Origin of the sequence: Pseudoxanthomonas sp. LjRoot143 (genome assembly GCF_964252945.1) — a bacterium.
GTDB lineage: Bacteria > Pseudomonadota > Gammaproteobacteria > Xanthomonadales > Xanthomonadaceae > Pseudoxanthomonas_A.
On sequence record NZ_CAXUPM020000001.1, the window covers coordinates 3,427,743 to 3,540,091 of the forward strand.

Below are 112,349 nucleotides of genomic sequence, written 5' to 3' on the forward strand. Positions count from 1 at the left end.
GTAGAGGCCGCGCTGGCCCCGCACTTCGCCGAACACGAACAGCACCGGCACATCGCCGTCCTTCGCCGGCTTGCCCAGGCCCACCGACATGACGTTGTCCACGCCAGGCACGCGCTGCAGCTTGCCGGGTGCCAGATGCAGCAGCCCACGCCACGAGGCCGCGATCCAGGCTTCGCCCGACCTGTCCGGATGCGGCCGGATCTCGGCGCGGTACCAGTCGCCGATCTCGCCGACCGGGGCGCGCACTTCCTCGAAGGCGACCCCGCCGTTGCCGCTGACGTACAGCCGGCCGCTGATGGCATCGAAGCCGTAGTAGATCCCCTCGTCGACGCGGTCGGCCTCGACCACCGCCGTCTTCGGCAAGCCTTTCACCTGCTGCCAGCGCCCGCCCATGTCGGCGGTGATCCAGTGGTGCTCGCCGTTGCGCGGGCGCCAGATCGCGCGCCTGCCGTCGGCCGCGAGCGTGATGTGACCAGCGCCCTCCCCGTCGGGCGGCTCGCTTGCGAACGCGGTCCAGGTACGGCCGCCGTCGTTGGACCAGGCCCCTCTCACCGCGCCCTCCGGCCGGTTGTGGAAGTAGCCGGTACGCACCATCACCTGCGGCACACGCCCGGCGAACGCCAGGCTTTCGGTGTTGGAGAAACGGACACCGGCGAAGCGCTGCTGCGAGACGTCCAGCGTGTCGTGCACGAAGCCGTCGACATCGCCCAGCCCGCTGACCAGGTGCGCGCCCTGCGGCGGGCTGACCAGCGCCAGCGGCACCGTCTCCTCGAAGCCGGCCTGTTCGAAGCGCCATTGCATCGTCGCGCCGCCATCGAACGCGCGCGCATTGGTCGAGGCCCAGACGCCGTAGCCGGTGACGAACAGCAGGCGGTCCGGGTCGAACGGATCGATCTCGATGTCCGCCATCCAGTGCGGCCTGGCGTCCACCGTCCACGGCGCGGACGCATGGTCGAAGCTCGAGCGCGGGAACAGTGCCGCCCATGTGCGCCCGCCATCGAGGCTGCGATAGAGGTCGTCGTGCGGCTGGTAGCGACGGAACGTGCTGGCGATGATCACGTCGGGGTTGTCGGCCTGCACCGCGACCGCGCCCCAGCCGAAGCCGGCATCGGTCTTCGCGCGCTGCACCGGCGTGATGTCCTCCCACCGCTCACCGGCGGGATCGAAGCGCCATACCGCGCCATCGGCCATGTTGTTCGGGCCCGGCTCGTCGCCATAGCTCAGCAGCCAGCGTCCGCGCGCATCACGCACCATGTGGCTGGGGCGCAGGCCGACGGGCTGGCCCGGCACCGCCTCCCAGTTCGCGCCACCATCGTGGGAGCGGAACAGGCTGGTCTCCTTCGTGGACACCCCGGCATACAGCGTCTGCGACGGCGTGCCACGTGCGCCGCTGGCGGGATCGAACACCACGAACGCGATGCCGACCGGGCGCAGGTCGCGCCAGCCGGCGGCCCACGCCGAGCGCGATTTCGCCACGGCGGGGAAGTTCTTCACCTCGCGCCACTGCGCACCGGCGTCGTCGCTGCGCCACAGGCCGTCGGCGCGCGTGCCGAACATCACCACGCGGCCATCGTTGGGATCGACGGCAAGACGCTCACCGTTGCCGCGCCCCTGTTCGTTGCCGCCGAACTTGAACGGCAAGGCGGTCCGCTGGAACGTGGCACCGCGGTCGCGGGAACGCAGGATCGCGCCATCCGCCCCACGCTCATGCAGGTAGGTGCCGACCGCCAGGTAAAGGCGATCCGGGTCGGACGGATCCAGCGCCAGGCTCTCCACGCCGAAGCGCCCGCTGTCCTCGTGGCCCATCCAGTCCATCAACGGCTGCCAGCGATGCTCGCCCGGCAGCCAGCGGTAGGCGCCGCCGATGTCGGTGCGCGCGTACAGCAGGCCTTTCTCGCGCGGATGGAACACCAGGCCGCTGACGAAACCACCGCCGCCGACGGCGACACTGCGCCAGCGGTAGCCGGTAACGTCATCCTTCGCCGCCGCGCCGGGCACCAGCAGGAAAACGGAAAGCGCGAGGATCAGGCGAAGCGTGAGCACGATGTCTCCTGTCGGGAGGAACAGCCGGTGCGCCGGCAGGATGCGCACCCCCTGCGACGGAACGGCCGGAGAAACACCGGCCGTTCCGCACGATGCAGCGTCAGAACGTGAAGCGGAGCGTCGCGGCGTAGCGGCGGTCGTTGACGTACCACGACGTGGTGCGCTTGCCCGCGCCGTTCTGGTCCATCAGCGTGCGCTGCTCGGCGTTGTTGAGGTTGTTCATCTCGAGGCCGAGCTGCACGTTGTCGGAGAAGCGGTAGAAGATCGACCCGTCCAGCTGGCCGAAGCTGTCGCTGTAGACCGGCAGCTTCCACGGGATGCCGCCATCGCCGCCGTTGTAGCCGTTCGGACCGATCGAGAGCAGGTACTCGCTGCGCCAGTTGTAGGCCAGGCGGATCTGCCACGGCCCCTTCTCGTAGAACGCCGCCACGTTGTAGGAGTTCTTCGACAGGCCGTCGGCCGGCAGGTCGTCGAACAGCGAGCCGTCGGTATCGACCGGGACCGCGTTCGAGGCCGCCGGGATCTTCGTGGTGCTGTCGATGTAGGTGTAGTTGGCCGACATGCCGAAACCGTCGAACGGCGCCGGCAGGAAATCGAAGAACTGGTTCCAGCCGATCTCGGCGCCCTGGATCTTCGCCTTGCCGATGTTGACCAGCCGCGACACGCGGTAGTCGTACTCGTTGCCGTCGACGCCCGGGTAGGCGAGCAGTTCGGTCTGCTGGCGGAAGTAGTCCTTGATGTCCTTGTAGAAGAAGTTCACCCAGGCCATGCCGCCGCTGTCGGGAGCGAAGTACCACTCCAGCGACAGGTCGAACTGGTTGGCCTTCATCGGCGTCAGGTACGGGTTGTCGGTGGAGCTGCCGGTGAGCTCCAGGTCCTCCGGACCCAGCTCGTCGCCCGGTTGCGGATTGACGCCGTCGCGCACGGCCACGCTGAGCACCTGATAGGCCTGCATGTCGCTGAAGGCCGGACGGGCGACCGCCTTGGACGCGGCGAAGCGCACGATCCAGTTCTCCGCCGGCTCCCACTTCACGTTGGCGCTGGGCAGCACGTCGGTGTACGAGTTCTCCGCCGAGATCGGCTCGGACTGGCCCGTACCCAGGTAGGGCGCGAACGCATTGTTCGGATAGACCAGGTAGCCTTCGGCGCTGTTCTCGGTGCGCACCACGCGGACGCCGACGTTGCCGTCGATGCGCACGTCGTCCATCGCGAAGTTCAGCATCGCGTAGGCGGCGTAGGTCTTTTCGTTCTGCACGTTGCCCCACTGCGGATCGGCGAGGTTGCGCGGGGTGATCTGGCCGTACGGTGCGCCGGGCAGGTAGTACGGGATGGCCGCACCGTGGATGTCGAGGTAGCTGTTCGGGAAGCCGAGCGCGGTCGCCAGCACGGGCGAGTAGAACGAGCCGGGCGTGGACGCGCCACCGCGGTAGAAGTTGTCGAACGTAATCAGGTTGGTGAGGCTGGAATTGACGGTGCCGTTGAGGCCCAGGCCCGGCAGCGGCACGCCGCCCGGGACGGCCCACCACTGCATCCATGGCTGGAACACGGGTTGCCAGTCGTACCCGGTGTCGACGCTGTGCGCATCGCGGTCGGTCACGCGGACGCCGACCTTGAAGGATTCGAAGAAGGTGCTGTCGAAGCTGTGCTTCAGGTCCGCACGCCACGCGACCTCATCGGCGGTGTTGTCGTCCTGGTGGTCCATGGTGAACCCCCAGTAGTAGTTCGCGGGGTTCGCGGTGAACTGGTTGTCGACGCCGATGCGCGGCACGCCGTGTCCCAGGTCGATATCGATGTAGGGCACGTTGAGGCCCAGCGATACGGTGGAATCCAGCGCCTCGGTGTTCGCCTTGATGTACTGCAGATCGGTCGAGAACTCGGTGCGGTCGCTGAACAGCCACTTCAGGCCGAACGAGTAATCGGTGGTGTCGGACTTGCGGTGCGAGGCGCGGATGTCCGTGCCCATCGGGATGTCGCCGTTCGAACGCAGGCGGCCGGAAACGAAGACGTTGCCGTCCAGTTCGTAGGGCTGGCTGGCGTCGACGCGCACCTGCAGCGGATCGTTGGACACGAAGATCGCGTCTTCGTACCAGAGTTCGTCGTAGCGGCTCTGGAACGCGGTGGCGAACAGCTCCAGGTTGTCGTTCGGCCGCCACTGCAGCGCGACGTAGGCGCCCTGCCGCTCGCGTTCGTACTCCAGCGTGCGCCAGTCGGCACCACGCGGCAGCCACAGGTTCTCGTTGGTGCCGTCGTTGTTGAGGTCGGAATTGGCCGTATTGAAGAACGGCCGCACGAACATGCCGTCGGTACGCGTGGCCAGTTCGGAATGGGCCAGGTTGACCAGGATGCCGAACTCGCCTGCGTCGGTGTCCCAGCGGTTGCTGAAGAGCACCGAGCCCGCGGGCTTCACCTTCTCGGCGAAGTCGCCACGGTTGGCGCTGAACGACATGCCGAACCGGCTGCCCTCGATGTCGAACGGCATGAAGGTGCGCAGGTCGACGCTGCCGCCCAGGCCACCTTCGATCATGTCGGCCTTCTGGTTCTTGTAGACGTCCACGCCGGCCATCAGCTCGGCGGGCACGTCCTGGAAGCTGAGCGCACGACCGCCCGAGGCGGAGAAGCTGTCGCGGCCGTTGAGTTCCGAACGCACCTGGGTCAGGCCGCGCACCTGCACGCCGCCGCCTTCGGCCGAGAAGTGCTCCGGATCGCCGACGGTCAGGAAGCGATCGATGGTGACGCCGGGGATGCGCGACAGCGTTTCCGTCACGCTGCGGTCCGGCAGCGCGCCGATGTCCAGCGCGGTCACCGAGTCGACGAAGGTGTCGGCGTCGCGCTTGATGTCCTGCGCCTTGTACACGGAGCCGCGGATGCCGGTGACGACGACCGCGTCGAGTTCGGTGGCTTTTTCGCCGTCCTGCCTGGGCGCGGCGGCGTCCTGGGCGTAGGCGGGTGCCGCCAGCATCAGGGCGATGCCGAGCGCCAGCACGGTGGGTTGCAGCTTGCGGCCGTCGGAACGGCCTGCACGAACGGCCGCCGCAGGGCGACGCTGGAGCGTTGACATGGATGTTCCCTCCCAGGACACATGACAAGCGATTGAGTTGTGGTCCCGGCCCGCGGATGTCTGCGCATCGCGTGGCCGGATGAAGCGCCCGGCGATGGCGGCCCCCGGCCGTCGTCGTCGGTGATGCGGTCGCCTCCGTGGCGGGTGTCGCGCCGGCTCCGGGCGATCAACCGGCGGCCGTGGGACCGCCGTGATGTGACTGCGGCGGGAGCATAGGCGGCGCTGACATGCCGGACCAATGAAATATTGATCGCCAGCTATATCGAACGCGCATACATGCCGTGCGTCAGTCGCCCGCCCCTTCGCCCACCAGCGGCGCATCGCCGGCCCGGGAGGGATCGGGCTCGGCGTACAGCCGCCGCGCGGTGGCCCGCAACGCCTCCAGCACGCGCTCGGCCCCCGGCGACAGCAACTGGTCGCGGCGGCGCACGATGCCGAAGAACTCCATGCGCACGCCCAGTTCGATCGGCAGCACGCACATCTGCCCGGTCTGCAGGTAGGGACCCACCGACTCCGCCGGCAGCGCGGTCAGCAGGTCGCTGTGCCGCAGCAGGTGGATGATCACCGGCAGCGAGGCGGTTTCCACGATGTTCTGCGGCGGCGGCTGGCCGTGCTCCAGGAACACGGCATCCAGCCGCGAGCGCAGCACGCTGGCGGACGGCGGCATGATCCAGCCGTAGTCGGCCAGGTCGGCATGGGTGATGCGCGGGCGCCGCGTCAGCGGATGGCCGGCGCGCACGATCACGGCATGCGGCTCGTCGGCCAGCGGCTCGAAATCCAGTTCGCCCGCGCCTTCCGGGCCCATGATGCGGCCGACCACGATGTCGAGTTGGCCATCCAGCAGCTTGGCCACCAGCGGCCGGCTGTAGTCCATTTCGACCTTGATCAGGATGTCCGGGAAATCGCGCTTCACCGCCGCGATCGCCTGCGGCACGAGCGTGGTGCCCGGGTTCACCACCGTGCCGATGGCGGCCTGCCCCATCCGGCCGCTGCGCAGCGCGGCGATCTCGTCGTGGGCGCGGCCGATTTCGGACAGCGCCGAGCGTGCGCGCCGGATCAGCACCTGCCCGTACCACGTGGGCTCCACGCCGCGCGCGTGGCGCTCGAACAGCGGCACGCCGAGCAGGCTTTCCATCTCCGCCAGCAGCTTGGAGGCGGCCGGCTGGGTCATGTTGGCGGCCTCGGCGGCGCGCAGCACCGAGCGCTGTTCGTACAGGTGCAGCAGCAGCGACAGATGGCGGGTCTTCAGGCGGGTGGCGCCGAACCAGCCGGTGGTGGGATGGACCATGGGAGCCTCCGCGCGAATGACGTATTCGCCTGCGGAATAGCCTATGACAAAAATTTCATTTGTCGTACATAGATGCCCACGCGAGGCTATGCCACGCTTCGAACGCGGTCCGTCGGCCCTGCCCGGCCGACCGCGCAGGGGATGCCCGGGGACGGCCGGCACAGGTCCGCCACGGGAGATCCCCGCATCCGATCACCGCCGGGAGGAGGGTCCCATGGCGACACCGCAGTCCGACGGCACCCCGCGTGCCGCCGCCATCGCCGCGCCCACGTCCCACGGAAGCCGGCACCCATGACCCGTCGCCTGTCCGGCAAGGTCGCGCTGGTCACCGGCGCCGCCAGCGGCATCGGCGCCGCCACCGCGCGCCTGTTCGCCAGCGAAGGCGCCACCGTCATCGGCCTCGACCGCCAGCCCGCGCCCGTCGCCGATGACGGCGTGAGCCACCATCTCGCCGACATCACCGACGCCGCCGCCGTCGACGCGGCCGTCCATGCCGCACGCGAGCGCCATGGACGCATCGATGTGCTGGTCAACAATGCCGGCGCCGACGTGTTCTCCGATCCGCTGTCGCTGTCGGACGACGACTGGGAGCGTTGCCTGGCGCTGAACCTCAAGGGCGCATGGCACCTGTGCCGCGCGGTGCTGCCGGCGATGCTGGCGCAGGGCGGAGGCTCGATCGTCAATATCGCGTCGGTGCACGCGCACAAGATCATCGCCGGCTGCTTCCCGTATCCGGTCGCCAAGCACGGGTTGATCGGGCTGACCCGCTCGCTCGGCATCGAGTACGCCGCACGCGGCATCCGGGTGAACTCGATCTCGCCCGGCCTGATCCTGGTGCCGCGCATCGAAGCGTGGTTCGAGCGCGAACCCGGCACCCGCGAGAAGCAGACGGCGCTGCTGCCGCCGCAGCGCATCGGCACCCCCGAGGAAGTGGCCTACACGGCGCTGTTCCTGGCCAGCGACGAAGCGCGCTTCATCAACGCCACCGACATCACCATCGATGGCGGCCGTTCGCAGGTCTACCACGACTGAGCACATGGACACGCCCGCCCTTCCCTTCGCCCTGCCGCTGATCGCGATCCTGCGCGGCATCACGCCCGACGAGGCGCATGCGCACGTCGGCGCACTGGTGGACGAGGGCTACGACGCCATCGAGATCCCGGCCAATTCGCCGGCGTGGGCGCGCAGCGTGCGCGTCGCGGTGAACGCGTTCGGCGATCGCGCACTGGTCGGTGCGGGCACCGTGCTGACGACCGCCGATGTCGACGCGCTGGTCGCCGCAGGCGGCCGCCTGATGGTGACGCCGAACACGCGGCCACCGGTGATCCGGCATGCCGTCGACCGCGGCCTGCAGGTCGCCGCCGGCGTCGCCACCGCCAGCGAGGCCTTCGATGCGCTCGAGGCGGGCGCGCAGATGCTCAAGCTGTTCCCCGCTTCCGTCTACGGACCGGCGATGGTGCGCGCCCTGCGCAGCGTGCTGCCGCCGGTTCCCCTATTCGCCGTCGGTGGCGTCACGCCCGACACCCTCTCCGGCTACCTCTCAGCCGGCTGTCAGGGCGCCGGCATCGGCGGCGAACTTTACACGCCCGGCCAGCCGGTCGAGCGGACGCGCGAGCACGCGCGCCGCTTCCGCCAGGCCTACCTGGACCACGCCGCATGAAGATCGTCCGCCTCACCACCTACCACGCGGCACCGCGCTGGCTGTTCCTCAAGATCGAGACCGACGAGGGCATCAGCGGCTGGGGCGAGCCGGTCATCGAAGGGCGCGCGCACGCGGTGGAAGCCGCCGTGCACGAGCTCGGCGACTACCTCGTCGGCCAGGATCCTGCGCGCATCAACGACCTGTGGCAGGTGCTCTATCGCGGCGGGTTCTATCGTGGCGGCGCGATCCTGATGAGCGCGATCGCCGGCATCGACCAGGCGCTGTGGGACATCAAGGGCAAGGCGCTCGGCGTGCCGGTGTACCAGTTGCTCGGCGGGCTGGTGCGCGACCGCATGAAGACCTATCGCTGGGTCGGTGGCGACCGCCCCGCCGACATCGTCGCGCAGATGCAGCGCTACCAGGCGCAGGGCTTCGATACGTTCAAGTTCAACGGCACCGAGGAGCTGAAGATGATCGACAGCCCGCGCGCGATCGACGCGGCGGTGGCCAAGGTCGCCGTGATCCGCGAGGCGATGGGCGACCGCGTCGATTTCGGCATCGACTTCCATGGCCGCGTCAGCGCGCCGATGGCGCGCGTGCTGCTGCGCGAGCTGGCGCCGTTCAAGCCGCTGTTCGTCGAGGAACCCGTCCTGCCGGAACAGTGGGAGTACTACCGGCCGCTGTCCGACGCGACCTCGATCCCGCTCGCCGCCGGCGAGCGCATGTATTCGCGCGCCGAGTTCAAGCCGGTGCTCGCGGCCGGCGGCCTGGCCATCCTGCAGCCCGACCTGTCGCATGCGGGCGGCATCACCGAATGCGTGAAGATCGCGGCGATGGCCGAAGCGCACGACGTGGCGCTGGCCCCGCACTGCCCGCTCGGCCCGGTGGCGCTGGCCGCCTGCCTGCAGGTGGACTTCGTCGCGCACAACGCGATGCTGCAGGAGCAGAGCATCGGCATCCACTACAACGAAGGCGCCGACCTGCTGGACTACGTCATCAACAAGGACGACTTCCGTTGCGATGCCACCGGCAGCATCGCCGCGCTGCCGCAGCCCGGCCTGGGCGTTGAGATCGACGAGGCGCGCCTGATCGAGGCGAACCGGCAGCCACCACGCTGGCGCAACCCGCTGTGGCGGCATGCCGATGGCAGCGTGGCCGAATGGTGATCCGGTGACCGCGGCGCTGGCGACCCTGGCCGTCGACAGCCGCTGCGCGCTGGGCGAAGGCATCCTGTGGTGCGAGCGCCGGCACGTGCTGTACTGGACCGACATCCTCGCCGCGGAACTGTGGCGGCACGATCCCGCGAGCGGCCACACACACACCTGGTCGTTGCCGGCGCCGCTCGGTTGCCTGGCGCTGGGCGAGGACGGCCGCCTGCTGCTCGGCCTCGCCAAAGGTCTGCATGCCAGCGATGTCGAAGCGCAGCTCGGCGCGCGCACGCTGGCGATGACCAAGCTGGCCGACGTCGACGCCGACGAGCCGATGACCCGCATCAACGACGGCCGCGCCGACCGCCACGGCGGCTTCGTGTTCGGCACCAAGAGCGAGCATGCCGACCTGCGTCCGGTCGGCCGCTTCCACCAGTACACCGCGACGCACGGCCTGCGCGAACTCGCGCTGCCGCGCGCGGCGATTCCCAATTCGATCTGCTTCGACGCGGCCGGCACGCGGCTGTACTTCTGCGACTCGGTGACGCCGCGCATCCTGCAGTGCCGCTACGACGCCGCTGCCGCGACCGTGTCGGACATCGAGGTGTTCGTCGAACTGGACGCGCCTGGCGCGGAGCCGGATGGCTCCATCGTCGATGACGAAGGCGCGCTGTGGAACGCGCAATGGGGCGCAGGCCGCGTGGTGCGCTACCTGCCGGACGGCCGCCTTGATCGCATCGTGCACGTTCCCGCACCACAGCCTTCGTGCTGCGTGCTGCGCGATGACACGCTGTACGTCACCAGCGCGCGCGTCGGACTCGATGCCGAGGCGCTGGCGGCGCACCCGTTGTCGGGTGGCGTCTTCTCGCACCGCAACGAACGCCCCCTCGCGCGCAGCGGGGATCGGGTGCGCCTGCCATGATCGCGATCGACTGGGGTACCAGCAGCCTGCGCCTGTACCGGATGGCCGAGGACGGCCAGGTCCGCGAGCGGCGGCGCAGCGACCAGGGCGTGCTGGCCTGCGATGGCCGTTTCGGCGAAGTGCTGGCGCGCGAGATCGCGGGCTGGGACGACGTCGACGTCCTGCTGTGCGGCATGGTCGGCGGACGCGGTGGCTGGCACGAGATGCCCTACCTGCCCTGCCCCGCCGGCAACCACGCGCTGGCGCTCGGCATGCAGCGCTTCCAGCCGCCCGGTTTCGACGACCGCGCACTGTGGCTGGTGCCGGGACTGCGCGACAGCGAGTCCGACCGCGTGCCCGACGTGATGCGCGGCGAGGAAACCCAACTGGCGGCGCTGCTCGACGTGCTGACCGGCGGCACCCATCTGGTCTGCCTGCCGGGTACGCACAGCAAGTGGGTCACCGTGCGTGATGGCCAAGTGCAGCGGATCGCGACGGCAATGACCGGCGAACTGTATGCGCTGCTGCGCCAGCACAGCATCCTCGGCCGGTTGATGCCGGCCGGCGAGGTGCGCTTCGATGGCTACGCCTTCGATGCCGGCCTCAAGCGCAGCGCCGACGGCGGCGGCCTGCTGCACCATCTGTTCGGCGTACGCACGACCGGCCTGTTCCAGCAGTTCGCCGAGCCCGCGCTGCCGTCGTACCTGTCCGGCCTGCTGATCGGCCACGAGCTGCGCGCGTCGGGCCTGCTGTCGCACGCACCGCGACCGGCGCAGGTGCACCTGATCGGCAACGACCGGCTGCTGGCGTCGTACGCGCATGCGCTGACCACGCTCGGCGTCGGCGTGCAGCGCCACCCCGAAGACCTGGCCGCGCGCGGCCTGCATGCGCTATGGGCGCGCCGCATGAGCGCCGCCACGACGTGAGGAGGACACGATGCTGAAGCGATGTGCCGTGGCGCTGGTGATGGCGCTGTCGATGACCTCGGCCCGGGCCGGCGACGCGGTATTCCGCGAGGTGCGCTATGCCGGCGACGACGGCGGCCCGCCGGTCGGCGCGACGCAGTACCGCAATCCGGTGGTGGCCGGCTTCTATCCGGATCCCTCGGCGATCCGCGTCGGCGACGACTTCTATCTCGTTACCTCGACCTTCGGCTATTTCCCAGGCCTGCCGGTCTTCCACAGCACCGATCTCGTCTCGTGGACGCAGGTCGGCAACGCGATCCATCGCCCAGGACAGATCGACTATGGCGACAAGGAAGAACTGACGCGCGGCCTGTTCGCCGCCACGCTGGCGCACCACGACGGCACGTTCTACATCGCCAATACGTGTTTCTATTGCGACCGCGGCAACTTCGTCGTCACCGCGAAGAATCCGGCCGGGCCCTGGTCGGATCCGGTCTGGCTCGATGTCACCGGCATCGATCCGTCGCTGTTCTTCGACGACGACGGCAGCGCGTGGGTGGTGCACAACGACGTGCCCGACGGGAAGCTGCGCTACGACGGCCATCGCGCGATCTGGCTGCAGCGTTTCGATTTCGCCAAGCGGGAACGGATCGGCCAGCGCATCCTGCTGGTGGACGGCGGCGCCGACCCGGCGACGAACCCCGAGCATGTCGAAGGCCCGCATGTCTTCAAGCACGAAGGCTGGTACTACCTGACCGCAGCCGAGGGCGGCACCGGCGAACAGCATGCGCAGATGGTGTGGCGCAGCCGCGCACTGACCGGCCCCTACCAGCCCTCGCCGTCCAATCCGTCGCTGACCCAGCGCGACCTGGACCCGACGCGCGCCGACCCGGTGACCTCCACCGGCCACGCGCAGTTCGTGAAGCTCAAGGACGGCACGTGGTGGGCGGTGTTCCTCGCCACGCGGCCGTATCGCGGCAACCAGTACAACCTGGGGCGCGAAACCTTCCTGCTGCCGGTCGCATGGAAGGATGGCTGGCCGGTGATCCTGCCGCGCGGCGAGCGCGTGCCGATGGTCGTGCAGCGACCGGACCTGCCGCGCAATCCGCAGCCGCTGCCGACCAGCGGACCGATCACCTGGACCGAACGCTTCGATGCCGCATCACTGCCGCTGTCGTGGATGACGCTGCATCCACCAAAGACGACGTGGTACTCCACCGGCGCACGGGGGCTGACGCTGACGCCCGGCACGATGCCGCTCGGCGCCTTCGGCATCACGCCCGGCCAGCCGGTCTACGTCGCGCACCGCCTGCAGCACCACAAGGCGACGCTGGAAACCACGCTCGCGGCCTTCGACCCGGCGGTCGGCGAGCTCGCCGGCCTCGCGCTGCTGCAGAACGAGTACGGCCACTACGTGCTCGGCGTCGAGCGCGATGCGCAAGGCCTGGCGGTGTCGCTGTACCGGCGCAGCGGGCGCGACGGCGCGAAGGAAGGCGACCGGCTCGCACGCCTGCCGCTGGACGCCGGACATGGCCCCGTGTCGCTGCGCTTCCGGCTCGACGGCCCGCGCCTGGACGCGGAGTACGCGCTCGCGACCGGCGACTGGAAGACCGTCGCCACCGGCCTGGACGCCAGTCTGCTGAGCGTGGAAACGGCGGGCGGCTTCATCGGCAACACCTTCGGTCCTTACGCGCTGCGGCGCTGACCGCGACTCGGGAGTCGACATGCCAGGCACCTCGCGTCGCGCCCTGTTCAAGGCCGGACTCGCCGGCCTCGCCACCTGGCCGCTGCCGTCGCGCGCGTCGGCGCCCACCGCCTGCACGCCCGCACCGCCGTCGCACGCGACCGGCATCGAGGGCCAGCGCAAGGCCGATCTCGGCGACGGTACCTACCTCAATCCCATCGTCGCCGGCGACCGCCCCGATCCCACGATCCTCAAGGATGGCGACGACTACTACATGACGTTCTCGTCGTTCGACGCCTATCCCGGGCTGGTGATCTGGCATTCGACCGACCTGGTCAACTGGACGCCGCTCGGGCCCGCGCTGCACACGAATGTCGGCACGGTGTGGGCCGTCGACCTGTGCAAGCACGGCGACCGCTATTTCATCTACCTGCCGACGCTGGCGCCGGGCGGCGCATGGAAGATCCACGCGATCTGGGCCGACGACATCCGCGGCCCGTGGAGCGCACCGGTCGACCTGCGCATCGACGGCTGCATCGATCCCGGCCATGCGGTCGGCGAAGACGGCAGGCGCTACCTGTTCGTCAACGGCATCCGCAAGGTGCGGCTGACCGACGATGGCCTGGCGACCGACGGCGCGCTGGAGCACGCGTACAGCCCGTGGCGCTATCCGGACGACTGGATCACCGAGAACTTCGCGCCGGAAGGCCCCAAGCTGACGCGGCGAGGCGACTGGTTCTACCTGGTCACCGCGGTCGGCGGCACTGCCGGCCCGGTCACCGGGCACATGGTGATCGCCGCACGCTCGCGCTCGATCCACGGGCCCTGGGAACACTGTCCGCACAACCCGCTCGTGCGCACGCAGGATGTCGCGGAACCATGGTGGTCGCGCGGGCACGCGACGCTGGTCGAAGGCCCCGCGGGCGATGGGTGGATGGTCTACCACGGCTACGAGAACGGCTATCGCACGCTTGGGCGCCAGACGCTGCTGGAGCCCATCGAATGGACGGACGACGGCTGGTTCCGCGCGCACGGCGGCGACCTGTCGCGCCCGTTGCCTGTTCCGCGCGGCGGCAAGGCACGCACCGCCGGCGCTGCACTGTCAGACGATTTCTCGGCCGACCGGTTCGGCGCGCAATGGGCTTTCCACGCACCACGACCGGACGAGATGCAGCGCGTGCGTTACGGCGACAAGGCCTTGCACTTGGCAGGTGCAGGCACCTCGCCTGCCGATGGCAGCGTGCTGGCCTGCGTCGTCGGCGACCGCGCTTACCAGGCCGAAGTGACGCTGACGCTGGTCGATGGCGGCGAAGGCGGCCTGCTGCTGTTCTACAACCCGAAGGCCTTCGTCGGCCTCGGCTTCGCCGCGGAGGGGTTGCGCGTGTTCCAGTACGCGGAGGAACAGACCTGGGCGCGGCAGGCGCTGCCGACGCGACGGGTCCGCCTGCGCCTGACCTACGACCATCATGTGGTGACCTGGCATCACTCGCGCGACGACGGCCGCACCTGGACGCGACTGGATACGCGGATGGAAGTGTCGGGCCTGCACCACAACGTGTTCGGCGGCTTCCTCAGCCTGCGCGTGGCGCTCTACAGCGCAGGCACGGGCTCGGTGGCGTTCAGCGACTTCCGCTATCGCGCGCTCGGCTGATGCGCGGCGCTAGGTGCCGCGATCGTCGCGGTCGCGGTCGTTCTCGCGCATCTCGTACCACATGCCGTTGAGGATGGCGAAGCTCGCCGCCAGTCCGGCGCCCAGGATCCAGCTGAAGTACCACATGGTCGTGCTCCTCAATACGCGTTGTGGTTCTGTTCCATGCTTTCGGGACTGACCTTGCCGCGCAGCACGCGGTACACCCACGAGGTGTAGAGCAGGATCAGCGGCAGGAAGATGCAGGTGGCCACCAGCATCACGAACAGCGTCATGTGGCTGGACGAGGCATCCCACAGCGTCAGGCTCGACGCAGGATGCGTCGAGGACGGCAGCAGGAACGGAAACACCGCCAGCCCCTCGGTCAGGATGATCGACGCGATGGCCAGCGCCGATGCCAGGAACGCCGCCATGCCGCGGCCGCCGCGCAGCAGCCAGGCGGCTGCGAGCGCACCGGCCACGCCGAGCACCGGGAAGATCCACGTCCACGGCATGGCCTGGTAGTTGGCCATCCATCCACCACGCGTGCTCGCCACCTGCTTGAACAGCGGATTGGAGGCGGCGTCGGTCACGGACGCACCCACCACGGCATAGCCGTCCACGCCGAGGGCCAGCCATACGCCGGCCAGCACGAACAGCACGGCGGTCGCCAGCGCCGCCACGCTGCCGAAACGCCGCGCCCGCAATGCAACGGGCCCATCGGTCTTGATCACCAGCATGCTGGCACCGTGGGCCACCAGCATCGCCACGCTGACCAGGCCGCACAGCACCGCGAAGGGCGACAGCAGCGCGAAGAATCCGCCGGCGTAATGGATGCGCAGGGTGTCGTCGAAATGGAACGGCACGCCCAGCAGCACGTTGCCCATCGCCACGCCGAACACCAGCGCGGGCACGAAGCCGCCGACGAACAGCGCCCAGTCCCACACGGCGCGCCAGCGCGGATCTTCCACCTTGCTGCGGAACTTGAAACCGACCGGCCGCAGGATCAGCGCGAACAGGATCAGGAACATCGCCAGGTAGAAGCCCGAGAAGCTGACCGCGTACAGCGCCGGGAAGGCCGCGAAAATCGAGCCGCCGCCGAGGATCAGCCAGACCTGGTTGCCTTCCCATACCGGCCCGACGACGTTGAGGACCAGCCGGCGCTCGGCGTCGGTACGCGCCACCGCCGGCAGCAGCGTGCCGATGCCGAGGTCGAAGCCGTCCATCACCGCGAAGCCGATCAGCAGGATGCCCAGCAGCAGCCACCAGATCAGGCGCAGGGTCGCGTAGTCGAGGGGAATCGTGTCCATGTCGTCCTCCTGTCAGGCTTCGGTCGCGGAAGCGGGTGCCAGCGGCGCGCCATCGCGGTCCGCCCGGTGTTCGCCACCGGGCACGTCGTCCGGCCCCTTCAGGATCGTTTTGCGCAGCAGGTACACGTCGATGACGGCCAGCGTCGTGTACACGAGCACGAAGCCGGTGAGCGAGATGACGACCTGGTGCAGTTGCAGTCCCGACGCCGCCATGAAGGTCGGCAGCACGCCGTCGATGGCCCAAGGCTGTCGTCCGTACTCGGCGATCAGCCAACCGGCCTCGATCGCCAGCCACGGCAGCGGCAGGCTGTAGAGCGCGAGCTTGAGGAACCAGCGGTAGCGGTCCAGCTTCTGCACCGTCGCCAGCCAGAACGCCAGCGCGAAGAAGGCGATGAAGTAGAAGCCGATGCCCGCCATCAGGCGGAAGCTCCAGAACAGTGGCGCCACGTGCGGAATGGTGTCGGCGGCCGCGCGTGCGATCTCCTGCTCGGAAGCGTTGAGGATGTCCTCGCGATAACGCTTCAGCAGCAGCGCATAGCCCATGTCGCGCCAGTGCTCGTCGAAGGCCGCCTTGGCCTGCACGTCCGCGCGGTCGGCACGCAGCTGCTGGAGCGCCGCGTAGGCCAGCTGCCCGTTGCGGACGCGCACCTCGGCGCGTTCGACCAGTTCGCCGATGCCCGGGATCTCGGTATTGAACGAGCGCGTGCCGATGAGTCCCATGACCCACGGAACGTGCACCGCGTAATCGTTGGCGCGACCCTCCTGGTCGGGAATCGCGAAGACGGTGAAGCCCGCCGGTGCCGGCTCGGTTTCCCACATCGCCTCGATCGCGGCCAGCTTCATCTTCTGGTTCTCGCCGGCCACGTAACCGCTCTCGTCGCCCAGCACCACCACCGACAGCGCCGCCGCCAGGCCGAAGCTCGCCGCCACCGCCATCGAACGCTTGGCCAGGTCGGCGTGCCGCCCGCGCAGCAGGTAGAACGCGCTGATCGACATCACGAAGACCGCGCCGAGCAGGTAGCCCGCGCTGACCGTGTGCACGAACTTGGCCTGCGCGACCGGGTTGAACAGCACGGCGGCGAAGTCGGTGACTTCCATGCGCATCGTGGCGGGATTGAACTCGGCCCCGACCGGATACTGCATCCAGCCGTTGGCGATCAGGATCCACAGCGCCGAGAAATTGGTGCCCAGCGCGACCAGCCAGGTCACCATCAGGTGCTGCACCTTGCTCAGCTTGTCCCAGCCGAAGAAGAACAGGCCGATGAAGGTGGCCTCGAGGAAGAACGCCATCAGGCCCTCGATGGCCAGCGGCGCGCCGAAGATGTCGCCGACGTAGTGGCTGTAGTACGACCAGTTCATGCCGAACTGGAACTCCATCACGATGCCGGTGGCCACGCCCATGGCGAAGTTGATGCCGAACAGCGTGCCCCAGAACATCGTCATGCGCCGCCAGATGTCGCGCCCCGTCATGACATAGACGCTCTCCATGATGGCGATCATGAAGGACAGCCCCAGGGTCAGGGGCACGAACAGGAAGTGGTACATCGCCGTCAGCGCGAACTGCAGACGGGACAGCTCGACGACGGTCATGTCCGGCATGGCAGTGCGGCTCCCGGTTGTCTGCGGGGATTCTAGCCCCCGTCATGTCACGGGAAGGGGCGACCATCTGTCGCACCCCCCTTCCCGCCGCCCTGCGGCATCCTGCGCGCCCCATGGCCGCCGGCCACGGGGAGGGGTTGATCCTGATCAATGCGGCCTGCCTGAACAGGCCCTAGAATCCACCGTACCAGAATAGGAGAGGCCGCATGCAAGGCGTCCAGGGGACTTACAACGACAAGGTGGTGCGCCAGTTCACGGTGATGACCGTGGTCTGGGGCATCGTGGGGATGCTGGTGGGGGTGCTGATCGCCGCCCAGCTGTACTGGCCGGCGCTGAACTTCGATCTGCCGTGGCTGAGCTACGGCCGGCTGCGGCCGCTGCACACCAACGCGGTGATCTTCGCGTTCGGCGGCTGCGCGCTGTTCGCCACCAGCCTGCACGTGGTGCAGCGGACCAGCCACGTCCGGCTGCTCTCCGACAAGCTGGCGGCCTTCGTGTTCTGGGGCTGGCAGCTGGTCATCGTGGCCGCCGCCGTCTCGCTGCCGCTGGGCCTGACCCAGGGCAAGGAGTACGCCGAGCTGATCTGGCCGATCGACGTGCTGATCGCGGTGGTCTGGGTGTCCTACGCCGTGCTGTTCTTCGGCACCATCGCCAAGCGCGCGGTCAAGCACATCTACGTGGCCAACTGGTTCTTCGGCGCCTACATCATCGCCGTGGCATTGCTGCACATCGTCAACAGCCTGGCGCTACCGAGCAGCCTGCTGCATTCGTATCCGGTGTACAGCGGCGCGGTCGACGCCATGGTGCAGTGGTGGTACGGCCACAACGCGGTCGGCTTCTTCCTGACCGCCGGCTTCCTCGGCATGATGTATTACTTCGTGCCGAAGCAGGCCGGCCGCCCGGTCTACTCGTACCGCCTGTCGATCGTGCACTTCTGGGCGCTGATCGCCATCTACATGTGGGCCGGCCCGCACCACCTGCACTACACCGCGCTGCCGGACTGGGCGCAGAGCCTGGGCATGGTGTTCTCGCTGATCCTGCTGGCGCCCAGCTGGGGCGGCGCCATCAACGGCGTGCTGACCCTCTCGGGCGTGTGGCACAAGCTGCGCACCGACCCGATCCTGAAGTTCCTGATCGTCTCGCTGTCGTTCTACATGATGTCGACCTTCGAAGGTCCCATGATGTCGATCAAGACGGTCAACTCGCTGAGCCACTACACCGACTGGACCATCGGCCACGTGCACGCCGGTGCGCTGGGCTGGGTCGCGATGATCACCATCGGCTCGGTCTACGCGATGCTGCCCAAGCTGCTGGGCCGCGAGCAGATGTTCTCGATCAAGGCCATCGACACGCACTTCTGGCTGCACACCCTGGGCGTGGTGTTCTACATCGCCTCGATGTGGATCGCCGGCGTGATGCAGGGCCTGATGTGGCGCGCCACCAACGCCGACGGCACGCTGACTTACAGCTTCGTCGAAGCGCTGAACGCCACCTACCCCTACTACCTGGTCCGCCTGGGCGGCGGCCTGCTGGTCTTCGCCGGCATGTTGCTGATGGCCTGGAATACCTGGAAGACCTTCCAGGCCGCCAAGTCCACCGCGCCGCAGCCGATCCTGCCGCCCGATGCCAGCCAAGCGCGCGCCTGAGGAACCGACATGAGCAACGGAAATTCACACGAGAAAGTCGAGAAGAACGTCGGCCTGATGGCCGTGTTGATCGCGGTGGCGGTGTCGTTCGGCGGCCTGGCCGAGATCGTCCCGCTGATGTTCCAGGCCGAGGCGATCGAGCCGCTGGAGGGCGTGAAGCCCTATCCCGCGCTGGAGCTGGCCGGCCGCGACATCTACATCCGCGAGGGCTGCTACAACTGCCACTCGCAGATGATCCGCACGCTGCGGTTCGAGACCGAACGCTACGGCCACTACTCGCTGGCCGGCGAATCGGTCTACGACCGCCCGTTCCAGTGGGGCAGCAAGCGCACCGGACCGGACCTGGCCCGCGTGGGCGGACGCTATTCCGACGACTGGCACCGCGTGCACCTGATCAATCCGCGCGACGTGGTGCCGGAGTCGAACATGCCGTCGTTCCCCTGGCTGGAGAACGCGAAGGTCGACGGCGCCGACATCGCCCAGCGCATGAAGACGCTGCAGCGCATCGGCGATCCGTACACCGACGAAGAAATCAACAACGCCGCCACCGACGTGGAAGGCAAGACAGAACTGGACGCCGTGGTCGCCTACCTGCAAGGGCTGGGCAAGGCCGCGCCGAGGGGAGGCTGAGCCATGGTATCGGGGATCGTGACCGGGGCACTGATCGTGCTCTTCATCGCCGGCTGGGTGTGGGCGTGGAGCCCGCGCCGCAAGGCGGATTTCGAGAATGCGGCGCGCATGCCGCTGGGTGAGGAAGGGGAGAACAACCCATGAGCGCTGGCTGGATCTGGTTCATCGTCGCGCTGGTCGTACTGAACATCCTGGGCTGCGTGTGGCTGCTGTGGTGGACCGGCCGGCGCCGTCCGGGCGACCCGGCACCGGAAGACACCTCGCATGTGTGGGACGGCGACCTCACCGAGTACAACAAGCCGCTGCCCAAGTGGTGGATCAACCTCTTCTACATCACCATCGTCTTCAGCATCGGCTACATCGCGTGGTACGGCGGTCTCGGCGTCATCCCGGGCTACGCCAAGTGGTCGTCCTCCGGCGAGCACGACCAGGTGAAGGCCGTGCAGGACAAGAAGCTGGAAGCCACCTTCGCGCCGTTCGCCAACCAGCCGATCGATGCGCTCGCCAAGGATCCCAAGGCGCTGGCCCTGGGCCGTTCGATCTTCAACAACACCTGCGCCACCTGCCATGGCTCCACCGGTCAGGGCGCGATCGGGTATCCCAACCTGACCGACAGCATCTGGCATTGGGGCGGCACGCCGGACCTGGTGCTGCAGACGGTGCTGGACGGCCGCGAGGGCGTGATGCCGGAGTGGGGCACCGCGCTGACCAGCATGGGCGGCCAGAACGCTGTCGACTACGTCATCGCCTACGTCAACGTGCTCAACAATCCGCAGGAAGGCATGAGCAACAACTTCATGGCCGCCCAGGGCAAGCCGCTGTACGATGGCCTCTGCGTCGCCTGTCACGGTGTGGACGGCAAGGGCAACCAGGAACTCGGTGCGCCCGACCTGACCGACGATTACTGGCTGTACGGCAACAGCAAGGAAAGCATGCGCACGACGATCACCAAGGGCCGTCATGGTGTGATGCCCGCCCACCGCGAACTGCTGGGCGAGACGCGTGCGCGCCTCGTGGCCTCCTATGTCTGGTCGCTGTCGCACAAGGAGGGTCAGGCGGCAGCCGGCGCGAAATGACCGATTTCACCGAGCCCCGCCTCGACCACCCGCCCCGGCCGCTCGCGCAGCGCGTCGGGGCGGTGCTCTGGCCCAGCTTCTTCGCCGCCGGCGTCGCGACGATGGTGTTCTTCGCCTTCGTCGACCCGCTGACGCTGCGCGACATGACCTTCCCCGACCTGGCGATCAGCCGCGAACTCGGCTACACGCTGGGTTTCTTCATGTTCTGGCTGGCGACCGCCGCCAGCAGCCTGTTCACCTGGATCCTGCTGCGCCCCGCCAGCCGCTTCAACCGCGCGCTGCCGCCGGACTGAGCGCACGTCCGCGCGCCATCACGGCCGCCGCTGCGCGCCGGTGGCGCGACCTGCGACAAACCGTCGCTCCCCGCTGCGCGCCACCGGCGCGAGCATGACGCCAGCCAAGACAGACACCGCCATGTCCACGCCAGCCTCGCCCTCCCCTGCTCCCGACAGCAAGCGCCGCATCCCGCTGGATGTGGTCGATGCGCAGGGCAACTCGTTCTACGTCAGCGAACGCAAGGTGTATCCGCGCGACGTGGCAGGCCCGCTCAACCGCCTGCGTGTGGCCGCCGTGTGGTGGCTGCTGGGCATGTACTACGTGTTTCCGTGGCTGAAATGGGACGACCGCCAGGCCGTGCTGTTCGACCTCCCGGCGCGCAAGTTCTACGTGTTCGGACTGGTGTTCTGGCCGCAGGATTTCCTGCTGCTGGCGGTGCTGCTGATCATCGCCGCGATGGCGCTGTTCTTCTTCACCGCGTTGGCCGGACGCCTGTGGTGCGGCTACGCATGCCCGCAGACGGTGTGGACCGAAGTGTTCCTGTGGATGGAGCGCTGGACCGAGGGCGACCGCAGTGCGCGCATGAAGCTGGATGCCGCGCCGTGGAGCGCCAACAAGCTGCTGCGCAAGGGCGGCAAGCACGTATTGTGGGCGGTGTTCGCGCTGTGGACCGGCTTCACCTTCGTCGGCTTCTTCACCCCCATCACCGATCTCGGCGCGCGCCTGTGGCCGTTCGCCTGGGGCGGCTGGGAGACCTTCTGGGTGTTCTTCTACGCGCTGGCCACGTGGGGCTTCGCCGGCTTCCTGCGCGAGCAGGTCTGCAAGTACATGTGCCCCTACGCGCGCTTCCAGGCGGCGATGTTCGACCGCAATACGCTGATCATCGCCTACGACCCGATGCGCGGCGAACCGCGCGGCCCGCGCAAGCGCGGCCTCGGCAGTGTGCTGGAACGCGCGCGCGGCCTGCTGCAGAACACCACGGCCTACGACTACGTGATGCGCGCCGCCGCGCATCCCACCCTTGCCGACCAGCGGCTCGGGGCGCACGGCACCATCACCTTCGCCGGTGCCGGCGCGGTGGTCGAGCCGCTGCCGAAGTTCGCGCCCGACCAGCTGGGCGACTGCATCGACTGCACGATCTGCGTGCAGGTCTGCCCCACCGGCATCGATATCCGCAACGGCCTGCAGTACGAGTGCATCGCCTGCGGCGCGTGCATCGACGCGTGCGACGACGTGATGGACAAGATGGGGTATCCGCACGGCCTGATCCGCTACACCACCCAGAACGCCATCGACGGCAAACCGTCGAAGGTGCTGCGCCCGCGCATCTTCGTCTACGGCGCGATCCTGCTTGCGCTGGTCGCCGCATGGGGCTGGGGCGTGTTCAACCGCGACGTGCTGATCGCCGAAGTCCTGCGCGACCGCAATGCGCTGTATCGCGAGGTCGCCGGCGACCAGGTCGAGAACAGCTACACGCTCAAGCTGGTCAACAAGGACCAGCAGTCGCATGGCTATCTCGTCACCCTGGCATCGGCGTCGCCCGGCATCCGCCTGCGCGATGGCGAGCTGACCGTTCGCGCGGAACCCGAGGAAGTCCTGTCGCTGGCCGTCACCGCCACCGCTCCCGCCACCCTCCGCGGCCGCCATGCCGTAACGTTCACCGTTCGCGATGTCGACACCGGCACCGAGAAGACCGTGGACAGCAGCTACTTCGGACCGATCCAATGACGACGAAAACCGATTCCTCCGCCGGCAACGGCCGGCCGTTCTGGAAAGAGCCGATGGTGTGGCTGGTGTGGGGTCTGCCGCTGGCCTCCGTCGTCGCCGGCATCTGGCTGGTGGTGACCGCCGTGCGCGCCGGCGGCGCGGATCCGGTCATCGACGACGTGCAGCGCGTGTCGCAGATCCAGACCACCGACCTGGGACCCGACGAGCGCGCAGCGCAGCGCCAACTCAGCGCGATCCTGCAGGTGCGCCCCGATCACGTGGAGCTGACCGCGGTGACCGGCGAGTTCGGTCGCGAGACCGGGCTCGTCCTCGTGATGACGCACCCCACCGAGGCCGCGCAGGACGTGCGCCTGCCGCTGGCGCGCACCACCACCGGCTGGACTGCGCCCGCCGAGATCGACACGCGCCACGACTGGAACCTGCAGCTGACGCCCGACAACGCCCAGTGGCGCATCCGCGGCCGCCTGCAGAAGGACACGCAGGCCTCGCGCCTGGCGCCGTCCCTCGGGGGCGGCTGAGTCCCGCGATGGACGCGCCCGTGGTGCCCTGCCATCACTGCGGCGAACCGGTCGCCAGCGGGCACCCGGTCACGGCGGGCAGCCATGTCTTCTGCTGCGAAGGCTGCGCCGCCGCCGCGGCATGGATCCAGGACGCCGACCTGGGCAGCTACTACCGCCTGCGCAGCGCGAACGCCAACCGCGTGCAGGCCGACCGGCTGGACCTGGACAGCTGGGACCGTACCGAACTGCTCGACGAGCACAGCCGCGCGGTCGAGGGCGGTCGCGAGATCGTGCTGCTCACCGACGGCATGCGCTGCGCCGCCTGCGCCTGGCTGATCGACCGTGCGCTGGCGCGCGAAGCCGGCGTGCTCGACACGACCGCCAACGCGGTCACCGGACGCATCCGCATCGCCTGGGATCCGGCGCGCACGAAACTCTCCGCGCTGCTGCAGCGCCTGGCGATGCTCGGCTACCGGCCGTATCTCGCCACCGGCGATGCGCGCGAACAGGCGCGCCTGTCCGAACGTCGTCGGTGGCTGCTGCGGCTGGGCGTGGCCGGCCTCGGTTCGCTGCAGGCGATGATGCTGGCCGAGGCGCTGTATCTCGACGTCAACGCCACCATGCCGCTGCCGACGCGCGACCTGTTCCGCTGGCTGACCTTTCTGGTCAGCACGCCGGTGGTGTTCTACAGCGGCTGGCCGTTCCTGGCCGGCATGGCGCGCGAACTGCGCGCGCGCCACGTGGGCATGGACACGCTGATCGCCAGCTCCACCCTGCTGGCGTACTTCGCCAGCCTGGTCGAGACGATCCGCGGCGGCACGCACGTCTGGTACGACGCGGCGGTGATGTTCGTCTTCCTGCTGCTGGCTGCGCGCATGCTGGAACAGCGGGCGCGCAACGTGGCCACCGCGCAGGTGGACGCGCTGGCGCGCGCGCAGCCGGTGTTCGCGATCCGGGAGCGCGACGACGGCACGCGCGAGTCGGTGCCGCCCTCGGCCCTGCGCACGTCGGATGTCGTGTGCGTGGCCGCCGGCGACGGCGTTCCGGCCGACGGCGTGCTGCTGGACGCGGCGGCGGATTTCGAAGAAGCGTTGCTGACCGGCGAGTCGCGCCCAGTACGCCGTCGCGCCGGCGAGACCGTCTACGCCGGCACCACCTGCCGCGAGCGTCCGGCGCGCCTGCGCGTCACCGCCACCGGCACCTCGACGCGCCTGTCGCAGCTGGCGGAGCTGGTCGATCGCGCGCAGGGCCACCGCCCGCCGCTGGCCCGCTCGGCGGATCGCGTGGGGCGTCATTTCGTCGTCAGCCTGCTGGTGCTCGCGATCGCCGTGTACATCGGCTGGCGGTTCTACCAGCCGGAACGCGCATTCGAGGTGACCCTGGCGCTGCTGGTGATCAGCTGCCCGTGTGCGCTGTCGCTGTCGGTGCCAGCGGTGCTGGCCGCTGCGCATGGCGCACTGGCCCGCTGCGGCGTGCTCGCCACGCGGCCCGAGGCACTGGACACGCTGGCGCGCGCGACCGACGTGGTGTTCGACAAGACCGGCACGCTCAGCGACGGCCGGCCCGCACGCGTCGCCGTGGACGTCTTCGCCGACCTGGATGCCGATGCGGCCACGCGGGTGGTCGCTGCGCTGGAGCAGGACAGCGGCCATCCGATCGCCACCGCCTTCGCCGATGTCGAGGCGCGCGATGCCGCCACGTCCGTCGTCGCCCGGGCGGGCTTGGGCGTGGAAGGCGATGTCGACGGTCGCCACTGGCGCTTCGGACGTGCCGACTGGGCCGCGGGACGCGACGACGACGGTGCGCTGTGGCTGGGTGATGGCGGACGCGGCGTGGCCCGCTTCACCCTGGACGAGAAACCGCGCGACGATGCTGCGGCGGCCATTGCGGCGCTGCGCGCCGAAGGCATGCGCATCCATCTCGCCAGCGGCGACGGCGACGCGGCGGTGCTGCGGCTGGCGCAGGCGCTCGGCATCGATTCGACGCTCGCCCGCCAGTCGCCGGAAGACAAGCTGGCGCGTGTACGGCAACTGCAGTCCGAAGGCCGCATCGTCGCGATGGTCGGCGACGGCCTGAACGACGCGCCGGTGCTGGCCGGTGCCGACGTATCGGTCGCGATGGGCGAAGGCGCACCGCTGGCGCAGCAGGCGGCGGACCTCGTGGCTACCGGCCCGTCGCTGCTGCGCATCGCCGACGCCGTGCGCGTGGCGCGGCTGTCGCGCCGGCTGGTGAAGCAGAACCTGGCTTGGTCCGCCGGCTACAACCTGCTCGCCGTGCCGCTGGCGGCCGCCGGCATGGTGACGCCGTGGATCGCGGCGCTGGGCATGGCGGTATCCTCGTTGGTAGTGACCCTCAACGCGCTGCGCCTGGCGCGCACCTCCACGGAGATGGCGGCATGAATATCCTGCTGATGCTGTTGCCGATCAGCCTGGTCCTGCTGGGACTGGCCATCGCGGCGTTCGCATGGGCGGTGCGCAAGGGCCAGTTCGACGATCTCGACACGCCCGCGCTGGATATCCTCGACGACGCGCCGGCGAAGCCGCGTGCGCCGGCCACGCCGCCCGTCCGCGAAGGCGACGATGGCGCCTGACGTTCCGGTCCTGCTCGCCGCGCTGCTGGCCGGCCTGGTGGGCAGTACGCACTGCGCGGTGATGTGCGGCGGCATTGCCACCGGCTTCTCCGCGGTGTCGTCCCGGCAGGGGTGGGGCAGCGCGCTGCAGCTCAATCTCGGTCGCGTCGCCGGCTACACGCTGGCAGGTGCGCTGGTCGGTGCGTTCGGCGGCGGCCTGCTGTCGCTGGCGCGGCACGAGACCGCCGCGCTCGCCATGCGCGTCGGCGTGGGGCTGGCGCTCGTCGTGCTGGCGTTGCGCCTGCTCGACCAGCGTGGGCGACTCGACTTCCTTGCCCGTCCCGGCGCGAAGGTGTGGCAGGCGCTGCGCCCGCTGCATGCGCGCGTGCTGCCGGCCGACACGCTGCCGCGCAGACTGGCGGCGGGCGCGTTGTGGGGCTGGCTGCCCTGCGGGCTGAGCCTGAGCCTGCTGACGGTGGCCTGGCTGCAGGCCAATGCGCGCGATGCCGCATTGACGATGGCCATGTTCGGCCTGGGCACGCTGCCGATGATGGTGACGCTGACCTGGTCCGGCGCACGCCTGGGCCGCCACTGGCAGCGCACGGCGGTGCGGCGCACGGCGGCCGGCTTCGTGCTCTTCGCGGGCGTGCTGACGATCGCCTCGCCATGGCTGATGCGGCATCCCGCGCTGCACGGCGTACTCGCCGCGCTCGGCTGCCAGCCGCTGCCGACATGAGTGCAGGCACGACGGAAGCGCCGGAGGGCGCGACGGCGAAAGCGCGCCTGCAGGCCATCGGCGATGTCGCGCGCACGCCGTTGCGCGCCGCCGCGGCGCTGGGCGTGGCAGGCGGCGTGCTGGTGCTGCCGCAGGCCGCACTGATCGCGGTGTGCCTGCAACGCGTGTTCGTCGACCATGCGCCGCCAGCGACCCTGCTGCCGCTGCTCGCGGCCCTGCTGGCGACGCTGCTGCTGCGTGCCGGGTCGGGATGGGCGAGCCGCCGGCTCGCCGACCGTGCGGTCGAGTCGATCCGTGTCGACCTGCGCGCCCGCATCGCGCGCGGACTGGTCGCGCGCGGGCCGGTCTGGGTACGGTCGCAGCAGAGCGGTGCGCTGGCCGAACGGATGGGTGCGCACGTGGATGCGCTCGAAGGCTACTTCGGCGGCTTCGTGCCATTGCGGGCGGAAGTGGTGGGCGTGCCGCTGGCGATCCTGCTCGCCGTTTTTTCCGTCGACCGCACCGTCGGGCTGGTGCTGCTGCTGACGATGCCGCTGGTGCCCGTCTTCATGATGCTGGTGGGCCTGGGCGCGCAGGCGGCCAGCCAGCGCCAGCTGCAGGCGCTGACACGGATGGGAGGGCACTTCGCCGATCGTCTGCGCGGGCTGGGGCTGATCCGGCTGTACGGCCGCGGTGACACCGAACTGCAGGGCATCCGCGCCGCCGCAGAGGAACTGCGCGTGCGCAGCCTGCGTGTGCTGCGCATCGCCTTCCTGTCGTCGGCGGTGCTGGAGTTCTTCGCCTCGCTCAGCGTGGCGATGATCGCGCTGTATCTCGGCCTGACCTATCTGGGCATGCTCGACCTGCGCGCCGCGCCGCTGACGCTGGGCGTGGGCGTGTTCTGCCTGCTGCTGGCACCGGAGTTCTACGCGCCGCTGCGGCGTCTCGCCACCCACTACCATGACCGCGCTTCGGCGCTGGCCGCGATGGACGAGATTGCGGCGGTGCTGGAGCACGATGCTCCCGTCGCCACGGACGACGGCGTCGGGAAGCCGGCCCCCTCGGCATCGTTCATCAGCGCGCGCGGCATCGCGCTGCGCCATCCCGCCGCCACGCGCGAAGTACTGCACGACGTCACGCTGGAGTTGCAACGCGGCCAACACGTCGCGCTGACCGGCGCCAGCGGCGACGGCAAAAGCACGCTGCTGGAGGCGCTGGCCGGCTGGCTGCCGGCGCACGCGGGCACTGTGCAGCGCGCGTCCGGCCTGCGTATCGGCTACGCGCCGCAGCGTCCCTTCCTGTTCGCCGGCACGCTGCGCGACAACCTGCGCATGGCCAAGCCCGATGCCTCCGAGGCGGAGCTCGAACGGGCAGCCGATGCCGCGCAGGTGATGCGCTTTGCGGCGCGGTTGCCGGACGGGTTGGATACGGTGATCGGCGAGCGCGGCTTCGGCCTGTCCGGCGGCGAGGCACGGCGCGTGGCGCTGGCACGCGTATTCCTGCGCGACCCCGACCTGCTGCTCCTCGACGAGCCCACCGCCTTCCTCGATCCCGCCACCGAGGCCGCGGTCCTGCAGGCGATCCGGCAGTTCGCGCGTGACCGCAGCGTGCTGATGGCGACCCACAGCACGGCGGCGCAGGCGGCAATGGACCAGGTCTGGCAGGTACGCGACGGCCGCCTGCACGGCAACGGAGGAACGCCGTGAACGGGCGCCGCGACGACGACACGACCGCGCTGCGCCACGTGCTGGCAACGCATCGGCGGTTCGGCGCGCTGGCGGTCGGACTGTTGTTGCTGACGCTGCTGGCGGGCACCGCCCTGCTGGGACTGTCCGGCCATTTCCTCACCGCCGCCGCACTGGCCGGCAGCGGAGCGCTCGGATTCAACTTCTTCGGCCCATCCGCGGGCATCCGTGCGCTGACCTTCGTCCGCATCCTGTCGCGCTACGGCGAGAAGCTGATCGGCCACGACGTGACGTTGCGCATCGCGCGCGATCTGCGCGCATGGTTCTTCGCCCGCGCATTGCCGCTCGCGCCGTTGGGATTGGGCCGCTTCCGCGTCGGCGAACTGATGGCGCGGCTGATGGCGGACATCGACGCGGTGGACGGCCTGCTGGTGCGTGCGGTCGGCCCGCTGCTCGCGCTGCTGTCGCTGTGCCTGCTCGCGAGTCTGGTGGCACTGGTCGTCCTGCCGCTGGCCGGCATCGTGCTGCTGGTCGCGCTGGCGCTGATCGCGGCACTGGCGCCATGGCTGGCGACGCGGAGCGTCGCCGCCCTGGAAGACGAGCGTGCCGCCAGCCGCACCCGCCTGCGCGCCGCCGTGCAGGAGGGCATCGAAGGCCACCTGGACTTGGTGGCGATGGATGCGACCTCGGCATGGCTCGACGCGCTGGACACGCGCAGTCGCGACCTGGCGCGGTGGGAGGAGCGCCGCAAGCAGCGTCTGGCGCTCGCGACGCTCGCCCACGCACTGGTCTCGGCGTTCACGCTGCCCGCGATGCTGTGGGTACTGCTGTCGGCCGTGCACGCGGAACGCCTCGGCGCCGCCGCCGCGGGCGGACTGTTCTTCCTGACCGTGGCCGTGCTGGATGCCTGTGCGGCCATCGCGCCGGCCTGGCAGGCTTGGCGGGCGGCGACCGTCGCCGCGCAGCGTCTGCAGGACGCGGTAGATCGCCCTGCGACGGACGGCGAAGGCCGCGGTACGCGATCACCGGCCGCAGGCGGCGCACTCGACCTGCAGGAGATCGTGTTCGCGTGGCCGGGCACGACACGGCGCGTGCTCGATGGTGCCAGCCTCCATCTTGCGCCCGGCGAGCGCGTGCTGGTGGCGGGCGACAGCGGCGAAGGCAAGTCGTCGCTGCTGGCGCTGGTGCTCGGATTGCGGACGCCGCAGGCAGGCCAGGTGCTGTTCGCGGGCGATGACCTGCGGTCGCTGGATCAGGCGCACTGGCATGCGCGCATCGCGTGGCTGCCGCAGGACGCGCCGGTGTTCTCCGGCAGCGTGCGCGGGAACCTGCAGCTCGGCGATCCCACCGCCGACGACGCGCGCCTGTGGCGCGTGCTGGCGCAGGTGAAGCTCGATACCCGTTTCCGCGAGACCGGCCTCGACACGTGGGTGGGCGAGAACGGCGCGACGCTGTCGGCCGGGCAGGCACGCCGCCTTGCGCTGGCGCGTGCCCTGCTGCGCGACGCACCGCTGCTGCTGCTCGACGAGCCGACCGAAGGCCTCGACCAGGACACCGCCGATGCGCTGATGCGCGACCTCGTGGAGGCCGGCGAAGGGCGCAGCATGCTGATCATCAGCCACGCGGCATTGCCGGAAGGCGTGGTGGATGCGCGCTACCGGCTGCGGGCCGGGAAGCTGGTGAGGGAATGACCCTTTGAGATTGGTGTGGGAGCGACGTAAGTCGCGATGAAGCGTTACCGGTAGACCATCGCGACTTACGTCGCTCCCACACCTATACCCACCGCAAGCTCAACCGGCCTTCAGGCGCGCGCTTCGGCCAGCGCGTCCAGCCGCGTGCGATTGAGCAGCCGCACGTGGTGCGGATCGTCGGTGGCGATGCTGCCTTCCTGCCGCAGGCGGGTGAAGCTGCGGCTCACGGTCTCGACGGTCAGGCCCAGGTAGTCGGCGATGTCGGTGCGCGTCATCGGCAGGATCACTTCGCTGTCGTCCTGACCCTGGCGGCGGCGGCGCTGCGCCATGTCGACCAGGAAGCCGGCCAGCCGCTCCATCGGATTCAGCCGCGCCAGCGCCATCAGGTTGCCGCGGGTGGCATCGAGCTCGACGCAGGCGCGTTCGAGCAGTTCGCGCTCCAGCTCCGGATGGTCGTGGCAGAGGCTGCGCATGTCGGCCATCGAGAACTCGCACAGCGTGCTGTCGGTGATGGCCTCGATCGTGTGCTTGTAGTGGGAGGTGCCGGAGAAACCGATGAAATCGCCCGGCATCAGGAACCCGGCCACCAGCCGGCGACCGTCCGGCAGCAGCCGGATCCGGCGCAGCGCGCCCTTGGTCACGGTGAACACGCCCCGCCGCGGCTCGCCCTCGCGGACCAGGGCCTCGCCCGCCTTCAGCCGCGCATCGTCGGCCAGCGACTCCATGGCATGGGCCTTGGAGACGGGCAGGGCAGCGCAGATGGCCAGGTGGCGCACCAGGCAGCCCCCGCAGCCACGCGAGTTGGCCTGGCAGACGGCGCCGTCGCTGGGCGCGGGGGTCACCGGAGTGTCGTTCTGGCGGAGGATGCGAAGGCTCATGGCGGTCGGCTACGTGGGTCTTCGTAACCCATGATACGCCCGCACACCGTTGATTTCCGCACTGCGACAATCGGTCGCAGACGGGGTTTTCAGCCCCGATTCCCCCATTCAGCCCCGGATTCGGGTACAGTGCGCGCCGCTTGCCTGCGGCCGTTCGTTTCCCCGATGGTCCGCCGGCGCAGGGAATTCCACGCGAGTTCCCGCGCCCGCCCCGCTCCGACTTCTTTCGTTGCGCAAGCTCGGTAGCGCCGTTTTGGCGCCTCCGCACCCCTTCTCGCAGCGCGGTTTCAGGGAACGCTTCGAGTCACGGTCTTGCCGCATTCCGCGCGTCCTACGTTGCCGCACATCGCTGTGCCGGCGTTGCGTGCGTGTCCGGCCGACCGGCTTTGGAGCTTCCACCATGACGTTTGAAACCTTGGGCCTGGCGCCCGCCCTGCTGCGCGCGCTCGACGAACAGGGCTACACCCAGCCCACCCCCATCCAGGAACAGGCCATCCCGCTGGCCCTGGCCGGCCACGACCTGCTGGCGGGCGCGCAGACCGGTACCGGCAAGACCGCCGCATTCGGCCTGCCACTGATCCAGTACCTGGCCACGACCCCGCAGGAAGTGCAGCGCGGCGGCCCGCGCAAGCCGCGCGCCCTGGTGCTGACGCCGACCCGCGAACTGGCCGTGCAGGTGCACGACAGCCTGCGTGGCTACGGCAAGTACCTGCGCATTCCCAGCACCACCATCTACGGCGGCGTCGGCATGGGCAACCAACTGGACGCGCTGCGCCGTGGCGTGGACCTGGTGATCGCCTGCCCGGGCCGCCTGATCGACCACCTCGAGCGCCGCAGCGTGGACCTGTCGGGCATCGAGATCCTGGTGCTGGACGAGGCCGACCGCATGCTCGACATGGGCTTCCTGCCGTCGATCAAGCGCATCCTGGCCAAGCTGCCGCGCCAGAACCGCCAGACCATGCTGTTCTCCGCCACCTTCGCCGACCCGATCCGCGAGTTGGCGCTGGAGTTCATGCACGATCCGAAGCAGATCCAGGTGACCCCGCGCAACACCGTCGCCGAGACCATCACCCATCGCGTGCACCCGGTCGATGGCAGCCGCAAGCGCGACCTGCTGCTGCACCTGCTGGCGCAGGACAGCCGCCTGCAGACGCTGGTGTTCGCCCGTACCAAGCACGGCAGCGACAAGCTGGCGACGTTCCTGGAGAAGAGCGGCATCAAGACCGCGGCGATCCACGGCAACAAGTCGCAGGGTGCGCGCCAGCGCGCGCTCAGCGACTTCAAGGCCGGCCGCATCAACGTGCTGGTCGCCACCGACATCGCCGCGCGCGGCATCGATATCGACCAGCTGCCGCAGGTGATCAACTTCGATCTGCCGATGGTGGCCGAGGACTACGTGCACCGCATCGGCCGCACTGGCCGCAACGGCTCGACCGGCCAGGCCATCTCGCTGGTCGCGCAGGACGAAGCCAAGTACCTGCGCGCGATCGTGCGCCTGCTCAACCGCGACATGGACATCCGCGACGTGCCCGGCTTCGAGCTGCAGACGCCGATCCGCTGGGGCAACAGCGCTCCCGGCAAGGCCGAGCAGCCGGCCGGCGAGCGCACCCCGCGCCGCAACGGTCCGCAGAAGCACGCTCGTCGTCCGCACGGCGATGCGCCGCGCCACGCGCATGCCGGCCCGAAGAAGCACGGCGGCCAGCGCCGTGACGGGGGCCGTTCCGGCGGCGCGCGCCAGGGCCAGTCGCGTCCGGCCCGCTAAGCTGCACCCCTCGCGCGGCACCGCCCCCGGTGCCGCGCGCTTCCACGCTCCTGGAACCGTCGCATGGACATCTTCAAGGTTTTCACCGTCGAAGCCGCGCACCGCCTGCCGCACGTGCCGGAGGGCCACAAGTGCGCGCGTCTGCACGGGCACTCGTTCCGCATCGAGCTGCACCTGTCCGGCCCGATGGATCCGCATGCGGGCTGGGTCATGGACTTCGCCGACGTGAAGGCGGCCTTCAAGCCGATCTACGACCGGCTCGACCATCACTACCTCAACGACATTCCCGGTCTGGAGAACCCCACCAGCGAGCGGCTGGCTGCGTGGATCTGGGATCAGGCCAAGCCGGTCCTGCCGCTGCTCAGCGCGGTAGTGGTGCACGAAACCTGCACCTCCGGGAGCCGCTATACCGGCCCCTGAGGGCATGGAACCGGTTTCATACCAGTCCCTACAAGCGTTTGATTTTTAATGGTTCCTGACCGTTCGTCGGATTTCCATACGGCCGTTATTGCACTGCAACATGGATAGGCTTATGCTGCGCCGCAACAGATGGGAAATCCCTTTCAGGAGTCCGCCATGACCACGCAATTCAACGAAAGCTTCAGCCAGTTCACGCACCAGTTCGCCGCCGCCGCTTCGCGCGCCAACCGCCTGGCCCTGGAAAGCGCCGAGACCGTGTTCGGTGTGCAGCTGAAGACCTTCGAAAAGAACGTCGACGCCACCACGTCCTTCTTCGGCGAACTCGCCGAGACGCGCGACCTGGACGGTTACAAGAACCTGTGGCCGAAGGGCCTGCAGGTCGCCAAGGACAACGCCGAGCGCGTCGTCGCCGCCAGCCAGGAAGTGTTCGGCCTGAGCCTCAAGACCGGTGAAGCCTTCGGCCAGCTGGTGAAGACCCAGTTCGAGACCGCGACCGACAACGTCCAGGCCTCCGTGGCCAAGGCGACCAAGGCCGCCAAGGGCAAGTAAGACCCGCTCTGCTCCACCGTTTATTGCGCGGCTCCCCCTCCCTCCGCGCAGACCGACCCGGCAGCCCCCACGCTGCCGGGTTTTTTATTGCGTGCGTTTGCGCTAGGGCACCGTGAAGTGCGTGGCCATGGCGCGCGCATCGGCCTCGGGCGCATACGGCAGGCGTCCCCAGCACGGCACCGGCAGGCGCGCCGAGAGCAGGGCGAAGTTTTCGTCCCTGCGCTCCATGTCCGGATCGACCTCGTTGGCGATCCAGCCCACCAGTTGGGCGCCGTCGTCCTGGATCGCCCGCGCACTCAATCGCGCGTGATTGATGCAGCCCAGCCGCATGCCCACGACGAGCACCACGGGCAGGCGCAACTCCTGCACCAGGTGCCGCTGGTCGAGCGTAGCGGTCAGCGGCGCCGCCCAGCCACCGACACCCTCCACCAGCACAAGGTCGGCCAGCGGGTGCAGGCGTTCGAAGGCGGACACCAGCACGCCCAGCTGCACGTCCACGCCGGCGTCGCGTGCGGCGATCTCCGGCGCCAGCGGCGCGGGCAGCGCATACGGATTGAGGTCATCGTAGGGCGGTACCGGATCGCTCGCCGCCTGCAGCGCGAGCGCATCGTCGTTGCGCCAGCCCCGCGGCGTCGCCGTGCAGCCGCTGGCGACCGGCTTCATGCCGACCGCGCGCATCCCTCGCGCACGGAATGCATGCAGCAGGGCCGCGCTGGCCACAGTCTTGCCGACGCCGGTATCGGTGCCGGTGATGAACAAGCGGTCCATCGCCCTATCCATCTGCCTGCTCCGGCCAGCGCGCCGCGCCCCAGCGTTGTCCGCGCACGTGCACCAGCCCGGCGAACGACAGCAGGAAGTACACGCACCCTGGCAACGCGACCTGCCACGACCGCGACTGGTCGGTCAGCAGTAAGGCGATCGCCACGGATATCAGGCTGACGAGCACGAAGTAGGCATGCGAAGCGACTTCGCCCGCTGCATTGGATGCCCCTTCGCCATCCAGTGCCAACCGTCGGCGCGCACACCACGCCAGCACGTACAGGCCGCCGATGCAGGCCGACATGGAGGCGAACGCCAGCCCGTAGAAGACGAACATGAAGGCCAGCGGGCGCGGACCGTTCGCATCGGACAGCGGCATCGGCAACCAGCCGCCGGTGATCCAGCCGAAAAAAGTGCCGAGCAGCAGCCGCAGCGGATACACGTAGACCAGCACCAGGAACACCAGCAGCAGGCTTAGCAGCGTGGCCGGCACGGTGCCCAGCCGATAGCGGCGGCTCCAGCGCACGTGGGCGTACCAGAACATCGCCACCATCGCGAAACTGGCCGCGAACGCGGGCACATTCTTCAGTGCCTGCAGCAGCCCCGCCATGCTGTCGGGAATGCGTTCGACCGAGATCACGAGCAGGGTGACCGCGAACGCGAACGCGGCGTCGACGAACGCCTCCAGCCGTGTCACGCCATGACCGCGCCAGCCCGCTTCATCCTCGTGATCGCGCATGCACCCACTCCCCTGTCGCCCACGCAAGGCCCCGCTTGTGTGACACATCATATCGGGCCGCCCAGCAGACGCGGGGAGTAGAATCGACCCATGTCATTCACTTCCCAGACGCTCACCGGCAGCAAGCCGGAACAATACGCACAGCTGGCCGAACAGGCCCGTGCCCTGCTGGCCGGCGAACCCGACCGCATCGCCAACGCGGCCAACCTGTCGGCGCTCCTTTATCACGCCCTGCCGGACTTCAACTGGGCGGGTTTCTACTTCTTCGATGGCCGGGAATTGGTGGTCGGTCCGTTCCAAGGCTTACCAGCCTGCGTGCGGATCCCGTTGGACAAGGGGGTCTGCGGAGCCGCCGCACGCACCCGCCAGACCCAGCGCGTGGACGATGTGGAGGCCTTCCCGGGCCACATCGCCTGTGACTCCGCGTCACGCTCGGAACTGGTGGTACCGCTGGTGAAAGGGGATGAACTGGTCGGCGTGCTCGACCTGGACAGCCCACGCCTGGCGCGCTTCGATGCCGACGACCAGGCGGGCATGGAACGCATCGCCGCCATCTTCGTGGATTCGCTGACATGACAGGCACCAAGCTGCGCAACATCGGCCCCAAGTCCGCCGCCTGGCTACGCCAGGTCGGCCTGCGCACGCAGGAGGACCTGGAGTCGGTGGGCGCGGTGGAAGCCTTTATCCGGGTGAAGCGCGCGGGATTCCGTCCCAGCCTCAACCTGCTGTACGCGCTGGAAGGCGCGCTGCTGGACTGCCACTGGCAGCAGTTGCCTGAAGACCGCCGCAGCGAACTGCTGGTGGCCTACGACGCCGCCGCAGCCTTGCTGCCCCCGCCGCGCGGCCGCCCCGCCGCCGGCCCGGTGACCACCACGCACACCGAGCGTGAGGAAGACACGGGACCTTCGCTGAACCTGTTCGACTCGCGCGGCGACGACTGATCCACCCCATCCCGTATACTGCGCGCGCTTTCAGGTGACCCCGGCAGTCCTGCCATGGGTTGAAACGGGAAGCCGGTGACCCGCACACGCGGCATTCCGGCGCTGCCCCCGCAACGGTAGGCGAAGACAACCGCGGCATCGGCCACTGTGCGATCACGCATGGGAAGGCGCCACGGCAGCGTGCACGGCACGCCTTCGCAAGCCCGGAGACCGGCCTGGAAGTCCACTGGTTGCGATGCGGAGGGCGTCGCGGCGTGCCGCGCCGCCGCCTGTCTGCCGCGCTGTCCGCAACGCTCCCTCTCCTGCATCGCAACTCCACGCCGAAATGAATGCGCGCGGGGCGCGCGATGGAGTTGAGTCCGATGTACAGCCGTCATTCCCTTTCCCTTCTCGCCGCCGCGGTCGCGCTGGCCCTCCCGTTCGCCGCGCAGGCACAGGACGCCACCGATCTCGACGAGATCGTCGTCACCGGCACGCGTACCGACGTCGCCGTGCGCGACAGCCTGGCGCCGGTGCAGGTCATTGCCCGCGAGGAGATCGAACGCAGCCAGTCGCGTTCGCTGATCGACCTGCTGAAGGGTCGCGCAGGTATCGGCTTCACCAACCAGGGCGGCCTGGGCAAGCTGAGCACCCTCAACATCCGCGGCACCGAGTCCGACCACGTGCTGGTGCTGGTCGACGGCATCCGCATCGGCTCGGCGACCGCCGGCTTGGCGTCGTTCCAGGACCTGCCGGTCGACCAGATCGAGCGCATCGAGATCGTGCGCGGCCCGCGCTCCAGCCTGTACGGCTCGGAAGCGATCGGCGGCGTCATCCAGATCTTCACCCGTCGCGGCACGCAGGGCCTGTCGCGCGAACTGCGTATCGGTGGCGGCAGCAACAACCTGCGCGAAGCCAGCGGTGGCTTCGCCTACGGCGGCGAACGTGGCTGGATCGGCGCCAACGCCGCCTATCAGGAAACCGACGGCATCAACGCCTGCCGGGGCTCGGGCACGCTGTTCCAGGGCTGCTTCACCGACGAACCCGATGACGACGGCTACCGCAATGTCTCGCTGAACGTTCGCGGCGGCTACAAGCTGACCGACACGCTGACGCTGGAAGGCCATGCGCTGAACGCCGATGCCTTCAACGAATTCGACGGCAGCATCTACGGCGGCAACGAAGCCGACAACGTGCAGCAGGTACTGGGCAGCAAGCTGACGTGGAAGCCGTCCGGCGCCACCACGCTCACCGCGCAGGTCGGTCGTGCGTCCGACAAATCGGACAACTACTTCGCGGACGCCACCTCCGGCACCCGTGCGTACGTCAGCACGTTCGACACGCGTCGCGACACCGCCTCGCTACAGGGCGACTTCGCGTTCGGCGAGCAGCACCTGCTGACCGCTGGTGCCGACTGGCAGCGCGACGAGGTCACCAGCAGCGTCGACTTCGTCAACGACACCGTCGGCGTACCCGTGGACAGCCGCGACAACACCGGCGTATTCATCGAATACCAGGGCCGCTTCGGCGCGCAGCAGGTGCAGGCGAGCGTGCGCAACGACGACAACGACCAGTTCGGCAACCACGTCACCGGCAACCTCGGCTGGGGTCTCGCGTTTGGCGGCGGCTTCAAGCTGACGGTCAACGCCGGCACTGGTTTCAAGGCACCGACCTTCAACGACCTGTACTACCCGTTCTCCGGTAATGCGCTGCTGGAACCCGAGCGCTCCAAGACGCTCGACATCGGCTTGTCGCAGTACGGCGATGCGTGGAACTGGGGCGTCAACGTCTACGAGACGCGCATCGAGGACCTGATCGCGCTGGACAGCAACTGGTTGCCGGCGAACACCGACGAAGCGCGCATCCGCGGCCTCGAACTGACGGGCGCGGTGACGCTGGCCGGCTTCGACATCGCCGCGCAGGTCAGCCACACCGATCCGCGCAACCATACGAGCGGCCTGAACTACGACAACCTGCTGGCACGCCGCGCGCGCAACACGGCGCGCGTCGACGTGGACCGTGCGTTCGGCGACTTCCGCATCGGCGTGACCGGCTACGGCGCCAGCCACCGCTACGACAACGCCGCCAACAGCGTCCGCCTGGCGGGCTACGGCACGCTGGACCTGCGTCTGGAGTACGCCATCACCGACGAATGGTCGGTGCAGGCGCGCGCCAGCAACGTGTTCGACCGCGAGTACGAAACGATCGCCTGGTACAACCAGCCCGGTCGCGAGTACGGCCTGAGCCTGCGCTACAGCGCGCGCGACTGATTCGGACGGACGAAGAAGGCCGGCAATGGACTGTTCCGTTGCCGGCCTTTTTGTTGCCTGCGTGCAGAGGTAAACAGGAAGCCCCGCTTTCCGTGCTCATGACCATGCAACCTGCTTCCCGTGTGACCGTCGTTCCTACCGACCCCGCCAAGCTACTGCGCACGCTGTGCAACCACTGGCGGCACAAGTTCGAGATCGAACGCCCCGACGACACCCATGCGCGCATTCCGTTCGACGACCTCGGCCCGGCTGACTTCGCGGTGGAAGGCGACGCACTGCTGATCACGCTGTACGCGCCCGATGCGGAAGCACGCACACGCCTGCAGGACGTGATCGCCTCGCACCTGCGTCGCTTCGAGCGCAACGAGGCCCTCGTGTTCGACTGGCAAGCGGCGTAACAAGCCGCCTACGCTTCCTGCGGATCGAACAACCCGGCCTGCACGACGGTTTCCTCGCGATCCCGGAATCCCGACAGGCCCACCCCGACCAGGCGATAGCGCGTCGCGGGCGGCAGGTCCACGCGCTCGCGCAACGCCAGCGCGATGTCGATGAATTCCTGCGCGGAGGCTGGCGGCGATTCCGGTGTAAAACTGCGCGTCAGGATGCGGAACTGCGCCGTCTTCAGCTTCAGCACCACGGTGCGGCCGATGCGCTCGGTCTTGCGACTGGCGGCCCACGCCTTCTCGGCGATGCGCAGGATGTGGGGTTCCAGTTCGGACAGCAGCAGGTCGGTGGCGAAGGTGTCTTCGGATGAGATCGACTGCACCGGCTGGTCGGGTTCCACCGGTCGCTCGTCGATACCGTGTGCGCGCCGGTACAGTCCACCGCCGAAACTGCCGTAGCGCGTTTCCAGCTCGTGCTGCGAGTACGCACGCAGGTCGCCGACCGTGCGGATGCCATCGGCATTGAGCCTGCCCTGCATCACCTTGCCGACGCCGGGGATGCGCTCGACCGGCAGCGGCGTCAGGAACGCCTCCACCTGGTGCGGCCGCAGCACGAACTGTCCGTCCGGCTTGCGCCAGTCGGACGCGATCTTGGCGAGGAACTTGTTCGGTGCCACGCCGGCCGAGGCCGTCAGCTGGGTCTCTTCGCGGATCTGCGCGCGGATCGTTTCGGCCACCGCGGTCGCGGTCGGCAAGTCGGACTTCGGCGCGGTGACGTCGAGATAGGCTTCGTCCAGCGACAGCGGTTCGACCAGGTCGGTATGGCGCAGGAAGATCTCGCGCACCTGCCGCGATACCGCCTTGTAGCGCGCGAAATCGGGCGGCACGAAGACGGCCTGCGGACACAACCGCTCCGCGCGTACCGCCGGCATCGCCGAACGCACACCGAAGACGCGCGCCTCGTATGACGCCGCACACACCACCGAGCGCTCGCCGCGCCACGCCACCACCACCGGCCGTCCACGCAGCGACGGATCGTCGCGCTGCTCCACCGACGCGTAGAAAGCGTCCATGTCGATGTGGATGATCTTGCGCATCACGCGATGATATCGGCCGCCGTACGCGATCGCATGGATGCGTGCGGCGACGATACGGCTGCGTGTGGAGTCGCGGACAGAATGCGCCAAACCCTTGCCGCGATTGCCTCGCGCCGATGGTACGCCGGCGTATGGAAAAACCGCCGTTGATCTGCATCAAGACAAGCGTATGCACATGTGTGCATTATTTGCGCCTTCGCAGAACGGACCACGCAATGAACGCCCCCGCTTCCTTCTCGCGCGAACAGCTGCTGGCCAGCGCACGCGGTGAACTGTTCGGCCCCGACAGCGGCCGCCTGCCCAACGACCCGATGCTGATGTTCGATCGCATCACCGAGATCCGCCAGGACGGTGGCGCCCACGGCAAGGGCATGGTGCGCGCCGAGCTCGATATCCATCCCGACCTGTGGTTCTTCCAGTGCCACTTCCTCGGCGATCCGGTGATGCCGGGCTGCCTGGGCCTGGATGCGATGTGGCAGCTGACCGGTTTCTTCCTGACGTGGATCGGCGCGCCCGGCCGCGGTCGTGCGCTCGGTTCCGGCGAAGTGAAGTTCACCGGCCAGGTGCTGCCGACGGCGAAGCGCGTCAGCTACGAGATCGACATCAGCCGCGTGGTCAATCGCAAGCTGGTGCTGGCGGTGGCCGACGGCCGCATGCTGGTCGACGGCCGCGAGATCTACACCGCGCGCGACCTGCGCGTGGGCCTGTTCACCTCGACAGAGAGCTTCTGACCATGCGTCGTGTCGTCATCACCGGCCTGGGCATCACCTCCTGCCTGGGCAACGATGCGGATACCGTGTCGGCCGCGCTGCGCGAAGGCCGCTCGGGCATCCGCCACATCCCGCAGTACGCCGAACTCGGCTTCCGCAGCCACGTGGGCGGCGCGCCGGAGATCGATCTCGACGCGCAGATCGACCGCAAGCAGAAGCGCTTCATGGGCGATGCCGCAGCGTTCGCGCATATCGCGTTGCGCGACGCCATCGCCGATGCTGGCCTGGACGAGGCACTGGTCAGCCAGCCGCGCACCGGGCTGATCGCCGGCTCCGGCGGCGGTTCGGCCGAATGGCAGATCGAAGCGGCCGACCTGCTGCGTGCACGCGGTATCCGCAAGGTCGGCCCGTACATGGTGCCGCGCACGATGTGCTCCACCGTGTCGGCCACGCTCGCCACAGCGTTCAAGATCAAGGGCGTCAGCTATTCGATCTCGGCGGCATGCGCGACCTCCGCGCACTGCATCGGCGCCGCGGCGGACCTCATCCGCGCCGGGCGCCAGGACATCGTGTTCGCCGGCGGCGGTGAAGAGCTGCACTGGGCGCTGACGATGATGTTCGATGCGATGGGCGCGTTGTCGAGCAAGCGCAACGACGATCCGACGCACGCGTCGCGTCCATATGACGCGGATCGCGACGGCTTCGTCATTGCCGGCGGCGGCGGCATGCTGGTGCTCGAGGACTACGACCACGCCGTGAAGCGCGGCGCACGCATCCATGCCGAATTGCTGGGCTATGGCGTGACCTCCGACGGGGCCGACATGGTCGCCCCGTCCGGAGAAGGCGCCGTGCGCTGCATGCAGATGGCACTGGAGGGCGTCACCGCGCCGCTCGATTACCTCAACACGCATGGCACCTCGACCCCGCTGGGCGACGTGATCGAGCTCGACGCGATCCGCAACGCACTCGGCGACACCCTGCCGCCGATCTCGTCCACCAAGGCCCTGTCCGGTCACTCGTTGGGCGCCGCCAGCGTGCACGAAGCGATCTACTGCCTGCTGATGATGCGCGACGGTTTCATCGCCGGCTCGGCCAATATCGAGACGCTGGATGAAGGCGCCACCGCCTTCCCCATCGTGCAGGCGAGCCGCGACGCGACGTTGAACACCGTGATGTCGAACAGCTTCGGTTTCGGCGGCACCAATGCCAGCCTGGTGTTCGGCCGGGTTTGAGACGGCTCAGCGGGCGTCGACGGCGCGACGCCCCAGCGCCGGATCGTCGGTGAAGAAGCCGCCGATCCCCAGCGCAAGGTAGGCACGGATCTCCGCAAGAGATCCCGCCTCGCTGCGCGTACGTGGATCCTCGCCTTCGCGCAGCGCCATCGGCAGGAAGTGGTTCTCCGGCCGGAAGGTGTAGGGCCAGACCTCCAGCCCCGCATTGCGCGCGTCCGACGCCAGCGACGTCGGCGTCCCCAGCGCGCCGTCGTCGGCGACCGGGATCAGCAAGCGCGTCCACGGCCCGATGATCTCGGCGTAGCCAGCGATGTCCTTCAACCCTGCCGGCGTCATCAGGTCGGCATAGCGCGTCGGCTTTCCTGCCGCCAGCGCATCGCCCGGCTGCGCGTCCGGCATCTCGAGCAACTGCAGCAACCGGATGTTGGGATGCGAAGGCCCCAGGCGCCTGCGCAGCGCGCGCAGGTTGGCCTGCTCGAACGACTGGATAACCACGGGCGCCTCGCGCGTGTAGGCATGCGCGGCCAGCACCTCCAGCAGCCGGTCCTCCATCGGCAGCCCGATCTGCTGGAAGTGGCTGGGGTGCTTGATCTCAGGAATCAGGCCGATCGTGCGCCCGTTGCGCGCGGCCTGTTCCGCGGCCAGCGCGATGATCTCGTCGAGCGTCGCCACCTCGAACCGGCCGTCGTGCGCCGTTCCCCGCAGCTCGGGCAGACGTTCCCGCGCCCGCAACGTCTTCAGTTCGGCCAACGTGAAGTCTTCGGTGAACCAGCCCTCGACCGACGTGCCGTCGATCACCTGTCGACGCTTGCGCGCGGCGAACGCGGGCCGCTGCGCCACGTCGGTGGTGCCGCCGATCTCGTTCTCGTGGCGTGCCACCAACACGCCATCGCGGGTGGCGACCAGGTCCGGCTCGATGTAATCCGCACCGTCCGCGATCGCGCGCGCATAGGCGGCCAGCGTGTGCTCGGGCAGGTGCGCGCTGGCACCCCGGTGGGCGATGACGAGCGGCTCTGCCTTCGCCTCGGTGGACAGGGCTGCGGTCATGGTGAGCAGGAGGGGCAGCAGGCGGCGGAACGGCATCGACGGATCCTCATCTGCGCCAGCATGCCACGGGCGGCGCGTGGCCCGGAAAGCACGAAGCCCGGCATCGACCGGGCTTCGCCGCAACGTGGGAGGAGAGAGGGACCTCGTTGCTGGCGCCATTGTCCCTGCGGCTTGTTACACCTGCGCGACAGGCGTCATCGGCCAGTCATCCGGCCCGGGCGGTCCCGCGCCGCCGCTTGACAGCATTACATGTAAGCAATAAGTTCAATTTCATGACAGCCTCCCGTCCCGCGATCAAGGCCTCCACGTTGCATGTCCGCAACTACCGCGAGCGCATGCGCGAGCAGGGGCTGGTCAAGAAGGACGTCTGGATCCGACCGGAGTACGCCGAGGAGCTGGCCTCCATCGAAAAATCGATGCGCGAGGCGACCCGCGAGTCCGGCATCCCCTACCTGCCGACGCAGTCCACCGAGGCCGGCTGGACCGTCGCTGCGATCCGGCATGCGCTGCAGCAGGCCAGCACCGTGCGCGATGGCCTGATCAGCCTGGAAACCATCGAGGGCGCCGAACCCAGCCTGCATCTGGTGATGCACGAGTACGGCGATCTGTCGGTGTTCCTCGCCGTGGGCGGTGAGCAGATCCTGGTCGAGGCCTACCTGTGGCCGGTCGAGGACGTGACCGACGCGGCCGCATTCAACGCGCACGTGCTCAGCACGCACGTGCTGCTGCCGCTTTCGACCATCGGCATGCAGCGCATCGGCGGCGTCGCCGGCTACACCATGTTCGGCGCGCTCGACACGCACTCCAGCCTGGCCAACGTCATGTTCGAGATCGAGACGCTGGCCGAGAACGTCATCAACGCCACCGAGGCCTACCGCCCGTTCCTGCGGACGACGACGCGGAGGAGGGCCTGATGCCCGACACGCTGAAGACCCTGTTCAAGCGCATCCAGGAAGGCATGGAAGGCCTGGCCGGCGCCGTGATGGGCGACCGCGCCGAGCGGCTGCTGGACGAGGAGATCCGCACCATCGACGATGCGTTGCACGGTGCCCGCGGCGAGCATGCGGCGGCGAAGGCACGCCGCGTCGCGAACGAGCAGCACCAGGCTGCGCTGACGGCACGCATCGGCGAAACCGAGGCCAAGGTGGAGGCCGCGCTGCGGCAGGGGCGTGCCACGCAGGCGCGCGCGGCCGCGGACGACGTGGTCCGCCAGCAGACCGAACGCAACCAGCGCGCGGAGGAAGGACAGGATCTGACCGTCCATGAGCGCCAGTTCGCGCACGTGGTCGAGCAGCTCGAAGGCCGTCTTCGCCGCCTGAAACACCAGCTGGACATCCTCCGCGCCTCCAACAGCCTGCAGCGTGCGCAGGCGACCGTCGCACGCCGCCAGCCGGGCGATGCGCTGTATCCCGAGCCCGCATTCGCGTCCGCTGCGCGCATGAAGCGCCGCCGCGCGCCTGCACAGGGATGCGGCGCCACGAGCCAGGGCAAGCACCAGAAGACAGACGCCGATCCCGCACAGGCCGTGCTGGACCGTGCCCGCAAGCGCATCACGTCGTCCGCGCGCAAGCGCTAACCGGGGGGAGCCACGATGACCGAGTTCCTGAACACTGCCCTGACCTTTCCCACGCTGGTGTACAGCGTGCTGCTCGCGTTCTGCACCGTGTACTGGCTGCTGGCCTCCACCGGCATCGTCGACATCGATGCCGTCGACGGCTGGCTGACCACCGACGGCGATACCGCCGAGCCGAGCGTGGTCGCCGGCATGCTGGCCAAGCTGGGCCTGTCCGGCGTGCCGATGATGCTGGTGCTCACCGTGCTGTCCTTCTTCGGCTGGCTGATCACCTACTTCGTGCACCTGTTCGTGCTGCAGCACGTCCCGGACAGCCTGCGCTGGATCGCCGGCGCCGGCACGCTGGTGGCGGCATTGCTGCCCGGCGCGCTGGTGACGTCACTGCTGCTGCGCCCGGTCGCCGCGCTGATCGCACGCCTGCGCCCGCCTGCCCCGCCTTCCGTCCTCGGGCGTGCCGGCGCGGTGATCTCGCCGTACGCGGACGCCGACGGCGGACGCGCCCACTTCGACGACGGCGGCGCCGGCCTGATCCTGCAGGTCCGCACGCTGTCCGGCGAGCGCTTTTCTCGCGGGGACCGCGTCGTGCTGATCGAACACGTCGAAGCCGACAACACCTACCGCGTAATGTCCGAAACCGCCTTCCACCAGCAGTAAGCACCCGCGCCGTCTACAAGGAGTTCTGCAATGACTACCGCCACGATCCTCCCCTTCGTCATCGGACTCGCTGTCCTGCTGGTGCTGGGATTCGGCCTGATCGGCATTTTCAAGGCCTTCTACAAGAAGGTCGAACAGGGCACGGCTCTCATCGTCAACGACATGAGTTCGCATCCCAAGGTGCACTTCACCGGCGCGCTGATCATCCCGGTGCTGTACAAGGCCGAGCTGATGAAGATCAGCCTGATCACCCTGCAGGTGGACCGCCGCGGCAAGGAAGGCCTGGTCTGCAAGGACAACATGCGTGCCGACATCGCGGTGGCGTTCTACCTGCGCGTCAACGAGACGCCGGCCGACGTCCTGCGCGTGGCCAAGGCGATCGGCGCCGACCGCGCGTCCGACAAGCATGCCGTGGACGAGCTGTTCAACGCCAAGTTCTCCGAGGCGCTGAAGACGGTCGGCAAGAAGTTCGACTTCACCGAACTGTTCGACAAGCGCCAGGAGTTCCGTGACGAGATCGTCGCCGTCATCGGCCAGGACCTCAACGGTTACGTGCTGGAAGACGTCGCCATCGACTACCTGGAGCAGACGCCCAAGCACCTGCTCGACCCGAGCAACATCCTGGACGCCGAAGGCATCCGCAAGATCACCGAGCTGACCGCGCGCCAGAACGTGCAGACCAACGAGCTCGAGCAGAACGAGAAGCTGGCGATCACCAAGAAGAACACCGAAGCCCGCGAAGCCCTGCTCGCGCTCGAACGCCAGCAGGCGGAGGCTGAAGCGCGCCAGCAGCGCGAGGTCGAGACCGTGCGCGCCCGCGAAGCCGCCGAGACCGCCAAGGTGATCGAGGAGCAGCGCCAGGTGTCCGAGCGCGCGCGCCTGGAGACCGAGGAGCAGATCAAGATCCGCGAGCAGGAACAGCTGCGCCAGGTCGAAGTCGCCGAGCAGAACCGTCGCCGCGCCGTCGCCATCGAACTCGAGCGCGTCGCCCGTGCCGAACAGCTGGAGCGCGTCAACACCGACAAGGAAGTCCAGATGCAGCAGGTCGACCGCGACAAGGTGGTCGAACAGGGCCGCATGGAAGTAGCTAACGTGGTGCGCGAGCGCACCCAGATCGAGCAGACCGTCGCCGTGGCGGAAGAGAAGATCAAGGAAACGCGCGAAGTCGCCGAGGCCGACCGCGCCAAGCAGGTGACCGTGCTGGCCGCCGAAGCGGCCGCGCAGGAAACGCTGGTCAAGGACGTCAAGGCGGCCGAAGCCGCCGAGCAGGCCGCCCGTCACCGTGCGGTCGAACTGACCGTGCTGGCCGACGCCGAACTGCAGGCCGCCGGCAAGCAGGCCGAAGCCAAGCGCGTGATGGCCGATGGCGTGCGCGCCGAAAGCGCCGCCCACGGCCTGGCCGAGGCGCAGGTGCAGGAAGCCAATGCCGTGGCGATGGAGAAGACCGGCCTGGCCGAAGCCCGCGTGCTGGAAGCCAAGGCGGACGCGACCTACAAGCAGGGCAACGCCGACGCGCGCGTGCTGACCGAGCGCCTGAGCGCCGAGGCCGACGGCGCGCAGAAGCTGGGCCACGCCAACGCCAGCGCCACCCAGGCGATGGGCGATGCCGAAGCCAGCAACATCGCCAAGAAGATGTCCGCCGAAGCCGAGGGCCTGACCTCGAAGTTCGACGCGATGGGCAAGATGAGCCCGGATGCGCGCAGCCACGAAGAGTTCCGCATGCTGCTGGAGACCCAGTTGCGCCAGCTGCTGGCGTCGATCGATGCGGGCAAGGCGATCTCGCGCGAGAACACCGAGGTACTGGCGAGCGCACTGAAGAACGCCAACATCGAACTCATCGGTGGCGACGGTGGCGTGTTCAACGCGCTGACCAAGGGCGTGTCGCTGGGCAAGGCGCTGGAAGGCATCGTGGGCGAAAGCCCCATCGCGGCGCAGTTGCTGGGTCGTCTGGCGGGCTCCGGCCTGCCGGTCGCCGGCCGCCAGGCCGAAGCGACCGACGCCTGACCCCGCGCGCCTGAGCCGGGCCGGCGGCGCGTGCCGTCGGCCCCGATTTCCGCATCGACCGCCCAGGACGGGCGAGGATGAGGTCCGATGTCCGATACGCCGAACACCGAAGTCCCCTCCACCGATACGCAGGTCGACCAGGCCGTCGCCCAGGGCGGCGCCTACGACGTGCTGCGCCGCCGTCTCGACGAGCAGGGCGCGCGCCTGCGTACCGTCGTGGACGCGCTCAACGCGCGCCGCCTGCAGGAATTCGGCGACAGCCGGATGGAAGCCATCGGCCGCCTGCGCATTCGCACCGAGCACAACTCGGTGGGCCGCGACATCGTGCAGGTCGGTGACCTGCTGCTGTTCGGCTTCAACGTCTACATGGGACTGAAGGCGACCACGTCGGTCGCCGACGTGTTCGGCATCTATCGCCTGGTCGAAGCCGGCGAAGGCTACGACGTGGCGCCGGTCGACATCGCCGCCAGCTTCCTCGCCGATGGTGCGTTCCAGCGCGACTTCGGCGAGCTGTACAGCTACTACAAGGACGCACGCCTGCTGCAGCTGATCGTCCGCGACGGCCGCCTGCTGATGGCCTTCCAGATCGGCCTGAAGAACACCGACGTGCGCGTGTTCCGCTGGACGCTGACCTCCGAGGGCGAGGTGAACTACCTCGATGCACGCGGCGAGCGCGACATCGTGCTGCCGCCGCCGTTCGACTTCGAATGGACGCGTGCCACCAAGGACATGGAAGTCAGCGGTCGTCATCCACACCTGAACATCCTCGACACCCTGTTCGTCGAGACCATCGGCGGCGACCTGACGCTGAAGGTGGAGAACAACACCGAGACCGGCGCCGGCGTCTACAGCGAACCGGTCGAAGACCGCACGCAGTCGCTGGACGATGCGCAGATCGAGTTCGCGCGTGTCGGCTCGCTGATCCTGCTGAAGGTGCTGCCGTACCGCGAGAGCGCCTGGCGCGGGCTGGTCTACAACACCCAGACCGGCAAGGTGACGCGCCTGGATGCCATCGTGCAGGCCTGCATCCAGCTGCCGGAAGACCACGGCATCATCTTCCCCGGCGGCTACTACCTGCAGAACGGCGAGCACAAGGCCTTCGATGCCGCCGTGCAGGACATGCAGTACAAGCGCACGATCCGCTCGCCGAACGGCGAAGACGTCATGTACGTGTTCTATGAGCGCGAGACCGGCCAGGCCGCGCTGCTGGTCTACAACTTGGTGCAGCGCCGCCTGCAGCCGCCGGTGCTCGCGCACGGCTACGCGCGCCTGCACGACGGCCGCATGGTGCTGTTCCGCGCCGAGAACGACGACCCTACCCGCGTCCACCCGATGCAGGTGTGGCAGACGCCCTTCAGCTCGGACGAGTTCGCGGCGACGCGTCCCGCCGGCACTTCGTTCATGGCGAAGCTCGGTAATACCGAACTGGTGCGCGCGGTGTCGAACCTGTTCGACCTCGCCCGCGAGATCGAGCGCGACGATGTCTCCGCGCAGCGCTACCAGTTGCTGACGCACGGCACGCGCCGCCTGTTCGACCTGCACCACTGGATCGACGACACGCAGTGCGATGGCCTGGCCACGCTGCTGCACGAGATCGCCGGTACCGGTGAGTCGGTGCTGGACGAATACGAGAAGGTGCAGGAGATCCGGCGCCAGTCCGAGACATCGATGGCGCAGGCGCAGCGCGACCATCGCGCCCTGCTCGGCCGCCTGCAGCCGGAGGGCTGGAACGGCATCGGCGAGTTCGTCGAGGCGCTGGGCGCCGTCTCGCGCCTGCGCGGCCACCTGCTGACCATCCGCGACTACCGTTATATCGACACCACCGCCATCGACGCGATGACGGCGGCGCTGCAGGAGGCGCACGAACGCGTCGGCACCGCGACCGGCCAGTTCCTCGCCGACGAGAAAGCACTGGCGCCGTTCCAGCAGCGGCTGGGCGAACTCGATGCGCGCGCCCAGAAGGCCGCCAGCGCACGCGAGCTGGCCGAGGCGATCGAGGCCATGCAGGGCATGGCCGGCGAACTCGACATGCTGTCCGAGTTGATGGCGACACTGAGGGTGGACGACGCCACCCAGCGCACCCGTGTGGTCGATGCGCTATCGGCGATCTACGCGAAGCTCAACCAGAGCCGCGCCCGCGCGACCCAGCGCCGCCGCGAACTCGGTTCGGCCGAGGCCGTGGCGCAGTTCGGCGCGCAGTTCACCCTGTTCGGTCAGGCGGTCAGCAATGCGCTGGCGATGGCGACCACCCCAGAGCGCGCCGACGAACAACTGTCGCGCCTGATGGTGCAGCTGGAGGAACTGGAGAGCCAGTTCGGCGAACACGAGCAGTTCCTCGGCGACATCCTGTCCAAGCGCGAGGAGATGCTGGAAGCCTTCGAGGCGCACAAGCAGGCGCTGCTGGACGAACGCCAGCGCAAGGCGCAGTCGGTGCAGGAAGCGGCCAACCGGATCCTTGAAGGCCTCGGCCGGCGCACCGAGCGCTTCACGTCGCCGGACGAACTCAACGCCTTCTTCGCCGGCGATGCGCTGATCCTCAAGCTGCGCGAGCTGGCCGGTCGCCTGCGCGACCTGAAGGACTCGGTGAAGGCGGACGACATCGAGGCGCGCATCAAGGGCGCACGCGACCAGGCCGTACGCGGCCTGCGCGACCGCAGCGACCTGTTCGAGGACGCCGGCAACGTCATCCGGCTGGGGCCGCGCCACCGCTTCAGCGTCAACACGCAGCCGCTGGACCTGACGCTGATCCCGCGCGGCGACACGCTGGCCGTGCACCTGACCGGCACCGACTACCTGGAGCCACTGCAGGAACCGGCACTGGATGCGCTGCGCGCGTACTGGGACGTCACCCTGGAGTCCGAGTCGCCGACGCTGTACCGCGGCGAGTACCTCGCCTGCCGCCTGCTGCAGGATGCGCTGGCCGGCGAAGGCGGACTCGGCGCGGAGCAACTGGGTCATGCGTTGGCCGACCCGGAAGCGCTGGACCGGATCGTTCGCGACTACGCCGCGCCACGCTACCGCGAAGGCTACGAGAAAGGCATCCACGACCACGATGCCGCCGCGATCCTGCGCAGCTACCTGCCACTGAGCCAGGCGGCGGGCACGCTGCAGTACGCCCCCGCCGCGCGCGCGCTGGCGGTGGCTTGGTGGTGCCGTGGCGATGCCACTCCCCAGGACACGACCGATCGCATACGCGCGGCACGCGCCATCGATACGATGTCGCCGGCGGGCCGCGCCGTGCCGACGCTGCGCGACGAGCTGGCGACCGCCATGGTCGAATGGGTACAGCGCGATGCATTGCCCTTCCCCACCACGGACGCATCGGCCGCGGCCGCCTTCCTGACGGACACCGTCACCGCTGCGACGCCCACGTTCCGTTTCACCCATTACGCCGAATCGCTGGTGGCTGCGTTCCGCGCACGCCTGGCCGACGAAGCCGGTGGCAGCGTACTGGGCAGCGCATTGCACCGCCTGGACGCACGACCTGCCGCGGCCTGGTCGTTGCTGCGGCAGGCGCTCGACGCACTGACCGCATTGCCCGATCAGGCGCACCTGGCGGCGTACGTCCCGGAAGCGATCGCCCTGTTCCGTCATGGCGCACAACTGACGCACGTGGTCGAACACGTCACGCTGATGGTGAACGTCGATGGCCTGCTCGGCGAGCATGCGCGCATCCGCGACGGTCGGCTGTCGCTGGCGGTGGACGACCTGCCGGCACGCTTCGCCACGCATCGCGATCATTTCGTGCCAGCGTGGCAGCGCTATCAGGCGCTGCGTGGCGAAGTCGCGCAGCGGGAGCGCGCGGCGATGCGCCTGTCGGAGTTCAAGGCGCGCCCGCTGAGCTCGTTCGTGCGCAACAAGCTGATCAACGACGTCTACCTGCCCGTCATCGGCGACAACCTCGCCAAGCAGATGGGCACCGTCGGCGAGAACAAGCGCAGCGACCTGATGGGCCTGCTGATGATGATTTCGCCGCCCGGCTACGGCAAGACCACGCTGATGGAATACGTCGGCCACCGGCTGGGCCTGGTCTTCATGAAGGTCAACGGCCCGGCGCTCGGCCACGAAGTGCGCTCGCTGGATCCGGCGCAGGCGCCGGACGCGACGTCGCGGCAGGAGCTGGAGAAGCTCAACCTGGCGCTGGAGATGGGCAACAACGTGATGCTGTACCTGGACGACATCCAGCACACGCATCCGGAGTTCCTGCAGAAGTTCATCTCGCTGTGCGATGGCACGCGCCGCATCGAGGGCGTCTGGCGTGGCAAGACCAAGACCTACGACATGCGCGGGCGCAAGTTCGCGGTGGTGATGGCGGGCAATCCGTACACGGAGTCCGGCGAGGTGTTCAAGATTCCGGACATGCTCGCCAACCGCGCCGACATCTACAACCTGGGCGATGTGCTGGGCGGCATGGAGGATGCGTTCCTGCTCAGCTACGTGGAGAACTGCCTGACCTCCAATCCGGTGCTCGCCCCGCTCGCGACCCGCGACATGGCCGACCTCTACCTGCTGGTCGACAAGGCACGCGGCAAGGACGTCAGCACCAACCAGCTGTCGCACGCCTATAGCGGTGCGGAAATCGGCGAGATCGTCGCGGTGCTGCAGCGGCTGCTGACCGTGCGCGACGTGGTCTATCGCGTCAACCAGCAGTACATCGCCAGCGCCGCGCAGGCCGACAAGTATCGGGTGGAGCCACCGTTCCGCCTGCAGGGCAGCTACCGCAACATGAACAAGCTGGCGGAAAAGATCTCGCCGGTCATGAATGCCACCGAGCTGCAGCAGCTGATCTCCGACCACTACCTCGGCGAGGCGCAGCTGCTGACCACCGGCGCGGAAGAGAACCTGCTGAAACTGGGCGAGCTGCGCGGCACGCTGACCGGCGAAGAACAGGCACGCTGGAACCAGATCAAGGCCGACTTCCTGCGCAACAAGGCGATGGGCGCCGAGGATGCCGATGTCGGCGGCCGCGTCGTCGCGCAGCTGGCGGACATCGCCGTCGGCCTGCAGCGACTGGGCGAACCCGCCCCCGTCGAAACAGCGCCGCCCGCCCCTTGGGAGGCGCTGCTGGCGGCGCTGCAATCGCTGCGCTTGCCGGAGCCGGCCCCCGTCGCCGCACCCGCCGCTCAGGCACCCGCGATCGACACCGCGCCGGTGCTCGACGCCCTGAAGCAGACGATGGCGCGGCAGGATCAGCTCAACGCGGCCCTGGTCGCCTTGGCGCAGGCGATACGCAGCAATGCTGCGACACCCGTGTCGTCAGGCACGCGCAAGGCGAAACCGAGATCGTCGCGCGAGGCGGAGTTCGACCAGGTGATCGCCAGCCTCGCGTTCAAGGAAGAACGTCCGACACCGACGCTGGATGTGTCTCCGTCGGCACCCGATGAAGGCACCGGAGACCTGCCGCGGTGAATCTACCGATCGCGACGGACGACGACGTTCCCGGACGGGCCGATCACGCCGCCGCCATCGGTGCGTTGACGCAGGCCAGTGCCAGCGACCTGCAGGCGACGCTGCGCGACCTGCGCACGGTATTGCTCTCCGCCGATCCGCGCGCGCTCCGTCGCAGCGTCGGGTTCTGGGGTCGGCTGATAGGACGCGACATCAGGCTCGCCGCGGAGGCGCGTGCGCTGCGCGAACGCAGCGGCATCCTGTTGCGGCAGGCCGGCTTCGAAGCGACGCGGCTGCGCCATCAGCACGCGACGCTCGCCGATCATGCGCAACGTCTGCGCGATGCCTGCGCGCGCCTGCAACAGGACATCGACGGACTCGCCCGCCAGCAGGCGTCGGCGGAAGGCGGCACGCCCGCAGGCACATCGCGGCTCGCCCACCTCGTCACGCTGCGCAGCGCTTACGAAATCACCGCCAGCCAGCTGGACCTGGTCGCCGCCAATGCGCTCGCCATCGCCGAACGCCACGCCCAGCAACTGCCCCGGCTGTCCGTGCTGCTGGACCAGCAGCAGGGCGTCGTGGCCGGTGCCGGGCACGGAATGCAGCTATCCTCCGCCATGCGGACGATTGATGAGCTGGAAGCCCACATCGAACACCTGCCCGCACCGGCGCCCGCCGGGCAGCGCACCCCATCCCAGGAGGCCCCATGACGACGACGAATCCCGAACAGACGCTGGTCCCCGCGGCGCTGTCGCCGCAGCTGCTGACCGATCTGGGGCTGGAGAACGCCGACATCCCGCGTATCCAGGAAGCGGCGAAGGCGCTGCAGGACATCGCGCCCGGCAACCTGCACACCTACGGGCGCGAGGCCACCACCAAGACCAGCGCCTTCAGCACGCAGCTGCTGGACAAGGTGCGCAACGCCGATCTCGACAGCAGCGGCGACAAGCTGGGCGAGGTGGTCCGCATTGCGCGTTCGCTGAACCTCGAATCCTTCCATGGCCGCTCCAAGCTGCCGATCCTGGGCCCGTTGATCGACAAGATGCGCGCGACCAAGGACGACCTGGTGCAGCGCTACAGTTCGACCAATCGCCAGATCGACCAGTTGATGGGCGACGTCGGCAAGACCCAGCAGATCCAGCAGCAGCGCGTGCGCGAGTACGACCAGATGCACGACATCGTGCTCGACGAGCGTCGCGAGCTGGGCGTGCACGTGGCCGCCGGCCGCATCCGCATCACCGAGCTGGAGGCGGACCTGGCCTCACTGTCCGGCCAGGAAGATCCCGAATCGCGTACCCGCCGCGCCGCGCTCGATACCGCGCTGCGCCTGATCGACAAGCGCGTGTCCGACCTGCAGGTGCTGCAGCATGCGGCCGACCAGACGCTGCCGATGATCCGGCTGATCCAGGCCAACGCGATCCAGCTGATCGAGAAGTTCAGCGCGGTGCGCGACATCACCATCCCCATGTGGCGTAACCAGTTCGCCATCCAGCTGTCGCTGGCCGACCAGCGCAACGCCGTCGAACTGGCCAACGCCATCGACGACGCCAGCAACGAACTGATGCGGAAGAATGCCGAGCTGGTGCATTCGACCGCCGTCGGCACCGCGCGCGCGAACCAGCGCTCGGTGATCGACATCGAAACGCTGCGCACCGTCAACGAGACGCTGATCCGCACGGTCGAGGAAGTCCGCGAGATCCACCGCGAAGGCATGGCCAAGCGCAAGCAGCTGTCCACCGAACTGGTCGACATGCGCGAAGACCTCGAGAAGCGGCTGTCGTTGCCGACCACCGGTAACGCGACCGCCTGATCGCCGACGCTTCCGACGCAAAGCGAACGGGCCGCCCAAGGGCGGCCCGTTGCGTTTGCCGCATCGGAGAGCGACTTACTCCACCGTCACCGACTTGGCGAGGTTGCGCGGCTTGTCCACGTCGGTGCCGCGTGCCAGCGCGGTGTGGTACGCCAGCAGCTGCACGGGGATGGTGTGCACGATGGGACTGAGCACGCCGACGTGGCGCGGTGTGCGGATGACGTGCACGCCTTCCGACTCGCTGAAGTGGCTGTCCTGGTCGGTGAACACGAACAGCTCGCCGCCGCGCGCGCGCACTTCCTGCATGTTGGATTTCACCTTCTCCAGCAGCACGTCGTTGGGTGCGATCACCACCACCGGCATGTCGGCATCGACCAGCGCCAGCGGACCGTGCTTCAGTTCGCCGGCCGGGTAGGCCTCGGCGTGGATGTAGGAGATTTCCTTCAGCTTGAGCGCGCCTTCCAGCGCGATCGGGTAGTGCAGGCCACGGCCGAGGAACAGCGCGTCCGACTTGGGTGCGAAACGCTCCGCCCACGCCGCGATCTGCGGCTCCAGGTTCAGTGCGTGCTGCACGCTGCCCGGCAGATGGCGCAGTTGATCCAGGTAATCGGCTTCCTGCTCGGGCGTGACCTTGCCGCGCAGCTTGCCCAGCACGACAGTCAGCTGGAACAGCGCGGCCAGCTGGGTGGTGAAGGCCTTGGTCGATGCCACGCCGATCTCGGCACCGGCGCGCGTGTAGCAGACCAGTTCGCTGGCGCGCGGAATCGCGCTTTCCGGCACGTTGCAGATCGACAGCGTGTGCTGGTGGCCCAATGACTTGGCGTATTTCAGCGCCTCCATCGTGTCCAGCGTTTCGCCGGACTGCGAAATGGTGACGATCAGGTGCTTGGGATTGGCGTACGCGGCGCGGTAGCGGTACTCGCTGGCGATTTCGACATTGCACGGCAGGCCGGAGATCGCCTCCATCCAGTAGCGTGCCGTCATACCGGCGTAGTAGCTGGTGCCGCAGGCGAGGATCTGCACGCCCTCGATGTCCTTGAGCGCCGCTTCCGCGTTGGCGCCGAACAACGCCGGCGAGAAGCCGCTATCGATCACCGCCTCGATGGTGTCGGCGATCGCGCGCGGCTGCTCGTGGATTTCCTTCTGCATGAAGTGGCGGTACGGGCCCAGTTCCAGTGAAGCCAGCGACACGTCCGACACATGCACGTCGCGCTGCGCGAGCTGGTTCTGGCCGTCGTACACGGTGACACCGGCGCGCGTGACCTCGGCAGTGTCGCCTTCTTCCAGGAAGATCACGCGGCGCGTGGCCTGGATGATCGCGGACACGTCGGAGGCGATGAAGTTCTCGCCCTCGCCCAGGCCGATCAGCAGCGGACAGCCCATGCGCGCGCAGACCATGCGGTCCGGCTCCTTGCGGCTGACCACGGCCAGTGCGTACGCGCCGGTCAGTTCCTTCACCGTGCGCTGCAGCGCAGCCAGCAGATCGTCACCGCCCTTCAGATGGTGATGCATCAGGTGGGCGATCACTTCCGTGTCGGTCTGCGACTCGAACACGTAGCCGAGCGCGCGCAGTTTCTCGCGCTGCTCCTCGTGGTTCTCGATGATGCCGTTGTGCACCAGCGCCACACCGTGGCTGATGTGCGGATGGGCGTTGGCTTCGGTGACGCCGCCATGGGTCGCCCAGCGCGTATGCCCGATGCCCAGGCTGGCGTTGAAGCCCTCGGCCGCGGCAGCGCCCTCCATCTCGGCCACGCGGCCGGTCCGGCGCACGCGGCGCACGTCCTGCTGGTCGACCACCGCGATGCCCGCGGAATCGTAGCCCCGGTATTCCAGCCGCTTCAGTCCCTCGATCAGTACCGGCACCACGTCGCGATCGGCAATCGCACCCACAATTCCGCACATAGGCCTGTGTCTTCCCTCTGAATGAAACGAACGGACATTCTACGTGTCCGGTACTGGACAGGCCCTGTCCGCTGGGTGTCCGCGGACACCCGGACAGTCATCCGTATCGGACAACCCCCTTTTGAATCAATCGCTTGCGTTTGGCACGCATCCTGCTGAGACAAGCAGGTCATTCTCAAGAACGCATGCCACCGATGATTCGGGACACCTCCGCGCAAGACCGAGTGCTCAGCTCCTCGCAGACCCGTCCGGCCTGGCGCCGCTGGATCTGGCCCGCCGCCGGCGGCGCCCTGCTGCTGGCCGGCATCGTGTTCGCCGCGCGCGGCTGGCTGGCGGGCACGACCTCCGTGGACGGCGCCCGGCTGCGCATCGCCGAGGTCACCCGCGGTGACCTGGTCCGCGACATCGCCGCGGACGGCCGCGTCATCGCCGCCAACAGCCCCACCCTGTACGCCATCGCGGGCGGCGTGGTGACCCTGAAAGTCGTGGCCGGCGACAAGGTCACCAAGGGCCAGCCACTGGCGGAAATCGACAGCCCTGAACTGCGCAGCAAGCTGGCGCAGGAACAGACCACGCTCGCCGGCCTGGAGGCCGAGGCGAGCCGCGCGATGCTGGACGCCAGCGTCACCCGCGCCAACGCGCAGAAGGCGCTGGATCAGGCCGGTATCGAACGGCAGGCGGCCGAGCGCACGTTGCAGCGCTACCAGCGTGGCTACGACGGCGGCGCCGTGCCGCAGGTCGACGTGCTGGAAGCGCAGGACAACCTGCGCAAGAGCGAGATTGCGCTGTCCCACGCGCAGAAGGATGCCGGCCTGCAGGGCCAGGGCGCCGGTCTGGACGCACGCAACAAGCAACTGCTCGCCGACCGCCAGCGTGCGGTGGTCGCGGAAGTGCAGCGCCAGGTCGACGCGCTGACGCTGCGCGCACCGTTCGATGGCCAGGTCGGCCAGGTGCAGGCGGTGCAGCGTTCGAACGTGGCGATCAACGCGCCGGTGCTGAGCGTGGTCGACCTGTCGGTGTTCGAAGTCGAGATCAAGGTGCCGGAGAGCTTCGCGCGCGACCTCGCCATCGGCATGCCGGCCACGCTGACCAGCGCCGGCCAGCCGTACGCCGGCGAGATCTCCGCGGTGTCGCCGGAAGTGGTGGGCGGCGAAGTCGTCACCCGCCTGCGCTTCTCCGACAAGCAGCCGCCCGGCCTGCGCCAGAACCAGCGCCTGTCCGCACGCATCCTGATGGACACGCGCCGCAACGTGCTGATGGTCGAACGCGGCCCGTTCCTCGAGCAGGGTGGTGGCCGGTACGCCTACGTCATGGACGGCAGCTCCGCCGTGCGCCGTCCCGTGCAGCTGGGTGTCAGCAGCCTGAGCAGTATCGAAGTGCTCGGCGGCCTGCGGCCCGGAGACAAGGTCGTCGTCTCCGGCAGCGACCTGTTCGGCGACGCCGAACGCGTCTCGATCAACTGATCCTCCCCCGCGCCCTCCCCCCGCCTTTCCATTCCACGCCAGAACCCGAAGAAGGAACCCGCCATGCTTGAGATGCGCCAAGTCGCCAAGGTCTACCGCACCGAACAGGTGGAAACGCATGCGCTGCGTTCGCTCGACCTGCATGTCCGCGAGGGCGAGTTCGTCGCCGTCACCGGTCCGTCGGGCTCCGGCAAGACCACGTTCCTCAACATCGCCGGCCTGCTGGAGACCTTCACTGGCGGCCAGTTCCTGCTCGACGGCCAGGACGTCAGCCATCTCGGCGACGACGCGCGCTCGCGCCTGCGCAACCAGAAGATCGGCTTCATCTTCCAGGGCTTCAACCTGATCCCCGACCTGAACCTGTTCGACAACGTCGATGTCCCGTTGCGCTACCGCGGCATGCCGGCGGCCGAACGCAAGCAGCGCATCGAAGATGCGCTGGCGCGCGTGGGCCTGGGCTCGCGCATGAAGCACTTCCCGGCCGAACTGTCGGGCGGCCAGCAGCAGCGCACCGCGATCGCGCGCGCGCTCGCCGGCAGCCCGCGCCTGCTGCTGGCGGACGAACCGACCGGCAACCTGGACTCGCAGATGGCGCGCGGCGTGATGGAGCTGATGGAGGAGATCAACCGCCAGGGCACGACCATCATCATGGTCACGCACGACCCTGAACTGGCCGCGCGCGCGCAGCGCAACGTGCACATCGTCGACGGCATGGCCACCGACCTGTCGGTGGAGCCAGCGCTGATCCGCGCGGCGCACGCCGCCGAAGCCAACGCCTCCGCCTGAGGACCCCGCCATGTTCGGCTACTACTTCTCCCTCGCGCTGCGCAGCTTCAAGCGCAACAAGGCGCTGACCTTCCTGATGGTGCTGGCCATCGCGCTCGGCATCGGCGCCAGCATGACCACGCTGACCGTGTTCTACGTGCTGTCCGGCGATCCGATCCCGCAGAAGAGCGACAAGCTCTTCTACCCGCGGATCGACCCGCGCTCGATGAACGGCTTCACCCCCGGCGAAGAGCCGGAAGACCAGTTCACCCGCTTCGACGCCGAGCGCCTGTTGCGCGACAAGAAGGGCGACCGCCAGGCGCTGATGAGCGGCGGCGCGTCGTCGGTCGAATCCGAAGACGGCAAGATCGAGCCGTTCCGGGTCGATGCACGCTACACCACCGCGGACTTCTTCCCGATGTTCGATGTGCCGTTCCGCTACGGCAACGGCTGGTCGGCGGCGGACGACGAATCGCGCGCGCGTGTCGCCGTCATTTCGAAGGCCCTCAACGACAAGCTGTTCGGCGGCGCCAACAGCGTGGGTCGCGACCTCAAGGCCTCCGGCGCCACGTTCCGCATCATCGGCGTGCTGGAGGAGTGGCGCCCCGCGCCGAAGTTCTACGACATGACGCAGGACCGCTTCACCGAAGTGGAGCAACTGTTCGTGCCGTTCTGGACCGCCCTCAACGTGAAGATGGGCACCCAGGGCAACATGAACTGCTGGGGTGACTCCAGCGGGGAAGAAGAAGGGTCGCGCGGCCCCAATGCGCCGTGCTCATGGCTGCAGTACTGGGTCGAGCTGGGCACGCCGGCGAAAGTCGAAGCCTACAAGCAATACCTGGCAAACTATTCCGACCAGCAGCGCGCGGCGGGCCGCTTCGAGCGTCCCAACAACGTGGACCTGCACAGCGTGATGCAGTGGCTCGACAAGCAGGGCGCGGTGCCCGGCGACGTGCGCCTGCAGGTGTGGCTGGCGTTCGGCTTCCTGGCCGTCTGCCTGCTCAACACGGTGGGCCTGCTGCTGGCGAAGTTCCTCGGACGCTCCTCGCAGATCGGCGTGCGGCGCGCACTGGGCGCGACGCGCAAGGCGATCTTCGCGCAATGCCTGGTCGAGGCCGGTACGGTCGGCCTGGTCGGCGGCGTGCTGGGGCTGGTGCTGGCCTGGCTGGGCCTGCTGGCGGTCCGCCAGCAGCCGGCAGGGTATGCCGACCTGGCCCACATGGACCTGAAGATGCTGCTGGCCACCTTCGCGCTGGCGATCGTCGCCAGCCTGCTCGCCGGGATGCTGCCCGCCTGGCGCGCGATGCAGGTGACGCCCGCCATCCAGCTCAAGAGCCAGTGACCCATCCATCCAAGAGGCACGTCATGGACATCCGTCCCATTCTTTCCACCCTGGCCCGCCACAAGACGGCAGCCGCGCTGATCGTGCTGGAAGTGGCGCTGTCGTGCGCCATCATCTGCAACGCGGTCTTCCTGATCACCCAGCGACTGGAGCGCATCGACCGTCCCACCGGCCTGGCCAACGAGGAGATCGTGCGCATCAGCATGGGCAACCTCGGCGAGAACCCCGATGCCGACGCGCTGGTGAAGCAGGACGTCGCCAGCCTGCGTGCACTGCCCGGCGTAAAGGCTGCCGGCAGCATCAACCACGTGCCGTTCGACAACTCCTCGTGGAACACCTCGATCCAGCTGGTACCGAACCAGGAGCGCCCCTCCGCGCAGGCGAACGTCTACCTGGGCGATGCGGTGATCGACACGCTGGGCCTGCGGTTGGCCGAAGGTCGCGACTTCACGGCGGACGAGTACTCCAACTGGACGGAGATGAACAAGCAGAACGCGAAGGTCATGATGCCGTCCGTGATCATCAGCCGGGAACTGGCGAACAAGCTGTTTCCGGGTGAGAGCGCGATCGGCAAGAACATCATCTCGTGGAATGCCGACAACGTGCCGCACCGCGTGGTCGGCGTGGTCGAGCGCCTGATCCGCACCAACGACAACGGCGGTCCCGCGGAAGCCGGCTACACGATGATCCTGCCGGCGAAGGACATCACCATGGGGACGTTCGTGCTGCGTACCACGCCCGAGCGTCGTGCCGAAGTGCAGAAGGCGGCCATCGCCACGCTGGAGAAGAACAGCGCACGCCGGCTGATCCTGCGCGAAGGCACGTTCACCGAGATTATGGACAAGTACTACCAGGGCGACCGCGCGATGGCGTGGCTGTTGCTCACCGTGATCGTCTCGCTGCTGATCGTCACCGCGCTGGGCATCGTCGGCCTGGCCAGCTTCTGGGTGCAGCAGCGGACCAAGCAGATCGGCATCCGCCGTGCGCTGGGTGCGACGAAGGGACAGATCCTGCGCTACTTCCAGACCGAGAACTTCCTGCTGGCGACCATCGGCATCGTCATCGGCATGATCCTGGCCTACGGCATCAACCAGTTGCTGATGGGCAAGTACGAACTGCCGCGCCTGCCGCTGCTGTACCTGCCCGTGGGCGCCGTGCTGCTGTGGCTGCTCGGCCAGGTCGCCGTGTACGGACCGGCGCGCAAGGCCGCGTCGGTGCCGCCGGCCGTGGCGACGCGCACCGCCTGACCGTTCCCCGTCCGTCCGCCACCATGCACGCCATCGGGCGTGCATGGTCCATCGGAGAGGCCGATGCCGTCTTCCCCGTTCCTGCTGCTGGGCCGGCCGCGCGCGGGCACTTGGCTGCTCGCCCTGCAGCTGGCGATCGGCGTGGTGCTGTGCCTGCACGCGTGGCAGGCCATGGAGGCATCGCAAGCAGCGCGCACCAGCCCCAGCGGCATCGACGAGACACATCTGCTGCTCGTGCCGTGGCTGCAGACGGCGGCCGGCAACCACGTCGAGACCGCCGACGTCCTGCGGGTGCTGCGTACCGTCCCCGGCGTGCAGACAGCGGCCGCGACCAACCAGGCGCCCTACGGCAACAGCGCATGGAGCGTCCACGTGTGGGCAGACGAGGATCACGCATCGCGCCCGCTGGTTTCGACGTATCTGGCGGACGAGCGCTTCTTCGCCACGCTCGGCATCGCGCTCTCACGCGGCCGCGCATTCGCGACAACGGACTACCAGGACTACACGGGTGACCAGCAGCGTCTGCACGCGGACCCGGCGCCCGTCATCCTCTCGGCCGCGCTTGCCCGGCGCCTGTACGGCGCCGCCGACCCACTGGGCCGGACATTGCAGATGTTGCCGGGCAAACGGCTGCACGTTATCGGCGTGATCGACCGGATCCCGCTGCCCGCCAGTGCGCATCGCCGCGACGGTACCGCCCTCTTGCTGCCTGTCCGCATGACGCGCGCCGATGAAGCCCACTTCCTCGTCCGCTACGCCGGCACCGCCGACGTCGTGTCGGTACGCATGCGCGCGGCCCTGAAAGAAGCGTATGCCGGCGCCGTCATCCCCACACCAGAGGCCATGTCCACCTTGCGCGAGCGCGCCTCGCAGGACGTCCTGCACCGCGCCCGCGCATCGCTGGCGGTGTGCGCCGCCTGGTGGCTGCTGACCCTGGGCATGCTGACGCTGGGTGGCCATCGCTGGATCCAGGAGCACACCCAGGAGTTCAGCCTGCGCCGTGCCTTTGGCGCGACCGCCCTGCAGTTGGCGCGCCGGCTGCGCTGCGAATACCTGCTCCTCGCTGCCATCGCGTCGGTCCTCGGTATGGCGTGTGCGGCCTGGGCGCTGCCACCACTGCTGCCGGCGTGGAGTCCGTCCGCACCGTCGGCGACATCGCTCGCGGCCATCGCCCTGTGGACCATCGTGGCCGTGCAGTCCGCTGCCGCGTGGCCTGTCCGCCTGACGCGACGCATCCCCCCGCATCTCGTCAGCCGCAGCCCTTCGGTTAGGCTATAGCGCATGCCCACCATCCTCGTCATCGACGACAACCTGGCCGTCAGTACGGCACTGGAAGTCCTCTTTTCGCTGCACGACATCGATACGTTGCACGCGGAGTCGCCCGCGGCCGGGCTGACGCTGCTGCGTGAGCAGCACATCGACCTGGTCATCCAGGACATGAACTTCACCCAGGACACCACGTCGGGCGCGGAAGGCGAGCAGCTCTTCGCCGACATCCGCGCACAGTGGCCGGACATGCCGGTGATCCTGCTGACCGCGTGGACGCATCTCGAGGTTGCGGTGAACCTGGTGAAGGCCGGTGCCGCCGACTACGTCGCCAAACCGTGGGACGACCGCAAGCTGCTCGCCACGGTCAACACATTGCTGGAACTCGCCGAGGCGCGTAGCGAACTCGAGCGTCGCCGCAGCCGCGAGCGTCGTGGCCGCGACCAGCTCTCCAGCAAGTACGACCTGCGCAACCTGGTGTTCGAGGATCCGGCCAGCGAGCGCGTGATCGCACTCGCCTGTCAGGTCGCACGCTCCGACCTGCCGGTGCTGATCACCGGCCCGAACGGTGCGGGCAAGGAAAAGATCGCCGAGATCATCCAGGCCAACTCCAGCGTCAGGTCGGGCGCCTTCGTCACGCTCAACTGCGGCGCGCTGCCATCGGAACTGATCGAAGCCGAACTGTTCGGTGCCGACGCCGGCGCCTATACCGGCGCCAACAAGGCGCGCGAGGGCAAGTTCGAAGCGGCCGATGGCGGCACGCTGTTCCTCGACGAGATCGGCAACCTGCCGCTGACCGGGCAGATGAAGCTGTTGCGCGTGCTGGAGACCGGGCGCTTCGAGCGCCTAGGCTCCAATCGCGAACGGCATGTCACCGTGCGCGTGATCAGCGCGACCAACGCCGACCTGCCCGCGATGATCCGCGACGGCAGCTTCCGCGAAGACCTCTACTACCGCCTCAACGCGATCGAACTCGCGCTGCCGCCGCTGGCCGAGCGTCCCGGCGACATCCTGCCGCTGGCCGAACGCTTCCGCCCCGCCGACAAGCCGCTGGCCGAAAGCGCGCGCGCCGCGCTGCTGCGCCATGCCTGGCCGGGTAACGTGCGCGAGCTGCGCAACGTCATCCAGCGCGCCGGGCTGCTGGCGATGGGCGACCGCATCGAGGCCGCCGACCTCAACCTGCCGCGTCCCGCACCGGTGCGCAGTGCGGCCGTCGCGGAGCCGGAACGTGCCGACATCGAAACCGCCATCGCGCGTGCCGGTGGCGTCATCGCGCAGGCCGCCGCCGATCTCGGCATGAGCCGGCAGGCGCTGTACCGGCGCATGGAACGGTTCGGCATCAAGGCGCCATGATCCGTCGTTCGCTCGCCGGCCGCGTGCTGTCCTGGCTGCTGCCCCTGCTGGCGCTGGCGGTGGTGTTGCCGATCCTGCTGTCGCATTGGATCGGCGACGATGTGGTGGCCGCACTGGTCTCGGCCATCGTGGTCCTGCCCCTGGCGATGTGGGCGATCCGGCGCGGCCTGCACAGCACCCATTCGCTGTTCCGCGCATTGGCCGGCAGCGTCAACAGCTATCGCGACGGCGAATACAACTTCGGTATCCACTGGCGCGGCCACGACGAACTCGCCGAACTGGTGCAGGCGCACTCCGCCCTAGGCGAGGTGTTGCGCGAGCAGCGCCTGAGCCTGGTCCAGCGCGAACTGCTGCTCGACACCATGGTGCAGAACACCCCGGTCGCCATGCTGCTGGTCGCGCCCGGCGGCGACGGCGTTCGCCGGGTGATCTTCGCCAACGTGGCGGCGCGCAAGCTGCTGCACAGCGGCTGGAAACTCGAAGGCCAGGACTACGAAGCGCTGATCGGATCCGCCCCGGTCGAGATGCGCGAAGCGCTCGCCCGCGGTGGCGACAGCCTGTTCGCCATCGGCAGCGAAGAGGAAGACGGCGAGGAACAGGTGTACCACCTCGCGCGCCGCAGCTTCCGCCTCAACGGACGTCCGCATGAGCTGTTGCTGCTGCGCCTGCTGACCAGCGAGCTGCGGCGGCAGGAAGTGATGACGTGGAAGAAGGTCATCCGCGTGATCAGCCACGAACTCAACAATTCGCTCGCACCGGTGGCGTCGCTCGCGCATTCTGGCGCGGAGCTGGTGCGCCGTGGGCGCCATGAGCGGCTGGAAGAGGTCTTCGGCACCATCGAGGACCGCGCGCGCCACCTGGAAGGTTTCATCCGCGGTTATGCCCGCTTCGCCAAGCTGCCTTCGCCGCAACTGCAGACGGTGCACTGGCGCGCGTTCTTCGAAGGCCTGCAGCGGCAGATCGGTTTCGAGCTGGTGATGTCGGAAACGGAGATAGACGGCCGCATCGATATCGCACAGCTGGAGCAGGCGCTGCTCAACCTGCTGAAGAACGCGCACGAATCCGGCACGACGGCCGACGGCGTGTCGGTGCGCCTGACGCGCCTGCCCGGCTGGCTGCGCATCGAGGTGATGGACCGCGGCACCGGCATGAACGAATCGGTGCTGCAGAACGCGCTGGTGCCGTTCTATTCGACCAAGCGCAACGGCACCGGGCTGGGCCTCGCGCTGACCCGCGAGATCATCGAGGCCCACGGTGGGCGGTTATCGCTGCACAACCGCGAGGGCGGTGGCCTGTGCGTGTCGATACAGCTGCCGGAGACTATGTAGGGCGGGCCAAGGCCCGCCTGGCATCACTTCGGCTTCTTCACCGGCCGCTGCCAGCCTTCGATGCTGACCTGACGCGCACGCGCGACGGTGAGCGTATCGGCCGGCGCATTCTTCGAGATCACCGAGCCTGCGCCGATGGTCGCGCCATCTGCCAGCGTCACCGGCGCGACCAGCGAGGAGTTGGAGCCGACGAAAACGCGGTCGCCGATCGTCGTCACGAACTTGTTCACACCGTCGTAGTTGCAGGTGATGGTGCCGGCGCCGATGTTGGTGCCGCTGCCGATCACGGTGTCGCCGAGATAGGTCAGGTGGTTGGCCTTGCTGCCGACGCCGATGCGCGCGTTCTTCGTCTCGACGAAGTTGCCGACGTGCACGCCGTCGGCCAGCTGCGTACCGGGACGCAGGCGCGCATACGGGCCGATCAATGCAGCGCCTTCGCTGACGACGCCCTCGAGATCGCAGTGCGCACGCACCTGCGTGCCGGCGCCCAGCTTCACGTCCTTGAGACGCGAGAACGGACCGACGATGACGCCGTCGCCCAGTTCGATCTCGCCTTCCAGCACCACGTCCACATCGATCTGCACGTCGCGACCGACCTTGACGGTACCGCGCTGGTCGAAACGCGCGGGATCGATCAGGCGTGCGCCCTGCGTGCACAACGCGCGCGCGGCACGCAGCTGGTAGGCGCGCTCGAGCTGCGACAGCTGCCAGGGATCGTTCGCGCCTTCGGCCTCGATCGGTTCACCGACCAGCACCATTTCGGCCGGCGTGAATTCCTCCGCCGCCATCGCGAACACGTCGGTCAGGTAGTACTCGCCCTGCGCGTTCTCATTGGACAGGCGCGCCAGCCAGCCCTTCAGCGCGCTGCCGTCTGCGGCGATGATGCCGGTGTTGATGGTACGGATGCGGCGCTGTTCCTCGTCCGCATCCTTGTGTTCGACGATCGCCGCCACACGGCCCGCTTCGTCGCGCACGATGCGTCCGTATCCGGTGGGATCGACCGGCTCGGCGACCAGCACCGCCAGCCGCCCGGGTGCGTCCAGCAAGCGCTGCAACGTCTCACTGCGGGTCAGCGGCACGTCGCCGTACAGCACCAGCACACGTGCACCGTCGGGAATCTCCGGCATCGCCTGCGCCACCGCATGGCCGGTACCCAGCTGCTGCGCCTGATGCGCCCAGTGCAGGTCGCCCTGGTCGGCGAGCGCCGCCTGCACCTGATCGCCGCCGTGCCCGTACACCACATGCACGCCGGCCGGCGCCAGCGCGCGCGCCGCATCGATCACGTGCCCGAGCATCGGCCGTCCGGCGATGGGCTGCAGCACCTTGGGCAGCGCGGACTTCATGCGCTTGCCTTCGCCGGCGGCGAGGATCACGACGTGCAGTGGCTTCATCTGGACTTCCCTGAGTAAGTGCGTGGCGCGAAGAGACCGCATGGTAACAAGTCCCTTCTTGAACGCAGATCGCAGCGGGATCGTGCCACCAGAACGGAGGACCGCAGGTAACATGCGGCCATGACCCTCCCCCCCCCTCGCCACACCTTGTTCCGCCAAGGCGGCAGCTACGTCGTGGTCGGCCTGCTGCAACTGCTGTTGGACTGGCTGCTGTTCGTCGCGCTGACCGTGCTGGGCATCGCGGCGGCACCCGCCAACCTCGCCGGCCGCATCGGCGGCGCCTTGCTGGGCTTCTGGTTGAACGGGCGGGTGACGTTCGCGCAGGCGGGCGACGCGCGACTGGGCTGGTGGCGCTTCGGCAAGTTCCTGCTGGTCTGGATCCCGTTGACCGTCGTCAGCACGCTGGCGGTGACCTGGGTCGCCGGGACGCTGGGGCTCGCGCATGCGTGGCTGGCCAAGCCGCTGGTGGAAGGCGCGCTCGCCGTGGTCGCATTCTTCCTGTGGCGGCACGTGGTGTACCGCTGACGGCGGAAACGAAAACGCCGGCACAAGGCCGGCGTTCCCGATGACGCTTTGACGAAAGACCTCAGTGCTTGAGGTTCTTGCGCAGGCGCTCCAGCGCGCTGAGCTGGGCGATGCTCATGGCCAGCTGGGCCTGGGCTTCCTCGACGCTCATCTTCGGATCCTGCTTGGACAGGATGCGCTCGGCTTCTTCCTTGGCCTTGCGGACCGAGGCTTCGTCGATGTCCTGCGCGCGGATCGCGGTGTCGGCCAGCACGGTGACGACCTGCGGCTGCACTTCGAGGATGCCGCCGGAGATGGCGAAGTCCAGCTGCTCGCCGGAGGCCAGCGTCACCACCACCTTGCCCGGCTTCAGGCGGGTGATCAGCGGCGCGTGCTTCGGCGCGATGCCGAGTTCGCCCAGCTCGCCGGTGGCGACGACCAGGGTGGCTTCACCGTGGAAGATCTCCTGCTCGGCGCTGACGATGTCGCAACGGATGGTGCTCATGGAACTCTCTTTGGCTCGTGGGGCGGGCCGAAGCCCGCCGGACGTTCACGCGATGGCGGGACGGGCCCGCCGCGCGTCGCTTACGCCTTCTCGGCGAGCTTCTTGGCCTTCTCGACCGCTTCTTCGATGCCGCCGACCATGTAGAACGCCTGCTCCGGCAGGTGGTCGTACTCACCGTCGACGATGGCCTTGAAGCCGCGGATCGTGTCCTTCAGCGAGACGTACTTGCCCGGCGAGCCGGTGAACACTTCCGCCACGTGGAACGGCTGGCTGAAGAAGCGCTCGATCTTGCGGGCGCGCGACACGGCCTGCTTGTCTTCTTCGGACAGTTCGTCCATGCCGAGGATGGCGATGATGTCCTTCAGTTCCTTGTACTTCTGCAGCGTGGCCTGCACGCGGCGCGCGGTGTCGTAGTGCTCGTGGCCGATGACGTTCGGGTCCAGCTGGCGGCTGGTCGAGTCGAGCGGATCCACGGCCGGGTAGATACCCAGCGAAGCGATGTTACGGCTCAGCACGACGGTCGCGTCCAGGTGGGCGAACGTGGTGGCCGGCGACGGGTCGGTCAGGTCGTCCGCGGGCACGTACACGGCCTGGATCGAGGTGATCGAACCGGTCTTGGTCGACGTGATGCGCTCCTGCAGCACGCCCATTTCCTCGGCCAGCGTCGGCTGGTAACCCACGGCCGACGGCATGCGGCCGAGCAGCGCCGACACTTCGGTACCGGCCAGCGTGTAGCGGTAGATGTTGTCGACGAACAGCAGCACGTCCTTGCCCTTGCCGGACGCGTCCTTCTCGTCGCGGAAGTACTCGGCCATGGTCAGGCCGGTCAGCGCGACGCGCAGGCGGTTGCCCGGCGGCTCGTTCATCTGGCCGTACACCATCGCGACCTTGTCGAGGACGTTGGAGTCCTTCATCTCGTGGTAGAAGTCGTTGCCCTCGCGGGTACGCTCGCCCACGCCGGCGAACACGGACAGACCCGAGTGCGCCTTGGCGATGTTGTTGATCAGTTCCATCATGTTGACGGTCTTGCCGACGCCGGCGCCGCCGAACAGGCCGACCTTGCCGCCCTTGGCGAACGGGCACATCAGGTCGATGACCTTGATGCCGGTTTCAAGCAGGTCGTTGGCCGAGGACTGGTCCTCGTACGACGGGGCGGCGCGGTGGATTTCCCAATGGTCGGACGCCTGCACCGGGCCGGCTTCGTCGATCGGGTTGCCCAGCACGTCCATGATGCGGCCCAGCGTGCCCGCGCCGACCGGCACCGAGATGGCGCGATCGGTGTTCACGGCGACCAGGTTGCGCTTCAGGCCGTCGGTGGAACCGAGGGCGATGGTGCGCACGACGCCGTCGCCGAGCTGCTGCTGCACTTCGAGCGTGATGGCGGTGTTTTCCACCTTCAGCGCGTCGTACACCTTCGGCACTTCGTTGCGCGCGAATTCGACGTCAACCACCGCGCCGATGATCTGAACGATCTTGCCCTGACTCATTGCTGCATTCCTCTAGATGAATTCTTGTGACGAAGCGCGTCAGACTGCCGCCGCGCCGCCGACGATTTCGGAGATTTCCTGGGTGATCGCCGCCTGGCGGGCCTTGTTGTAGACCAGCTGCAGGGTACCGATGAGCTTGTTGGCGTTGTCGCTGGCGGCCTTCATGGCCACCATGCGCGCCGCATGCTCGGACGCGATGTTCTCCAGCACGGCCTGGTACACCAGCGACTCGATGTAGCGCGTGATCACGTGGTCGAGCACGGTCTCGGCATCGGGTTCGTAGATGTAGTCCCAGTCGTGGTGCGCGACCTGCGTCTCCGACGCCGGCAGCGGCAGCAGCTGGTCGAACGCGGCGCGCTGGGTCATCGTGTTGACGAAGTCGTTGTAGACGACGAACACGCGGTCCAGCTTGCCTTCGGTGTAGGCGTCCAGCATCACCTTGATCACGCCGATCAGCTGGTCGAGCTTGGGCGCGTCGCCCAGGTGCGACACGCTGGCCAGCATGTTGACCTTGACCCGGCGGAAGTACACCGAGGCCTTCTGGCCGATGGTGACCACGTCGACCTCGACGCCCTTCTCGTTCCACTGGCGGATCTCGCCCAGCATCTTGCGGAACAGGTTGTTGTTCAGGCCGCCGGCCAGGCCGCGGTCGGACGACACGATGATGAAGCCGACGCGCTTGACGTCCTTGCGCTCCACCATGAAGGGGTGCTGGTAATCGGTGTTGGCCTGGGCCAGGTGGCCGATCACCTGCTTCATCGCGCGCGCATACGGGCGCGAGGTCTTCATGCGCTCCTGCGCCTTGCGGATCTTGGAGGCAGAGACCATCTCGAGCGCGCGCGTCACCTTGCGGGTGTTCTGCACGCTCTTGATCTTGGTTTTGATTTCGCGTCCGCCTGCCATCTCTCGCTCGCTTGTTTCGTCTTCGTCGGGCGAGCCGGGGCTCGCCTGCCTACGAACGGTGGGCCGAAGCCCACCCTACGGGTTTACCAGGTACCGGTCTGCTTGAACTCGGAGATGCCCTTCTTGAAGGTACCTTCGATCTCGTCGTTCCAGTTGCCCGTGTTGTTGATCGTGTCGACCAGCGCGCCCTGGGTGTTGGTGAAGTGCGCGTGCAGCGCCTCTTCGAACGCCAGGACCTTGTTGACCGGCACGTCGTCCAGGTAGCCCTCGTTGACGGCGTAGATGGACAGCGCCTGCAGGGCGATGGACATCGGCGCGTACTGCTTCTGCTTCATCAGCTCGGTGACGCGCTGGCCACGCTCCAGCTGCTTGCGGGTGGCTTCGTCCAGGTCCGAGGCGAACTGCGCGAACGCGGCCAGCTCACGGTACTGGGCGAGCGCGATGCGGATGCCGCCCGAGAGCTTCTTGATGATCTTGGTCTGGGCGGCGCCACCGACGCGCGACACCGAGATACCGGCGTTCACGGCCGGGCGGATGCCGGCGTTGAACAGGTCGGTTTCCAGGAAGATCTGGCCGTCGGTGATCGAGATCACGTTGGTCGGCACGAACGCGGACACGTCGCCGGCCTGCGTTTCGATGACGGGCAGCGCCGTCAGCGAGCCGGTCTTGCCGGTGACCTTGCCTTCGGTGAACTTCTCCACGTACTCCTCGGACACGCGGGCGGCGCGCTCGAGCAGGCGGGAGTGCAGGTAGAACACGTCGCCCGGATAGGCTTCGCGGCCCGGCGGACGCTTCAGCAGCAGCGAGATCTGGCGGTAGGCCACGGCCTGCTTGGACAGATCGTCGTACACGATCAGGGCGTCCTGGCCGCGGTCCATGAAGTACTCGCCCATGGTGCAGCCGGAGTAGGCGCTGATGTACTGCATCGCGGCCGACTCGGAGGCGGTGGCGGCGACGACCACGGTGTGGGCCAGCGCGCCGTTCTCTTCCAGCTTGCGCACGATGTTGGCGACGGTCGAGGCCTTCTGGCCGATCGCCACGTACACGCACTTGATGCCGGTGCCCTTCTGGTTGATCACGGCGTCGATGGCCAGCGCGGTCTTGCCGGTCTGGCGGTCACCGATGATCAGCTCGCGCTGGCCACGGCCGATCGGGATCATGGCGTCGACGGTCTTGTAACCGGTCTGCACCGGCTGGTCGACCGACTTGCGCCAGATCACGCCCGGGGCCACGCGCTCCACCGGCGCGGTCAGCGAGGTGCCCAGCGGGCCCTTGCCGTCGATCGGCTCGCCCAGCGCGTTGACTACGCGGCCGAGCATTTCCGGACCGACCGGCACTTCCAGGATGCGGCCGGTGGTCTTGGCCACGTCGCCTTCGCGCAGGTGCTCGTAGTCGCCCAGGACCACGGCGCCCACCGAATCGCGCTCCAGGTTCAGCGCCAGTGCGTAGGTGCTGTTGGGCAGCTCGATCATTTCGCCCTGCATCACGTCGGCCAGGCCGAAGATGCGCACGATGCCGTCCGACACGGAGGTGACCGTGCCTTCATTGCGCGACTCCGCGGCCAGCTTGACCTTCTCGATACGGGTCTTGATCAGGTCGCTGATTTCAGAGGGGTTGAGCGTGGTAGCCATGGGTAAGTCCTGTGTGCCGGCTTGCGCGCGGCGGTTCAATGGGAATTCAGTGCGTCAGCGCCGACTGCAGGCGCGCCAGCTTGCCTTTCAGCGAGCCGTCGATCACCACGCTGCCGGCATCGATCACGGCGCCGCCGATCAGCGATGCGTCGACCGCCGTCTCGACCTCGACCTCGCGGCCGAAACGCTTCTTCAGCGCGACCTTGATCTGGTCGAGCTCGGCGGACGGCAGCGCCGTCGCCGAGGTGACCTTGGCCTTCACGATGTGCTCGGCCTCGGCCCGCAGCTCCTCGAACAGGCCCGCGATCTCCGGCAGCTGCGCCAGGCGGCGCGCGTCGGCAAGCACGGCGAGGAAACGCGAGAACGACTCGCCCGCACCTTCCGGTGCCAGCAGCGCCGCGGCTTCGGCAGGCGACAGGCGGGGATTGGGCAGCAGCGCGGCCACGCGCGGGTCCGCCGCGGCATGCGCGGCGAAACCCAGCGCCTGCGACCAGGCGGCGAGAGCGCCTTCGCCTTGCGCGGTCGCGAAAGCGGCGCGGGCGTAGGGACGGGCGACGGTAAGGGCCTGGCTCATCGATCAGATCGTCCGGATCAGATTTCGGCAGCGAGTTCGTCGAGCAGCGCCTTGTGGGCGTTGGCATCGATCTCGCGCTTCAGCAGCTTCTCGGCACCACTGACGGCCAGCGCGGACACCTGCTTGCGCAGATCCTCACGGGCACGCGTGGCGGCGGCGTCGATCTCGGCTTCGGCCAGCGCCTTCTGGCGGTTGGCTTCGGCGATTGCTTCGTTCTTGGCCGCGTCGACGATCTGGTTGGCGCGCGCGTGGGCCTGGTCGATGATCTCGTTGGCCTTGACGCGGGCTTCCTTCAACGCCTCGTTGACCTTTTCCTGGGCCTGCGCCAGATCCTTCTGGCTGCGGTCGGCCGCAGCGAGGCCTTCAGCGATCTTCTGCTGGCGTTCTTCGATGGCAGCCAGCAGCGGCGGCCAGATTTTGGTCGCAATGATCCAGATCAGACCGGCGAAGGCCAGCGCCTGGGCGAACAGAGTGAGATTGATATTCATCGTAAACCTGCCGGTGATGAAGGGCCCGCGCTCAACGCGCCGGCCCAGCTACGCCTGATGACTGATCGTGGACGAAGGGCCCACGATCAGGCGTGCACGCGACGGATCAGCCCGCCAGCTTGGCCAGCTGCTCGGTGAAGATCGTGATGAACGGGCTGGCGAAGGCGAACAGCAGGCCGACGGCGACCGAGATGATGAACGCGGCGTCGATCAGGCCGGCGGTGATGAACATGCGCACCTGCAGGACCGGGATCAGTTCCGGCTGACGGGCAGCCGATTCCAGGAACTTGCCGGCCATGATGGCCAGACCCAGACCGGCGCCCAGCGCGGCCAGGCCGATCATGATGCCGATGGCGAGGGCGGTCGAAGCCTGGACCTGGGCGAGGTTGGTGAGGATGCTTTCCATGGTGATCTCCGGAACTTAAGTGCTTGAAAGGTGGATGGTAAAAGGCGAAACGGTGAAGCGGAAACTCAGTGACTGTCTTCCGACAGGCTCAGGTAGACGATCGACAGCATCATGAAGATGAAGGCCTGCAGCGGGATGACGAGCAGGTGGAACAGCATCCAGCCGAGGCCGAACGCCGCGCCGCCGAGCATGCCCACGATGCCCGCGCCGCCCAGCACCCAGATCAGCAGGAAAACGATCTCGCCGCCGAACATGTTGCCGAACAGTCGCATCGCCAGCGAGATGGGCTTGCTGACCCATTCGACGATGTTGAGGATCAGGTTGAACGGCATCATCCACTTGCCGAACGGCGCCGTCAGGAATTCGTGCGCGAAGCCGCCCAGGCCCTTCGAGCGGAACGCGAAGACCAGCATCAGGAAGAACACGCTGATCGACATGCCGAGAGTGGCGTTGACGTCGGCGGTCGGGACCGGCTTCCAGTAGTGCACGCCCATCAGTTCGAGCGGCTTGGCGATGAAGTCTGCCGGAATCATCTTCAGCAGGTTCATCATCAGGATCCAGAAGAAGATGGTGATCGCGATGGGCGTCACCAGCTTGCTGGTCCCGTGGTAGGTGTCGCGGGCCTGCTTGTCGACGAACTCGAGCATGATCTCGACGAAGGCCTGCCACTTGCCCGGCACGCCGGCGGTCGGCCTGCGGGTCGCCATCCAGAACGCGAACACGATGACCAGGCCCATCAGCACGGCGGTCACGAAGGTGTCGACGTTGATCGTCCAGAACGGACCTTCACCGCCCACCTGGGCCGTGAGGTTCTTCAGGTGGTGCTGGATGTAGCTGGTGGGAGTGAGAGCTTCGCCCGCCATGAGTCGGAAACCTTTCGTCTAGATTGGGTTATCGCTGCTTGCCGGTCGCGACCAGCACCTGTGCCACCAGTCCGGTGATCACGCCTGCCAGCAACGGCAGCGGGGGCAACTTGTACAGCCCCGCGCCCATCACCAGCACGCCAATCACCACGACCCACTTCACCACCATCCCCGCGACCAGCCTCAATACCGCCGAGACCGCCCCGAGGACACCACCGCCGAAGGCCATCCAGGCCGCCAGCAGTGCGCCAACCACGATCGCCAACCCTCCGACGGCCGCCGCAACCGCCTGGGGCACGCCCCACAGCAGGAACAGCAGCGCGACCAGCAGTACCGCCCCCGTCTGCCAGACAGCGGCGCGCAACACCAGCCGCCGACCCGCAGCGACGGAATTCAGCACACGAAAGCCCTACGGAATTGGCGGGGTACGAGGCGGTAATGCGCCTCGCCGAGCCGCAAAAGTATAGCAGCGGGACAATTTCCGGGACAACCGCCAAAGGTCGAAAGCTGGCCTCCGGGCACGATCGGGCCGCAGCCCCTGCCCCGTCTGGGTGTAACCGTTTCCCTGTTCAGAATTTTCCCGGACATTTTCCGGAACTTTGCCGGAAACCGCCTGTCAGTCCCTGCAAGGCCTGCTGCTCAACTTCCTCGTCCGATGCTCCGCCACAGGCCTTCCACGAAGCCCCGGCTGCCCCCGGGGCTTCACTTTTTGTGGCGTCCGGATCGCGCAGGCAGGCGGATCCAGGCCTTCGTCGTTCATCCAATTCACTCGATGACGACCCCCGTGCCGTGAGGGTTGGGTTCCCCCCTCGACGCATGGAGCGCCCATGAACCGCCCTCGCCCCCACCGCACGCCCGTCTTCGCTGCGGTCCTCGCCTGCCTGCCGCTGACCTGCCTCGCAGGCGCCGCCTTCGCGCAGGATTTCGCCGATGACGCCCGCTTCGAAGTCCGTCTGTCGGCTTTCAATCCCGAAGCCAACATCCGCCTCGACGGCACGGGTGTCGCCACCGATGGGGAGCAGACGGAAGACCTGTCGGCCTCGGGCAGCATCGACTCGGACGGCCGCTGGCGGCCGCGCGGTGAGTTCGCCTTCAACATGACCCCGCGGCAGTCGCTGCGCCTGAACTACTACGACTACCGCCGCAACCAGTCCTGGAACTTCGATGGCGACTGGATCGATCCCGGCAACCTCGTCGACGAGGTCGACATCCCCGGCGAGCCGGTGGAAGTCCCGGCGGTGGACATCGATGGCCGCCTCAGCTTCGAGCTGGCCAGCCTCAATTACGAGTTCGCGGTCGTGGACACGCCGCGGTTCCAGTGGGGCCTCGGCGCCGGCGTCACCCACGCCGTGCTGGAAGCCCGCGGCACCGGCACCAGCACGGGCACCGGCGACGTCGACCCGCAGTGGGAGTCGTTCCGCTGGAAGAAGGACGGCACCTCGCCCAACCTGCATACGCGGGTGAGCTGGGCGCCGACCCCGCGACTCCGGGTCGAGGCGCAGGCGCAGTACCTGGATACCCGCTGGGGCGACTTCGTGGACGAACGCGGCCACTTCGAACGCGGCGGCCTGCTGGTCGAGTACCTGGTCACCGAGCGCCTGGGCATTCACGTGGGCTATGACTGGTTCCGCCTGAAGCTCAGCAACGATTACACCGGCTCCTTCGATGCACCGCCCGAATCGGGTGTCGGCACGGTCGATGTCGCCGGCAAGGTGACCGGACAGTTCAAGGTGCACGGACCGATGGCGGGCGTGACGTTCCGCTTCTGATCGATAGACATTGACTATCGATACGAGCGGAACGTTTCATTGGACGACACGCGCGGGGCGCCCATACTTGAGACCAGTTCTCATCTGGAGCCCCGCCGTGAACAAGACCCTGAGCTTCGCCATCCTGCATTTCGCGGTGGCCTTCACCTTGGGCTATCTGTTTACCGGCAGCCTGCTGGTCGGCGGCATGCTGGCGCTGATCGAGCCGGCGACCAATACAGTGGTGTTCCACTTCCACGAGAAGGTGTGGAAGCGGATCGAGGCACGTCGCGCTGCGAAGGCGATGCCCCTGCCCGCCTGACGCCGTCCGACAACGAAGAAGGCCACGCATCTGCGTGGCCTTTTCGTTTCCGGCGTCCCTTGGAAGCTTACTTCTTCTTCGGGATGTACAGGTCGGTGATGGTGCCTTCGTAGACCTCGGCCGCCATCGCCACCGATTCGCTGAGCGTCGGGTGCGGATGGATGGTCGCGCCGATGTCGCCGGCCTCCGCGCCCATCTCGATGGCCAGCGCGAGTTCGCTGATCAGGTCACCCGCATGCACACCGACGATGCCGGCACCGATGATGCGGTGGGTGTGCTCGTCGAAGATCAGCTTGGTCGAACCCTCGCCGCGACCGATACCGACCGCGCGCGCGGACGCGACCCACGGGAACTTGCCCACGCCGATCTTCAGGCCCTTGGCCTTGGCCTCGGTTTCGGTCACGCCAACCCACGCGATCTCCGGATCGGTGTAGGCCACCGACGGGATCACGCGGGCGACCCATTCCTTCTTCTCGCCGGCCGCGACTTCCGCCGCCAGCTTGCCCTCGTGCGTCGCCTTGTGCGCCAGCATCGGCTGGCCGACCAGGTCGCCAATGGCGAAGATGTGCGGCACGTTGGTGCGCATCTGCGCATCGACCGGCACGAAGCCGCGATCGGTGACGGTGACGCCGGCCTTGTCGGCATCGAGCTTGCCGCCGTTCGGCGAGCGGCCCACGGCGACCAGTACGCGATCCCACGTGCCCGACTCGAGCTCCGGCTTCTGGCCTTCGGTCGCGCTTTCGAAGCCGACGGTGATGCCCTTCTTCGAGGCCTCCACCTTGGCGGCCTTGGTCTTCAGGTGCACGGCCACGCCCTGCTTCTTCAGGCGGTCGGCGAGCGGCTTCACCAGGTCCTTGTCGGCGCCCGGCATCAGCTGGTCCATGAACTCGACCACGGTGACCTCAGCGCCCAGCGCGCGATACACCGTCGCCATCTCCAGGCCGATGATGCCGCCACCGACGACGAGCAGCTTCTTCGGCACGTCGGCCAGCTGCAGCGCGTCGGTGGAATCCATCACGCGCGGGTCGTCCCACGGGAAATTCGGCAGCTTCACCGCCTGCGAACCGGCGGCGATGATGCACTGCTCGAAGCGCAGCAGCTGCGTCTTGCCGTCGCTGCCGACGATCTCCAGCTCGTTCGGCGAGACGAACTTCGCCACACCGGTGACCGTGCGCACCTTGCGCTGCTTGGCCATGCCGGCCAGACCCTTGGTGAACTGGCCGACCACCTTGTCCTGCTTGAAGCCGCGCAGCTTGTCGATGTCGATCTTCGGCTTGCCGAAGCTGATGCCGATGTCCTCGGAGTGCGAGGCTTCCTCGATCAGCGCCGCCGCGTGCAGCAGCGCCTTCGACGGAATGCAGCCGACATTGAGGCAGACGCCGCCGAGCGTTTCGTAACGCTCGATCAGCACGGTATCCAGGCCGAGGTCGGCGGCGCGGAACGCGGCGGTGTAACCACCGGGACCGGAACCGATGACGACGATGCGGCACTCGATGTCGGCGGGCTTGCCGGTACCCAGCGCCGGTTTCGGTGCCGAGGTCGCCGGTGCGGCAGGCGCTGCCGGGGACGGAGCCACCGGCGCGGCCTTGGCCGGCGCCGCAGCGGCACCTTCGCCTTCCAGGATCGCGACCAGGCTGCCTTCGGCCAACTCGTCGCCGAGCTTGACCTTGATTTCCTTCACCACGCCGGCGGCGGGCGACGGCACTTCCATCGTCGCCTTGTCCGACTCCAGCGTCACCAGGCCCTGGTCCTTCTTCACCGTGTCGCCCACGGCGACCAGGATCTCGATGACCGGCACACCGTCGTAGTCGCCGATGTCGGGGACCTTGGCTTCGATCAGGCCACCGCCACCGGCGGCCGCAGGTGCAGCCGGGGCTGCCGCGACAGGCGCGGGAGCAGCAGCAGGCGTCGGCGCGGGCGCGGCGGGAGCCACCGGCGCGGCCGGTGCCGGTGCGGACGCTGCAGCGCCTTCGGCTTCCAGCACGGCCACCACGCTGCCCTCGGACAGCGCGTCGCCCAGCTTGACCTTGAGTTCCTTCACCACGCCGGCGGCCGAGGACGGCACTTCCAGCGTGGCCTTGTCGGATTCCAGCGTCACCAGGCCCTGGTCCTTCTTCACCGTGTCGCCGACGGCGACCAGGATTTCGATGACCGGGACATCGCTGTAATCGCCGATGTCGGGGACTTTGACTTCGATCGTGTTCGCCATGGTCTCGGTCTCCTTACAGCAGCACGCGGCGCATGTCGCCGAGCAGCTGGGCGAGATAGGCGGTGAAGCGTGCGGCGGCGGCGCCGTCGATCACGCGGTGGTCGTAGCTCAGCGACAGCGGCAGCATCAGGCGCGGCTGGAACTGCTTGCCGTCCCAGACAGGTTGGATCGACGACTTGGACACGCCGAGGATGGCCACTTCCGGCGCATTGACGATGGGCGTGAACGCCACGCCGCCAATGCCGCCCAGCGAGGAGATCGAGAAGCAGCCGCCCGACATCTCGGCCGGACCCAGCTTGCCTTCGCGCGCCCTCTTCGCCAGTTCGCCGCTTTCCTGCGCGATCTCGTTGACGCCCTTCTTGTCGACGTCGCGGATCACCGGCACGACCAGGCCGTTCGGCGTGTCGGCGGCGAAGCCGACGTGGAAATACTTCTTCAGCGTGAGGTTCTCGCCGCTGGCGTCGAGCGAGGCGTTGAAGTCGGGGAACTTCTTCAGCGCCGAGACGCTGGCCTTCATCAGGAAGGCGAGCATTGTCAGCTTGATGCCGGCCTTCTCGTTCTCCTTGTTCAGCGCCACGCGCAGCGCTTCCAGGTCGGTGATGTCGGCGTGGTCGTGCTGGGTGACGTGCGGGATCATCGCCCAGTTGCGCGCCAGGTTGGCGCCGGAAATCTTCTTGATGCGCGACAGCTGGACGACTTCGGTCTCGCCGAACTTGCTGAAGTCCACCTTCGGCCAGGGCAGCAGGTTCAGACCACCGCCCGCGGCCACCGGCGCACCCGCGGCTGCCGGTGCGGCCACGCCGCCGGCCAGTGCGCCCTTGACGTACTTCTGCACGTCTTCCTTGCTGATGCGGCCACCGCGCTCGGTGCCCTTCACCTGGTTCAGGTCTACGCCCAGCTCGCGCGCGAACAGGCGCACCGCCGGGCTCGCATAGGCGACCTTCTCCGGCAGCACGCGGTCGGCATTGAACTCGACCGGCGGCGTCCGCGGCGGCGAGGCTTCGGGATCGATGCCCGGCTTGTCGTCCAGCACGCGCGAGGCGACGGGGGCGACGGCTGGCGCGGCGCGTTCCTGCGCGATCTCGCGCTGGGCGATCTTGTCCGGCGTCGGCGACACGGCAACCGGCTCGACCTTCGCGCCGGTTTCGGCGGCGGGCGTCGGAGCCGGCGCGGCGGCGGCCGGCTTGGTCTCGGCGGCGCCCTCGCTGGCTTCGATCAGCGCGACGACGGCGCCTTCGGCGATCTCGTCGCCCAGCTTGACCTTGATTTCCTTCACCACGCCGGCGAACGGGGACGGCACTTCCATCGTCGCCTTGTCCGACTCCAGCGTCACCAGGCCCTGGTCCTTCTTCACCGTGTCGCCCACGGCCACCAGGATCTCGATCACCGGTACGCCGTCGTAGTCACCGATGTCGGGGACTTTGGCTTCCTTGATGTCGGACATGGCGTTACTCCGGTGGGGGCGTGAAGAGGGGAACCCCTATTGTGGCCGCCACGGCGCGATGCGCCAACCATTCCTTGGTGTTATTTGCTGTCCATGGCGGGACATTGCGGGACGCGACCGACACAGTGGTATCGCTTTGGTTCGACACCGGCGCAGCACGATACGCTGCCGCATTGTCAGCCGCGGGTACGCAGGAATGGCGTAATCGCGCTCCAGGCTGCGCTCAGTCGCGCGTGCTGGAAGGCGGCATTGGCGGGACTGGTGGAGGGCAGTGCCAATAGGGTCGGTCGATGCGCCTGCGGCAACTGCGGCTCGACATGGCGACGGAACGACTCCGCAGCCTTGCTGCCGTTCAATGCGATCGCCACGATGCTGCGATGCGCCACCAGCAGGTCGGCCACCGGATTGGCGACCTCGCTGCCGCGCACGATGCTGGCATCCAGGCTGCCGCGACGTTCGCACTGGCCGATGACATCCCACAGGCCGACGCCGGCGTCGTGCAACGCCTGCATGCGCACCTCATACGGAAGGTCCGCGGAAAATCCGCCCAGTGCCGCCATCAGCGGCCAGAACCGGTTGCGGGGGTGCGCGTAATAGTGCGCCGCCTGCAAAGAGGCATCGCCCGGCATCGAGCCCAGCACCAGCACGCGGCATTCCGCGCCGACGCTCGGCGGCAGGCCGGTCAGCAGATCACCCATGCCTCAGCCGCCCGCGGACTGCCAGGGCTTCACCACCAGCAGCGCACCGGCGACCACCAGCAACAGGCCGACGACGCGCACGGCGTCCACCGGCTGCCGCGCATGCAGCACGCCGTAGTGATCCAGCACCACCGACCCTACCAGTTGCCCGGCGACGACGAGGCAGATCAGCGACGCCGCACCGAGCCGCGGCACCAGCAGCGTGGCGGAGGCGACGAATACCGCACCGATCATGCCGCCCGTCCACGCCCACCACGGCACTTTGGTCAGTGCGGCAGGCACGAACACCGGCCGTGTCAGCAGCCACCATGCCAGCAGCACGCCGGTACCGACCAGGAAGGACGACAGCGAGGCGAACAGCGGCCCGAAGCTCTGCCGACCGAGCGACGCGTTGATCAGTGCCTGCAGCGGCAACAGCATGCCGATGAAGAGGGCCAGGGCCACGCCGGTCGCGTTCATGCGTCGTCTCGTGTTCGGGGGGCCGACACGATACGCCACCCCACCGGCGAGGCGGCGTCAATGCGCGTGCATCACGCCGCCTGCGCAACCCCCGGACGCCTCGACACCGCGCGCTGCAGAAGCGCCATCGACACCAGCAGCATCGCCATCGGCGCCAGCAGCAGGTAGAACGCCCGCGACCCGTCGAAATGCGCGAACAGCTGGCCGGTGACATACGAGCCGGTGGTGCCGCCCAGCGCGGAGAACACCACGATCAGGCCCGTCATCGCCGCATGCCGCGACTTCGGCAGCGCACTGAGCACCACCGAGTTGATCGCCGGATAGATCGGCGCCATCAGCAGGCCGATCATCGGGAACACGTACGCGGCGGCCGGTGCATTCCACCACGTCATGCCCTCACGCGCCTGCACGTTCGCCGCCAGCGGCAGGGCCAGCAGCACCAGCACCGCCATCGCCACCACGCAGCCCGACAGCAGCCAGAACCAGGGAACGCGCCGCAGCAGCACGCCGCCGCCCAGCCGTCCCAGCGCCAGCGAACCGGCGAAGATGCTGGCCGCCTGCACGCTGAGCGTGGTGGGCAGGTGCAGGATTTCGCGGTTGAAGGTGGGCAGCCAGGTGTTGATCGCCTGCTCCATCAACACATAGAGGAAGGCCGAGACCAGGAACACCACCACCAGCGGCAACGCCAGCAGGCGGAACATGTCGATGAACGACTCACTGGCGGCATGACCATCCTGCGCCGCCCGCTCGTCCAGCGTGCAGGTGGCCAGCAGCACGACGACAGCGACGCACATCGCCGCCAGCACCCAGTAGACGTCGAGCCAGACCGGATCGCCCGGCATGTCGGGATTGATGAAGGCCGCGAACAGCCAGGCGCTGCCGAGGATACCGACCATGAACCAGCCTTCCACCGTGCTGGTCAGCGCGGCGTGCGCTTCGGGCCCGTCGGTCAGCAGCCCGATGCTGGAGTAGACCGACACCTTCACCAGCGCGAACGCGATGCCCACCGTGGTGAACAGCAGCTTGGTCGCCCAGAACGCCTGCAGCAGCGGCATCGCCGCGCAGGCGGCGGCGACCAGCAGCAGGCCGAGCATCATCGCGCGGCGGTAGCCGAGCCGCGGCAGGAACGAGGCGATCAGGAACGAGGTGATCGCGATCGGCAGGTCCTTGAACGCCTCCAGCAGGCTGGCGTCGGTCTTGCTGATGCCGAAGCCTTGGATGGACTGCAGGATCACCGTGCCCACGGAGTTCAACAGCATGGCGAAGATCATGTAGGTCAGGATCATCGCCAGGATCATGCGGGTGCGCGTCATGGGCGGTACCGGTCGGCTCGCGGGAGATGGAGTCGCCGTCCCGCGGCGCCTCCATCCATATCGGAAAGAGTATCCGCCACCGCGCCGGGAGAGACGGCGCGACGGCGGACGACGGCCCACGCAGGCGTGGGCCGTGGTGCCTCACCAGCGGTAGGCGACGGACGCCTGGTACGACGTGCCTTCCAGCGGACGGCCCATGAACACACCGCCGCTGGTCGCGTTGCCCAGCACGCGCGCATTGCCCTCGGTCAGCGCGATCTCGTCGGTCACGTTGCGGCCGGAGAAGGTGAACTCCCAGTGGTCGCCCACGTGCGCGCTGGCACCGATGTCCCAGGTGTCGTACGACGGCAGCACCTGGCCGTTCGCGGGATCGGAGTACCGGTCGCCGACGTGCGTGTAGGTGGCGAACGCCTTCAGATCACCCCACGGCAGCGACCAGTAGTAGCTGGGCGTCAGCCGCGCGCGGAACTTCGGCTGGCGCACCACCTGGTTGCCGTCGTAGGTGGCGAAATCGCCGTACTTGGCGCGCAGCCAGGTCGCGTTCCACGCCAGTTCGAAGCCGCCGGCGGGACGCCACGCACCCTCGAACTCCAGGCCGCGCGCCTTCGAGTCGCCGATGATCACGACGTTGTTGCCGTTGTTGTCGAACGCCTGGTAGCGCAGGCCGGTGAAATCGTTGAAGAACGCGGTCAGGTACATCTCGTACGTCTCGCCGCCGGCCTTCAGGCCCAGCTCGTACTGGTCGATCTCGGTCTTGTTGTTGGCACCGTCGCGCAGGTTGTCGAACTGCGGGAAGGTGAAGCCCGAGTTGACCCGGCCGAACAGGCTGACGTTGTCGTTGAGCGTGTAGTTCAGGCCTGCAGTCCAAGACACATCGCTGTCGTTCTGGTCGATGCTGCGCGGCGTGGTCGAAACCGACGTGGCGTTGTCATACAGCGTGTTCGGATTGCCGTCCAGGTCGACCGTGATCGGATCCCACACCGTGCCGTTCACTTCCTGCCGCTCGTAGCGCACGCCGGCATCCAGGCGGATGCGATCGTTGACCGTCCACTCGTCCGCGACGAAGAAGGCGGTGTTCTGGCCGTCATAGTCGCCACGGATGTTGTAGAACGCGTTGCCGACGAAGCCGTCGCGCGTCGCCACGCGACCGTCCGACAGCGCCAGGTTCACCCGGCGGGCGTTGTCCTGCGCCGTCAGCAGCATGTTGTTGCCCAGCCACCAGCGGTCCTTGGACGAGTAGTCGGCGTAGTACACGCCGAAGGTCAGGGAGTTGCTGTCGGTCAGGTCGACGCTGAAGCGCAGGTCGTTGGTGAACGAGCTGATCTCCTTCTCCACCACCCAGAAGCCTGCCGTCAGCACCTGCTGGTTCGGATCGACCGCGCCGCCGCCATTGACGAACGTACCGGTGCCGGTCACGCCCGCGCCGTACGTGTCGGTGATGTAGGACGATAGCGTCTGCGGATTGGCGCCGGTGAACAGCGCATAGGTCGGCGCGTCGCCCTTGATGTAGTTGAATTTGTCGCTGATGGTCCAGTTGCCCACGTACCAGTCCAGCGAACCGCCGAACACGTCGATGTCCACGCCGCGGCCGTCGGCCAGGTCGCGCGTCATCGTCTGGTTGCCCACCCCGGTGGGCAGCGTCACGCGACGGAAATCGTCGCCGACCAGCGTGCCGGTGGTGGCGTCCAGGCCGGGGAAGCTGGAGATGTCCTCACCGTTGTTGCGCGAGACCAGCGGCACCGCGGTGTAGAAGGTGTTCTTGTCGTCGGTGTGGCGCGCGTAGAGATTGAACTCGCCCTCGGCCCAGCGCTTGGTCAGCGTCGCGCTCAGCTGGCCGCCCTTCTCCACCGGGAAGCCGGTCTGGCGCACGCCGTCGGTCTCGCGATAGAAGCCACCGACGCTGTAGTACCAGCCGCTGTCGGCGCTCAGCGGGCCGCCGCTGTAAAAATCGACGCGGCGCAGGCTGTCGGTGCCCAGCGTCATGCGTACCAGGCCCTCCGGCGTGTCCTCGCCCTTCTTCTGGATGAAATTGACGGTGACCCCAGGCTGGCCGTTGGAGTAGATCGGGCTGGGGCCGCCACGCAGGCCTTCGACGCGCGCGATGGTGTCGTCGATGCGGAACAGCGTGGTGTTCTCGAGGAACGACAGCGTCGGCGGCGGGAAGATCGGCGAGCCGTCCAGTTGCAGGGTGAAGAACGGCGCATCGCCTTCGGACGGCATGCCGCGCACGAAGACGTTGGCGCCGGTGCCGCCGCCGCTGGCCTCGGCCCAGACGCCGGGCACGATCTTCAGCAGGTCGGCGGTGCTGGTGGGCGCGGTCTCCTGGATCTGTTCCGGCGTCGCGGTGCTGATCGAGAAGCTGGCGTCGCGCTTGCGCAGGCCCTTGAACTTGGCCGTGCCGCTGACGACGACGGCGTCCAGCGTGGTCGCGTCGTCCTTGGCGGCCGGGGCGGCCTCCTGGGCGGCGGCCAGCGTCGGCGCGAGCGCCATCGCGATGGCGGCCGACAGGGCGTAGCGCATCGGGTGCTTGCTGTGTTTCATGGTCTCTCCCTCCACGTAATGCGTTTGTTGTTGTAGTGACAGGCTGACGCCGCGGCTTCTGTGGCCACGTGCGGTCAAGGCGAAACGAACGTCCTCAGGTCGAAATCGGCGATGCGGGGAACCACGGCATCGGCGTGGCGCAGCACGCGCGCATCGCCGATGCCCACGGCCGCCATGCCGGCGGCATGGATGGCCTCGATACCGGCCGCGGCGTCTTCCACGCCGATGCAGCGGTGCGGCGGCACGCCGAGCGCGGTGGCGACATCCAGGAAGATGGCCGGGTCAGGCTTGGCGCGGACGATGCGGCCGGCGTCGGCGATGTAGTCGAAGCAGTCGGCGATGCCCAGCTTGTCGAGCAATGCCGGCGCGTTTCGGCTGGCCGAGGCGAGCCCCAGCTTCAGGCCGGCGGCGCGGGCGGCGTCGAGCACCTCGCGCACGCCGTCGAACAGATCCTGCGGACCGACGCTGGCGATTTCCTGCACGTAGTAGCCGTTCTTGGTGTCGGCCAGCGCGCGCTTCTCGTCGGCGGAATACGTGCGCGATGCACGCTCGAGGATGATCTCCAGCGACGCCATGCGGTCCACGCCCTTCAGCCGCTCGTTGACCTGCAGGTCGAACGGCACGCCGATCTCATCGGCCAGCCGCTTCCACGCGCGGTAATGCGTGTGCGCGGTATCGGTCAGCACGCCGTCCAGGTCGAACACCAGTGCGTCGCAGGCCCGCGGGAACGTCGCCTTCGGCGGCGCGGGCACGGCCAGCGGCAGCACGGTTTCGCGCTCGCGCGTCAGCATCACGTCGCTGCCGCCGTGACGGAAGGTGAGCACGTCGCCCTCGTCCAGCCGGTAGCGCACGCCTCGCGCCTCCACGTCCACCCGCAGCGCGCAGCCGCGCCAGCGCAGGTTGAAACCGTAACCGGTCCATGCGGCCGGCAGCGTGGGCGCGAAGTGCAGCCGACCCGCCGCCACGCGCAAGCCACCAAAGCCCTGCACCAGACCCAGCCAGCTGCCCGCCATCGCGGCCATGTGCACGCCGTGGTCGGTGTTGCCATGCAGATCATCGAGGTCCACACGCAGGCTGGCGTCGAAGTAGCGCCATGCCTTTTCGTCCTGGCCCACTTCGCTGGCGAGAATCCCGAACACCGGCGCCGACAGCGTGGAATCGTGTGTGGTGACCGCTTCGTAATAGTCGAAGTCGCGGCGCTTGCTGCCGGCGTCGATGCCGTCGCCCGCAAGCACCAGCGCCATCACCACGTCGGCCTGCTTGCAGACCTGGTGGCGGTACAGCGTGAGCGGATGGTAGTCGAGCAGCAACGGGCGATGCGGTCCTTCCCGCTTCGCGAACGGCCAGCGCGGCTTGGCGAGGAAATCGTCGTCCTGCGGATGGATCCCCAGCGCCTCGTCGACCGGCAGATGCATGGCGTCCGCGGCGCGTTGCCACAGCGCGACTTCATCCGCGTCCAGCCCGATGCGCGAGGCCAGCAGGTCCAGCGCCCGCGGACGCTCGGCCGACAGCCGTGACCACGCTTCCACGGCACGCTGCAGGTGCCGTTGCGCCATGCGGTTGGTGTACCAGTTGTTGTTGACCAGCGTGGTGTACTCGTCCGGGCCGGTCACTTCATGGATGCAGAACGCACCACCGAGCCGCGGATTGAAATGCCCGGCCTGCGGCCAGATGCGCGCGGTCTCGAAAAGAATCTCGGCGCCAGCCTCGCTGAGGAAGTCGAGATCATCGCTGGCGTCGAGATAAAGCCCGATCCCGTACGCGATGGCGGCGTTGATGTGGTACGCCGCCGAGCCGCTGGGATAGTGCGCGGAACACTCGCGGCCGGCGATGGTGCGCCACGGATACAGCGCACCACGCGGATGGTTCATCGCACGCGCGGTGTCGCGCGCGCCGTCCAGCGTGCGGTAGCGGTACATCAGCATCGCGCGGGCCACGTCCGGCGCGGTGAACGCCATCACCGGCAACACGAACGCCTCGGTATCCCAGAAGCAGTGGCCTTCGTAGCCCTCGCCGGTGATGCCCTTGGCGGCCGTACCGGTGATGCCGTCGCGGCCGGCCGACTGCAGCAGATGGAACAGGTTGAAGCGCAGCGCGAGCTCCGCCGCGGGATCGCCGTCCACCGACAGGCCAGCGCGCCGCCAGAACGCCTGCATCGCGTCGGCCTGGGCCGCCGCGATCGTGTCGAAGCCCGCCGCCTGCGCGCGCGCGAGCACGGCATCCACGCCGTCCGCGACGCTGCCGTTGCCATCGTCGTAGGCGACGAACTTCTCGATCGTCACCGATGCGCCGGGTTCCAGCGTGGCGACGAAACGCTGCTCGACGCGGCCTGCACCGTCCACCGCGCCTTCGAGGATGAGGCCCGGCGACAGCCGGTGCTGCTGGGCCGCGACCAGCGCCACGCCGCTGTGGTGGGTGCGCTGGGTAAGCCGCGCTCCGTCCGCATCGGCATGTTCGTCCGAGACCTGCAGGTCCTTGCCGCCATGCACGCCGATGCGGGGGTCGTCGCCCTGCTCGACCGCCTGGCGTCCCGTCTCGATGGACGAAACCAGCGTCAGCGGTCCCGCGTAGTCGATGGAGGCCACCTTGAAGCGGATCGCCAACAGCGCGCGCTCGGCCAGCGGCACCACGCGGCGCGCGGTGATCTCGAGCGTATGTCCCTCCGGTGTCTTCAGGCGCAGGCGACGGTCCAGCGCGCCGCCCGCGAGGTCCAGCGTGCGTTCGAAGTCGAGCCACTCGGCGTCCGCCAGCGTCAGCGGCTGTTCGCCCAGGCGCAGGCGGATGTGTTTGCCCTCGGCGACCGGTACGCGCGTATCCGTGCTGCGGGTGAAGCCGGGGAAACGCTCGTGATAGTGGATGGGGTTCTGCTCGAACACGCTGGACAGGAACGTGCCGTCGCTGGCGCTGTCGCCTTCCTCCAACGCGCCGCGCACGCCGAGCGTACCGTTGGCCAGCGCGAACAGGGTTTCGTCGCGCGCGGCCCGCGCGGCATCGACACCCCGCTGCGTGAGTCGCCACGGATCGGTCCGGCCTTCATTGGCCCCGCCTGCCCGCATCGCCGCCTGTTGCTGTTCCACCGACATCCCGACTCCCGTTGTGCTGACCGCCCCGGCAGGTGCCATGGCGGGGCGACGCTAGGAGTCATTGTTATCGATGTCAAGTTATCGATATCAGAACATCGCCGCGATGAGCTGTACGGCGCCGGCATCGTGTCCAGATGGCTGCCGGATATCTTTCCGATCAATCAGTTACCGAACTCGCCGTTCGACGACGACGACGCGGATGTCCACCGGATGGACGCTGCAATGCAGCAGCGCCCTGCGCTCAGGTCGCGCGGACCACCAGGTGGGTCGGCAGGGTCTCGGAGGCGGCCGCCTCGCCCTCGATCAGGGCCCGGACCTTGCGTGCCAGAAGCACGCCAGCATCGATGAAGTTCTGGTGCACCGAGGTCAGCGGCGGTACGTAGGTGGCCCCCAGCGGGGTGTCGTCGTAGCCGATCACCGAGACGTCTTCCGGTACGCGGCGACCGCGCTCGATCAGTGCGCGGATCGCGCCGATGGCCAGCAGGTCGCTGGCGGCGAACAGGGCATCGACCTGCGGGTGTGCTTCCAGCAGCGCGTGCACGGCTTCCGCACCGGCGCCGACGGTGAAGCTGCCGACGGTCGGCGTCAGCGGGGTGATGCCATGCCGCGCCAATGCCCCCGCAAAGCCTTCCAGCCGCTCGGCGAACTCGCCGTGCGCCGGATCACCGAGGAAGGCGGGACGCCGCCGGCCGAGCGCAATGAAACGCTCCGCCGCCAGGGCGCCACCGCGCTGGTTGTCGCTGCCCACCACGACCTGCGATTCGTGCCGGCTCACCGCGCCCCAGACCACCATCGGCCGCCCCCAGCGCTGCACGGCGTGCATGGCGTCCTCGTGCGCGCCCTGGCCGAGCAGGATGACGCCGTCGGCCGCCTGCACGTTCGGCAGCGAGCCGCCCTGCAGCGACGTCAGCAACACGCTGTAGCCGGTAGAGGTGAGCTCCTGCGTGATGCCGCCCAGCAGGTCGAGCGGATACGGACCGGACATCTGCCGCTCCACGGTCGGCTTCATTTCCACCACCACCGCCACGGTCATGCTGCGGCGGAGCTTGAGGTTGCGTGCGCTGACATTGAATGCATAGCCGTACTGCTGCGCCACCTGCCGCACCCGCTCGCGCGTTTCGGCATTGACCAGCGGACTGTCGCGCAGCGCGCGCGAGACGGTGATCGCGGAGACGCCGGCCACCTTCGCCAGGTCCGCCATCGTCAGATGGCTGCCGGGGACAGGCAGCTCCGTCCGGGCGCGTCCGGTGCGCGGTTTGCGTTTGGCAGGGGGCATGCGGGTCACGTCCGTGCGCGGCTGGCTTCGTAGTGTGCAATATGCGCGTCCACCGGCGTCGATGCGATCACGCCGCCGATCACGTCGGGCAGCAGGTCGTCCAGCGCCTTGAACCGCAGGCAGCTCTTGCCCATGTCCAGCCTTTTCCCGGCATCCGCGTAGGCGTTGCGCAACACCACGTCCTGCGCGGAGTTCGCGTAGCACGTGGTCAGGTATAGCGCGTAGTACTGCTTCTGCGCAGCCAGCGCGACGTACGACAGCGGCTGCTTGTTGTAGGTGGTCGGGTAGCGCGTCAGCGGGATCTCCCAGCTGACCATGCCCCAGCTCATCGTTTCGACATACCCCTCGGGCATGTGCCGGTTGACCAGGTCACGAACGGCCGACACGACCGCGCGCCGGTCGTCCGGCAGCTCCGCCAGGTACTCGCCGACCGTCTTCGCCTTGCTGCTCGCCATGGTCACCACCCCGTGTTGCGCGAACAGTAACGCAGCCGCGTGGCCGCGTCATGCATGGCGATGGCCGTGCACGGGGGTACACGCCGCTGAACGATTGCGGCCGTCGCGCTCAGCGTCATGCAGACACCGTGAAATGCACGCGTACTGACGCGGCGATTCCGCTGCGTTGTCGATCGGTTCACGTCGCGGCGTAGTGGGCATTCATGCGCGGCTGGTTACGGTGCGCTCGCCCTGACGGCCACGACGCATCACGCATCGCATCGTCCGCCAGGGACATAAGAAAACAGAACAGGAGATTCCTGCATGACGTCCATTCGAACCCTCACGATTGCCCTGGCCGCCCTCATCGCCGTACCAGCCTTTGCGCAGGACGCGAGCACCGATACGGCATCCGATGCTTCCGGCAAGCGCTTCGCCGTCGTCGGCGGTGCCGCCATCCTCAAGCCCGATCGCGACCCGGCGCCCGGCCTGAAGATCGATGGCGATGTCGCCCCCGTGATCAGCGCCAGCTGGTACGCCACCGACAATGTGGCGGTGGAACTGTGGGGTGCCGCCGACAAGTTCAACCACCGCGTCAAGGCCGATGGTCCGGGCAAGATCGGCACCGTCGACCAGCAGCCGATCGCGCTTAGCGGCCAGTACCACTTCGGCACGCCCGACAAGGTGATGCGCCCGTTCGTGGGTCTGGGCTACTACGAATCCAACTTCAGCAACGAGAGCATCGGCGGTGATGGTGCCCACGTGGGCCTGGAGACCGCCAAGGGCGCCATGGCCACGGCAGGCATGGACTTCAACATCAACCAGACGTGGTTCGCCCGTGCCGATGCGCGCTACATGAAGGGTGACGCCGGCGTGCGCGTCGGCGGCCAGGGCACCGGCGAAGAACTGACGATCGACCCGTGGGTCGTGGGTGTGGGTATCGGCGCGCGCTTCTGATCCATCGCGTCAGCGCGTCGATACGGCGGCGGGCCTCCGGGCCCGCCGCCTCTTTGTAAGGTCGCAGGCGATCAGCGCGCGCCGTAGCCGCGCAGCCGCTCAAGACGGGCGACGCGCCATTTCACGCACCATGCATAGACCAGGTAGTAACCCAGCAACAGGCCGCCCACCGCCAGCAGGCTGCCATGCCCGCTCAGCAGTGCATGCGTCGCCGGCACACGCTCCGACTGCCAGTACTGCACCATCTGCACCGTCCCCCATACGATGCGGCCGGCCACGATGGCGACCAGCAGCAGCGCCAGCCAGGCATTGGGCTGGTAGAACACGCCCTGCGGCGCAACCTCCCAGCGTGTCAGCCACACGCCGAGCAGACCGAGCACGCTGCCCGCCAGCAATCCCGCACCCGCACCGACCAGACTGTCCGGCCACCAGAACAGGCCGAACGCGCTGACCGCGACGAAGATCGCCACCGAGACGAGCAGGCTCCAGGCGTTGAACGTCAGCAGCCAGGGCCGTGCCATGCGTCGCGCACGACCGTAGCGATAACGCTGCCACAGCGAGAGCGGCAGCAGCAGCGCCCACAGGGCGAGCAACAGGAAGACGAACAGCAGGACAAGGACGATGGGCATACCTGCATCATGCCGTAACGCGCGTCAGGGATGCTCGGCTTCGACGTGGACCTTTTCGCGCCGCAACAGATACAGGCCGCTCGCCACGATGATGCCGGCGCCGATCCAGGTGACGCCGTCCGGCAGTACCGACCACAACGCTACGTCCAGCAGCACGCCCCACACCAACGCGGTGTACTCCAGCGGCGCGATCAGCGAGGCCTCGCCACGGCGGAAGGCTTCGGTCAGCGCCACCTGCGCCAGCGAACCGGAGATGCCGACGCCAGCGATGATCCAGCCATGCGCGGCCTGCAACGACTTCCACGTCGGCAGCGCCAGCAGCCATGCACCCAACGACAGCAATACGACGAACCAGAACACCATCGCCTGCGTACTGTCGCGCTGCGCCAGCATGCGCACGGTGACCGCGCCCATCGCATAGCAGACGGCGGCGATCAGGATCGCCAAGCCGCCGCCCGTCAGCATGCCTTCGCCGGTCGGCCGCAGGATCACCAGCACCCCGACCAGGCCGATGCCGATGGCGATCCAGCGCGCCGCACCCACCTTTTCCTTCAGCAGCGGCCCGGCCATCGCGGTGACCAGCAGCGGCGCGACGAAGGTGATCGCGTACGCCGTGGACAGCGGCATGGTGCGCAGGCCGTAGACGAACCCGGCCATCATGGCCACGCCCAGCGCGCCGCGGAACAGATGCAATGGCCAGTGCACCTGCAGCAGCGTGCGCGCCGGTACCGTCGCCAGCACCCACAGCGTCACCAGCGGCAGCGAGGACAGGCCGCGCAGGGCCGCCACCTGCAGCGGCGGATAGTGCGCGGACAGCAGCTTCAGGCCTGCATCCATCAGCGCGAACATGAGCACGGCAGCCAGCATCAGCAGGACGGCGGAGGCGAGCGAGGGACGGACAGTGGGCATGCGCCATTATCGCCTCCGCCGGCGTGCGTTACGCTGCACCCGTCCACCCTCAGGCAGGCCGATGACCGGGATCGCTCCTCGCAGTGCGTCGCCACGCGCGCGCCTCGCCGTCCGCCTGGCCTGGGCCGTGCTGTGGCTGCTGCTCGCGATCGCCAGTCTCGAGTTCCTGCTCGCCGCCTACGGCAAGTACCGGCATCTCGATTCGGCCGCCTACGGCATGTTCATGACGCGCCGAGGCTGGTTGTGGATGCATCTCGCCGGGGGCCTCACCACCATGCTGCTGGGGCCGGTGCAGTTCCTGACCCAATGGCGCAGGCGCCGTCCGCGCCTGCATCGCCTGACCGGTCGCGCCTATCTGGTTGGCATGCTGGTGGCCGCGGTCGGTGCCACGGGACTGATCGCCACCTCGCCGGCACCGTTTGCGATCCGCCTGGCCTTCGCCGCTACCGCACTGGCGTGGCTCACCACCGGATTGACCGGCCTCATCGCGATCCGCCATGGCGCGGTGGACCGGCACCAACGCTGGATGACCCACAACTACGCGGTGACGCTGGCCCCGATCATCTTCCGCCTATCGCTGCCCGTCGCCATTGCGAGCGGCCTGGCGCCGTCGCCGACCCTGATCGCGACCCTGCTCTGGTGCAGCTGGACCGTCCCGCTGCTGATCTGCGAGAGCGCGCGTCGACTCGCCCACGTGGCGCGCTCCTCGCGCCGGCAGATCTCGCCAGACGGGATGCCGCTTCCCGACACACGGTAGAATTCCGCGCCCCGCTACAGGATCTCCCCCATGCCCTCATTCGACGTCGTGTCCGAAGTCAACGTCCACGAACTGACCAACGCCGTGGACCAGGCCAACCGCGAACTGTCCACCCGCTTCGACTTCAAGGGCGTGGACGCCAAGTTCGTGCTGGAAGAGAAGCTGATCACCCAGTCCGCACCCAGCGACTTCCAGCTCAAGCAGATGACCGACATCCTGCGCGCACGCCTGATCGCCCGCCAGATCGATGCCCGCTGCCTGGACTTCGGCGATGTGGAGACCAATCTCGCTGGCGCCCGCCAGAAGATTACCGTCCAGCAGGGCATCGAGCAGAAGCTGGCGAAGAAGATCGTCGGCACCATCAAGGACGCCAAGCTGAAGGTCGAAGCGCAGATCAACGGCGACAAGCTGCGCGTCACCGGCAAGAAGCGCGACGACCTGCAGGACGTCATCGCCCTGCTGAAGAAGACCGAATTCGAGCTTCCGCTGCAGTTCGACAACTTCCGCGACTGACGGCAGTCCGTCGGCTCAGAGATAGCGCAGCCACGCCAGATCGCGCCGACGGGCCTTCAACCGGGCGAAGGCGCGGGTCGCCGGGTACAGCGCCAAGGCCAGGGCGGCGGCGACCGGCAACAGCCAGCCGGCGTGGTCGAAGCCGAAATGCTCACCCTGGTTCGCACCCCACGTCGCAACCGCCGCCACGTACAGCAGCTTGAGTACGTACAGGTGCAGCAGGTAGAAGAACATCGGCGCACCGCCGAGTGTCGCCAAGGGCTCCAGCCTGATGGCCCACTGCCGCTGCTCGAACAGCCTCAGCAGCAACAACGACATGCCCAGCGTCAACGCCAGGAACAGCAGCGATGGCGGATACTTGGTGACGTTGAAGTACGCCATCAGCGTGCGGACACCGTCGGCAGCCGCGCGCCACGGCGCATCGCCGTAGACATCGAGCGCCCGCAGCACGAAGAAGATCGCCAGCGACGCGGCGCCCCAGGCAAGCAGGCGGCGGTGGCGCGATGATGGCGACATCGTCGTCCCGAACCAAGGCCCGGCGGCATAGCCCAGCGCGATGACGCCGATCCACGGCAGCACCGGATAGGACGTACGCAGCCTGAGCGCACCGTCGGAAATCACGATCCAGTCGCGCTGATGCAGGATCGACCACAGCGCGTGCCCGACGGGATCCTCGAAACGGACGTCGTCGAGCAGGTTGTGGCCCGCGATCACCCCCAACCCGATGGCCACCAGCACGCCCCGCGGCAACCAGAGCAGTGCGGCCAACGCCAGCATGGACAGCCCGATGACCCAGATCACCTGCAGGTACACCGTCTGCGGCGGCAACTCGAACGTCCACGCGAAATTGACCAGTGTCAGTTCCAGCACAAGCAGGAACACGCCGCGCTTGGCCAGGAAGGCGGCCGTCGCCGCGCGCGGCCGCGGCTGCCGCTGGCCATACAGCCACGCGGACAGACCGGTGAGGAAGACGAACGCCGGCGCACAGAGATGGGCACCCAGGCGGAAGACGAACAACAAGGGCGAGACACTGTCGACGTCGACCGGATCGGAGACCTGCATGTGCAGGAAGAAGGTCTCGCGTACGTGGTCGAGCAGCATCAACAGCATGACCAGCCCACGCAGTTGATCGATCGAGGTGAGGCGCGCGGATGGCACTGGCAGGGCAGTCATGAAACAACGATGCTCATATAGACTGTTATTTTATAACAAAGCTATCCGATGCAGGCATTTCAGAAGCACGCCAACCTCCCGACCTTTAGACTTCCCGCCCCGCTCTTCATGCATCTCCATGACCGACCTCCTCCCACCGACCGATGACCCGATCGCCGCGACACGCCGCTGGGTGGAGCGCGCCGTGATCGGCCTGAACCTGTGCCCGTTCGCCAAGGCGGTGTACGTGAAGCAGCAGGTTCGCTTCGTGCTGAGCGATGCCAGCACGCCGGAAGCGCTGCTGGAGGAACTGGCGGAAGAACTGGTGCTGTTGCGCGACACCGATCCGGAGCAGGTCGACACCACGCTGATCGTGCATCCGGACGTGCTGACCGACTTCCTGGACTACAACGATTTCCTCGAGAACGCCGATGCGGCTGTCGAGGCGCTCGACCTGCAGGGCGAGATCCAGGTCGCCAGCTTCCACCCGGACTACCAGTTCGCCGGCACCATGCCGGACGACATCAGCAACTACACCAACCGCTCGCCCTACCCCACCCTGCACCTGCTGCGCGAAGCCAGCATCGACCGCGCGGTGGAGGCCTTCCCGGATCCCGACGTGATCGTCGAGCGCAACGTGAAGACGCTGGATGCGCTGGGGCATGTGGGTTGGGCGAAGCTGTTTGCAGAATGATGAAACCGCCCGTGACGCCGGCCGTGGGGATGCTGGTTGTGGGAGCGACGTAAGTCGCGATGCTTTTGCTTCTCCATCGCGGGAAGGATCAAAGCCAGACCGCATCCCACCACGGATATTGCCCCACGCTTCGCGCAAGACCGGCACGCAACGGATTGGCCACGATGTAACGTGCCGCCGCCAACACCGCAGGCCCACTCCGCAACGAGCGATCATGGAATCCCTTCTCCCATATGCGTCCGGCATCGGGATGGTGTCGACGGATCATCCTGGCGCTATTGGATTTCAACCGCTGCACCGTGGTCGATAAATCGTCCATCGTCCCCAGTTCGATCACGCCATGCCAATGGTCCGGCATCAGTACCCAACACAGCAATCGCGAGCGATACCAAAGCCGCGCTGCCGTGATGGCGCGGCAAGCATCGCTTGCCCGATCCGATTGATCGAACAGCCGACGGCGATCCACCGTGGTGAATGTCACCAGGTAGGCCTGACCCGGCATCGAGAAGCGGCCTTTCCTAAGCTCCGAGTATCCCGACATGCCGACACTCCCGTGAGAGAGGTAAGCATGGCAAGCGCTAGAGCGATCGCCATCAGCGATTTACCCGGAGACACCTCGGAGTTCTGGCCAAAGGCTTCGCGACTTACGTCGCTCCCACATCAGATATCCGCGTGCGCTGCCAGCCGCTGATCCAGCAGCACACGCGCATCGTCCAGCGACGGCAGGATCAGATGGCCCAACGCGCGCACGGTGTCATCGGGCTCGAGCAGGTCGGGGATCTGGATCGGGTACATGCCAGCGGCCAATGCGGCGCGCACGCCCGTAGGCGAATCTTCCAGCACCAGGCACCACGCAGGTTCGACACCGAGCGAACGCGCCGCCAGCAGGTAGACGTCGGGCGCGGGCTTGGGGTGTTCGACATCGCTGCTGGTGCAGATGGCATCGAAACGCGGCAGCAGGCCCGAAGCTTTCAGCTTCTTCAACGCCAGCGGTCGGCGCGTCGAGGTGGCGACGGCACGGGGAATGCCGCGAGCCTGCAGGAAGTCCAGCATCGCGAGGATGCCGGGACGATGCGGCACGCCCGCCGCGACCACCGCGTCGTACAGCACATGAGAGCGTTGGAGGATGAGGTCGCGCTGCGTCTCGCCGACCGCTTCGTCCAGCAGGTGCCGGCATACGGCCTCGCTGTGGCCGACCATCGCCAACCACAATACCTCGGGCAGATCGTGGCCGAGTTCGCGCGCCGCGTCTGCCAGGCATCCGATGATCGCGCGCTCGCTGTCCAGCATCAGCCCGTCCATGTCGAAGATCACCGCCACCGGCGTGAACGGCAGCGACGCGGGTGTCGTCATGCCGCCGTCCCGAACAGCCGCTGCAGATCGTTTTCGTCGAGGATCCGCCACTCACCGGGGGCCAGATCGTCCAGCGTCAACCCACCGATACGGCTGCGATGCAGCGCCTCGACATGGTTGCCGACCGCGGCGAACATGCGGCGTACCTGGTGGTAGCGCCCCTCGGTCAGCGTCAGGCGTGCATGACGCGGATCGACCACCTCCAGGCCAGCCGGCGCCAGCGGCGTCTGCTCGGATTCCAGCATCAGCGTGCCGCTGGCGAAGATCGCGCCTTCGTCGCCGCGCAGATCCTGCGCCAGCGTGGCGTCGTAGACCTTCGGCAGGTTGGCCTTCGGCGAGATGATCCGGTGCAGCAGTCCACCGTCGTCGGTGAGCAGCAGCAGCCCGCTCGTCTCGCGGTCGAGCCGGCCCACGGTGGACAGCACCGGCGAGCGGTCGCGGAAACGCGACGGGAACAGGTCGTAGACGATGCGGCCGGTGTCCTTGGTCGAGCAGGTGTAGCCCACCGGCTTGTGCAGCAGGATGGCCAAGCCGGGCGCGGGATCGAGTGGCTCGCCGTCGACGCGGATGGCGTCGTGGTCGACCGGATCGTCGGCATACAACACCTCGCCGGCGGCATCGGTGATGCGACCCTCGCGGAACATCCACTGCACCTGCTTGCGGCTGCCGTAGCCGAGGTTGGCGATGTGCTTGACGATCTTCATGCGCTCAGCGCCTCGCCTTCGTGGCCGCGATCACCTTGAAGCCGTCGCGCTCGCCGGCCACCCGGATCTCGCCGAAGCGTTCGTTCAAGGTCTGCTCGTAAGGCAGGTGACGATTGGCGACCAGCCACAAGCGCCCACCCGGCTTGAGCGCGGCCGCGGCGGCCGTGATGAAGCGCTGGCCGATATCCGGGCGGTCCGCCCGGCTCTGCGTGTGGAACGGCGGATTGCTGACGATGAAGTCGTAACGCTCCGGCAGACCGGTGGTCACGTCGTGCCAGCGGAAGTCGAGGCGCGCGGGCGACGTCGCCGCCCCCAGGTTCTCCTTCGCCAGTGCCAGGGCACGCGCCTCGGCTTCGTAGAGATCGAGCGCGGTGATGCCTTGGCACCGCTCCAGCAACGCCAGCGACAGGAAGCCCCAGCCGGCACCGAGGTCGGCCCCATGCCCGGTAATATCCGTCGGCAGGCATTCGACCAGCAGTGCGGAGGCCGGATCGATGCGGTTCCATGCGAACACGCCCGGACGGCTGAGAAAGCGGCCACTCTCGATGCGACGCGGCGCGTCCAGCGACAACCACTGATTCAGCAGTGCGTCGTCCGTACCCTCGCCCAAGGGCCGCGTCCAGAACGTGCGGCAATGGAACTTCGTCAGCATGCCCGCGATGCCGGTAAGCTGCTTCAGATCCGCCTCGCCCGACTTCGCGCCTTCGTTGTTGGTCATCGCGGCGACGACGATGCCACCGGGTGCGGCGAGTCGCACCGCACGCGCCAGCAGCGCACGCGCTTCTTCGCGCTGCCGCGGCGGCAACACCAGTACGAGGGGATAACGCACACCGGCTTCGGCGGCATCCGCCACCACGCGCAGTCCCGCACGCTCCAGCAGTTCGGCATCGGGACGGAAACTCTGTTCGCACACGAGCTGCGCCAGCGGGAACTGGCGCAGTGCAGCGCCATCGCGCGCGCGCAGGAACAGCACCGGACCGGTGGGCCAGGCAAGCTGGCCCTGTGCGAAGGGCAACATCAACGCATCGAGCGCGGGATCGGAGAATCGGGAGGCCACGGGCGGCACGCAACGGGAAGGAGGACGTCATTCTAGCGACACGCCCTTCGCTCCATTCGTTGATGCCACTCATCGGCCTTGCGAAAAAAAGTGAAAAAGTTGTTGCGCTTCGCAAACAAGCGGCGTATCGTGCGCGCCCGTCGGCCCCGTGGCCGTTTTTTCATCAAACGAATTCTTCTCATGAAGTCCGCCTATTCCTTCGACAGCAAGCCCGCCCTGCAGCCATCGCGCTGCGGCCTGGTGCTGCACGCGAATGGGTGCGGCCTGCGCGATATCGAACGCGCACGGCACCTGGACACCTGACATCCGGCTGACTCCCTGGGAGATCGGCCACCCCGATCTCCCGAGGAACGCGAACGCCCTCGGGTCGCACGTCCCGGGGGCGTTTTGTTTTCAGCGTTCGCGGAGGATGCGCATGCATCGACCAGGTTCCATCCATTCCACCACGGAAGTTTCTTTCCGCCCTGGAGCATCCGGGTAGCGCGTCCGCGCGCCCCGAGGCAGGGGCGCGGCTGCGACCGGCGCATGTGCGCTGCGTTGTGATGCTTCGACGCGAGCGGCGCGGGGAATGGACACCACACACGGGCGCTCTGCGCCTGCACGAATTGCCGGTTGGCGACAGCCGGCAATGCGGAGCATCGATCGAACACGCTACAGCGGTACGGGTTTGTATCCCGTCCGGTGCGCGCGGCGCTGCCGTGGCGTATGCCGAAGCGTGGGACATGGTGTTCCCCATGACGATGGCCGAATGGTTAGGCACCAGCGAAAGCTGGGCAAGCCGGTTCGATTCCGGTACGTCACCTCTGGATAGCTCAGACGGTTAGAGCATCGGTTTCAGATACCGAGTGTCGCGGGTTCGACTCCCGCTCCAACGCCTGCAAGGGCACTTGACCTGTCACGTCATGACACCGGGACGCAAGTCCCACCCAGGAAACGCCTCGTGCGGCGTGCCGGCTTCCCGCGATGGAGTGCAGGAAGACGGAACACCGCAGCGCGGACGGTGCCGGCACCGCGCCCTCGACGCGGATGCGCGAGACTTTCGATGCGATCCCAGGATCGCGTCGCCGCCACGAGGCTTCCGCCGACAGCGCCGGCTGTCCGCACCGCCTCCGTCCAGGGGCGTTTCCACCTTCTTCCGCCAGCCGCATGTCGCGGCCGGCTTCCATCGTCGCGGGATTCGATCCACCGCGGCGATGCCGGCAAGCCGGATCGAACCACCAGAGCCAACAAGGAGAACAACGCCATGTTCTGGACCAAGGGGGTCGTGATCGGTGACGGCGAGCGCGGCCTGGTGTATCGCAACCGTCGGTTCGAGCGCGTGCTCGCACCCGGCGTGTACCGCTGGTTCGACCCGATGGGTCGCACCGAGGTACGCACCTTCAACATCGCCGCGCCGGAATACGCCGGCCACGACGTCGACGCACTGATCGTCGGCTTGGGCGAGCGCCTGGGCGAGACCTTCGTCTGCGCCGATATCGGGGTGGACCAGGTCGGCCTGGTGCTGAAGAACGGCAAGCTGGAAGACGTGCTGCCGCCCGGCACGCGGCGCCTGTACTGGATCGGCCTGGTGAAGGTCGAGGTGCAGGCGGTGACCCTGGCCTCGCTGGAGGTGGATGCCGCCGTCGCGCGTCGTCTGCGCCAGTTGGGCACGCTGTCGAAGCTGGCGGTCGTGGCCGAGGTGCCGGCGGAGTCCGCCGGTCTGGTGTTCATCGACGGCAAGCTCGAGCGCACGCTTGCGGCAGGCAGCTACGCCTTCTGGAACTTCCGGAAGAACGTGGTGGTGGATGTGGTCGACCTGCGCGTGCAGACGATCGAGGTATCGGGCCAGGAACTGTTGACCCGCGACAAGGTCAGCCTGCGCGTGAACCTGGCCGCGAGCACCCGCGTCACCGACGTGGTGGCCTCGCGCACCAAGGTCGCCAAGGTCGGCGACTTCGTCTACCGCGAGCTGCAGTACGGCCTGCGCAGGGCGGTCTCCGCCAAGACGCTGGACGAGCTGCTGGGCGACAAGGCCTCGCTCGACGCCGACATCTTTGCGTACGTGCGCGGCCAGTTGAACGGCCTCGGCGTGGAGGTGCTGGGCGTGGGCGTGAAGGACGTGATCCTGCCGGGCGAGATGAAGGAGATCCTCAACGCGGTGGTGCAGGCGGAGAAGCAGGCGCAAGCCAACGTGATCCGTCGTCGCGAGGAGGCGAACGCCACGCGTTCCCTGCTCAACACCGCGAAGCTGATCGACGAGTCCCCGGTGCTGATGCGCCTGAAGGAGCTCGAGGCGCTGGAAAAGGTCACCGAGAAGATCGACAAGCTCACCGTGTTCGGCGGCCTGGATGGCGTGCTGAAGCAACTAGTGACGTTGAAGTAGCAAACCGGGGCGGCCGCACGGACGCGGCTGCCACGGTCCCCAAGGACGAAAGGAAGACCCATGCGAAACGACATGTTCAAGGTCATCGTGGAGCGACCGCGCCGCGGAGGCAGCTTCGCGCGCGAACGGGCACGCCCTACCGTGGACGAAGCAGCACCGATGCAGGAAAGCATACGTTCGCGCCATCAGCACCGGAAGTATCTCAACGAGAACCTGCGACCACTGGAACGCTACCTGCACCGGCAGGTCGGCAGACCATGGGATGCCGTGTACTCGGAGATCTGCGCAGGCATCGATCGGCGCAGCACGGTGCAGCAGCACATCCACCAGCATCTGGCCGACTTCGTCGCGGTGCGCGTGTCCGTCATTGATGGACGGTTGCACTGGCAGAAGAAGTGGGGCGAACCGAGCCGCCTGGCCGATCGCTGGGCACCGAAGCTCTATTTGGATCCCTCGACCGGCCTTCTGCGCCACAACCAGGAACGGGAGCGGGTCCGTCGGCAGGAGCTTAAGGCGCGCGCGACAAAGCAGCTCACGCCAGACCGTGTGGCGATTTCGCCCTCGCGGCAGCTGCATCGTCTGCACGGCATCTGGTACGACGTTGAACTCGCACCAATTCCGGCCGCAGGCCATGGGCCCGGGGTCGTCGATGTGGTGCGCGGCCGCATTGTCGTTGCCTTCGGACATCGGGGCGCGGGAGGACTCGTCTTCCACGGAGACCCGATGCTGTACGGATGTGGCGACGTATACGCACGATCGAAACGACAGCTCGGCGCGCGTGAACTGCGCGCACACGGGCTGTGCAACACGGAATGAAAGAACGCAGCCCGCCGCGCAACGAAGCGCGACGGGCATAAGGAGATTGAAATGAGTAGTCAATTCGAACTGCTGCACGCCGAGGGCAGCACCACGCCGATCAAGGGCTGGGTGCGCGGCGTGCCGCTGGAACAGCAGGCCCACGAGCAGCTGCGGAACATCGCGTCCATCCCGTTCGTGGGGCCGTGGGTTGCAGTGATGCCCGACGTGCACCTGGGCAAGGGCGCGACCGTGGGTTCGGTCATCCCGACCCGCGGCGCGATCATCCCGGCCGCGGTCGGCGTGGACATCGGCTGCGGCATGGCCGCCGTGCGGACCACGTTGCGCGCGAAGGACCTGCCCGACAGCCTGGCGCAGCTGCGTTCCAGCATCGAGCGCAGCGTGCCGGTCGGCAACGGCCGCGGCGGCGAGCACTGGAAGCTGCCCGACAGCATCGCAACCCGCATCGCGCAGTCGGGGCTTGAGCAGCGCCTGGACGTGATCAAGCAGAAGCACCGCAGGATCCGTACCGACAAGCTCGGCTGCCAGATCGGCACGCTGGGCGGCGGCAACCACTTCATCGAGCTCTGTCTCGACGAAAGCGACGCCGTCTGGGTGATGCTGCACAGCGGTTCGCGCGGCACCGGCAACCTGATCGGCACCTACTTCATCGAGCGGGCACGCGAGCAGTTGGCGCACCGCGTGCTGGGCTTCCACCTGCCGGACAAGGATCTCGCGTTCTTCATGCAAGGCGAGCCGCTGTTCGACGATTACGTGGAAGCCGTCTCGTGGGCGCAGGACTACGCCCGTGAGAACCGCGAAGCGATGATGTCGCGCGTGCTGGCCGACATGCGCCACCGCCTGCCGAAGTTCCAGTTGGAGAAGATGGCGGTCAACTGCCACCACAACTACGTGCAGAAGGAGACGCACGGCGGCGAGGACCTGCTGGTCACCCGCAAGGGCGCGGTGAGCGCGCGTGCCGGCGAGCTGGGGATCATTCCCGGCAGCATGGGCGCGAAGAGCTTCATCGTGCGCGGCAAGGGCAATGGCGACAGCTTCCACAGCTGCAGCCACGGCGCGGGCCGCGTGATGAGCCGTACCGCCGCGCGCCAGCAGATCACGCTGTCGCAGCACCGCGAGGCCACGGCGCACGTCGAATGCCGCAAGGACGCCGGCGTGATCGACGAATCGCCGGCCGCCTACAAGGACATCGATGCGGTCATGGCCGCGCAGTCCGACCTGGTGGAGGTGGTCCATACGCTGCGCCAGGTGGTGTGCATCAAGGGGTGAGCTTCGGCTCGCCCCTTCTTTTTGTTCAGCTTTGCCAAGCGTCTCGTTCGCGCCTGCACCATGTTTGCTTGACCTTGCGCGAACATCGCGACTGCCAGACTTGCGATCATCGTCCTGCAGGAGAGTGGAAGATGAGAGCGTTGTTCGTGGGTGGCGTGGTGGACAACAGCGAGATGGACCTGGAAGGCGGACGTCCGCCGGTCCACTATCCCGAGAACAGCGGCGGCGGCCATGCGCGCTACCGCCTGCATCAGGTCGGCGAACGCGACGACGGCAGCATCGCTTACGCGGTATACGGCGCACCCGACCTGCCGGAGGAAGAGGTCGAGCGCGTGATCGAGGAGCGCGCCTACGGCCGCCGCTTCGACGCGACCCCGGTGCGGGCCGAGGATCTCACCCGCGAGGGGAGCGGCGACGATCGTCGCCACTGACCCTTCGCATCATCCCTGCAGTTCGCGCAGCGTCACCGACGGTGGCGCATCCAGTACCTTGCGCGTCGCGAACAGGCCCGCGCCGAGCGCCGCGAGCATGCCGAGGCCGCCGCCGATGGCGGCCAGCTGCCAGTTCGCTTTCCATGGCAAGTCGAACACCTGTGTGGCGACCACGCCGGACAGCACGGAGGCCGCGATCGCCGCGACCAGACCCGCGAGCAGGCCGATGGCCGCGAACTCCGATGCCTGCGCCAGCCGCAGCTGGCGCCGGCTGCCGCCGAGCACGCGCATCACCCCGCCTTCCAGCAGCCGCTCGTCCTGGCTCGCGCTCACCGCCGCCATCAGCACCAGCAGACCGGCCGCCAGCGAGAACCAGAACACCACCTGCACGACCTGCGACACCTGTTCCGCCGTGCTGCGCACCTGGTTGAGCACCGCCTCCACGTCGATCACCGACAGGTTGGGGAACTGGTTGACCAGTTCGCGGGTGAACGCGGCATCGCCCGACGGCACGCTGACCGCGGTGATGTAGCTGGCCGAGTAGCCATCGAGCGCGCCCGGCGAGGCGACCACGAAGAAGTTCGGGCGGAAGCTTTCCCAGTCCACGCTGCGCAGGCTGGTGATGCGGCCCTCGAAGCGCTGGCCGGCGATGTCGAACGCGACCTGGTCGCCCAGCTTCCAGCCCAGCCCTTCGGCGAACTCCTCTTCCACCGACAGCTCCGGCGACGCCGGCGTGCGCCCGGTCCAGAACTCGCCTGCGGTGACCTTGTTGTCGTCGCGCAGCGTCGTCGCCATCGACAGGTTGAACTCGCGATCGGCGCGACGCTGGGTACGCTCGTCGGCCTCTTCGTAGTCCGCGCCGCTGGTGGGCTTGCCGTTGAGCTCGACCAGGCGGCCGCGGATCATCGGGTAGAGATCCACCGTCGACAGGCCACGCCCCTGCATGAAGGTCTTCACCGGATCGACCTGGTCCGGCTGCACGTTGATGATGAAGCGGTTCGGTGCGTTGGCGGACAGCGCCAGCTGCCAGCGGTCGAGCAGATCGGTGCGTACGAAGGTCAGCAACAGCAGCGCCATCAGGCCCAGGCCCAGCGCCGACACCTGCGCGATCGACGTGCCCGCGCGCCGACTGACATTGGCCAGCCCGTAGCGCAGGCTGCCCCGCAGCCGCGAACGCAACCGGCGCACCAGCACGATCAGCGCCCACGCCAGCAGCGCGAGGACGGTGAGCGTGCCGATGATGCCGACCAGCATCGCGGTACCGAGCGTCGGCGAACCCGCCTTCCACCACAGCAGTGCACCCAGGCCGACGAAGCCGGTCAGCGCGACCAGCCATGCACTCGGTTCGGTACGGTCGAGATCGCGCCGCAGCACGCGCAAGGCGGGGACACGACGCAACGCCAGCACCGGCGGCGCACCGAAGGCGAGCAGCACGATCATGCCGACGCCGTAACCCTGCACCGCCGGCAACATGCCCGCCGGCGGAATGTCGATCTTCAGCGACTGCTGCAGCCAGCTGCCAATCCCCCACTGCAGACCGAACGCGATCAAGACGCCGACCGTGCAGGCCGCCAGCCCCAGCAGGATCAGTTCACCGACATGGATGCCGACCAGCGTGCGCTGCTGCGCACCGAGGCAGCGCATCACCGCCGTGCCCGACAGATGGCGTTCGCTGTGCCGACGCGCGGCCATCGCAACAGCCACCGCTGCCAGCACTACGGACACCAGCGCAGCGAGACCGAGGAAGCGGCTGGCGCGATCCAGCGCGGAACGTACTTCCGGGCGGGCGTCCTGGATGGTCTCCATCCGCTGGCCGCGCGCGAGCTGTGGCTTCACCGCCGCAGCGAAGGTCTCGACCGCTGCGGCATCACCGGCGACGACCAGCCGATAGCGCAGGCGGCTGCCTTCCTGCACCAGTCCGGTCGACGGCAGGTCGGCCAGGTTGAGGAACACCTTCGGCGCGACATTGAAGTAGTCCAGCGCCGCATCCGGCTCCTGCATCACCAGCGCCGCGAGCTTCAGCGTGCGCGTGCCGATGCCGATCTCGTCGCCCGGCTTCGCGCCCAGCGTTTCCGCGCCGGCCTGGCTGATCCACAGCGTGCCCGGCACAGGAATGCCGTCTGCATCGCGCTCGATGCCCCCGGTGCGGTCGACCACGCGGAAGCTGCCGCGCAGCGGGAAGCCTTCGCCCAGCGCACGCAGATCGCCCAGCGACAGCGACTCGCCCGCGCGGATCATGCTCTGCAGTTCCTGCGTCTCGGTCACGCGCAGGCCCGGCGCGGCGGCCAGCTCACGCAGGGCGTCGGTTGGCGGCGCATCGCCGCGCACGACGACGTCACCGCCCAGCAGGCGGTTCGCTTCGATCGCCAGCGCACGCTCGGCACGATCGGTGACGAAGCCGACCGACGTGACCGCGACGACCGCGAGCACCAGCGCCGCGAACAGGATGCGGATATCGCCCGCGGCGAGATCACGCCGCAGCTGGCGCCATGCCAGCGCCAGCGTCCTCATGCGGCCGCACCCTGCAGGCGGCCGGCGTCCAGCCGAATGAGGCGTTGGCAGCGTGCTGCCAGATGATCGTCGTGCGTGACCAGCACCAGCGTCGTACCGGCATCGGCGTTCAGCGCGAACAGCAGCTCGATGATCGCCTGTCCGGTATGCGTATCGAGGTTGCCGGTCGGCTCGTCGGCGAACAGCAGCGACGGCCGCGTGACGAAGGCACGCGCCAGCGCAACGCGTTGCTGCTCGCCCCCCGACAGCTGGCGCGGGTAATGGCCCAGACGCTGGCCCAGGCCGACCTTTTCCAGGATCTGCCGGGCCGGCCCTTCGACGTCGCTGTCGCCGCGCAGTTCCAACGGCAGCATGACGTTCTCCAGTGCGGTCAGCGAGGGCAGCAGCTGGAAGCTCTGGAACACGAAGCCGACCTTGTCGCCACGCACGCGTGCCCGACCGTCCTCATCCATGTCGGACAGGCGCTCGCCATCCAGCGTCACCGCACCGGTACTAGGCACATCGAGGCCGGCCAGCAGCGACAGCAGCGTGCTCTTGCCCGAGCCCGAAGCACCCACGATCGCGACCGTATCGCCATGCTCGATGCGGAAACCGATGTCGTCGAGTATCGTCAGCGCGCCGTCGGGCAGTGCGACATGCTTGCCCAGGCCCTGCACGTCCAGAACGGCGTGGCGGGTGGCGGCTTCAGTGTGGAGTCTGCTGGCGTCGGCCATGATCGTCTCGTCGGTCATTTCGCGAATCATCGGGAGCACGGATTAAATGTTTCTTAATTTGAACAGGTATGGGGCCCCTCGCGCACGCATGCAATGGGTGGCGAGCCTGTCGTTACTGCTGCTCGTCGCATTATTCGCACGGCCCGTCGCAGCACAGAGCACGGCCGCCGCACCGGCGATGGGCGCGCGCACCATCCTGGTGATGGGCGATTCGTTGTCCGCCGCCTACGGCCTGGCCCCGGCGCAGGGGTGGGTCGCGCTGACCGGAGACCGCATCGGCAAGACGAAGCCGGGCTGGCGCATCGTCAACGCCAGCATCAGCGGCGAGACCAGCGCCGGCGGTGCGGCGCGCGTCGCGGCGGAACTGCAGCGCCACAAGCCTGCCGTCGTCGTCATCGCGCTCGGCGCCAACGATGGTCTGCGCGGCCTGCCGCTCGTGCAGACCCGCGCCAACCTCGAGAAGATGATCAAGGCGGCCCAAGCCTCGAAGGCGAAGGTGCTGCTGGTCGGCATGCGTATGCCGCCCAATTACGGCCCCGATTACACGCGCGGGTTCGAACAGAACTTCAGCGCGCTGTCCGCCCAGTACAAGACAGCCCTGCTGCCGTTCCTGCTCGAGCCCATCGCGCTCGACCGCAGCGCCTACCAGGCGGACAACCTGCATCCTGTCGCCAGCGCGCAACCCAAGCTGCGTGATCACGTCTGGAAGGCGCTGGAGCCATTGCTGCGCTGAAGCCATGGATCATCCCTACGTTCGTGTAGGAGTTTTCCTACGCGCATTCGGGGCGTCCGCCGAATGTGATAACTGACACATTCGCGCACAGTTCGCACGCCGGTTCCCTGCCCGGCGTGTTGACTGGAGTCCGTCATGCCCCGCCTGCTATTCACCATTGCCGCCAACGACCAGGGCTGGCAACTCTACGAAGGCCAATACGGCCGCGACTGGTTCGACAACCTGGGTGATGCGCGCGAGAGCGCCAAGCTGCTTGCCGCCACCCTGCACCAGCACCATGGCATCCAGACCGCCGTGGTCGTCGAGATGCCGAGCAACGAAGCCATCCTGCTGGCCCGCCACGGCTGAGATCCTCAGGCAGCGAGACCCGACAGCTGCCGCAAGGCCTGTTCGAACACCTCGACCGGCTGGCCGCCCTGCACCAGGTGACGGTCGTTGAAGATCACCGAGGGCACGGCGCGGATGCCGTGCTGCTGGTAGAAGTGTTCGCGTTCGCGGACCTGCGCGGCGAACGTGTCCGACTCCAGGATGCGTCGCGCCTCGGCGGCATCCAGCCCGGCCCCGCCGGCAATGGACACCAGCGTGTCGCGTTCGGACACGTTGCGGCCTTCGCCATGATAGGCCTGCAACAGCGCGCGCTTGAGCGCGTGCTGTTGGGTCACTCCGAGTTCACCCGCCCAATGCAGCAGGCGATGGGCATCGAAGGTGTTGTAGATCCGATCGCGCTTCTGCAGATCGATCCGTACGCCCAGCCCTTCACCGCGCTGGCGCAGCGCCTCGCCGTTCTGCGCCAGCTGCTCGGCGCTCAATCCGTACTTGCGGCCGAGATGGTCGGCGATGGACTCGCCCTCCGGTCCCATATCGGGATTGAGCTCGAACGGATGGAAGTGCAGCTCGACCTGCAGGTCGCCGCCGATGTTCGCCATCGCGTGCTCCAGCGCGGCCAGGCCGATGGCGCACCATGGACAGGCGACGTCGGAAACGAAATCGATCTTCACGGGCTTGGACATGCGCTGGGCCTCACTCGCTCGCGGTGTTCTTGTAGACGCGGCCCTGCTTCATCACGAAGCCGACGTTTTCCAGCACAGCCACGTCCTGTAGTGGATCGCCGTCGACGGCGATCAGGTCGGCGTAGTAACCCGGCTTCAGCACACCGGCGTCCTTGTCGATGCCGAACAGGCGCGCATTGATCACCGTGGCGGAACGGATCGCCTGCAGCGGCGTCATGCCGAACTGCACCATGCGCGAGAACTGGCGCCCATTGAGCCCGTGCGGGTAGACACCACCGTCGGTACCGAAGCCCATGGTGACCCCGGCCTGGTGCGCCTTGCGGAAGTTCTCACGCTGGGTGGCGCCGACGCGGCGCTCCTTCTCCAGCGATTCCGGCAGGAAGCCTGCCTTCTCGCCTTCGCCGAGAATGTACTCGGTGTTGTAGATATCCATCACCAGCACCGTGCCGTTCTTCTTCGCCAGCGCGATGCCGTCGTCGTCGATGAAGCTGGCGTGCTCGATGGAATCCACGCCGGCCAGCAGTGCGTTGCGGATGCCGGTGGCGCCGTGCGCGTGTGAAGCCACCTTGCGGCCGAGCGCATGCGCTTCGTCCACCAGCGCCTTCAGTTCTTCCAGCGAATACTGCGGCGCGCCGACTTCGGTGCCCTTGGACAGCACGCCGCCGGTGGAGCAGGTCTTGATGAAGTCGGCACCGAACTTGACGTTCTGCCGCACCTTCTGCCGTGCGGCCCACGGACCGTCGGCGACGCCCTCGCCGACCGCCTTGTACTCGGCCGGCAGCAGGTTGTTGTCGCTGCAGTGCCCACCGGTGATGCCGATGGAGACACCGCCGGCGAGAATGCGCGGGCCGTCGACTTCGCCCGCGGCAATCGCATCGCGCAGCGCCACGTCGGCATAGCCGGGTGAGCCAGGCACGCGCACGGTGGTGAAGCCGGACAGCAGCGTGGTGCGCGCATTCTTCGCGCCCTTGATGGCGGCGGCCGGCAAGGAAATCGCCAGACGACGATAGCCCTGCAGGTCGGCATCGCCGTGCAGGTGCACGTGCGCGTCCATCAGGCCGGGCAGCACGGTCTTCGTCGACAGGTCGTGGACCGTCGCGCCCGCGGGTACCGGCGTGCTGGCCGCGGGACCGATGGCGGTAATGCGCGCGTCCTCGATGACGATGGCCTGGTCGGTCAGCACGCGACCGGATTCGACATCCAGCAGCCGCCCCGCCTTGACATAGGTGGTCGCGGCGAACGCGGGCGCGCAGGCGACGGACAGGACGGCAGCAAGCACACGCAGGCGCATCGGAACTCCAGGGGCGGGAACGGGGACCGCGCGACTCTAGCAGGCCACGCCACCTCTCAAGACGAAACGGGGTGGGGATTCCCGCCCCGCGTCGACGCCATCAGACCGGTGTCGGATTCCGGTAGGCGAAGCCGGCCTGGTGCCAGTAGGGATACGGCTTCGGCCGCTGGCTGGCCTTGTCCAGTTTCGCGACCTGCTCGGCCGTCAGGCTCCAGCCCACGGCGCCGAGGTTCTGCTTCAACTGCTCCTCGTTGCGTGCGCCGATCACCACCGTGCTGACCGTGGGACGCTGCAGCAGCCAGTTCAGTGCGACCTGCGGGATCGTCTTGCCGGTTTCCTGTGCGACTTCGTCCAGGGCATCGACCACGTCGTACAGGTACTCGAGCTCGACCTGCGGGCCGGCGTCCTGCGCGGTCTGCGACTGCAGGCGGCTGTTCTCCGGCAGTGGTTGCCCACGACGGATCTTGCCGGTCAGGCGGCCCCAGCCCAGCGGGCTCCACACCACCGCGCCGACACCCTGGTCGGCGGCCAGCGGCATCAGCTCCCACTCGTAATCGCGGCCGACCAGCGAGTAGTACGCCTGGTGCGCGACATAGCGCGACCAGCCATGACGGTCTGCGACCGCAAGCGACTTCATCAGGTGCCAACCGGAGAAGTTGGACACGCCCAGGTAGCGGATCTTGCCGGCCTTCACCAGCGTGTCGAGCGTGGACAGCACTTCTTCCACCGGTGGACGCGCATCGAAGCCGTGCAACTGGAACAGGTCGATGTAGTCGGTACCGAGGCGCTTGAGCGCGGCATCGACGGCGTTGATCAGGTGGTGGCGCGAGGAACCCACCTGGTTCTCGCCTTCGCCGAAGCGGAAGGTGGCCTTGGTGGAGATAATCAGGGAATCGCGCGGCTTGCCCTTGATGGCTTCGCCGAGGATTTCCTCGGCCGCACCTTTCGAGTAGACGTCAGCGCTGTCGAACATGTTCAGGCCGGCGTCGAGGCAGACATCGACCAGGCGCCGTGCTTCGGCGACATCGGTGCTGCCCCACGCACTGAACAGCGCACCCTGCCCGCCGAACGTGCCGGTGCCGAAGGAGAGGACGGGCACGCGGAAGCCGGAGGCGCCGAGGTAGCGGTATTCCATGGGGGGGGTTCCTGAAGCGGGGGAGTGCGTCATTGCACTCCCCCGCCGCCGCGACGGCAACCCCTCGCGGCGGAAAGCTTAGTTCGCGCTCGCGGCCGGACGCACGATCACTTCGCTGACATCCACGTCGTCGGGCTGCTCCACGGCATAGGCGATGGCGCGCGCGATGGCCTCGGCGGGAATCGCCACCTGGCGGAAGTCCTCGAGCCATGCCTTGATGTCGGCATCGCTGGTGGTTCCGGCAAGCTCGCTGGTCGTCACGCCCGGCGACACCACGGTGACCCGCAGATTGTCGTGCTCCTGGCGCAGGCCTTCGGAGATGGCAAGCACGGCATGCTTGGTGGCGCAGTACACCGAAGCGCTCGGCCATACGCGATGGCCCGCCGTGGATGCGACATTGATGACCTGGCCGCCGCCCTGCGCCTGCATGACCGGCAAGGCCGCGGCGATGCCATGCAGCACACCGCGGATATTGACGTCGATCATCGCGTTCCACTCGTCGATCTTCAGCGCGGCCAGCGGCGACAGCGGCATCACGCCGGCGTTGTTGACGATCACGTCGAGACGGCCGAATTCGCTGCGGGCGAAGTCGACGAACGCCTGCACGTCGTCGAGGCGGGTGACGTCGAGCGCGCGCTGACGGGCGGTACCACCCGCGGCCCCGATCTCGGCGACCAACTTTTCGAGCCGATCGGTGCGGCGCGCACCCAGCACGACCTTTGCGCCACGGCGGGCGAGTTCGCGTGCGGCAGCTTCGCCGATGCCGCTGCTGGCACCGGTGATGGCGATGACTTTTCCTTCGATTCCGGACATGGGACACCTCGTTGGGGGAAGCGCGGCACAGGCTGTGCCGGGACGGTGCGCAGTCTGGGCGCCGCCGCGGGTGCGTCGATATCCGGTTCCTCCACGATCCTTGCCCGATCCTGCGGCGGCCGCCTGCGAGCCATTCCATCCTGCGGCGCGCTGCGTAGACTCCTTTCCATCCCTTTTGCCCGTCCCGCAGGCACGCCCATGCCCGACATCGCCTCCCCCCTCGACGACCGCGTCCGCGAACTGGCGCGGCTGATTGAACGATCCACCGGCAAGGACGGCTTCCACACCACGGCCATTCCGGCGCTGAATTTCTCGCGGCTGAGCGCACCCATGGAACTGCCGATGCGCGGCGTGCAGGAAGCGGCGCTTTGCCTGATCGTGCAGGGCGCCAAGCGCGCGATCCTCGCCGACGAGGTCTACGAGTACGACGCCAGCCGCTTCGTGGTCGCGTCCGTGGACCTGCCGGTGACCGGCCAGGTCACCGAGGCATCCGCCGAGGCGCCCTACCTGTGCCTGGTGCTGAAGCTGTCCGCGGCCACCATCGCCGAGATGGTCACCGAGGCCGAATCGGCGAAAGCACCGCTCCCGCCGCCGTCGCGCGGCCTGTTCCTGCAGCCCAGCAGCCTGGAGATGCTGGATGCCGCGATCCGGCTGGTGAAGCTGCTCGACACGCCGCGCGACATCCCGCTACTGGCGCCGCTGGTGGAGCGCGAAATCCTCTACCGCGTGCTGTGCAGCCCGCAGGGCGCGATGCTGCGCCACATCGGCATCGCCGACAGCCAGGGTCAGCGGGTTGCGAAGGCGATCCACTGGCTGCGCGAGCACTATGCCAAGCCACTGCGGATCGACCATATCGCCCGCGAGGTGCACATGAGCGCCTCGGCGCTGCACCACCACTTCAAGGCCGTCACGGCGATGAGCCCGCTGCAGTACCAGAAACAGCTGCGCCTGCAGGAAGCGCGCCGGCTGATGCTCAGCGAGGTGCTGGACGCCGCGAGCGCCGGCCACCGGGTGGGCTATGAGAGCCCGTCCCAGTTCAGCCGCGAATACAGCCGCATGTTCGGCGCGCCACCGGTGCGCGACGTGGAGCGCCTGCGCAGCCTCTGAACCGGCGGGAAACCGCGACTGAATGCCGCACGACGGCGCACGTCCACGCGGTTGTCCGGCCCTGCCACCGGGCGCACACTCTATGTGACACCCACGGAGGATCCGCCATGAAGGCGCCTGCCCTGCTGCTTACCGCCCTCGTCGCGCTCGCCACCGCCGCCCCCGGCATGGCGGCGCCCAAGAACGTCACCGATCCGAGCCTGCCCCGCAGCGTGCCGGCGGACGGCGGCGCCGTCAGCGTCAGCTGGACCGACCCCGCGCAGTTCAGCGAGATCAAGTACAGCGGCAACCGCTGGGAATCCGAGCGCGGCACATGGGTCACCCAGTTGGCCACCTATCTCCGTGATGAGGCAGGCCAGCGCCTTGCCCGCGGCCAGACCCTGGACGTCACCATCTCCGACATCGATCGCGCGGGCCGCTACGAGCCCACCGTGCGCTCGGGCATGAACGACATCCGCATCGTGAAGGATCTCTACCCACCGCGGATGACGCTCACCTTCACCCTGAAGGGAGCGGACGGCCAGGTGGTGGCCGAGGGAGAGCGCAAGCTGGTCGACCACGCGTTCCTGATG

At 68.0% G+C, this 112,349-nt stretch carries 102 protein-coding genes, 1 tRNA gene and 1 riboswitch (2 of these 104 cut by a window edge); of the genes, 59 read left to right on the plus strand and 44 right to left on the minus strand.

What is annotated here, in order from left to right; all coding sequences use genetic code 11:
- From ACSQ1W_RS16640 to ACSQ1W_RS16650, 3 genes are all read right to left on the minus strand, one after another.
- Nucleotides 1–2,043, minus strand: the 5' portion of a protein-coding gene (locus ACSQ1W_RS16640; RefSeq protein ID WP_436044808.1) for a cellulase. 156 nt of this gene lie to the left of the window's left edge; only the first 2,043 of its 2,199 coding nucleotides appear in the window; it begins with the start codon at nucleotides 2,041–2,043; its stop codon lies beyond the left edge, outside the window.
- 100 nt (nucleotides 2,044–2,143) lie between these two features.
- A complete protein-coding gene (locus ACSQ1W_RS16645) occupies nucleotides 2,144–5,101 on the minus strand; it encodes a TonB-dependent receptor (RefSeq protein ID WP_436044810.1) in 2,958 nt (985 codons plus the stop codon).
- Nucleotides 5,102–5,387: 286 nt separating this feature from the next.
- A complete protein-coding gene (locus ACSQ1W_RS16650; RefSeq protein WP_192273684.1) occupies nucleotides 5,388–6,389 on the minus strand; it encodes a LysR substrate-binding domain-containing protein in 1,002 nt (333 codons plus the stop codon).
- 291 nt (nucleotides 6,390–6,680) lie between these two features.
- Here ACSQ1W_RS16650 and ACSQ1W_RS16655 point away from each other — a divergent pair, with 291 nt between their 5' ends.
- The 7 genes from ACSQ1W_RS16655 to ACSQ1W_RS16685 are packed head-to-tail and all read left to right on the plus strand — an operon-like array spanning nucleotide 6,681 to nucleotide 14,320.
- The gene (locus tag ACSQ1W_RS16655; RefSeq protein ID WP_436044812.1) at nucleotides 6,681–7,421 is read left to right on the plus strand and encodes an SDR family oxidoreductase; all 741 of its coding nucleotides are present in this window, start codon (nucleotides 6,681–6,683) and stop codon (nucleotides 7,419–7,421) included.
- A 4-nt stretch (nucleotides 7,422–7,425) separates the two neighbouring features.
- Entirely contained in the window at nucleotides 7,426–8,049 is a 624-nt protein-coding gene (locus ACSQ1W_RS16660) for a 2-dehydro-3-deoxy-6-phosphogalactonate aldolase (RefSeq protein WP_436044813.1), read from the plus strand.
- Nucleotides 8,046–9,197 (plus strand): galactonate dehydratase, encoded by a 1,152-nt coding sequence (gene dgoD, locus ACSQ1W_RS16665; RefSeq protein WP_436044815.1) that lies wholly within the window; start codon nucleotides 8,046–8,048, stop codon nucleotides 9,195–9,197. Before ACSQ1W_RS16660 ends, dgoD begins: the two co-directional genes overlap by 4 nt.
- A complete protein-coding gene (locus ACSQ1W_RS16670) occupies nucleotides 9,175–10,101 on the plus strand; it encodes an SMP-30/gluconolactonase/LRE family protein (protein WP_436044817.1) in 927 nt (308 codons plus the stop codon). The genes dgoD and ACSQ1W_RS16670 overlap by 23 nt, the downstream gene beginning before the upstream one ends.
- Nucleotides 10,098–11,006: a 2-dehydro-3-deoxygalactonokinase gene (locus ACSQ1W_RS16675; RefSeq protein ID WP_436044818.1), complete on the plus strand. Its 909-nt coding sequence runs from the start codon at nucleotides 10,098–10,100 to the stop codon at nucleotides 11,004–11,006. Before ACSQ1W_RS16670 ends, ACSQ1W_RS16675 begins: the two co-directional genes overlap by 4 nt.
- Before the next feature lie 10 nt (nucleotides 11,007–11,016).
- Nucleotides 11,017–12,690, plus strand: coding sequence for a glycoside hydrolase family 43 protein (locus ACSQ1W_RS16680; protein ID WP_436044820.1), 1,674 nt, complete (start codon nucleotides 11,017–11,019; stop codon nucleotides 12,688–12,690).
- 19 nt (nucleotides 12,691–12,709) lie between these two features.
- Nucleotides 12,710–14,320 carry a family 43 glycosylhydrolase gene (locus ACSQ1W_RS16685; protein WP_436044822.1) on the plus strand — a complete coding sequence of 537 codons (1,611 nt, stop codon included), beginning with the start codon at nucleotides 12,710–12,712 and terminating at the stop codon, nucleotides 14,318–14,320.
- Nucleotides 14,321–14,329: 9 nt separating this feature from the next.
- Here the strand turns inward: ACSQ1W_RS16685 and cydX are convergent, their stop codons facing one another.
- From cydX to ACSQ1W_RS16700, 3 genes are read right to left on the minus strand one after another with little or no spacing between them, the layout of a single operon-like run.
- Complete coding sequence (gene cydX, locus ACSQ1W_RS16690) at nucleotides 14,330–14,446, minus strand: cytochrome bd-I oxidase subunit CydX (protein WP_192273691.1); 117 nt, start codon at nucleotides 14,444–14,446, stop codon at nucleotides 14,330–14,332.
- A gap of 11 nt (nucleotides 14,447–14,457) precedes the next feature.
- The gene (gene cydB, locus ACSQ1W_RS16695; RefSeq protein ID WP_436044824.1) at nucleotides 14,458–15,606 is read right to left on the minus strand and encodes a cytochrome d ubiquinol oxidase subunit II; all 1,149 of its coding nucleotides are present in this window, start codon (nucleotides 15,604–15,606) and stop codon (nucleotides 14,458–14,460) included.
- A gap of 12 nt (nucleotides 15,607–15,618) precedes the next feature.
- Complete coding sequence (locus ACSQ1W_RS16700) at nucleotides 15,619–17,205, minus strand: cytochrome ubiquinol oxidase subunit I (protein ID WP_436044826.1); 1,587 nt, start codon at nucleotides 17,203–17,205, stop codon at nucleotides 15,619–15,621.
- Nucleotides 17,206–17,411: 206 nt separating this feature from the next.
- Here ACSQ1W_RS16700 and ccoN point away from each other — a divergent pair, with 206 nt between their 5' ends.
- The 12 genes from ccoN to cydC all read left to right on the plus strand — a co-directional run bounded on the left by ccoN (nucleotide 17,412) and on the right by cydC (nucleotide 29,721).
- The gene (gene ccoN / locus ACSQ1W_RS16705) at nucleotides 17,412–18,851 is read left to right on the plus strand and encodes a cytochrome-c oxidase, cbb3-type subunit I (RefSeq protein ID WP_192273694.1); all 1,440 of its coding nucleotides are present in this window, start codon (nucleotides 17,412–17,414) and stop codon (nucleotides 18,849–18,851) included.
- Between the two features lie 9 nt (nucleotides 18,852–18,860).
- A complete protein-coding gene (gene ccoO / locus ACSQ1W_RS16710) occupies nucleotides 18,861–19,481 on the plus strand; it encodes a cytochrome-c oxidase, cbb3-type subunit II (protein ID WP_192273695.1) in 621 nt (206 codons plus the stop codon).
- A gap of 3 nt (nucleotides 19,482–19,484) precedes the next feature.
- Nucleotides 19,485–19,625, plus strand: coding sequence for a cbb3-type cytochrome oxidase subunit 3 (locus ACSQ1W_RS16715; RefSeq protein WP_081420375.1), 141 nt, complete (start codon nucleotides 19,485–19,487; stop codon nucleotides 19,623–19,625).
- Nucleotides 19,622–20,557: a cytochrome-c oxidase, cbb3-type subunit III gene (gene ccoP / locus ACSQ1W_RS16720; RefSeq protein ID WP_192273696.1), complete on the plus strand. Its 936-nt coding sequence runs from the start codon at nucleotides 19,622–19,624 to the stop codon at nucleotides 20,555–20,557. The genes ACSQ1W_RS16715 and ccoP overlap by 4 nt, the downstream gene beginning before the upstream one ends.
- On the plus strand, nucleotides 20,554–20,850 hold the full coding sequence (locus ACSQ1W_RS16725) for a hypothetical protein (protein ID WP_056880835.1): 297 nt from the start codon (nucleotides 20,554–20,556) through the stop codon (nucleotides 20,848–20,850). The genes ccoP and ACSQ1W_RS16725 overlap by 4 nt, the downstream gene beginning before the upstream one ends.
- Before the next feature lie 121 nt (nucleotides 20,851–20,971).
- Complete coding sequence (locus tag ACSQ1W_RS16730) at nucleotides 20,972–22,561, plus strand: 4Fe-4S dicluster domain-containing protein (RefSeq protein WP_436044829.1); 1,590 nt, start codon at nucleotides 20,972–20,974, stop codon at nucleotides 22,559–22,561.
- Nucleotides 22,558–23,079: a FixH family protein gene (locus ACSQ1W_RS16735; protein ID WP_436044831.1), complete on the plus strand. Its 522-nt coding sequence runs from the start codon at nucleotides 22,558–22,560 to the stop codon at nucleotides 23,077–23,079. Before ACSQ1W_RS16730 ends, ACSQ1W_RS16735 begins: the two co-directional genes overlap by 4 nt.
- Nucleotides 23,080–23,087: 8 nt before the next feature.
- The gene (locus tag ACSQ1W_RS16740; RefSeq protein ID WP_436044833.1) at nucleotides 23,088–25,460 is read left to right on the plus strand and encodes a heavy metal translocating P-type ATPase; all 2,373 of its coding nucleotides are present in this window, start codon (nucleotides 23,088–23,090) and stop codon (nucleotides 25,458–25,460) included.
- Nucleotides 25,457–25,651 (plus strand): cbb3-type cytochrome oxidase assembly protein CcoS, encoded by a 195-nt coding sequence (ccoS, locus tag ACSQ1W_RS16745; protein WP_436044835.1) that lies wholly within the window; start codon nucleotides 25,457–25,459, stop codon nucleotides 25,649–25,651. Before ACSQ1W_RS16740 ends, ccoS begins: the two co-directional genes overlap by 4 nt.
- Nucleotides 25,641–26,366, plus strand: coding sequence for a sulfite exporter TauE/SafE family protein (locus tag ACSQ1W_RS16750; RefSeq protein ID WP_436044837.1), 726 nt, complete (start codon nucleotides 25,641–25,643; stop codon nucleotides 26,364–26,366). The genes ccoS and ACSQ1W_RS16750 overlap by 11 nt, the downstream gene beginning before the upstream one ends.
- A complete protein-coding gene (gene cydD / locus ACSQ1W_RS16755; RefSeq protein ID WP_436044838.1) occupies nucleotides 26,363–28,051 on the plus strand; it encodes a thiol reductant ABC exporter subunit CydD in 1,689 nt (562 codons plus the stop codon). Before ACSQ1W_RS16750 ends, cydD begins: the two co-directional genes overlap by 4 nt.
- On the plus strand, nucleotides 28,048–29,721 hold the full coding sequence (gene cydC / locus ACSQ1W_RS16760) for a thiol reductant ABC exporter subunit CydC (protein ID WP_436044839.1): 1,674 nt from the start codon (nucleotides 28,048–28,050) through the stop codon (nucleotides 29,719–29,721). The genes cydD and cydC overlap by 4 nt, the downstream gene beginning before the upstream one ends.
- 110 nt (nucleotides 29,722–29,831) lie before the next feature.
- Here cydC and ACSQ1W_RS16765 read toward each other — a convergent pair whose 3' ends face one another.
- Complete coding sequence (locus ACSQ1W_RS16765) at nucleotides 29,832–30,599, minus strand: Crp/Fnr family transcriptional regulator (protein WP_192273702.1); 768 nt, start codon at nucleotides 30,597–30,599, stop codon at nucleotides 29,832–29,834.
- Between the two features lie 400 nt (nucleotides 30,600–30,999).
- Here ACSQ1W_RS16765 and ACSQ1W_RS16770 point away from each other — a divergent pair, with 400 nt between their 5' ends.
- The 3 genes from ACSQ1W_RS16770 (at nucleotide 31,000) to ACSQ1W_RS16780 (ending at nucleotide 33,330) form a co-directional block, all read left to right on the plus strand.
- Nucleotides 31,000–32,361 carry a DEAD/DEAH box helicase gene (locus tag ACSQ1W_RS16770; protein ID WP_192273703.1) on the plus strand — a complete coding sequence of 454 codons (1,362 nt, stop codon included), beginning with the start codon at nucleotides 31,000–31,002 and terminating at the stop codon, nucleotides 32,359–32,361.
- A 63-nt stretch (nucleotides 32,362–32,424) separates the two neighbouring features.
- On the plus strand, nucleotides 32,425–32,781 hold the full coding sequence (gene queD / locus ACSQ1W_RS16775) for a 6-carboxytetrahydropterin synthase QueD (RefSeq protein WP_192273704.1): 357 nt from the start codon (nucleotides 32,425–32,427) through the stop codon (nucleotides 32,779–32,781).
- Nucleotides 32,782–32,937: 156 nt separating this feature from the next.
- Nucleotides 32,938–33,330, plus strand: a complete 393-nt coding sequence (locus ACSQ1W_RS16780; RefSeq protein WP_192273705.1) for a phasin family protein — start codon at nucleotides 32,938–32,940, stop codon at nucleotides 33,328–33,330.
- Between the two features lie 102 nt (nucleotides 33,331–33,432).
- Here ACSQ1W_RS16780 and bioD read toward each other — a convergent pair whose 3' ends face one another.
- Together bioD and ACSQ1W_RS16790 are read right to left on the minus strand one after the other, a co-directional pair.
- Nucleotides 33,433–34,098, minus strand: coding sequence for a dethiobiotin synthase (gene bioD / locus ACSQ1W_RS16785; protein WP_225589537.1), 666 nt, complete (start codon nucleotides 34,096–34,098; stop codon nucleotides 33,433–33,435).
- A gap of 4 nt (nucleotides 34,099–34,102) precedes the next feature.
- Complete coding sequence (locus tag ACSQ1W_RS16790) at nucleotides 34,103–34,828, minus strand: TMEM175 family protein (RefSeq protein ID WP_192273707.1); 726 nt, start codon at nucleotides 34,826–34,828, stop codon at nucleotides 34,103–34,105.
- A gap of 90 nt (nucleotides 34,829–34,918) precedes the next feature.
- Between ACSQ1W_RS16790 and ACSQ1W_RS16795 the strand changes: the two genes are divergently transcribed.
- The 4 genes from ACSQ1W_RS16795 (at nucleotide 34,919) to ACSQ1W_RS16810 (ending at nucleotide 38,416) form a co-directional block, all read left to right on the plus strand.
- Entirely contained in the window at nucleotides 34,919–35,404 is a 486-nt protein-coding gene (locus ACSQ1W_RS16795) for a GAF domain-containing protein (RefSeq protein ID WP_192273708.1), read from the plus strand.
- Nucleotides 35,401–35,769, plus strand: a complete 369-nt coding sequence (locus ACSQ1W_RS16800; RefSeq protein ID WP_142126073.1) for a TfoX/Sxy family protein — start codon at nucleotides 35,401–35,403, stop codon at nucleotides 35,767–35,769. The genes ACSQ1W_RS16795 and ACSQ1W_RS16800 overlap by 4 nt, the downstream gene beginning before the upstream one ends.
- A gap of 15 nt (nucleotides 35,770–35,784) precedes the next feature.
- A riboswitch (cobalamin riboswitch) is annotated at nucleotides 35,785–36,002 on the plus strand.
- Between the two features lie 129 nt (nucleotides 36,003–36,131).
- Complete coding sequence (gene btuB, locus ACSQ1W_RS16805; protein ID WP_436044842.1) at nucleotides 36,132–38,018, plus strand: TonB-dependent vitamin B12 receptor; 1,887 nt, start codon at nucleotides 36,132–36,134, stop codon at nucleotides 38,016–38,018.
- A 104-nt stretch (nucleotides 38,019–38,122) separates the two neighbouring features.
- Entirely contained in the window at nucleotides 38,123–38,416 is a 294-nt protein-coding gene (locus tag ACSQ1W_RS16810) for a DUF2218 domain-containing protein (RefSeq protein WP_436044843.1), read from the plus strand.
- Between the two features lie 8 nt (nucleotides 38,417–38,424).
- Here the strand turns inward: ACSQ1W_RS16810 and dinB are convergent, their stop codons facing one another.
- Nucleotides 38,425–39,498: a DNA polymerase IV gene (gene dinB / locus ACSQ1W_RS16815; protein WP_436044844.1), complete on the minus strand. Its 1,074-nt coding sequence runs from the start codon at nucleotides 39,496–39,498 to the stop codon at nucleotides 38,425–38,427.
- Between the two features lie 215 nt (nucleotides 39,499–39,713).
- Between dinB and fabA the strand changes: the two genes are divergently transcribed.
- Together fabA and fabB are read left to right on the plus strand one after the other, a co-directional pair.
- Nucleotides 39,714–40,229, plus strand: a complete 516-nt coding sequence (gene fabA, locus ACSQ1W_RS16820) for a 3-hydroxyacyl-[acyl-carrier-protein] dehydratase FabA (protein ID WP_436044845.1) — start codon at nucleotides 39,714–39,716, stop codon at nucleotides 40,227–40,229.
- A gap of 2 nt (nucleotides 40,230–40,231) precedes the next feature.
- The gene (gene fabB, locus ACSQ1W_RS16825; protein WP_436044846.1) at nucleotides 40,232–41,440 is read left to right on the plus strand and encodes a beta-ketoacyl-ACP synthase I; all 1,209 of its coding nucleotides are present in this window, start codon (nucleotides 40,232–40,234) and stop codon (nucleotides 41,438–41,440) included.
- Nucleotides 41,441–41,446: 6 nt separating this feature from the next.
- On the opposite strand, the gene ACSQ1W_RS16830 is transcribed toward fabB, so the two are convergent.
- On the minus strand, nucleotides 41,447–42,523 hold the full coding sequence (locus ACSQ1W_RS16830; protein WP_436044847.1) for a glycerophosphodiester phosphodiesterase: 1,077 nt from the start codon (nucleotides 42,521–42,523) through the stop codon (nucleotides 41,447–41,449).
- Between the two features lie 236 nt (nucleotides 42,524–42,759).
- On the opposite strand from ACSQ1W_RS16830, the gene ACSQ1W_RS16835 reads away from it, so the two are divergent.
- The 7 genes from ACSQ1W_RS16835 (at nucleotide 42,760) to ACSQ1W_RS16865 (ending at nucleotide 53,916) form a co-directional block, all read left to right on the plus strand.
- A complete protein-coding gene (locus ACSQ1W_RS16835) occupies nucleotides 42,760–43,401 on the plus strand; it encodes a DUF2170 family protein (RefSeq protein WP_192273715.1) in 642 nt (213 codons plus the stop codon).
- Entirely contained in the window at nucleotides 43,401–44,063 is a 663-nt protein-coding gene (locus ACSQ1W_RS16840) for a PspA/IM30 family protein (RefSeq protein ID WP_436044848.1), read from the plus strand. The genes ACSQ1W_RS16835 and ACSQ1W_RS16840 overlap by 1 nt, the downstream gene beginning before the upstream one ends.
- A gap of 15 nt (nucleotides 44,064–44,078) precedes the next feature.
- The gene (locus ACSQ1W_RS16845; protein ID WP_436044849.1) at nucleotides 44,079–44,714 is read left to right on the plus strand and encodes a hypothetical protein; all 636 of its coding nucleotides are present in this window, start codon (nucleotides 44,079–44,081) and stop codon (nucleotides 44,712–44,714) included.
- 30 nt (nucleotides 44,715–44,744) lie between these two features.
- A complete protein-coding gene (locus ACSQ1W_RS16850; RefSeq protein ID WP_436044850.1) occupies nucleotides 44,745–46,718 on the plus strand; it encodes a hypothetical protein in 1,974 nt (657 codons plus the stop codon).
- Between the two features lie 87 nt (nucleotides 46,719–46,805).
- Entirely contained in the window at nucleotides 46,806–52,127 is a 5,322-nt protein-coding gene (locus ACSQ1W_RS16855) for a DNA repair ATPase (RefSeq protein WP_436044851.1), read from the plus strand.
- Nucleotides 52,124–52,816: a hypothetical protein gene (locus ACSQ1W_RS16860; protein WP_436044852.1), complete on the plus strand. Its 693-nt coding sequence runs from the start codon at nucleotides 52,124–52,126 to the stop codon at nucleotides 52,814–52,816. Before ACSQ1W_RS16855 ends, ACSQ1W_RS16860 begins: the two co-directional genes overlap by 4 nt.
- Nucleotides 52,813–53,916 carry a toxic anion resistance protein gene (locus tag ACSQ1W_RS16865; RefSeq protein WP_436044853.1) on the plus strand — a complete coding sequence of 368 codons (1,104 nt, stop codon included), beginning with the start codon at nucleotides 52,813–52,815 and terminating at the stop codon, nucleotides 53,914–53,916. The genes ACSQ1W_RS16860 and ACSQ1W_RS16865 overlap by 4 nt, the downstream gene beginning before the upstream one ends.
- Before the next feature lie 75 nt (nucleotides 53,917–53,991).
- Here the strand turns inward: ACSQ1W_RS16865 and glmS are convergent, their stop codons facing one another.
- Nucleotides 53,992–55,818 carry a glutamine--fructose-6-phosphate transaminase (isomerizing) gene (gene glmS / locus ACSQ1W_RS16870; protein ID WP_436044854.1) on the minus strand — a complete coding sequence of 609 codons (1,827 nt, stop codon included), beginning with the start codon at nucleotides 55,816–55,818 and terminating at the stop codon, nucleotides 53,992–53,994.
- A 194-nt stretch (nucleotides 55,819–56,012) separates the two neighbouring features.
- Here glmS and ACSQ1W_RS16875 point away from each other — a divergent pair, with 194 nt between their 5' ends.
- From ACSQ1W_RS16875 to ACSQ1W_RS16905, 7 genes are all read left to right on the plus strand, one after another.
- The gene (locus ACSQ1W_RS16875) at nucleotides 56,013–57,281 is read left to right on the plus strand and encodes an efflux RND transporter periplasmic adaptor subunit (RefSeq protein ID WP_436044855.1); all 1,269 of its coding nucleotides are present in this window, start codon (nucleotides 56,013–56,015) and stop codon (nucleotides 57,279–57,281) included.
- Nucleotides 57,282–57,344: 63 nt separating this feature from the next.
- On the plus strand, nucleotides 57,345–58,067 hold the full coding sequence (locus tag ACSQ1W_RS16880; RefSeq protein WP_062357085.1) for an ABC transporter ATP-binding protein: 723 nt from the start codon (nucleotides 57,345–57,347) through the stop codon (nucleotides 58,065–58,067).
- Between the two features lie 10 nt (nucleotides 58,068–58,077).
- Nucleotides 58,078–59,388, plus strand: coding sequence for an ABC transporter permease (locus tag ACSQ1W_RS16885; RefSeq protein ID WP_192273724.1), 1,311 nt, complete (start codon nucleotides 58,078–58,080; stop codon nucleotides 59,386–59,388).
- A gap of 23 nt (nucleotides 59,389–59,411) precedes the next feature.
- A complete protein-coding gene (locus tag ACSQ1W_RS16890; RefSeq protein ID WP_192273725.1) occupies nucleotides 59,412–60,635 on the plus strand; it encodes an ABC transporter permease in 1,224 nt (407 codons plus the stop codon).
- A 63-nt stretch (nucleotides 60,636–60,698) separates the two neighbouring features.
- On the plus strand, nucleotides 60,699–61,913 hold the full coding sequence (locus ACSQ1W_RS16895) for an ABC transporter permease (RefSeq protein ID WP_436044857.1): 1,215 nt from the start codon (nucleotides 60,699–60,701) through the stop codon (nucleotides 61,911–61,913).
- Between the two features lie 3 nt (nucleotides 61,914–61,916).
- Nucleotides 61,917–63,254: a sigma-54-dependent transcriptional regulator gene (locus tag ACSQ1W_RS16900; protein ID WP_192273727.1), complete on the plus strand. Its 1,338-nt coding sequence runs from the start codon at nucleotides 61,917–61,919 to the stop codon at nucleotides 63,252–63,254.
- Nucleotides 63,251–64,582 carry a sensor histidine kinase gene (locus tag ACSQ1W_RS16905; protein ID WP_436044858.1) on the plus strand — a complete coding sequence of 444 codons (1,332 nt, stop codon included), beginning with the start codon at nucleotides 63,251–63,253 and terminating at the stop codon, nucleotides 64,580–64,582. The genes ACSQ1W_RS16900 and ACSQ1W_RS16905 overlap by 4 nt, the downstream gene beginning before the upstream one ends.
- Before the next feature lie 23 nt (nucleotides 64,583–64,605).
- Here the strand turns inward: ACSQ1W_RS16905 and glmU are convergent, their stop codons facing one another.
- Nucleotides 64,606–65,973 (minus strand): bifunctional UDP-N-acetylglucosamine diphosphorylase/glucosamine-1-phosphate N-acetyltransferase GlmU, encoded by a 1,368-nt coding sequence (gene glmU, locus ACSQ1W_RS16910; RefSeq protein WP_436044859.1) that lies wholly within the window; start codon nucleotides 65,971–65,973, stop codon nucleotides 64,606–64,608.
- A gap of 120 nt (nucleotides 65,974–66,093) precedes the next feature.
- Between glmU and ACSQ1W_RS16915 the strand changes: the two genes are divergently transcribed.
- Nucleotides 66,094–66,498 carry a GtrA family protein gene (locus ACSQ1W_RS16915; RefSeq protein ID WP_192273730.1) on the plus strand — a complete coding sequence of 135 codons (405 nt, stop codon included), beginning with the start codon at nucleotides 66,094–66,096 and terminating at the stop codon, nucleotides 66,496–66,498.
- Nucleotides 66,499–66,559: 61 nt separating this feature from the next.
- Here the strand turns inward: ACSQ1W_RS16915 and ACSQ1W_RS16920 are convergent, their stop codons facing one another.
- The 9 genes from ACSQ1W_RS16920 to ACSQ1W_RS16960 all read right to left on the minus strand — a co-directional run bounded on the left by ACSQ1W_RS16920 (nucleotide 66,560) and on the right by ACSQ1W_RS16960 (nucleotide 73,734).
- Nucleotides 66,560–66,982 carry a F0F1 ATP synthase subunit epsilon gene (locus ACSQ1W_RS16920; protein WP_062357065.1) on the minus strand — a complete coding sequence of 141 codons (423 nt, stop codon included), beginning with the start codon at nucleotides 66,980–66,982 and terminating at the stop codon, nucleotides 66,560–66,562.
- An 80-nt stretch (nucleotides 66,983–67,062) separates the two neighbouring features.
- Nucleotides 67,063–68,469, minus strand: a complete 1,407-nt coding sequence (gene atpD, locus ACSQ1W_RS16925) for a F0F1 ATP synthase subunit beta (RefSeq protein ID WP_192273731.1) — start codon at nucleotides 68,467–68,469, stop codon at nucleotides 67,063–67,065.
- A gap of 39 nt (nucleotides 68,470–68,508) precedes the next feature.
- On the minus strand, nucleotides 68,509–69,372 hold the full coding sequence (gene atpG / locus ACSQ1W_RS16930) for a F0F1 ATP synthase subunit gamma (protein WP_436044860.1): 864 nt from the start codon (nucleotides 69,370–69,372) through the stop codon (nucleotides 68,509–68,511).
- Between the two features lie 83 nt (nucleotides 69,373–69,455).
- Nucleotides 69,456–71,003, minus strand: coding sequence for a F0F1 ATP synthase subunit alpha (gene atpA, locus ACSQ1W_RS16935; RefSeq protein ID WP_436044861.1), 1,548 nt, complete (start codon nucleotides 71,001–71,003; stop codon nucleotides 69,456–69,458).
- Nucleotides 71,004–71,049: 46 nt separating this feature from the next.
- The gene (locus tag ACSQ1W_RS16940) at nucleotides 71,050–71,577 is read right to left on the minus strand and encodes a F0F1 ATP synthase subunit delta (protein ID WP_436044863.1); all 528 of its coding nucleotides are present in this window, start codon (nucleotides 71,575–71,577) and stop codon (nucleotides 71,050–71,052) included.
- A 17-nt stretch (nucleotides 71,578–71,594) separates the two neighbouring features.
- Nucleotides 71,595–72,065 (minus strand): F0F1 ATP synthase subunit B, encoded by a 471-nt coding sequence (locus ACSQ1W_RS16945; RefSeq protein WP_062357049.1) that lies wholly within the window; start codon nucleotides 72,063–72,065, stop codon nucleotides 71,595–71,597.
- Between the two features lie 106 nt (nucleotides 72,066–72,171).
- Nucleotides 72,172–72,471 (minus strand): F0F1 ATP synthase subunit C, encoded by a 300-nt coding sequence (atpE, locus tag ACSQ1W_RS16950; protein WP_055939490.1) that lies wholly within the window; start codon nucleotides 72,469–72,471, stop codon nucleotides 72,172–72,174.
- Between the two features lie 65 nt (nucleotides 72,472–72,536).
- Entirely contained in the window at nucleotides 72,537–73,334 is a 798-nt protein-coding gene (atpB, locus tag ACSQ1W_RS16955; protein ID WP_192273736.1) for a F0F1 ATP synthase subunit A, read from the minus strand.
- Between the two features lie 28 nt (nucleotides 73,335–73,362).
- Nucleotides 73,363–73,734 carry a hypothetical protein gene (locus ACSQ1W_RS16960; protein ID WP_192273737.1) on the minus strand — a complete coding sequence of 124 codons (372 nt, stop codon included), beginning with the start codon at nucleotides 73,732–73,734 and terminating at the stop codon, nucleotides 73,363–73,365.
- 427 nt (nucleotides 73,735–74,161) lie between these two features.
- Here ACSQ1W_RS16960 and ACSQ1W_RS16965 point away from each other — a divergent pair, with 427 nt between their 5' ends.
- Nucleotides 74,162–75,103 (plus strand): hypothetical protein, encoded by a 942-nt coding sequence (locus ACSQ1W_RS16965; RefSeq protein WP_436044865.1) that lies wholly within the window; start codon nucleotides 74,162–74,164, stop codon nucleotides 75,101–75,103.
- Nucleotides 75,104–75,200: 97 nt separating this feature from the next.
- Nucleotides 75,201–75,404: a DUF2061 domain-containing protein gene (locus ACSQ1W_RS16970; protein ID WP_436044867.1), complete on the plus strand. Its 204-nt coding sequence runs from the start codon at nucleotides 75,201–75,203 to the stop codon at nucleotides 75,402–75,404.
- Between the two features lie 67 nt (nucleotides 75,405–75,471).
- Here ACSQ1W_RS16970 and lpdA read toward each other — a convergent pair whose 3' ends face one another.
- The 9 genes from lpdA to ACSQ1W_RS17015 all read right to left on the minus strand — a co-directional run bounded on the left by lpdA (nucleotide 75,472) and on the right by ACSQ1W_RS17015 (nucleotide 88,882).
- Entirely contained in the window at nucleotides 75,472–77,613 is a 2,142-nt protein-coding gene (lpdA, locus tag ACSQ1W_RS16975; protein ID WP_436044868.1) for a dihydrolipoyl dehydrogenase, read from the minus strand.
- 13 nt (nucleotides 77,614–77,626) lie between these two features.
- Nucleotides 77,627–79,057, minus strand: coding sequence for a dihydrolipoyllysine-residue acetyltransferase (locus ACSQ1W_RS16980; protein ID WP_436044870.1), 1,431 nt, complete (start codon nucleotides 79,055–79,057; stop codon nucleotides 77,627–77,629).
- Between the two features lie 176 nt (nucleotides 79,058–79,233).
- Nucleotides 79,234–79,755, minus strand: a complete 522-nt coding sequence (locus ACSQ1W_RS16985; RefSeq protein ID WP_436044872.1) for a DNA-deoxyinosine glycosylase — start codon at nucleotides 79,753–79,755, stop codon at nucleotides 79,234–79,236.
- A 3-nt stretch (nucleotides 79,756–79,758) separates the two neighbouring features.
- Complete coding sequence (locus ACSQ1W_RS16990) at nucleotides 79,759–80,214, minus strand: DMT family transporter (RefSeq protein WP_436044873.1); 456 nt, start codon at nucleotides 80,212–80,214, stop codon at nucleotides 79,759–79,761.
- 71 nt (nucleotides 80,215–80,285) lie between these two features.
- Nucleotides 80,286–81,527, minus strand: coding sequence for an MFS transporter (locus ACSQ1W_RS16995; protein WP_436044875.1), 1,242 nt, complete (start codon nucleotides 81,525–81,527; stop codon nucleotides 80,286–80,288).
- A 141-nt stretch (nucleotides 81,528–81,668) separates the two neighbouring features.
- Nucleotides 81,669–84,068, minus strand: coding sequence for a TonB-dependent receptor (locus ACSQ1W_RS17000; protein WP_436044877.1), 2,400 nt, complete (start codon nucleotides 84,066–84,068; stop codon nucleotides 81,669–81,671).
- 74 nt (nucleotides 84,069–84,142) lie between these two features.
- Complete coding sequence (pgmB, locus tag ACSQ1W_RS17005; RefSeq protein ID WP_436044879.1) at nucleotides 84,143–87,151, minus strand: beta-phosphoglucomutase; 3,009 nt, start codon at nucleotides 87,149–87,151, stop codon at nucleotides 84,143–84,145.
- A 241-nt stretch (nucleotides 87,152–87,392) separates the two neighbouring features.
- On the minus strand, nucleotides 87,393–88,427 hold the full coding sequence (locus tag ACSQ1W_RS17010) for a LacI family DNA-binding transcriptional regulator (RefSeq protein ID WP_436044881.1): 1,035 nt from the start codon (nucleotides 88,425–88,427) through the stop codon (nucleotides 87,393–87,395).
- A gap of 5 nt (nucleotides 88,428–88,432) precedes the next feature.
- Nucleotides 88,433–88,882 (minus strand): DUF1801 domain-containing protein, encoded by a 450-nt coding sequence (locus ACSQ1W_RS17015; RefSeq protein WP_436044882.1) that lies wholly within the window; start codon nucleotides 88,880–88,882, stop codon nucleotides 88,433–88,435.
- Between the two features lie 303 nt (nucleotides 88,883–89,185).
- On the opposite strand from ACSQ1W_RS17015, the gene ACSQ1W_RS17020 reads away from it, so the two are divergent.
- Nucleotides 89,186–89,818: an OmpW/AlkL family protein gene (locus ACSQ1W_RS17020; protein ID WP_436044884.1), complete on the plus strand. Its 633-nt coding sequence runs from the start codon at nucleotides 89,186–89,188 to the stop codon at nucleotides 89,816–89,818.
- A gap of 71 nt (nucleotides 89,819–89,889) precedes the next feature.
- Here the strand turns inward: ACSQ1W_RS17020 and ACSQ1W_RS17025 are convergent, their stop codons facing one another.
- A complete protein-coding gene (locus ACSQ1W_RS17025) occupies nucleotides 89,890–90,447 on the minus strand; it encodes a DUF1453 domain-containing protein (RefSeq protein WP_436044886.1) in 558 nt (185 codons plus the stop codon).
- Between the two features lie 24 nt (nucleotides 90,448–90,471).
- Nucleotides 90,472–91,356, minus strand: a complete 885-nt coding sequence (locus ACSQ1W_RS17030; RefSeq protein ID WP_436044888.1) for a DMT family transporter — start codon at nucleotides 91,354–91,356, stop codon at nucleotides 90,472–90,474.
- 61 nt (nucleotides 91,357–91,417) lie between these two features.
- Here ACSQ1W_RS17030 and ACSQ1W_RS17035 point away from each other — a divergent pair, with 61 nt between their 5' ends.
- A complete protein-coding gene (locus tag ACSQ1W_RS17035; protein ID WP_436044889.1) occupies nucleotides 91,418–92,113 on the plus strand; it encodes a DUF2306 domain-containing protein in 696 nt (231 codons plus the stop codon).
- A 30-nt stretch (nucleotides 92,114–92,143) separates the two neighbouring features.
- Complete coding sequence (locus tag ACSQ1W_RS17040; RefSeq protein ID WP_192273752.1) at nucleotides 92,144–92,626, plus strand: YajQ family cyclic di-GMP-binding protein; 483 nt, start codon at nucleotides 92,144–92,146, stop codon at nucleotides 92,624–92,626.
- 15 nt (nucleotides 92,627–92,641) lie between these two features.
- On the opposite strand, the gene ACSQ1W_RS17045 is transcribed toward ACSQ1W_RS17040, so the two are convergent.
- Nucleotides 92,642–93,799, minus strand: a complete 1,158-nt coding sequence (locus ACSQ1W_RS17045) for a DUF1624 domain-containing protein (protein ID WP_436044891.1) — start codon at nucleotides 93,797–93,799, stop codon at nucleotides 92,642–92,644.
- 118 nt (nucleotides 93,800–93,917) lie between these two features.
- On the opposite strand from ACSQ1W_RS17045, the gene ACSQ1W_RS17050 reads away from it, so the two are divergent.
- Nucleotides 93,918–94,472, plus strand: a complete 555-nt coding sequence (locus tag ACSQ1W_RS17050) for a DUF1415 domain-containing protein (RefSeq protein WP_436044893.1) — start codon at nucleotides 93,918–93,920, stop codon at nucleotides 94,470–94,472.
- An 88-nt stretch (nucleotides 94,473–94,560) separates the two neighbouring features.
- Here ACSQ1W_RS17050 and ACSQ1W_RS17055 read toward each other — a convergent pair whose 3' ends face one another.
- From ACSQ1W_RS17055 to ACSQ1W_RS17070, 4 genes are all read right to left on the minus strand, one after another.
- Nucleotides 94,561–95,013, minus strand: a complete 453-nt coding sequence (locus ACSQ1W_RS17055; protein ID WP_436044895.1) for an REP-associated tyrosine transposase — start codon at nucleotides 95,011–95,013, stop codon at nucleotides 94,561–94,563.
- A gap of 119 nt (nucleotides 95,014–95,132) precedes the next feature.
- Entirely contained in the window at nucleotides 95,133–95,825 is a 693-nt protein-coding gene (locus ACSQ1W_RS17060; RefSeq protein WP_436044897.1) for an HAD family hydrolase, read from the minus strand.
- Complete coding sequence (locus tag ACSQ1W_RS17065; protein ID WP_436044899.1) at nucleotides 95,822–96,529, minus strand: pseudouridine synthase; 708 nt, start codon at nucleotides 96,527–96,529, stop codon at nucleotides 95,822–95,824. The genes ACSQ1W_RS17060 and ACSQ1W_RS17065 overlap by 4 nt, the downstream gene beginning before the upstream one ends.
- A gap of 4 nt (nucleotides 96,530–96,533) precedes the next feature.
- A complete protein-coding gene (locus ACSQ1W_RS17070; RefSeq protein ID WP_436046232.1) occupies nucleotides 96,534–97,547 on the minus strand; it encodes a class I SAM-dependent methyltransferase in 1,014 nt (337 codons plus the stop codon).
- Between the two features lie 219 nt (nucleotides 97,548–97,766).
- Here ACSQ1W_RS17070 and ACSQ1W_RS17075 point away from each other — a divergent pair, with 219 nt between their 5' ends.
- The 6 genes from ACSQ1W_RS17075 (at nucleotide 97,767) to ACSQ1W_RS17100 (ending at nucleotide 102,464) form a co-directional block, all read left to right on the plus strand.
- Nucleotides 97,767–97,889 carry a hypothetical protein gene (locus ACSQ1W_RS17075; RefSeq protein ID WP_436044901.1) on the plus strand — a complete coding sequence of 41 codons (123 nt, stop codon included), beginning with the start codon at nucleotides 97,767–97,769 and terminating at the stop codon, nucleotides 97,887–97,889.
- Nucleotides 97,890–98,391: 502 nt separating this feature from the next.
- Nucleotides 98,392–98,457: transfer RNA gene (locus tag ACSQ1W_RS17080), tRNA-Leu, on the plus strand.
- Between the two features lie 372 nt (nucleotides 98,458–98,829).
- A complete protein-coding gene (locus ACSQ1W_RS17085; RefSeq protein ID WP_436044903.1) occupies nucleotides 98,830–99,948 on the plus strand; it encodes a slipin family protein in 1,119 nt (372 codons plus the stop codon).
- Nucleotides 99,949–100,089: 141 nt separating this feature from the next.
- Nucleotides 100,090–100,764 (plus strand): hypothetical protein, encoded by a 675-nt coding sequence (locus ACSQ1W_RS17090; RefSeq protein ID WP_436044905.1) that lies wholly within the window; start codon nucleotides 100,090–100,092, stop codon nucleotides 100,762–100,764.
- Nucleotides 100,765–100,815: 51 nt separating this feature from the next.
- Nucleotides 100,816–102,033 (plus strand): RtcB family protein, encoded by a 1,218-nt coding sequence (locus ACSQ1W_RS17095; protein WP_436044906.1) that lies wholly within the window; start codon nucleotides 100,816–100,818, stop codon nucleotides 102,031–102,033.
- A gap of 131 nt (nucleotides 102,034–102,164) precedes the next feature.
- The gene (locus ACSQ1W_RS17100; protein WP_436044908.1) at nucleotides 102,165–102,464 is read left to right on the plus strand and encodes a hypothetical protein; all 300 of its coding nucleotides are present in this window, start codon (nucleotides 102,165–102,167) and stop codon (nucleotides 102,462–102,464) included.
- A gap of 9 nt (nucleotides 102,465–102,473) precedes the next feature.
- Here the strand turns inward: ACSQ1W_RS17100 and ACSQ1W_RS17105 are convergent, their stop codons facing one another.
- On the minus strand, nucleotides 102,474–104,975 hold the full coding sequence (locus ACSQ1W_RS17105; protein ID WP_436044910.1) for an ABC transporter permease: 2,502 nt from the start codon (nucleotides 104,973–104,975) through the stop codon (nucleotides 102,474–102,476).
- Nucleotides 104,972–105,688, minus strand: coding sequence for an ABC transporter ATP-binding protein (locus ACSQ1W_RS17110; RefSeq protein WP_436046234.1), 717 nt, complete (start codon nucleotides 105,686–105,688; stop codon nucleotides 104,972–104,974). The genes ACSQ1W_RS17105 and ACSQ1W_RS17110 overlap by 4 nt, the downstream gene beginning before the upstream one ends.
- 88 nt (nucleotides 105,689–105,776) lie before the next feature.
- On the opposite strand from ACSQ1W_RS17110, the gene ACSQ1W_RS17115 reads away from it, so the two are divergent.
- A complete protein-coding gene (locus ACSQ1W_RS17115) occupies nucleotides 105,777–106,421 on the plus strand; it encodes an arylesterase (RefSeq protein WP_436044911.1) in 645 nt (214 codons plus the stop codon).
- A gap of 135 nt (nucleotides 106,422–106,556) precedes the next feature.
- A complete protein-coding gene (locus tag ACSQ1W_RS17120) occupies nucleotides 106,557–106,769 on the plus strand; it encodes a hypothetical protein (protein ID WP_192273766.1) in 213 nt (70 codons plus the stop codon).
- A gap of 5 nt (nucleotides 106,770–106,774) precedes the next feature.
- Here ACSQ1W_RS17120 and ACSQ1W_RS17125 read toward each other — a convergent pair whose 3' ends face one another.
- The 4 genes from ACSQ1W_RS17125 to ACSQ1W_RS17140 form a co-directional block, all read right to left on the minus strand.
- Complete coding sequence (locus ACSQ1W_RS17125) at nucleotides 106,775–107,431, minus strand: DsbA family oxidoreductase (RefSeq protein WP_436044913.1); 657 nt, start codon at nucleotides 107,429–107,431, stop codon at nucleotides 106,775–106,777.
- 10 nt (nucleotides 107,432–107,441) lie between these two features.
- The gene (locus ACSQ1W_RS17130; protein WP_436044915.1) at nucleotides 107,442–108,722 is read right to left on the minus strand and encodes a Xaa-Pro dipeptidase; all 1,281 of its coding nucleotides are present in this window, start codon (nucleotides 108,720–108,722) and stop codon (nucleotides 107,442–107,444) included.
- Between the two features lie 100 nt (nucleotides 108,723–108,822).
- Nucleotides 108,823–109,857, minus strand: a complete 1,035-nt coding sequence (locus ACSQ1W_RS17135) for an aldo/keto reductase (RefSeq protein ID WP_436044916.1) — start codon at nucleotides 109,855–109,857, stop codon at nucleotides 108,823–108,825.
- A gap of 78 nt (nucleotides 109,858–109,935) precedes the next feature.
- Nucleotides 109,936–110,670 carry an SDR family oxidoreductase gene (locus ACSQ1W_RS17140; protein WP_436044918.1) on the minus strand — a complete coding sequence of 245 codons (735 nt, stop codon included), beginning with the start codon at nucleotides 110,668–110,670 and terminating at the stop codon, nucleotides 109,936–109,938.
- 198 nt (nucleotides 110,671–110,868) lie between these two features.
- On the opposite strand from ACSQ1W_RS17140, the gene ACSQ1W_RS17145 reads away from it, so the two are divergent.
- Together ACSQ1W_RS17145 and ACSQ1W_RS17150 are read left to right on the plus strand one after the other, a co-directional pair.
- Nucleotides 110,869–111,777, plus strand: coding sequence for an AraC family transcriptional regulator N-terminal domain-containing protein (locus ACSQ1W_RS17145; RefSeq protein ID WP_436044919.1), 909 nt, complete (start codon nucleotides 110,869–110,871; stop codon nucleotides 111,775–111,777).
- A gap of 107 nt (nucleotides 111,778–111,884) precedes the next feature.
- Nucleotides 111,885–112,349, plus strand: partial view of a DUF3016 domain-containing protein gene (locus ACSQ1W_RS17150; RefSeq protein WP_436044921.1) — the 5' portion only. Its footprint extends 108 nt past the window's final position; 465 of the gene's 573 nt are visible here — the first part of the coding sequence; the start codon lies at nucleotides 111,885–111,887; its stop codon lies off the right edge, out of view.

Bases quoted from the DNA above. Each gene is read 5' to 3' on its own strand.
- ACSQ1W_RS16645 (WP_436044810.1), bottom strand. From the start codon at position 5,101: ATGTCAACGCTCCAGCGTCGCCCTGCGGCGGCCGTTCGTGCAGGCCGT.
- ACSQ1W_RS16650 (WP_192273684.1), bottom strand. From the start codon at position 6,389: ATGGTCCATCCCACCACCGGCTGGTTCGGCGCCACCCGCCTGAAGACC.
- ACSQ1W_RS16655 (WP_436044812.1), top strand. From the start codon at position 6,681: ATGACCCGTCGCCTGTCCGGCAAGGTCGCGCTGGTCACCGGCGCCGCC.
- ACSQ1W_RS16660 (WP_436044813.1), top strand. From the start codon at position 7,426: ATGGACACGCCCGCCCTTCCCTTCGCCCTGCCGCTGATCGCGATCCTG.
- dgoD (WP_436044815.1), top strand. From the start codon at position 8,046: ATGAAGATCGTCCGCCTCACCACCTACCACGCGGCACCGCGCTGGCTG.
- ACSQ1W_RS16670 (WP_436044817.1), top strand. From the start codon at position 9,175: ATGGCAGCGTGGCCGAATGGTGATCCGGTGACCGCGGCGCTGGCGACC.
- ACSQ1W_RS16675 (WP_436044818.1), top strand. From the start codon at position 10,098: ATGATCGCGATCGACTGGGGTACCAGCAGCCTGCGCCTGTACCGGATG.
- ACSQ1W_RS16680 (WP_436044820.1), top strand. From the start codon at position 11,017: ATGCTGAAGCGATGTGCCGTGGCGCTGGTGATGGCGCTGTCGATGACC.
- ACSQ1W_RS16685 (WP_436044822.1), top strand. From the start codon at position 12,710: ATGCCAGGCACCTCGCGTCGCGCCCTGTTCAAGGCCGGACTCGCCGGC.
- cydX (WP_192273691.1), bottom strand. From the start codon at position 14,446: ATGTGGTACTTCAGCTGGATCCTGGGCGCCGGACTGGCGGCGAGCTTC.
- cydB (WP_436044824.1), bottom strand. From the start codon at position 15,606: ATGGACACGATTCCCCTCGACTACGCGACCCTGCGCCTGATCTGGTGG.
- ACSQ1W_RS16700 (WP_436044826.1), bottom strand. From the start codon at position 17,205: ATGCCGGACATGACCGTCGTCGAGCTGTCCCGTCTGCAGTTCGCGCTG.
- ccoN (WP_192273694.1), top strand. From the start codon at position 17,412: ATGCAAGGCGTCCAGGGGACTTACAACGACAAGGTGGTGCGCCAGTTC.
- ccoO (WP_192273695.1), top strand. From the start codon at position 18,861: ATGAGCAACGGAAATTCACACGAGAAAGTCGAGAAGAACGTCGGCCTG.
- ACSQ1W_RS16715 (WP_081420375.1), top strand. From the start codon at position 19,485: ATGGTATCGGGGATCGTGACCGGGGCACTGATCGTGCTCTTCATCGCC.
- ccoP (WP_192273696.1), top strand. From the start codon at position 19,622: ATGAGCGCTGGCTGGATCTGGTTCATCGTCGCGCTGGTCGTACTGAAC.
- ACSQ1W_RS16725 (WP_056880835.1), top strand. From the start codon at position 20,554: ATGACCGATTTCACCGAGCCCCGCCTCGACCACCCGCCCCGGCCGCTC.
- ACSQ1W_RS16730 (WP_436044829.1), top strand. From the start codon at position 20,972: ATGTCCACGCCAGCCTCGCCCTCCCCTGCTCCCGACAGCAAGCGCCGC.
- ACSQ1W_RS16735 (WP_436044831.1), top strand. From the start codon at position 22,558: ATGACGACGAAAACCGATTCCTCCGCCGGCAACGGCCGGCCGTTCTGG.
- ACSQ1W_RS16740 (WP_436044833.1), top strand. From the start codon at position 23,088: ATGGACGCGCCCGTGGTGCCCTGCCATCACTGCGGCGAACCGGTCGCC.
- ccoS (WP_436044835.1), top strand. From the start codon at position 25,457: ATGAATATCCTGCTGATGCTGTTGCCGATCAGCCTGGTCCTGCTGGGA.
- ACSQ1W_RS16750 (WP_436044837.1), top strand. From the start codon at position 25,641: ATGGCGCCTGACGTTCCGGTCCTGCTCGCCGCGCTGCTGGCCGGCCTG.
- cydD (WP_436044838.1), top strand. From the start codon at position 26,363: ATGAGTGCAGGCACGACGGAAGCGCCGGAGGGCGCGACGGCGAAAGCG.
- ACSQ1W_RS16765 (WP_192273702.1), bottom strand. From the start codon at position 30,599: ATGAGCCTTCGCATCCTCCGCCAGAACGACACTCCGGTGACCCCCGCG.
- ACSQ1W_RS16770 (WP_192273703.1), top strand. From the start codon at position 31,000: ATGACGTTTGAAACCTTGGGCCTGGCGCCCGCCCTGCTGCGCGCGCTC.
- queD (WP_192273704.1), top strand. From the start codon at position 32,425: ATGGACATCTTCAAGGTTTTCACCGTCGAAGCCGCGCACCGCCTGCCG.
- ACSQ1W_RS16780 (WP_192273705.1), top strand. From the start codon at position 32,938: ATGACCACGCAATTCAACGAAAGCTTCAGCCAGTTCACGCACCAGTTC.
- bioD (WP_225589537.1), bottom strand. From the start codon at position 34,098: ATGGACCGCTTGTTCATCACCGGCACCGATACCGGCGTCGGCAAGACT.
- ACSQ1W_RS16790 (WP_192273707.1), bottom strand. From the start codon at position 34,828: ATGCGCGATCACGAGGATGAAGCGGGCTGGCGCGGTCATGGCGTGACA.
- ACSQ1W_RS16795 (WP_192273708.1), top strand. From the start codon at position 34,919: ATGTCATTCACTTCCCAGACGCTCACCGGCAGCAAGCCGGAACAATAC.
- ACSQ1W_RS16800 (WP_142126073.1), top strand. From the start codon at position 35,401: ATGACAGGCACCAAGCTGCGCAACATCGGCCCCAAGTCCGCCGCCTGG.
- btuB (WP_436044842.1), top strand. From the start codon at position 36,132: ATGTACAGCCGTCATTCCCTTTCCCTTCTCGCCGCCGCGGTCGCGCTG.
- ACSQ1W_RS16810 (WP_436044843.1), top strand. From the start codon at position 38,123: ATGCAACCTGCTTCCCGTGTGACCGTCGTTCCTACCGACCCCGCCAAG.
- dinB (WP_436044844.1), bottom strand. From the start codon at position 39,498: ATGCGCAAGATCATCCACATCGACATGGACGCTTTCTACGCGTCGGTG.
- fabA (WP_436044845.1), top strand. From the start codon at position 39,714: ATGAACGCCCCCGCTTCCTTCTCGCGCGAACAGCTGCTGGCCAGCGCA.
- fabB (WP_436044846.1), top strand. From the start codon at position 40,232: ATGCGTCGTGTCGTCATCACCGGCCTGGGCATCACCTCCTGCCTGGGC.
- ACSQ1W_RS16830 (WP_436044847.1), bottom strand. From the start codon at position 42,523: ATGCCGTTCCGCCGCCTGCTGCCCCTCCTGCTCACCATGACCGCAGCC.
- ACSQ1W_RS16835 (WP_192273715.1), top strand. From the start codon at position 42,760: ATGACAGCCTCCCGTCCCGCGATCAAGGCCTCCACGTTGCATGTCCGC.
- ACSQ1W_RS16840 (WP_436044848.1), top strand. From the start codon at position 43,401: ATGCCCGACACGCTGAAGACCCTGTTCAAGCGCATCCAGGAAGGCATG.
- ACSQ1W_RS16845 (WP_436044849.1), top strand. From the start codon at position 44,079: ATGACCGAGTTCCTGAACACTGCCCTGACCTTTCCCACGCTGGTGTAC.
- ACSQ1W_RS16850 (WP_436044850.1), top strand. From the start codon at position 44,745: ATGACTACCGCCACGATCCTCCCCTTCGTCATCGGACTCGCTGTCCTG.
- ACSQ1W_RS16855 (WP_436044851.1), top strand. From the start codon at position 46,806: ATGTCCGATACGCCGAACACCGAAGTCCCCTCCACCGATACGCAGGTC.
- ACSQ1W_RS16865 (WP_436044853.1), top strand. From the start codon at position 52,813: ATGACGACGACGAATCCCGAACAGACGCTGGTCCCCGCGGCGCTGTCG.
- glmS (WP_436044854.1), bottom strand. From the start codon at position 55,818: ATGTGCGGAATTGTGGGTGCGATTGCCGATCGCGACGTGGTGCCGGTA.
- ACSQ1W_RS16875 (WP_436044855.1), top strand. From the start codon at position 56,013: ATGATTCGGGACACCTCCGCGCAAGACCGAGTGCTCAGCTCCTCGCAG.
- ACSQ1W_RS16880 (WP_062357085.1), top strand. From the start codon at position 57,345: ATGCTTGAGATGCGCCAAGTCGCCAAGGTCTACCGCACCGAACAGGTG.
- ACSQ1W_RS16885 (WP_192273724.1), top strand. From the start codon at position 58,078: ATGTTCGGCTACTACTTCTCCCTCGCGCTGCGCAGCTTCAAGCGCAAC.
- ACSQ1W_RS16890 (WP_192273725.1), top strand. From the start codon at position 59,412: ATGGACATCCGTCCCATTCTTTCCACCCTGGCCCGCCACAAGACGGCA.
- ACSQ1W_RS16895 (WP_436044857.1), top strand. From the start codon at position 60,699: ATGCCGTCTTCCCCGTTCCTGCTGCTGGGCCGGCCGCGCGCGGGCACT.
- ACSQ1W_RS16900 (WP_192273727.1), top strand. From the start codon at position 61,917: ATGCCCACCATCCTCGTCATCGACGACAACCTGGCCGTCAGTACGGCA.
- ACSQ1W_RS16905 (WP_436044858.1), top strand. From the start codon at position 63,251: ATGATCCGTCGTTCGCTCGCCGGCCGCGTGCTGTCCTGGCTGCTGCCC.
- glmU (WP_436044859.1), bottom strand. From the start codon at position 65,973: ATGAAGCCACTGCACGTCGTGATCCTCGCCGCCGGCGAAGGCAAGCGC.
- ACSQ1W_RS16915 (WP_192273730.1), top strand. From the start codon at position 66,094: ATGACCCTCCCCCCCCCTCGCCACACCTTGTTCCGCCAAGGCGGCAGC.
- ACSQ1W_RS16920 (WP_062357065.1), bottom strand. From the start codon at position 66,982: ATGAGCACCATCCGTTGCGACATCGTCAGCGCCGAGCAGGAGATCTTC.
- atpD (WP_192273731.1), bottom strand. From the start codon at position 68,469: ATGAGTCAGGGCAAGATCGTTCAGATCATCGGCGCGGTGGTTGACGTC.
- atpG (WP_436044860.1), bottom strand. From the start codon at position 69,372: ATGGCAGGCGGACGCGAAATCAAAACCAAGATCAAGAGCGTGCAGAAC.
- atpA (WP_436044861.1), bottom strand. From the start codon at position 71,003: ATGGCTACCACGCTCAACCCCTCTGAAATCAGCGACCTGATCAAGACC.
- ACSQ1W_RS16940 (WP_436044863.1), bottom strand. From the start codon at position 71,577: ATGAGCCAGGCCCTTACCGTCGCCCGTCCCTACGCCCGCGCCGCTTTC.
- ACSQ1W_RS16945 (WP_062357049.1), bottom strand. From the start codon at position 72,065: ATGAATATCAATCTCACTCTGTTCGCCCAGGCGCTGGCCTTCGCCGGT.
- atpE (WP_055939490.1), bottom strand. From the start codon at position 72,471: ATGGAAAGCATCCTCACCAACCTCGCCCAGGTCCAGGCTTCGACCGCC.
- atpB (WP_192273736.1), bottom strand. From the start codon at position 73,334: ATGGCGGGCGAAGCTCTCACTCCCACCAGCTACATCCAGCACCACCTG.
- ACSQ1W_RS16965 (WP_436044865.1), top strand. From the start codon at position 74,162: ATGAACCGCCCTCGCCCCCACCGCACGCCCGTCTTCGCTGCGGTCCTC.
- lpdA (WP_436044868.1), bottom strand. From the start codon at position 77,613: ATGGCGAACACGATCGAAGTCAAAGTCCCCGACATCGGCGATTACAGC.
- ACSQ1W_RS16980 (WP_436044870.1), bottom strand. From the start codon at position 79,057: ATGTCCGACATCAAGGAAGCCAAAGTCCCCGACATCGGTGACTACGAC.
- ACSQ1W_RS16985 (WP_436044872.1), bottom strand. From the start codon at position 79,755: ATGGGTGATCTGCTGACCGGCCTGCCGCCGAGCGTCGGCGCGGAATGC.
- ACSQ1W_RS16990 (WP_436044873.1), bottom strand. From the start codon at position 80,214: ATGAACGCGACCGGCGTGGCCCTGGCCCTCTTCATCGGCATGCTGTTG.
- ACSQ1W_RS16995 (WP_436044875.1), bottom strand. From the start codon at position 81,527: ATGACGCGCACCCGCATGATCCTGGCGATGATCCTGACCTACATGATC.
- ACSQ1W_RS17000 (WP_436044877.1), bottom strand. From the start codon at position 84,068: ATGAAACACAGCAAGCACCCGATGCGCTACGCCCTGTCGGCCGCCATC.
- pgmB (WP_436044879.1), bottom strand. From the start codon at position 87,151: ATGTCGGTGGAACAGCAACAGGCGGCGATGCGGGCAGGCGGGGCCAAT.
- ACSQ1W_RS17010 (WP_436044881.1), bottom strand. From the start codon at position 88,427: ATGCCCCCTGCCAAACGCAAACCGCGCACCGGACGCGCCCGGACGGAG.
- ACSQ1W_RS17015 (WP_436044882.1), bottom strand. From the start codon at position 88,882: ATGGCGAGCAGCAAGGCGAAGACGGTCGGCGAGTACCTGGCGGAGCTG.
- ACSQ1W_RS17020 (WP_436044884.1), top strand. From the start codon at position 89,186: ATGACGTCCATTCGAACCCTCACGATTGCCCTGGCCGCCCTCATCGCC.
- ACSQ1W_RS17025 (WP_436044886.1), bottom strand. From the start codon at position 90,447: ATGCCCATCGTCCTTGTCCTGCTGTTCGTCTTCCTGTTGCTCGCCCTG.
- ACSQ1W_RS17030 (WP_436044888.1), bottom strand. From the start codon at position 91,356: ATGCCCACTGTCCGTCCCTCGCTCGCCTCCGCCGTCCTGCTGATGCTG.
- ACSQ1W_RS17035 (WP_436044889.1), top strand. From the start codon at position 91,418: ATGACCGGGATCGCTCCTCGCAGTGCGTCGCCACGCGCGCGCCTCGCC.
- ACSQ1W_RS17040 (WP_192273752.1), top strand. From the start codon at position 92,144: ATGCCCTCATTCGACGTCGTGTCCGAAGTCAACGTCCACGAACTGACC.
- ACSQ1W_RS17045 (WP_436044891.1), bottom strand. From the start codon at position 93,799: ATGACTGCCCTGCCAGTGCCATCCGCGCGCCTCACCTCGATCGATCAA.
- ACSQ1W_RS17050 (WP_436044893.1), top strand. From the start codon at position 93,918: ATGACCGACCTCCTCCCACCGACCGATGACCCGATCGCCGCGACACGC.
- ACSQ1W_RS17055 (WP_436044895.1), bottom strand. From the start codon at position 95,013: ATGTCGGGATACTCGGAGCTTAGGAAAGGCCGCTTCTCGATGCCGGGT.
- ACSQ1W_RS17060 (WP_436044897.1), bottom strand. From the start codon at position 95,825: ATGACGACACCCGCGTCGCTGCCGTTCACGCCGGTGGCGGTGATCTTC.
- ACSQ1W_RS17065 (WP_436044899.1), bottom strand. From the start codon at position 96,529: ATGAAGATCGTCAAGCACATCGCCAACCTCGGCTACGGCAGCCGCAAG.
- ACSQ1W_RS17070 (WP_436046232.1), bottom strand. From the start codon at position 97,547: ATGTTGCCCTTCGCACAGGGCCAGCTTGCCTGGCCCACCGGTCCGGTG.
- ACSQ1W_RS17075 (WP_436044901.1), top strand. From the start codon at position 97,767: ATGAAGTCCGCCTATTCCTTCGACAGCAAGCCCGCCCTGCAGCCATCG.
- ACSQ1W_RS17085 (WP_436044903.1), top strand. From the start codon at position 98,830: ATGTTCTGGACCAAGGGGGTCGTGATCGGTGACGGCGAGCGCGGCCTG.
- ACSQ1W_RS17095 (WP_436044906.1), top strand. From the start codon at position 100,816: ATGAGTAGTCAATTCGAACTGCTGCACGCCGAGGGCAGCACCACGCCG.
- ACSQ1W_RS17100 (WP_436044908.1), top strand. From the start codon at position 102,165: ATGAGAGCGTTGTTCGTGGGTGGCGTGGTGGACAACAGCGAGATGGAC.
- ACSQ1W_RS17105 (WP_436044910.1), bottom strand. From the start codon at position 104,975: ATGAGGACGCTGGCGCTGGCATGGCGCCAGCTGCGGCGTGATCTCGCC.
- ACSQ1W_RS17110 (WP_436046234.1), bottom strand. From the start codon at position 105,688: ATGGCCGACGCCAGCAGACTCCACACTGAAGCCGCCACCCGCCACGCC.
- ACSQ1W_RS17115 (WP_436044911.1), top strand. From the start codon at position 105,777: ATGCAATGGGTGGCGAGCCTGTCGTTACTGCTGCTCGTCGCATTATTC.
- ACSQ1W_RS17120 (WP_192273766.1), top strand. From the start codon at position 106,557: ATGCCCCGCCTGCTATTCACCATTGCCGCCAACGACCAGGGCTGGCAA.
- ACSQ1W_RS17125 (WP_436044913.1), bottom strand. From the start codon at position 107,431: ATGTCCAAGCCCGTGAAGATCGATTTCGTTTCCGACGTCGCCTGTCCA.
- ACSQ1W_RS17130 (WP_436044915.1), bottom strand. From the start codon at position 108,722: ATGCGCCTGCGTGTGCTTGCTGCCGTCCTGTCCGTCGCCTGCGCGCCC.
- ACSQ1W_RS17135 (WP_436044916.1), bottom strand. From the start codon at position 109,857: ATGGAATACCGCTACCTCGGCGCCTCCGGCTTCCGCGTGCCCGTCCTC.
- ACSQ1W_RS17140 (WP_436044918.1), bottom strand. From the start codon at position 110,670: ATGTCCGGAATCGAAGGAAAAGTCATCGCCATCACCGGTGCCAGCAGC.
- ACSQ1W_RS17145 (WP_436044919.1), top strand. From the start codon at position 110,869: ATGCCCGACATCGCCTCCCCCCTCGACGACCGCGTCCGCGAACTGGCG.